Annotated in this window: 122 protein-coding genes and 1 other annotated feature (2 of these 123 only partly in view); of the genes, 10 read left to right on the top strand and 112 right to left on the bottom strand. The window is 40.1% G+C overall.

Features of this window, described 5'->3' with window-relative positions; all coding sequences use genetic code 11:
- Nucleotides 1-1,342, bottom strand: the 5' portion of a protein-coding gene (locus tag LI288_RS11985) for an ABC transporter ATP-binding protein (RefSeq protein ID WP_227090561.1). Its footprint begins 386 nt before the window's first position; 1,342 of the gene's 1,728 nt are visible here — the first part of the coding sequence; its start codon is at nt 1,340-1,342; the stop codon falls past the left edge of the window.
- Nucleotides 1,343-1,790: 448 nt separating this feature from the next.
- Between LI288_RS11985 and LI288_RS11980 the strand changes: the two genes are divergently transcribed.
- On the top strand, nt 1,791-2,684 hold the full coding sequence (locus LI288_RS11980; protein ID WP_227090559.1) for a LysR family transcriptional regulator: 894 nt from the start codon (nt 1,791-1,793) through the stop codon (nt 2,682-2,684).
- Between the two features lie 10 nt (nt 2,685-2,694).
- Here the strand turns inward: LI288_RS11980 and LI288_RS11975 are convergent, their stop codons facing one another.
- From LI288_RS11975 to thiW, 5 genes are all read right to left on the bottom strand, one after another.
- The gene (locus LI288_RS11975) at nt 2,695-3,468 is read right to left on the bottom strand and encodes a class I SAM-dependent methyltransferase (protein ID WP_022432708.1); all 774 of its coding nucleotides are present in this window, start codon (nt 3,466-3,468) and stop codon (nt 2,695-2,697) included.
- Between the two features lie 28 nt (nt 3,469-3,496).
- On the bottom strand, nt 3,497-4,747 hold the full coding sequence (locus tag LI288_RS11970; protein WP_227090557.1) for an HlyC/CorC family transporter: 1,251 nt from the start codon (nt 4,745-4,747) through the stop codon (nt 3,497-3,499).
- Nucleotides 4,748-4,990: 243 nt separating this feature from the next.
- On the bottom strand, nt 4,991-6,289 hold the full coding sequence (locus LI288_RS11965; RefSeq protein WP_022432706.1) for an O-acetylhomoserine aminocarboxypropyltransferase/cysteine synthase family protein: 1,299 nt from the start codon (nt 6,287-6,289) through the stop codon (nt 4,991-4,993).
- A gap of 193 nt (nt 6,290-6,482) precedes the next feature.
- Nucleotides 6,483-7,307 (bottom strand): hydroxyethylthiazole kinase, encoded by an 825-nt coding sequence (gene thiM / locus LI288_RS11960; RefSeq protein ID WP_227090554.1) that lies wholly within the window; start codon nt 7,305-7,307, stop codon nt 6,483-6,485.
- Between the two features lie 24 nt (nt 7,308-7,331).
- Nucleotides 7,332-7,886 carry an energy coupling factor transporter S component ThiW gene (thiW, locus tag LI288_RS11955; protein WP_022432704.1) on the bottom strand — a complete coding sequence of 185 codons (555 nt, stop codon included), beginning with the start codon at nt 7,884-7,886 and terminating at the stop codon, nt 7,332-7,334.
- A gap of 312 nt (nt 7,887-8,198) precedes the next feature.
- Between thiW and LI288_RS11950 the strand changes: the two genes are divergently transcribed.
- The gene (locus tag LI288_RS11950) at nt 8,199-9,524 is read left to right on the top strand and encodes an MATE family efflux transporter (RefSeq protein ID WP_227090553.1); all 1,326 of its coding nucleotides are present in this window, start codon (nt 8,199-8,201) and stop codon (nt 9,522-9,524) included.
- Between the two features lie 57 nt (nt 9,525-9,581).
- Here LI288_RS11950 and LI288_RS11945 read toward each other — a convergent pair whose 3' ends face one another.
- The 45 genes from LI288_RS11945 to LI288_RS11725 form a co-directional block, all read right to left on the bottom strand.
- The gene (locus LI288_RS11945) at nt 9,582-11,093 is read right to left on the bottom strand and encodes a methyl-accepting chemotaxis protein (RefSeq protein WP_227090551.1); all 1,512 of its coding nucleotides are present in this window, start codon (nt 11,091-11,093) and stop codon (nt 9,582-9,584) included.
- A 22-nt stretch (nt 11,094-11,115) separates the two neighbouring features.
- Nucleotides 11,116-11,487 (bottom strand): Hpt domain-containing protein, encoded by a 372-nt coding sequence (locus LI288_RS11940; protein ID WP_022432701.1) that lies wholly within the window; start codon nt 11,485-11,487, stop codon nt 11,116-11,118.
- Nucleotides 11,488-11,665: 178 nt separating this feature from the next.
- Nucleotides 11,666-12,589 carry an AEC family transporter gene (locus tag LI288_RS11935; RefSeq protein WP_227090549.1) on the bottom strand — a complete coding sequence of 308 codons (924 nt, stop codon included), beginning with the start codon at nt 12,587-12,589 and terminating at the stop codon, nt 11,666-11,668.
- Between the two features lie 185 nt (nt 12,590-12,774).
- Nucleotides 12,775-12,939 carry a hypothetical protein gene (locus LI288_RS11930; RefSeq protein WP_227090546.1) on the bottom strand — a complete coding sequence of 55 codons (165 nt, stop codon included), beginning with the start codon at nt 12,937-12,939 and terminating at the stop codon, nt 12,775-12,777.
- 270 nt (nt 12,940-13,209) lie between these two features.
- Nucleotides 13,210-13,620: a 30S ribosomal protein S9 gene (gene rpsI / locus LI288_RS11925; protein ID WP_227090544.1), complete on the bottom strand. Its 411-nt coding sequence runs from the start codon at nt 13,618-13,620 to the stop codon at nt 13,210-13,212.
- A 22-nt stretch (nt 13,621-13,642) separates the two neighbouring features.
- A complete protein-coding gene (gene rplM / locus LI288_RS11920) occupies nt 13,643-14,071 on the bottom strand; it encodes a 50S ribosomal protein L13 (RefSeq protein ID WP_022432696.1) in 429 nt (142 codons plus the stop codon).
- Nucleotides 14,072-14,289: 218 nt separating this feature from the next.
- Nucleotides 14,290-15,087 (bottom strand): tRNA pseudouridine(38-40) synthase TruA, encoded by a 798-nt coding sequence (gene truA, locus LI288_RS11915; RefSeq protein ID WP_227090543.1) that lies wholly within the window; start codon nt 15,085-15,087, stop codon nt 14,290-14,292.
- Nucleotides 15,088-15,099: 12 nt separating this feature from the next.
- Nucleotides 15,100-15,915: an energy-coupling factor transporter transmembrane component T family protein gene (locus tag LI288_RS11910; RefSeq protein WP_227090542.1), complete on the bottom strand. Its 816-nt coding sequence runs from the start codon at nt 15,913-15,915 to the stop codon at nt 15,100-15,102.
- A gap of 12 nt (nt 15,916-15,927) precedes the next feature.
- A complete protein-coding gene (locus tag LI288_RS11905) occupies nt 15,928-16,791 on the bottom strand; it encodes an energy-coupling factor transporter ATPase (protein ID WP_022432693.1) in 864 nt (287 codons plus the stop codon).
- Between the two features lie 48 nt (nt 16,792-16,839).
- A complete protein-coding gene (locus LI288_RS11900; protein WP_022432692.1) occupies nt 16,840-17,691 on the bottom strand; it encodes an energy-coupling factor transporter ATPase in 852 nt (283 codons plus the stop codon).
- Nucleotides 17,692-17,830: 139 nt separating this feature from the next.
- The gene (locus LI288_RS11895) at nt 17,831-18,367 is read right to left on the bottom strand and encodes a bL17 family ribosomal protein (RefSeq protein WP_227090541.1); all 537 of its coding nucleotides are present in this window, start codon (nt 18,365-18,367) and stop codon (nt 17,831-17,833) included.
- Between the two features lie 165 nt (nt 18,368-18,532).
- Complete coding sequence (locus tag LI288_RS11890) at nt 18,533-19,501, bottom strand: DNA-directed RNA polymerase subunit alpha (RefSeq protein WP_022432689.1); 969 nt, start codon at nt 19,499-19,501, stop codon at nt 18,533-18,535.
- Nucleotides 19,502-19,647: 146 nt separating this feature from the next.
- Entirely contained in the window at nt 19,648-20,241 is a 594-nt protein-coding gene (gene rpsD / locus LI288_RS11885; protein WP_022432688.1) for a 30S ribosomal protein S4, read from the bottom strand.
- 19 nt (nt 20,242-20,260) lie between these two features.
- Nucleotides 20,261-20,656, bottom strand: coding sequence for a 30S ribosomal protein S11 (gene rpsK / locus LI288_RS11880; protein WP_022432687.1), 396 nt, complete (start codon nt 20,654-20,656; stop codon nt 20,261-20,263).
- A 34-nt stretch (nt 20,657-20,690) separates the two neighbouring features.
- Nucleotides 20,691-21,065, bottom strand: a complete 375-nt coding sequence (gene rpsM, locus LI288_RS11875) for a 30S ribosomal protein S13 (RefSeq protein WP_022432686.1) — start codon at nt 21,063-21,065, stop codon at nt 20,691-20,693.
- A gap of 250 nt (nt 21,066-21,315) precedes the next feature.
- On the bottom strand, nt 21,316-21,429 hold the full coding sequence (gene rpmJ / locus LI288_RS11870) for a 50S ribosomal protein L36 (protein ID WP_003022746.1): 114 nt from the start codon (nt 21,427-21,429) through the stop codon (nt 21,316-21,318).
- Between the two features lie 139 nt (nt 21,430-21,568).
- Nucleotides 21,569-21,787 carry a translation initiation factor IF-1 gene (gene infA, locus LI288_RS11865; RefSeq protein WP_022432685.1) on the bottom strand — a complete coding sequence of 73 codons (219 nt, stop codon included), beginning with the start codon at nt 21,785-21,787 and terminating at the stop codon, nt 21,569-21,571.
- A gap of 3 nt (nt 21,788-21,790) precedes the next feature.
- Nucleotides 21,791-22,069: a KOW domain-containing RNA-binding protein gene (locus LI288_RS11860; protein WP_022432684.1), complete on the bottom strand. Its 279-nt coding sequence runs from the start codon at nt 22,067-22,069 to the stop codon at nt 21,791-21,793.
- Nucleotides 22,070-22,093: 24 nt separating this feature from the next.
- Nucleotides 22,094-22,852 carry a type I methionyl aminopeptidase gene (gene map / locus LI288_RS11855; protein WP_022432683.1) on the bottom strand — a complete coding sequence of 253 codons (759 nt, stop codon included), beginning with the start codon at nt 22,850-22,852 and terminating at the stop codon, nt 22,094-22,096.
- A 7-nt stretch (nt 22,853-22,859) separates the two neighbouring features.
- Nucleotides 22,860-23,504 (bottom strand): adenylate kinase, encoded by a 645-nt coding sequence (locus LI288_RS11850; RefSeq protein WP_227090602.1) that lies wholly within the window; start codon nt 23,502-23,504, stop codon nt 22,860-22,862.
- Nucleotides 23,505-23,577: 73 nt separating this feature from the next.
- Complete coding sequence (gene secY, locus LI288_RS11845; protein ID WP_022432681.1) at nt 23,578-24,900, bottom strand: preprotein translocase subunit SecY; 1,323 nt, start codon at nt 24,898-24,900, stop codon at nt 23,578-23,580.
- Nucleotides 24,900-25,340, bottom strand: a complete 441-nt coding sequence (rplO, locus tag LI288_RS11840; protein WP_227090601.1) for a 50S ribosomal protein L15 — start codon at nt 25,338-25,340, stop codon at nt 24,900-24,902. Before rplO ends, secY begins: the two co-directional genes overlap by 1 nt.
- 26 nt (nt 25,341-25,366) lie before the next feature.
- On the bottom strand, nt 25,367-25,552 hold the full coding sequence (gene rpmD / locus LI288_RS11835; protein ID WP_022432679.1) for a 50S ribosomal protein L30: 186 nt from the start codon (nt 25,550-25,552) through the stop codon (nt 25,367-25,369).
- Between the two features lie 46 nt (nt 25,553-25,598).
- Entirely contained in the window at nt 25,599-26,108 is a 510-nt protein-coding gene (gene rpsE, locus LI288_RS11830) for a 30S ribosomal protein S5 (protein ID WP_022432678.1), read from the bottom strand.
- Between the two features lie 18 nt (nt 26,109-26,126).
- Nucleotides 26,127-26,495, bottom strand: a complete 369-nt coding sequence (gene rplR / locus LI288_RS11825; RefSeq protein WP_022432677.1) for a 50S ribosomal protein L18 — start codon at nt 26,493-26,495, stop codon at nt 26,127-26,129.
- An 18-nt stretch (nt 26,496-26,513) separates the two neighbouring features.
- The gene (gene rplF, locus LI288_RS11820; RefSeq protein ID WP_022432676.1) at nt 26,514-27,056 is read right to left on the bottom strand and encodes a 50S ribosomal protein L6; all 543 of its coding nucleotides are present in this window, start codon (nt 27,054-27,056) and stop codon (nt 26,514-26,516) included.
- A 30-nt stretch (nt 27,057-27,086) separates the two neighbouring features.
- On the bottom strand, nt 27,087-27,482 hold the full coding sequence (gene rpsH / locus LI288_RS11815; RefSeq protein ID WP_022432675.1) for a 30S ribosomal protein S8: 396 nt from the start codon (nt 27,480-27,482) through the stop codon (nt 27,087-27,089).
- Between the two features lie 119 nt (nt 27,483-27,601).
- Nucleotides 27,602-27,787: a type Z 30S ribosomal protein S14 gene (locus tag LI288_RS11810; RefSeq protein WP_005613006.1), complete on the bottom strand. Its 186-nt coding sequence runs from the start codon at nt 27,785-27,787 to the stop codon at nt 27,602-27,604.
- 18 nt (nt 27,788-27,805) lie between these two features.
- Nucleotides 27,806-28,345, bottom strand: coding sequence for a 50S ribosomal protein L5 (gene rplE, locus LI288_RS11805; protein ID WP_022432674.1), 540 nt, complete (start codon nt 28,343-28,345; stop codon nt 27,806-27,808).
- A gap of 22 nt (nt 28,346-28,367) precedes the next feature.
- Complete coding sequence (gene rplX, locus LI288_RS11800; protein WP_227090540.1) at nt 28,368-28,679, bottom strand: 50S ribosomal protein L24; 312 nt, start codon at nt 28,677-28,679, stop codon at nt 28,368-28,370.
- Between the two features lie 11 nt (nt 28,680-28,690).
- The gene (gene rplN, locus LI288_RS11795; RefSeq protein ID WP_022432672.1) at nt 28,691-29,059 is read right to left on the bottom strand and encodes a 50S ribosomal protein L14; all 369 of its coding nucleotides are present in this window, start codon (nt 29,057-29,059) and stop codon (nt 28,691-28,693) included.
- Nucleotides 29,060-29,107: 48 nt separating this feature from the next.
- The gene (gene rpsQ / locus LI288_RS11790; RefSeq protein ID WP_022432671.1) at nt 29,108-29,365 is read right to left on the bottom strand and encodes a 30S ribosomal protein S17; all 258 of its coding nucleotides are present in this window, start codon (nt 29,363-29,365) and stop codon (nt 29,108-29,110) included.
- A 27-nt stretch (nt 29,366-29,392) separates the two neighbouring features.
- Nucleotides 29,393-29,593 (bottom strand): 50S ribosomal protein L29, encoded by a 201-nt coding sequence (gene rpmC / locus LI288_RS11785; RefSeq protein WP_022432670.1) that lies wholly within the window; start codon nt 29,591-29,593, stop codon nt 29,393-29,395.
- Nucleotides 29,583-30,020 (bottom strand): 50S ribosomal protein L16, encoded by a 438-nt coding sequence (gene rplP, locus LI288_RS11780; RefSeq protein ID WP_022432669.1) that lies wholly within the window; start codon nt 30,018-30,020, stop codon nt 29,583-29,585. The genes rpmC and rplP overlap by 11 nt, the downstream gene beginning before the upstream one ends.
- Nucleotides 30,020-30,679 (bottom strand): 30S ribosomal protein S3, encoded by a 660-nt coding sequence (gene rpsC, locus LI288_RS11775; protein WP_022432668.1) that lies wholly within the window; start codon nt 30,677-30,679, stop codon nt 30,020-30,022. The genes rplP and rpsC overlap by 1 nt, the downstream gene beginning before the upstream one ends.
- 74 nt (nt 30,680-30,753) lie before the next feature.
- Nucleotides 30,754-31,140: a 50S ribosomal protein L22 gene (gene rplV / locus LI288_RS11770; protein ID WP_022432667.1), complete on the bottom strand. Its 387-nt coding sequence runs from the start codon at nt 31,138-31,140 to the stop codon at nt 30,754-30,756.
- Nucleotides 31,141-31,168: 28 nt separating this feature from the next.
- A complete protein-coding gene (rpsS, locus tag LI288_RS11765) occupies nt 31,169-31,444 on the bottom strand; it encodes a 30S ribosomal protein S19 (protein WP_022432666.1) in 276 nt (91 codons plus the stop codon).
- A gap of 37 nt (nt 31,445-31,481) precedes the next feature.
- Nucleotides 31,482-32,324, bottom strand: coding sequence for a 50S ribosomal protein L2 (rplB, locus tag LI288_RS11760; RefSeq protein WP_022432665.1), 843 nt, complete (start codon nt 32,322-32,324; stop codon nt 31,482-31,484).
- Nucleotides 32,325-32,383: 59 nt separating this feature from the next.
- Nucleotides 32,384-32,683, bottom strand: coding sequence for a 50S ribosomal protein L23 (rplW, locus tag LI288_RS11755; protein ID WP_022432664.1), 300 nt, complete (start codon nt 32,681-32,683; stop codon nt 32,384-32,386).
- Nucleotides 32,683-33,303, bottom strand: coding sequence for a 50S ribosomal protein L4 (gene rplD, locus LI288_RS11750; protein WP_022432663.1), 621 nt, complete (start codon nt 33,301-33,303; stop codon nt 32,683-32,685). The genes rplW and rplD overlap by 1 nt, the downstream gene beginning before the upstream one ends.
- Before the next feature lie 28 nt (nt 33,304-33,331).
- Nucleotides 33,332-33,967 carry a 50S ribosomal protein L3 gene (gene rplC / locus LI288_RS11745; RefSeq protein WP_012738572.1) on the bottom strand — a complete coding sequence of 212 codons (636 nt, stop codon included), beginning with the start codon at nt 33,965-33,967 and terminating at the stop codon, nt 33,332-33,334.
- Nucleotides 33,968-34,239: 272 nt separating this feature from the next.
- Nucleotides 34,240-34,554: a 30S ribosomal protein S10 gene (gene rpsJ, locus LI288_RS11740; RefSeq protein ID WP_012738571.1), complete on the bottom strand. Its 315-nt coding sequence runs from the start codon at nt 34,552-34,554 to the stop codon at nt 34,240-34,242.
- Between the two features lie 372 nt (nt 34,555-34,926).
- The gene (locus LI288_RS11735; RefSeq protein WP_022432662.1) at nt 34,927-35,811 is read right to left on the bottom strand and encodes a YIP1 family protein; all 885 of its coding nucleotides are present in this window, start codon (nt 35,809-35,811) and stop codon (nt 34,927-34,929) included.
- A 119-nt stretch (nt 35,812-35,930) separates the two neighbouring features.
- Nucleotides 35,931-37,727, bottom strand: a complete 1,797-nt coding sequence (locus LI288_RS11730; RefSeq protein WP_227090539.1) for an ABC-F family ATP-binding cassette domain-containing protein — start codon at nt 37,725-37,727, stop codon at nt 35,931-35,933.
- The gene (locus LI288_RS11725) at nt 37,724-39,913 is read right to left on the bottom strand and encodes a SulP family inorganic anion transporter (RefSeq protein ID WP_227090538.1); all 2,190 of its coding nucleotides are present in this window, start codon (nt 39,911-39,913) and stop codon (nt 37,724-37,726) included. Before LI288_RS11725 ends, LI288_RS11730 begins: the two co-directional genes overlap by 4 nt.
- Nucleotides 39,914-40,292: 379 nt before the next feature.
- On the opposite strand from LI288_RS11725, the gene LI288_RS11720 reads away from it, so the two are divergent.
- Nucleotides 40,293-41,189: a class I SAM-dependent methyltransferase gene (locus LI288_RS11720; RefSeq protein WP_227090537.1), complete on the top strand. Its 897-nt coding sequence runs from the start codon at nt 40,293-40,295 to the stop codon at nt 41,187-41,189.
- An 89-nt stretch (nt 41,190-41,278) separates the two neighbouring features.
- On the opposite strand, the gene LI288_RS11715 is transcribed toward LI288_RS11720, so the two are convergent.
- The 3 genes from LI288_RS11715 to LI288_RS11705 are packed head-to-tail and all read right to left on the bottom strand — an operon-like array spanning nt 41,279 to nt 44,566.
- Nucleotides 41,279-42,466: an ABC transporter permease gene (locus tag LI288_RS11715; protein ID WP_022432658.1), complete on the bottom strand. Its 1,188-nt coding sequence runs from the start codon at nt 42,464-42,466 to the stop codon at nt 41,279-41,281.
- Nucleotides 42,459-43,229 carry an ABC transporter ATP-binding protein gene (locus LI288_RS11710; RefSeq protein WP_022432657.1) on the bottom strand — a complete coding sequence of 257 codons (771 nt, stop codon included), beginning with the start codon at nt 43,227-43,229 and terminating at the stop codon, nt 42,459-42,461. The genes LI288_RS11715 and LI288_RS11710 overlap by 8 nt, the downstream gene beginning before the upstream one ends.
- Nucleotides 43,230-43,246: 17 nt before the next feature.
- Nucleotides 43,247-44,566, bottom strand: coding sequence for a putative ABC transporter permease (locus LI288_RS11705; RefSeq protein ID WP_227090536.1), 1,320 nt, complete (start codon nt 44,564-44,566; stop codon nt 43,247-43,249).
- 301 nt (nt 44,567-44,867) lie between these two features.
- Between LI288_RS11705 and LI288_RS11700 the strand changes: the two genes are divergently transcribed.
- Complete coding sequence (locus tag LI288_RS11700; protein WP_227090535.1) at nt 44,868-45,482, top strand: thiamine phosphate synthase; 615 nt, start codon at nt 44,868-44,870, stop codon at nt 45,480-45,482.
- A 13-nt stretch (nt 45,483-45,495) separates the two neighbouring features.
- On the opposite strand, the gene LI288_RS11695 is transcribed toward LI288_RS11700, so the two are convergent.
- From LI288_RS11695 to LI288_RS11660, 8 genes are all read right to left on the bottom strand, one after another.
- Nucleotides 45,496-46,149 (bottom strand): ABC transporter ATP-binding protein, encoded by a 654-nt coding sequence (locus LI288_RS11695; protein WP_227090534.1) that lies wholly within the window; start codon nt 46,147-46,149, stop codon nt 45,496-45,498.
- Between the two features lie 39 nt (nt 46,150-46,188).
- Nucleotides 46,189-47,058: a hypothetical protein gene (locus LI288_RS11690; RefSeq protein ID WP_227090533.1), complete on the bottom strand. Its 870-nt coding sequence runs from the start codon at nt 47,056-47,058 to the stop codon at nt 46,189-46,191.
- Nucleotides 47,058-47,819 carry a hypothetical protein gene (locus LI288_RS11685; RefSeq protein ID WP_227090532.1) on the bottom strand — a complete coding sequence of 254 codons (762 nt, stop codon included), beginning with the start codon at nt 47,817-47,819 and terminating at the stop codon, nt 47,058-47,060. Before LI288_RS11685 ends, LI288_RS11690 begins: the two co-directional genes overlap by 1 nt.
- 78 nt (nt 47,820-47,897) lie before the next feature.
- On the bottom strand, nt 47,898-48,473 hold the full coding sequence (locus tag LI288_RS11680; protein ID WP_227090531.1) for a hypothetical protein: 576 nt from the start codon (nt 48,471-48,473) through the stop codon (nt 47,898-47,900).
- Nucleotides 48,463-49,287, bottom strand: coding sequence for a hypothetical protein (locus LI288_RS11675; RefSeq protein ID WP_227090530.1), 825 nt, complete (start codon nt 49,285-49,287; stop codon nt 48,463-48,465). The genes LI288_RS11680 and LI288_RS11675 overlap by 11 nt, the downstream gene beginning before the upstream one ends.
- 21 nt (nt 49,288-49,308) lie before the next feature.
- Nucleotides 49,309-50,139: a hypothetical protein gene (locus LI288_RS11670; protein ID WP_227090529.1), complete on the bottom strand. Its 831-nt coding sequence runs from the start codon at nt 50,137-50,139 to the stop codon at nt 49,309-49,311.
- 183 nt (nt 50,140-50,322) lie between these two features.
- Complete coding sequence (locus LI288_RS11665; protein ID WP_227090528.1) at nt 50,323-51,675, bottom strand: sensor histidine kinase; 1,353 nt, start codon at nt 51,673-51,675, stop codon at nt 50,323-50,325.
- A complete protein-coding gene (locus LI288_RS11660; protein WP_227090527.1) occupies nt 51,676-52,392 on the bottom strand; it encodes a LytR/AlgR family response regulator transcription factor in 717 nt (238 codons plus the stop codon).
- A 321-nt stretch (nt 52,393-52,713) separates the two neighbouring features.
- On the opposite strand from LI288_RS11660, the gene LI288_RS11655 reads away from it, so the two are divergent.
- Genes LI288_RS11655 through LI288_RS11645 form a run of 3 tightly spaced genes read left to right on the top strand, consistent with a single transcriptional unit; the run spans nt 52,714 to nt 55,515 of the window.
- Nucleotides 52,714-53,943 carry a M20 metallopeptidase family protein gene (locus tag LI288_RS11655; protein WP_227090526.1) on the top strand — a complete coding sequence of 410 codons (1,230 nt, stop codon included), beginning with the start codon at nt 52,714-52,716 and terminating at the stop codon, nt 53,941-53,943.
- Nucleotides 53,944-53,993: 50 nt separating this feature from the next.
- Entirely contained in the window at nt 53,994-54,716 is a 723-nt protein-coding gene (locus LI288_RS11650) for a DUF5058 family protein (protein ID WP_227090525.1), read from the top strand.
- 25 nt (nt 54,717-54,741) lie between these two features.
- Complete coding sequence (locus LI288_RS11645; protein WP_227090524.1) at nt 54,742-55,515, top strand: hypothetical protein; 774 nt, start codon at nt 54,742-54,744, stop codon at nt 55,513-55,515.
- A 117-nt stretch (nt 55,516-55,632) separates the two neighbouring features.
- Here LI288_RS11645 and LI288_RS11640 read toward each other — a convergent pair whose 3' ends face one another.
- From LI288_RS11640 to LI288_RS11540, 21 genes are all read right to left on the bottom strand, one after another.
- Complete coding sequence (locus tag LI288_RS11640; RefSeq protein ID WP_227090523.1) at nt 55,633-56,514, bottom strand: SPL family radical SAM protein; 882 nt, start codon at nt 56,512-56,514, stop codon at nt 55,633-55,635.
- A 151-nt stretch (nt 56,515-56,665) separates the two neighbouring features.
- On the bottom strand, nt 56,666-57,739 hold the full coding sequence (locus LI288_RS11635; protein WP_227090522.1) for an N-acetylmuramoyl-L-alanine amidase: 1,074 nt from the start codon (nt 57,737-57,739) through the stop codon (nt 56,666-56,668).
- Nucleotides 57,736-57,879 carry a hypothetical protein gene (locus LI288_RS11630; RefSeq protein ID WP_022432641.1) on the bottom strand — a complete coding sequence of 48 codons (144 nt, stop codon included), beginning with the start codon at nt 57,877-57,879 and terminating at the stop codon, nt 57,736-57,738. Before LI288_RS11630 ends, LI288_RS11635 begins: the two co-directional genes overlap by 4 nt.
- Nucleotides 57,876-58,550, bottom strand: a complete 675-nt coding sequence (locus LI288_RS11625; protein WP_227090521.1) for a DUF4230 domain-containing protein — start codon at nt 58,548-58,550, stop codon at nt 57,876-57,878. Before LI288_RS11625 ends, LI288_RS11630 begins: the two co-directional genes overlap by 4 nt.
- 82 nt (nt 58,551-58,632) lie before the next feature.
- Nucleotides 58,633-59,229 (bottom strand): HD domain-containing protein, encoded by a 597-nt coding sequence (locus tag LI288_RS11620; RefSeq protein ID WP_227090520.1) that lies wholly within the window; start codon nt 59,227-59,229, stop codon nt 58,633-58,635.
- Between the two features lie 39 nt (nt 59,230-59,268).
- Complete coding sequence (locus LI288_RS11615) at nt 59,269-59,535, bottom strand: ATP-binding protein (RefSeq protein ID WP_227090519.1); 267 nt, start codon at nt 59,533-59,535, stop codon at nt 59,269-59,271.
- A 199-nt stretch (nt 59,536-59,734) separates the two neighbouring features.
- A complete protein-coding gene (locus LI288_RS11610; protein WP_227090518.1) occupies nt 59,735-61,240 on the bottom strand; it encodes an RNA-binding domain-containing protein in 1,506 nt (501 codons plus the stop codon).
- The gene (locus tag LI288_RS11605) at nt 61,240-61,866 is read right to left on the bottom strand and encodes an HNH endonuclease (RefSeq protein ID WP_227090517.1); all 627 of its coding nucleotides are present in this window, start codon (nt 61,864-61,866) and stop codon (nt 61,240-61,242) included. Before LI288_RS11605 ends, LI288_RS11610 begins: the two co-directional genes overlap by 1 nt.
- A gap of 3 nt (nt 61,867-61,869) precedes the next feature.
- On the bottom strand, nt 61,870-62,463 hold the full coding sequence (locus LI288_RS11600) for a hypothetical protein (protein WP_227090516.1): 594 nt from the start codon (nt 62,461-62,463) through the stop codon (nt 61,870-61,872).
- Nucleotides 62,463-64,598, bottom strand: a complete 2,136-nt coding sequence (locus LI288_RS11595) for a sensor histidine kinase (protein WP_227090515.1) — start codon at nt 64,596-64,598, stop codon at nt 62,463-62,465. The genes LI288_RS11600 and LI288_RS11595 overlap by 1 nt, the downstream gene beginning before the upstream one ends.
- 12 nt (nt 64,599-64,610) lie before the next feature.
- Nucleotides 64,611-66,026 carry an Eco57I restriction-modification methylase domain-containing protein gene (locus LI288_RS11590; RefSeq protein ID WP_227090514.1) on the bottom strand — a complete coding sequence of 472 codons (1,416 nt, stop codon included), beginning with the start codon at nt 66,024-66,026 and terminating at the stop codon, nt 64,611-64,613.
- 195 nt (nt 66,027-66,221) lie between these two features.
- Entirely contained in the window at nt 66,222-66,668 is a 447-nt protein-coding gene (locus LI288_RS11585) for a very short patch repair endonuclease (protein WP_227090513.1), read from the bottom strand.
- A gap of 13 nt (nt 66,669-66,681) precedes the next feature.
- Nucleotides 66,682-69,135 (bottom strand): DUF2357 domain-containing protein, encoded by a 2,454-nt coding sequence (locus LI288_RS11580; protein ID WP_227090512.1) that lies wholly within the window; start codon nt 69,133-69,135, stop codon nt 66,682-66,684.
- A 9-nt stretch (nt 69,136-69,144) separates the two neighbouring features.
- Complete coding sequence (locus LI288_RS11575; RefSeq protein WP_227090511.1) at nt 69,145-71,256, bottom strand: McrB family protein; 2,112 nt, start codon at nt 71,254-71,256, stop codon at nt 69,145-69,147.
- 1 nt (nt 71,257) lies between these two features.
- Nucleotides 71,258-72,463: a DNA cytosine methyltransferase gene (locus tag LI288_RS11570; RefSeq protein ID WP_227090510.1), complete on the bottom strand. Its 1,206-nt coding sequence runs from the start codon at nt 72,461-72,463 to the stop codon at nt 71,258-71,260.
- A 29-nt stretch (nt 72,464-72,492) separates the two neighbouring features.
- Complete coding sequence (locus LI288_RS11565; RefSeq protein ID WP_055238338.1) at nt 72,493-72,699, bottom strand: helix-turn-helix domain-containing protein; 207 nt, start codon at nt 72,697-72,699, stop codon at nt 72,493-72,495.
- 159 nt (nt 72,700-72,858) lie between these two features.
- Nucleotides 72,859-73,698 carry a hypothetical protein gene (locus LI288_RS11560; RefSeq protein WP_227090509.1) on the bottom strand — a complete coding sequence of 280 codons (840 nt, stop codon included), beginning with the start codon at nt 73,696-73,698 and terminating at the stop codon, nt 72,859-72,861.
- 6 nt (nt 73,699-73,704) lie between these two features.
- Entirely contained in the window at nt 73,705-74,046 is a 342-nt protein-coding gene (locus LI288_RS11555) for a hypothetical protein (RefSeq protein ID WP_227090508.1), read from the bottom strand.
- On the bottom strand, nt 74,022-74,270 hold the full coding sequence (locus LI288_RS11550; RefSeq protein ID WP_227090507.1) for a hypothetical protein: 249 nt from the start codon (nt 74,268-74,270) through the stop codon (nt 74,022-74,024). The genes LI288_RS11555 and LI288_RS11550 overlap by 25 nt, the downstream gene beginning before the upstream one ends.
- On the bottom strand, nt 74,261-75,361 hold the full coding sequence (locus LI288_RS11545) for a hypothetical protein (RefSeq protein ID WP_227090506.1): 1,101 nt from the start codon (nt 75,359-75,361) through the stop codon (nt 74,261-74,263). The genes LI288_RS11550 and LI288_RS11545 overlap by 10 nt, the downstream gene beginning before the upstream one ends.
- Nucleotides 75,362-75,468: 107 nt before the next feature.
- Nucleotides 75,469-75,765 (bottom strand): hypothetical protein, encoded by a 297-nt coding sequence (locus tag LI288_RS11540; RefSeq protein ID WP_227090505.1) that lies wholly within the window; start codon nt 75,763-75,765, stop codon nt 75,469-75,471.
- Between the two features lie 341 nt (nt 75,766-76,106).
- On the opposite strand from LI288_RS11540, the gene LI288_RS11535 reads away from it, so the two are divergent.
- Nucleotides 76,107-78,125 (top strand): hypothetical protein, encoded by a 2,019-nt coding sequence (locus LI288_RS11535; protein ID WP_227090504.1) that lies wholly within the window; start codon nt 76,107-76,109, stop codon nt 78,123-78,125.
- Nucleotides 78,126-78,231: 106 nt separating this feature from the next.
- On the opposite strand, the gene tuf is transcribed toward LI288_RS11535, so the two are convergent.
- The 14 genes from tuf to rpmG form a co-directional block, all read right to left on the bottom strand.
- A complete protein-coding gene (gene tuf / locus LI288_RS11530) occupies nt 78,232-79,425 on the bottom strand; it encodes an elongation factor Tu (RefSeq protein WP_227090503.1) in 1,194 nt (397 codons plus the stop codon).
- A 104-nt stretch (nt 79,426-79,529) separates the two neighbouring features.
- The gene (fusA, locus tag LI288_RS11525) at nt 79,530-81,692 is read right to left on the bottom strand and encodes an elongation factor G (protein WP_227090502.1); all 2,163 of its coding nucleotides are present in this window, start codon (nt 81,690-81,692) and stop codon (nt 79,530-79,532) included.
- A 20-nt stretch (nt 81,693-81,712) separates the two neighbouring features.
- Nucleotides 81,713-82,183: a 30S ribosomal protein S7 gene (rpsG, locus tag LI288_RS11520; protein WP_022432529.1), complete on the bottom strand. Its 471-nt coding sequence runs from the start codon at nt 82,181-82,183 to the stop codon at nt 81,713-81,715.
- A gap of 270 nt (nt 82,184-82,453) precedes the next feature.
- A complete protein-coding gene (gene rpsL, locus LI288_RS11515) occupies nt 82,454-82,873 on the bottom strand; it encodes a 30S ribosomal protein S12 (protein ID WP_022432528.1) in 420 nt (139 codons plus the stop codon).
- A gap of 195 nt (nt 82,874-83,068) precedes the next feature.
- The gene (locus LI288_RS11510; RefSeq protein ID WP_227090501.1) at nt 83,069-83,992 is read right to left on the bottom strand and encodes a LicD family protein; all 924 of its coding nucleotides are present in this window, start codon (nt 83,990-83,992) and stop codon (nt 83,069-83,071) included.
- Between the two features lie 85 nt (nt 83,993-84,077).
- Nucleotides 84,078-87,758 (bottom strand): DNA-directed RNA polymerase subunit beta', encoded by a 3,681-nt coding sequence (gene rpoC / locus LI288_RS11505; RefSeq protein ID WP_227090500.1) that lies wholly within the window; start codon nt 87,756-87,758, stop codon nt 84,078-84,080.
- Between the two features lie 17 nt (nt 87,759-87,775).
- Nucleotides 87,776-91,747: a DNA-directed RNA polymerase subunit beta gene (gene rpoB / locus LI288_RS11500; protein ID WP_227090499.1), complete on the bottom strand. Its 3,972-nt coding sequence runs from the start codon at nt 91,745-91,747 to the stop codon at nt 87,776-87,778.
- A 331-nt stretch (nt 91,748-92,078) separates the two neighbouring features.
- Nucleotides 92,079-92,444, bottom strand: a complete 366-nt coding sequence (gene rplL, locus LI288_RS11495) for a 50S ribosomal protein L7/L12 (RefSeq protein ID WP_022432525.1) — start codon at nt 92,442-92,444, stop codon at nt 92,079-92,081.
- A gap of 111 nt (nt 92,445-92,555) precedes the next feature.
- The gene (rplJ, locus tag LI288_RS11490) at nt 92,556-93,050 is read right to left on the bottom strand and encodes a 50S ribosomal protein L10 (protein WP_227090498.1); all 495 of its coding nucleotides are present in this window, start codon (nt 93,048-93,050) and stop codon (nt 92,556-92,558) included.
- 53 nt (nt 93,051-93,103) lie between these two features.
- Nucleotides 93,104-93,268: a sequence feature (ribosomal protein L10 leader region), on the bottom strand.
- A 67-nt stretch (nt 93,269-93,335) separates the two neighbouring features.
- Nucleotides 93,336-94,031 (bottom strand): 50S ribosomal protein L1, encoded by a 696-nt coding sequence (rplA, locus tag LI288_RS11485; protein WP_022432523.1) that lies wholly within the window; start codon nt 94,029-94,031, stop codon nt 93,336-93,338.
- 76 nt (nt 94,032-94,107) lie between these two features.
- Nucleotides 94,108-94,533, bottom strand: a complete 426-nt coding sequence (gene rplK, locus LI288_RS11480; protein WP_022432522.1) for a 50S ribosomal protein L11 — start codon at nt 94,531-94,533, stop codon at nt 94,108-94,110.
- Between the two features lie 127 nt (nt 94,534-94,660).
- Nucleotides 94,661-95,197 (bottom strand): transcription termination/antitermination protein NusG, encoded by a 537-nt coding sequence (gene nusG / locus LI288_RS11475; protein WP_022432521.1) that lies wholly within the window; start codon nt 95,195-95,197, stop codon nt 94,661-94,663.
- Nucleotides 95,198-95,212: 15 nt separating this feature from the next.
- Entirely contained in the window at nt 95,213-95,416 is a 204-nt protein-coding gene (gene secE, locus LI288_RS11470; RefSeq protein ID WP_022432520.1) for a preprotein translocase subunit SecE, read from the bottom strand.
- Between the two features lie 23 nt (nt 95,417-95,439).
- A complete protein-coding gene (rpmG, locus tag LI288_RS11465; protein WP_227090497.1) occupies nt 95,440-95,589 on the bottom strand; it encodes a 50S ribosomal protein L33 in 150 nt (49 codons plus the stop codon).
- A 405-nt stretch (nt 95,590-95,994) separates the two neighbouring features.
- Between rpmG and LI288_RS11460 the strand changes: the two genes are divergently transcribed.
- Complete coding sequence (locus tag LI288_RS11460; RefSeq protein ID WP_227090496.1) at nt 95,995-97,290, top strand: hypothetical protein; 1,296 nt, start codon at nt 95,995-95,997, stop codon at nt 97,288-97,290.
- A gap of 152 nt (nt 97,291-97,442) precedes the next feature.
- On the opposite strand, the gene LI288_RS11455 is transcribed toward LI288_RS11460, so the two are convergent.
- The 15 genes from LI288_RS11455 to LI288_RS11385 all read right to left on the bottom strand — a co-directional run bounded on the left by LI288_RS11455 (nt 97,443) and on the right by LI288_RS11385 (nt 115,103).
- Nucleotides 97,443-98,834 carry a class I adenylate-forming enzyme family protein gene (locus LI288_RS11455; protein WP_227090495.1) on the bottom strand — a complete coding sequence of 464 codons (1,392 nt, stop codon included), beginning with the start codon at nt 98,832-98,834 and terminating at the stop codon, nt 97,443-97,445.
- 96 nt (nt 98,835-98,930) lie between these two features.
- Nucleotides 98,931-100,205 carry a glycosyltransferase gene (locus tag LI288_RS11450; protein ID WP_227090494.1) on the bottom strand — a complete coding sequence of 425 codons (1,275 nt, stop codon included), beginning with the start codon at nt 100,203-100,205 and terminating at the stop codon, nt 98,931-98,933.
- A complete protein-coding gene (locus LI288_RS11445) occupies nt 100,183-101,562 on the bottom strand; it encodes a hypothetical protein (protein WP_227090493.1) in 1,380 nt (459 codons plus the stop codon). The genes LI288_RS11450 and LI288_RS11445 overlap by 23 nt, the downstream gene beginning before the upstream one ends.
- 103 nt (nt 101,563-101,665) lie before the next feature.
- The gene (locus tag LI288_RS11440; protein ID WP_227090492.1) at nt 101,666-102,238 is read right to left on the bottom strand and encodes a type III toxin-antitoxin system ToxN/AbiQ family toxin; all 573 of its coding nucleotides are present in this window, start codon (nt 102,236-102,238) and stop codon (nt 101,666-101,668) included.
- Between the two features lie 259 nt (nt 102,239-102,497).
- Entirely contained in the window at nt 102,498-105,194 is a 2,697-nt protein-coding gene (locus tag LI288_RS14465) for an AAA family ATPase (RefSeq protein ID WP_227090491.1), read from the bottom strand.
- Nucleotides 105,151-105,363, bottom strand: coding sequence for a hypothetical protein (locus tag LI288_RS11430; RefSeq protein WP_227090490.1), 213 nt, complete (start codon nt 105,361-105,363; stop codon nt 105,151-105,153). Before LI288_RS11430 ends, LI288_RS14465 begins: the two co-directional genes overlap by 44 nt.
- Before the next feature lie 64 nt (nt 105,364-105,427).
- A complete protein-coding gene (locus LI288_RS11425) occupies nt 105,428-106,591 on the bottom strand; it encodes a glycosyltransferase (RefSeq protein ID WP_227090489.1) in 1,164 nt (387 codons plus the stop codon).
- Nucleotides 106,592-106,607: 16 nt separating this feature from the next.
- Nucleotides 106,608-107,366 (bottom strand): DUF6564 domain-containing protein, encoded by a 759-nt coding sequence (locus LI288_RS11420; protein WP_227090488.1) that lies wholly within the window; start codon nt 107,364-107,366, stop codon nt 106,608-106,610.
- Between the two features lie 10 nt (nt 107,367-107,376).
- Nucleotides 107,377-108,222: a LicD family protein gene (locus LI288_RS11415; protein ID WP_227090487.1), complete on the bottom strand. Its 846-nt coding sequence runs from the start codon at nt 108,220-108,222 to the stop codon at nt 107,377-107,379.
- A 9-nt stretch (nt 108,223-108,231) separates the two neighbouring features.
- Entirely contained in the window at nt 108,232-109,557 is a 1,326-nt protein-coding gene (locus LI288_RS14460) for a CDP-glycerol glycerophosphotransferase family protein (RefSeq protein ID WP_227090486.1), read from the bottom strand.
- Between the two features lie 154 nt (nt 109,558-109,711).
- Nucleotides 109,712-111,007, bottom strand: a complete 1,296-nt coding sequence (gene aepX, locus LI288_RS11405; RefSeq protein WP_227090485.1) for a phosphoenolpyruvate mutase — start codon at nt 111,005-111,007, stop codon at nt 109,712-109,714.
- Complete coding sequence (locus tag LI288_RS11400; protein ID WP_227090484.1) at nt 111,008-111,760, bottom strand: metallophosphoesterase family protein; 753 nt, start codon at nt 111,758-111,760, stop codon at nt 111,008-111,010.
- Nucleotides 111,738-112,763, bottom strand: a complete 1,026-nt coding sequence (locus LI288_RS11395) for an acyltransferase (protein WP_227090483.1) — start codon at nt 112,761-112,763, stop codon at nt 111,738-111,740. The genes LI288_RS11400 and LI288_RS11395 overlap by 23 nt, the downstream gene beginning before the upstream one ends.
- Nucleotides 112,764-112,797: 34 nt before the next feature.
- A complete protein-coding gene (locus LI288_RS11390; RefSeq protein WP_227090482.1) occupies nt 112,798-113,967 on the bottom strand; it encodes a saccharopine dehydrogenase NADP-binding domain-containing protein in 1,170 nt (389 codons plus the stop codon).
- A gap of 251 nt (nt 113,968-114,218) precedes the next feature.
- A complete protein-coding gene (locus LI288_RS11385; RefSeq protein WP_227090481.1) occupies nt 114,219-115,103 on the bottom strand; it encodes a CatB-related O-acetyltransferase in 885 nt (294 codons plus the stop codon).
- Between the two features lie 193 nt (nt 115,104-115,296).
- Between LI288_RS11385 and LI288_RS11380 the strand changes: the two genes are divergently transcribed.
- On the top strand, nt 115,297-115,343 hold the beginning of the coding sequence (locus LI288_RS11380) for a CgeB family protein (protein WP_227090480.1). 1,135 nt of this gene lie beyond the right edge of the window; 47 of the gene's 1,182 nt are visible here — the first part of the coding sequence; its start codon is at nt 115,297-115,299; its stop codon lies beyond the right edge, outside the window.

Below are 115,343 nucleotides of genomic sequence, written 5' to 3'. Positions count from 1 at the left end.
CATTTTGCGCGGCCTTCCGGACAGCTTTTTCATCGGCATGTTCATCTCCCCATTTTAAATTTTCAGTGATGCTGCCGGAAAAAAGCGTATTGTTTTGCAGCACCATACCGATGCCTTCCCGCAAAGGCTTTAAACCGTAATCCCGCACATTGATTCCATCAACGAGCACCGTCCCCTCATCGGTGTCATACAGGCGGGGTATCATGGACACGAGCGTACTTTTTCCACTTCCGGTCGACCCGATAATGCCAAGGGTCTTTCCGGCTTCCAGTTTAAAACTGATATTCTCAATGACCCATTCGGGACTGTTTTTGTAATATCGGAAGGATACATTTTGAAATTCAACACTGCCCTCACAGACTGCTCTGTCCTTATGTTTCGCATTTTCATCCGTCAGGTCAATCTTTTCATCTAGAACTTCACCGACACGGCGGAAAGATGCTATGGCACGCGCCCAGTTTAAAAATGCAATCGAAAGCATAGTAAGACTGGACATAATCTGCACGATGTAATTGGTAAATGCCGTCAAATCGCCAACCTGCATATTTCCGGCAACAATCATATTACCACCCGACCAGACAACAACCACGGTTGTAATATTCAGTGCCAGTGTCATCAACGGTGTATACAAAAGCATAGTTTTCATTGCCGTCAGATTGGCTTCTTTTAATTGCTGATTTCTTTTTTCAAAACGCATTTCTTCATAGTCGCCCCGCACAAAGGACTTTATCAGCCGGATACCCACCAGTCCTTCCTGAATACAGGAATTGAGTGCATCCAGTTTTTCCTGCAAGGTTCTAAACTGCGGAAACGCACGCCGCATGATGACTACAATAAGGACTGCCAGCACCGGCAGGACGATAATGAATATCGCCGCCAGCTTCGGGCTGATGACAAATGCCATCACCATCGCTCCGATTAAAATGCCTGGCGAGCGCAGACACATTCTGAGTGTCATCATAATCATATTCTGAATCTGTGTGATGTCGTTGGTTAATCTTGTTATTAATGAACCGGTACTGAAATTGTCGATATTCTGAAAGGAAAACTGCTGGATTTTTTCAAATAAATCCATGCGCAGATCCGCGCCGAAATTCATCGCCGCTTTAGAAGCAAACCATGCGCCTAAAACACCGCCAACTGCCATTATTACTGCGATAAACCCCATAATGGCGCCTATTTTTATAATATACACGACATTTCTTTCTGCAATACCCTGATTGATTATCTTTGCAAGCATGTACGGCAGTAACACATCACCGACAACTTCCATCATCATAAAGCAGGGACCTAAAATATAGTATTGTATATAGGGTCTGATATATTTCCAATATCTTTTCACTTGCTGCACCTCATTTCTTTTATATTTATTGTGATTTTGCAATGAAAAGTTTTATAATTTTACTGCACCGGCAGGTCTGCGGGCTATGCTAAGGCCGTCCGGTGCTTTCATTGACAAGTTTATTTTATATGAATTATCGTTGACATTCAATTCATAATTGGGGTATATTTATTCCACTGTGGAATAAAAAGTCAATCATCTAATTACAGGCAATTTAAAAGTCTGCCACTCACCGCAGGGGGAATAAATAAGCAAGCTGCTCAACATAGGGGAATAAATAAGCAATCAGCTCAACGTGTTACTTGACTTCGCCGATTGCTTATTTATTCCCTGCGCTAGGGAGTGGTGGACGAAAGGCTGATGAATTGTCTGAAAGAGCGGGGACACTTTTTATTCCTTGTGTGGGCTTGTTTTTCCTTATATATAATACAATTGGAGGTTTTGTCTAATGAATTTGAATGTTCGGTATCTGGAGGAGTTTGTGACTTTGACGGAGAAGAAGAATTTTTTGGAGGCGGCGGAGTGTCTTTTTATTTCGCAGTCGTGTCTGTCAAAGCACATTAAGAAACTTGAAACTGAAATTGGTGTGGAACTTTTTGAGCGTACAACGCGGACGGTTGTTCTTACGGAGTTTGGACAGATGCTGCTGCCGTATGCGCGAAAGATGGTCGGTCTGGAATATGAATTTGAAAAAAATGTGCGCCGCAAGATTCATCAGGACAGCGGCAATATTGTGCTTGGATCGATTCCTTCAATGAAACAGCACGCGATTACGGCACTGATTGCAGGATTTTTAAATGAGAATCCCGATATGACATTGCAGACGATTGAGGGTGATTCTACATTTGTAAAAGAACTGCTCACGGACGGCAAATGCGATATTGCATTTTTAAGAAGTGAATCGTCTTCTGTGAAGGAATTTAACAGTATCCCTTATATGATTGATTACCTGACCGCCGTGCTTCCTGCTACGCACCCGCTCGCTAAGGCGGATAATCTGCCGTTTGAACAGCTGCGCGGAGAAACGTTTCTGTTATTTCCGGAACATTCTTTTATAAATGATTTGTGTATCCGTGAATGCCGCAATGCCGGATTTGAACCGCACATCGCCTATACCGGAAACCGCGGTGCAACGCTGATTGACCTTGTACGCAACGGTGCCGGGATTACGCTGATGATGCACCACTCTGCCCGGCAGGAAAACGATTCTTCACTTGCATTTATTCCGGTAACGCCCGGTATTTACAGCTATATCAGCTTAAATTATGCAAAAGAAAAACCGCTCTCCCCGCAGGCTGAAAGCTTTGTACGCTATGTCAAGGCGCATAAGCGGGATTTTTAAAGGCAAGCCTTTACTTTCTTAAAATATCCACCGTATGCGCCGCCGCCCCAATTAAGTCCTGCCGCTCACACGTTGATAAATGGTATTGGATAAATAACTCAAATTCTTCCTCAGTCAGACTGTTTAGCACCTGACGCATATAGTTGGCAGGGCCGTCCGGTGTGATAATTTTGATGCGCTCCAGTCCGGCTTCTTGATTTAATGCGTCAATCTGCTCAATCCGCACGTAGTCGTATAAGTCGCTCGGCGCAGACATACACTGAAATTCCTCTGAAATGCGTCCGTCCCTCACACACTCAGCAATATGCTTCTGCTTAAAACCGTATGTTAAAATGCTGTATTCGTTCATGACATATGCCACAAAGATTATGCCGCCTGGCTTTGTCACGCGCTTTGCTTCGCACAGCGCCCGGACTTTGTCTTCCTTGGTAAATAAATGATACATTGGTCCGAATAACAATGTCACATCAAACGTATCATTTTCAAATCGTCTGAGTTTTAACGCATTGCCCTGATAAGCTTTTACACTGCTGTTTTTGGCTTTTAACAGTCCCAAATTGTGCTTTACCAGTTCAACAGCGCTGACATCGTAACCTTCTTCTGCCAGTGCCACCGAATATTTTCCGGTTCCTGCACCGATGTCTAAGATTTTCTTTGTCGTGTCCCCGCCCAGATATTCGTGAATATATTTCATGGACGTAATAAACTCGACTTTTCCATGACGGCTGTCTAACCGCTTTTCTTCGTTAAATTTATTGTAATACTGCTCTAATTCTGTCATCATAATTGCAGCTTCCTCTTTTCTTTTTTCACTATGCACTCTGGCTTTCGGGGCTGATTTCCAGCCTTACCGTATCCACGCGCTTTTCTTTCATGCTCTCTACAGTGAGGTGCATGTTCCGGTAATCTACGGTGTCACCCGCTTCCGGTATACGCTCTAAAAGCTCCATAATCCAGCCACTGACAGTCTGCACATCAAATTCCTGCTCATATCCGAGGGATTCAAACAGGCGCTCGACATTGGTTTTACCTGAAACACGGTACACATTTTCCGATAACGGCTCAACCTCCCGCACGACTTCATCGTGTTCGTCCCAGATTTCTCCGACCAGTTCTTCCAAAATATCTTCTAATGTAAGGATACCGACCGTACAGCCAAATTCATCCACTATCACCGCAATGTGCATATGTTTTACCTGTAATTCTTTTAACAGTTCACTGATGTTTTTATGCTTTGTCGTAAACAGCACCGGCTTTACGGCTTCACGGATTGTCATATCCGAATTATTGACGTAATTGTAAAAATCCTTGTGATATAAAATGCCGACAACATTATCCATGTCTTTTTCATATACCGGCAGGCGGGAATATCCTGTTTTTGCAAATACCTTTGCAATTTCCGGTTTGGATAATGCTACGGACACACCGATGACATCGACACGCGGGGTTAAAATATCTATCGCTTCCAGTTCATTAAACTCAATTGCACTGCGGATTAAGCTTCCTTCCTCTTTATCAATGCCGCCGTCCGCTTCAGCTTCCTGTACAATTGTAAGCAGTTCTTCTTCTGTAATCCCCTTATTATCCTGACTTTTAAAAATGCAGGACAACAGCTTTTTCCACTGGCGGAATAAGAAATTCGCCGGTGACAGTATGTAGATAAATGTTCTTAACAGCGGCGCTGACAACATTGCAACCGTTTCTGCTGATTCCTTTGCAATACTTTTCGGCGACACTTCACCAAATACCAGAATCACCACGGTTGTAATCACGGTTGACAGGGTTGCCCCCACATCTTCACCAAATCCCTTGACACAAAGAATTGTAACAAGTGATGTACAGGTAATATTGACAATATTATTCCCTATCAGAATCGTTGAAAGCAGGCTGTCATAATTTTCTGAAAGCTTTAACACCAGCTTTGCCCGCTTACTCCCCTTTTCCGCCATATTTTTCATACGAATCCTGTTAAGCGAAGAAAACGCTGTTTCTGTCGCTGAAAAGTATGCTGACATCATAATGCAGCAAATAATAATTACCCACGATACAATATCTGTACCCATCTTTAAATAAAACTCCTTTCGCTTATCACACCGGTATTTCCCTAAAACAGCACAAAAAGGCATAGCTGCAAGATTGTATCCGTGCAGCCATGCCTGTATTCATTCGTTCTGATTTAAATTTTTGATTGTTCTGTGGTTAGGTGCCGTATCACCGTCAGCATCGTCCGACATGATAATCCTCCTGAAAATATTATTAGTAACATTTACATTTTATCATAAACCAGCGCGCTGTGCAAGAGTTTTTTATCTTACTGCGGCAAATGCCTCTTCCAGATCATCAATGATATCATCGATATGCTCTGTACCGATTGAAAGACGGATTGTGTTTGGCTTAATGCCCTGATCAAGCAGTTCTTCTTCTGACAGCTGTGAATGTGTTGTAGAAGCCGGATGGATAACAAGGGATTTTACATCTGCTACATTAGCAAGCAGAGAGAATACCTGAAGGTTATCAATGAACTTCTTTGCTTCTTCAGCGCCGCCCTTAATTTCAAATGTGAAGATTGAACCGCCGCCGTTCGGGAAGTATTTTTCATATAAATCATGTGTCGGTGCATCCGGTAATGATGGGTGGTTGACCTTTTCTACCTGTGGGTGCTTTGATAAATAATCTACAACCTTTAACGCATTTTCCACATGACGTTCTACACGCAGTGAAAGTGTTTCAAGTCCCTGAAGAAAGATAAATGCGTGGATTGGAGAAAGGGTAGCACCTGTATCTCTGAGAAGAATTGCACGGATTTTTGTAACAAATGCTGCCGGACCTGCTGCCTTTGTGAAGCTGATGCCGTGGTAGCTTGGGTTTGGTTCAACCAGTGACGGGAATTTGCCGGATGCTTCCCAGTCAAACTTACCGCTGTCTACAATAACACCACCGATGGTTGTTCCGTGTCCGCCGATAAACTTTGTTGCTGAATGAACAACGATATCTGCGCCATATTCGATTGGACGGATAAGGTATGGTGTACCAAATGTATTATCAATTACAAGCGGAATCTTGTTTTCGTGTGCAATCTTTGCAATTTCTTCGATATCAACGACATTGGAATTTGGATTGCCGAGTGTTTCGATGAATACTGCCTTTGTGTTGTCCTGAATGGCATTTCTGATTTCATCTAAGTTGTTGGCATCTACGAATGTTGTTGTAATGCCGTATGCCGGTAATGTATGCTCTAACAGGTTGTATGTACCGCCGTAGATTGTCTTTGAAGCTACGATATGGTCGCCTGCCTGTGCAAGATTCTGGAATGTATAAGCGATTGCTGCCGCACCGGAAGCTACTGCAAGCGCTGCTACACCGCCTTCAAGTGCTGCAATTCTCTGTTCAAAAATGTCTTCTGTCGGATTGGTTAATCTTCCGTAAATGTTACCGGCATCTGTCAGTCCGAATCTTGCAGCTGCATGTTCGCTATTGTGGAACACATAAGAAGAGGTCTGGTAAATCGGCACAGCTCTTGAATCTGTAACCGGATCTGCGCTTTCCTGTCCTACGTGAAGCTGCTTTGTTTCAAATTTTAAATTTCTTTCTTTTAATGTACTCATATTGTCCTCCATTCTGCCGCCTGCTTACACGGCTTTCAAAATCATTTTTTATTTTTATGTTGTCTGTATGCCTTTCCTGTTTTGTTATTCATACTTAACAAGTAGGTCATGTATGTTTTCTATGTCTAAGATATTAGCACGGAAATCCGGCTTTGACAAATATACAAAAATAATAGTGCGTTATAGGTATTACCTATAACGCACGTTGTATCTGTAAATACTGTTCCAACTGCGCATCCGACAGTGTGGATAACTGATTGATTAATTCAATATGGTACGTTCCCATGCCGCGGCTTTTGTCTGCGAGCTCTCCGCAGATACCGAGCGTTCCTGCCGAAAGCAGACATGCTGTAAGCGGGTCTGTTACGGAAAGGTATGTTGCCGTAATGACATTGAGCATGCAGCCTGTTCCCGTGACTTTGGATAGCTCTGCCACGCCATTTTTTACAAACCACACCTGACTGCCGTCCGAGATGATATCGACCGCCCCGCTTGCCATGGCAACGGCATGTGCCTTTTTTGCATAGCTACAAACCAGTTGTCCGGTCTTTTGTAACTTCTGTGTATCCTTTCCGTTTACACTGTCTTTTTGACCGACATCAATTCCCTGTGCCGCGTTGTCCACTCCCGCAAGCGCTTTGATTTCAGACAAATTGCCTTTAATGACACACGGTGTGCACTCACGGATAAACCTTTGTGCCAGCTCCATGCGCAAGGCAGAGCATGCCGCACCGACCACATCTATCACGCAGGGTATCTGCGCATTTTTAGCCACTCCACCGGATATAAATATGGATTCTGCCCTTGCATCGGTAATGTTACCGAGGTTGACTGCCAATGCCTTTGCAAGTGCCGTGATTTCATGGACTTCCTTCGGGTGTTCTGCCATAATCGGCTTTGCCCCCAGCGCCAACACTACATTGGCACAGTCATTGATTGAAATAGGATTGGTAATGCAGTGTATGAGCGGTGCCTGACTGATGACCGCTTCTTTTGCTTTTTTCATCTTTTCAAGCATTTTTGTATTTCCTTCCTTTTTGTTTTACTGTTTAAGGCTGCTTTCTGCCTGTTTTACTTTGTCATAAACCTGTGTTCCCAATGCCTGCTGGAACTTTGTCAGCAGTTTCATGCGCTGTAACTGCTTTAAGAATAAAAAGGCGATACTGCCGCCGATTAATGTTCCCGCTATAAAGGACGGCACGTAAAACAGCCATGTAAGCCCGGTTCTGCCCCATAACAGCGCCATAACCGGATATGATACAATTGCACCGATAATGCCTGTACCGATGACTTCACCTAAAAATGCAAAAATAATCTTTCCCTTCGACGCCCGGTATAAAATGCCTGACAGCGCTGCGCCGAATACCGCCCCCGTCAGTGCAAGCGGCGGAATGCCCATAAATGCCATGCGGATAAGTCCAATTGCCAATGCGCATAGAAACGCATACCACGGACCTAATAAGACGGCACAGGTAACATTGATAAAATGTGCCATCGGACACATTCCCTCAATCCGCAGTAACGGTGAAATCACCACTCCGACTGCCACCATCATTGCCCAGAATATCATTTTTGTTAATTTCGTGTTTTGTACCATTTTCTGCTCCATTTCTGTAAACCTTCTTCAATTTCTTTTGCGGCTAAAACCTTTGCTTTCTATTATAGCATACTTTTAGGCCCTGCCTTGCTTTTTTTCGGGCTTTATGCTAAAATAACCACACTAAAACAACGTGTGGATTTTTATAGTTTATCTTTTTTCGCCACACAATTATCCTTGTACGGGGTAATTGTGTGGCGTTTTTTTTGCCGCACGGCTGCTTTGTGTTACAGACGGCGCAGCGCAGTTTATTACGGGTTTCAATAAAATGATTAAACCTTTTTAAGAATCGTCTGCAGAATGGAGTATTTTATGAATCAGTCTTTTATGAAAGAAAAACCGGTATTTCCACTGCTGACAAGCATGGCACTTCCTATGGTAATTTCCATGCTTGTAAATTCCTTATACAATATTATTGACAGCTTTTTCGTGGCGCAAATCAGTGAGCAGGCAATGACGGCACTGTCGCTGGTGTATCCGGTTCAGAATTTAATCAATGCTATTGCAATCGGTTTCGGAGTCGGCATGAATGCCCTGATTGCACTATGCCTTGGAGCAGGCGATGTCAAAAATGCCGACCGCGCCGCAACACACGGTATGCTGTTTTCGGTTGTGCATGGCATTGTAATTACCGTTGTAAGCATCGGTATCATGCCTTTTTTCTTATCCCTTTTTACAAAGGATACCGAAGTTTTACAGCTTGGCACACGGTATGCTTCAATTGCATTTTCATTTTCCCTGATTATCATGCTCGGACTTGCATTTGAAAAGATTTTTCAGGCAGTCGGCAACATGAAAATCACTATGGCGGCTCTGCTATGCGGCTGTATTACCAATATTATATTAGACCCTCTGCTGATTTTCGGCATCGGTTTTCTGCCGCGGCTTGGCATTGCCGGTGCAGCACTTGCAACCGGTATCGGTCAGATTGTAACATTAAGTATTTACCTTGTCGTATATTTTTCACGTCCGCTTCCGGTGCATATCCGCCGCTGTTATTTAAAACCGCACGGTGCAACCGACAAAAAGCTATATGCAATCGGCGTGCCTGCCATTTTAAATCTGGCTCTGCCGTCCCTGCTGGTTTCTTTCTTAAATGCACTGCTGGCGGGATTTTCACAGAGTTATGTTGTTGTTCTGGGAATTTACTATAAATTACAGACCTTTTTATATCTGCCTGCCAACGGCATTATCCAGGGTATGCGCCCGATTATCGGCTACAATTACGGTGCGCGTGAAATGAAGCGCGTAAAAAAGATTTACGATACTACGCTTGCCATGACCGCCGCCATGATGCTTGCAGGCACTTTGGGCTGTCTGTTTGCCGCAAAGCCGCTGATTGCGCTTTTTACCGCAAATCCCGAAACGATTGCGCTCGGCACACGCGCCCTGCACATTATCTGTCTGGGCTTTATCGTATCCGCGGTTTCTGTTACGGCTTCCGGCGCTTTGGAGGGGCTTGGTAAAGGATTTTCTTCTTTTATCATTTCGCTTCTGCGCTATGTAGCGGTGATTATTCCTGCCGCCTTTATTTTGTGCCACACCGCCGGACCTTCTTTTGTATGGCATGCCTTCTGGATTACGGAAGCACTGACTGCCGTTGTTGCCGCATTTGTCTATAGACAGGCTTCTAAATAAGTAAAAGCCGCATCTGTGTCCGGACTTTTAAAGTCCACTCATGGATGCGGCTTCTTTTTATTCTTGTGCCTGATAGGTATTTAATTTTTCTGAAACGGAAAGAACACCGGTTAAAAGCTTCTGCGCATTTTCCGCATTTTCAAGATTCTGATTGCTCAGATTTTCTGCCTGTGTGGATGCGGCAGTCACTTCTTCTGCCGTTGCCGAAATCTGCATAATATTTTCTACAATCCGATCATTCGCCTGCTTTAAGCTGTTTAACATGCTGTCCATATGCTCGATATTTTCAATCATCTTGGACATATTGCCGCTCATTCCGCTAAAGCTCTCCGATGCATTCTGAATCATATCATTCTGCACCTGTGCGGCTTCTACCGACTGCGTTACGGCATCGGATGCCGCATTGGTTCCGTCAGAAAGTTCTTCAAGAATCTTTGCAATATTCTCGGTTTCTTTTCTGCTTTCTTCTGCAAGATTACGAATCTGGTCCGCTACAACTGCAAACCCTTTTCCGGCTTCGCCCGCTCTTGCACTTTCAATGGAGGCATTTAACGCCAGCAGATTAGTCTGTGATGAAATCGAAAAGATTGTATCGACAATGCCTTTTACGGCTTCTGTACGCTCTTTTAACGTATTCATCAGCGTTGCTACATCTTCATTTGTCGCAGCAATGACTTCTGCCTGTGTCTTTAAATGATTCATCGCATTAATACTGCTTTCATTGAGTGTACCGGACTCTTTGGCTACCTGCACCATTTCTTCTGCATACTGCAGTGTTGTTCCAATCGATTCCTGAATATTCCGGCTCATCTCGGTCTGTGTCTGGATATTTTCTGCGGTATTCTGGTTACTGCCTGCAATATCCTGCATGGTCTGTCCAACCACCTTTGTCGAAGCATTTAAATCATTGACGATATTCATGGCATTCTGTGTGCCTTCCGAAACCTCATGTGCCACCTCTAAAATGTCACGGACCATCACCTTCTGCTTTTCATGCTGTTCCTTTAAACTACCCTCTGTATCCCTTTTAAACTGCTCGGCAACACTCGTGATTGCATAAATTAACACAATGAGCAGTCCGATTGCAAATGTCGCATAAATATGGTCAATTGCCACTTCTTTCGGATATGCGTGCTGTACACCGATTCTGATAATATTGACAAATACATTTAATGCAAAATAAATACCGCCCGTAACGGCAACATTTTTCTTGTCGTACAGCAGTACATAGCCGCAAAACGGAATTGCCGCAATAAATCTTACATAATAGCTGTCGTAAGCGTATGCCATTAAAAATGCAATGACTACAAAACATATAAACGCTATCTTTCTTGACCGGGACTGTGACTTGTCCTTTCTTGTTGAAAGGAAATTAATCGCCATCGCTATCAGTGTCAGAACGCTGAGCAGCCCTGTATAACCAAGTGTCCGTACGCCTCTGAAATACGATTCCCAGCTCACACTTAAAATTACAATATAAAATATGGTATAGCCTGTTGCTAAAAATGAATTGACCCTCTTTAGCTGTTCTTTTTCATCGGCGAACCGATACTTCTTTTTTTCTTCCATGTTCATCCTCCATTGTGCAGGTTTAAACGCTCCTGTTCTGTCCCTGCATGATTACGTGTATTATATCTACAACTTTCTGATATTCTTTGGTAACTTCCTGATATAACGGATCAATATCAACTGATGGTTCACCGTAACGCACTGCATCACACAAATTTTGTGCTGCTTTCTGCAATGCCGTCAAACCCAGATTCAGCGCCATACCTTTTAAATCATGGACACATTTAAAAATTTCCTGATCATTTTTGGCATTTACCGCTTCGGATAATTTCTCATAAGTGGTATCACTTAAGAACAGCTCAAGAAATTTTACAATTCTCTCATCTGTCTTTAAACGCTTCAACACATTCTCATAATTGCCCTGTATCTGCTGATAACACTCCTGTACCGTCATTGTGTTGCTCCCCTTTATCACATTTTTCACTTGTTTTAGTATACAAATTTTTCCAGTCGTTTGCAACTGCTATTTTGTGTTTTTCCTTTTATTTTACATGGATTTTACTGTTCATTTATTCTATTTTAATCTCTATTCTGCCGGCTGCTGCTTATATATCTCCAGCGCTTGTCTGCTTTTACGCCGCGCCAAGCAGGCGGATTGCAAGCACGGACAGCACAGGAATCGATACTGCCGATAATACGGTTGTCACCACAAAGATTTCAGAGGCGTATTTTGCGTCTTTTCCGTAACGCTCCGCAAACATAATCGCCGATGCGCCCGCCGGGCACGCCATGCCGATAAATACGGTAAATGCAATATGAAATTCCAAATGTAACAGCCACAATGCCGCAAGTCCCACGAGCGGATATAAAATGAGCTTGACGGCGCAGAGCAGATACAGCCGCTTATTCTGCAGGCTTTTTAAAAGATTTCCCTGTGCCAGATTGGCTCCTGCGATAATCATGGCAAGCGGTGTATTCATATTCCCAATCATCTGTATGGGATTTGCAAGCACCTCCGGCAGGCGCAGCTGTGTGACAAAGCAGACAACGCCTGCAAATATCGCAATAATGGTCGGTGTCAGCAGATTTTTACACATTTCCTTAAAACTGCCCGCACTGCCCATAACCAGTACACCGTGTGTCCACAGCAGTAAATTAAAGACGGTCAGATATGCTGTCATGTAAAAAATGCCTTCCGAACCGATAATACCGTTAATTAACGGCAGTCCGATAAAGCCGCTGTTGGAATAGATGACGGCTATTTTTTCTACGGGTGTACGCTCTCCTTTTTTGCGGAATAACAGCTCTGATAATACGATTGTGACCGCAAATGTGGCTGCGGACGCCGCCAGTGTCCAAAGCAGTCCGTAAAACAGCCGCATTTCAAATTCCATTTGGTAGGACTGGAATATGAGCAGCGGCGATATAAACATTAATAACAGGTTGGATAACTTCGGAACGGTTTTATCATCTATCAGTCCTGCTTTGTAGACGATTACCCCGCCAAGAAGTATCAGAAACATTTCTATGATTTTTTCAGTTACAACTGCTGCCATGATGATGTGCCTTTCTTTACAAATAGTCCGGATTATTATAACACGCTTTGGCATTGATTCGCAATTTTTATGTTCTAATTGTAATATTGAAATTTGCATGATACAAGGGGATTGCAACTAGATTATCGAACCTTTATTAATATAAATGAAGAAGATACTTCACAATCGAAGTATCTCTTTCATCACTATCTTAGTTTTTGATATTCTTCAAGCGCATATCCATCCGTCATTCCTGCAATATAATCCGCATTCGTATATTTACCAACTTTATCAAAAAAAGTTGTTATTGTACTTTCCCCTGAGCCATTTGGTCCTGCTAAAACAAGAATCATCGGTTTTCTATTCTGCATACTTTCTTTCTCCATTTGCATACTCAACATAAGCCCGCTTCTCTTCTTCTCTGGATACAACTTTTATAATTCTACCGCTTTTTGTGTTTACAGTTGTCATATAAACACTCCTTCCGTTTTGATTAATATTTAAATATTTTATCACTTATACTTGATAACCTATTATCATAATATTTATTTTATCACAGTTCACATAAAAAAACACCCCAGAACCGAAATTCTGAGGTGTAATAAATCGTATTGAATTGTATTCCAAAATACAATAAAATCCTATCTCTTTGAGAACTGTGGTGCACGACGAGCTGCCTTTAAACCATACTTCTTTCTTTCCTTCATACGAGGATCTCTTGTTAAGAAGCCAGCCTTCTTTAATAATGGACGGTATTCTTCTGAATCAACTTCAAGAAGAGCTCTTGAGATACCGTGTCTGATAGCACCAGCCTGACCTGTGTATCCGCCACCGTGTACATTTACAAGAACATCAAACTTTTCAGTTGTTTCTGTTAATGCTAAAGGCTGCTTTACAACAACCTTGAGTGTTTCAAGACCGAAATACTCATCAAGTGATCTCTTATTGATTGTAATGTTACCGTTACCCGGTACTAAATATACTCTAGCAATACTGCTTTTTCTTCTACCTGTTCCGTAGAACTTTCCGTTTGCCTTCTTAGCCACTGTCATTTCCTCCTTATTTGTCCTTTAATTAAAACTTTAAAACTTCCGGCTTCTGAGCTGCCTGATCATGATCAGGTCCTGCATATACATGAAGCTTTGTATACATCTGTCTGCCTAAAGGTCCCTTTGGAAGCATTCCCTTAACAGCGAGTTCGATAACTCTCTCAGGCTTCTTTTCCATCATTTCCTTTAATGTTGTTTCTTTCATACCACCAACATAGTCTGAATGATGATAGTAAATCTTCTGATCTAACTTCTTACCTGTAACCTTAACCTTATCAGCGTTGATTACGATAACGTTGTCACCACAGTCGATGAATGGTGTGTAAGTAGGCTTGTTCTTTCCTCTTAAAACACTAGCAACCTGTGATGCTAAACGACCTAATGTATAATCTGCAGCATCAACTACATACCATTTTCTTTCAACTGTTGATGCACTAGCCATATAACTTTTCATTGGTTTTCCTCCTGAAATGATTGCTTTTATTGCATTCTATTAATTCTAATATGATTGATATTAAATGCTTCTCCGGGGCTTTGGTTAAGCACTTAACTCATAGTTTAAGGACACGCACTTATGCCATGTCACATTTAACAATTATATAACACACGTCCGAGTGTGTCAATCTATTTTTCATCTGAAAATGAAATTTTTCCGGACTTATCCACAAAATCTTATGAAATTGAAGGATTATCCACAGCTCTATACTCCGCATCATCGCCGTCCACATACTCAATGTTCATCAGTGTCAGTCCCTGCGGCGGGGCAGTCTGCCCCGCCGCGGTACGGTCTTTGGCTTCAAGCATCTGCGCCACATCGTCTGCGCTTAACTGTCCCTTACCGACCTGAACCAATGTTCCTGCGATAATCCGCACCATGTTGTATAAAAATCCATTTCCGGTAATCCGTATCGTAAACATTTTTGCACCATAGGCATCCTGCTCTGAAATTTCAAGTCCATAGACATGCCGCACGGTCGTTTCCGTCTGTGTCCTCACACAGCAGAAGCTTTTAAAATCGTGTTCCCCGACAAGCAGTTCCGCCGCTTCCCGCATACGGACAGTGTCCAGTTTTCCAGGTACGTGCCATGCGTAATTGCGCTGCTGCGGAATCGGAAACGGGGTATTTAAAATTTTGTATTCATACGTCTTTTTGGTATTGCAGTGGCGCGGGTGAAAGTCACCTTTTACTTCACGGGATTCCAAAATGCTGATTTCTTCCGGCAGATACCGGTTTAACGCATAACAGAAGCGGGAACCGGGAATTGTCGATTCCGTATCAAAAACAGCCACATTGCCAAGTCCGTGCACGCCGGCATCGGTTCTGCTTGCCCCTGTGACATGCAGTTTTTCACCGGTCAGTGCATAAATTGCCGTATCCAGTTCTTTTTCGATTGTGGGCGCACTGGGCTGAATCTGCCAGCCGCTGTAATGCGTTCCGTCATATGCAACGGTCAGTTTAATTCTTTTCATACCTCTCTCCATTTAGATGACTCTGCCGCCCAGTGCCGTATTAATGCCAATCATCACTATCAGATACCCAGCCAGCACAAGATATGCGATTTTATCATTTTTGCCGTAGCGCAGTGGTTTCATTTTGGTTCGTCCCTCCGAACCGTGGTAACAGCGGGCTTCCATCGCCATTGCCAGTTCATTTGCACGGCGGAATGCCGAAATAAACAATGGAACCAGAATCGGAATCATTGCCTTTGCACGCTTCATCAGATTGCCGCTTTCAAAATCGGCGCCGCGCGCCATTTGTGCTTTCATGATTTTATCAGTTTCTTCAATCAGAATCGGAATAAAGCGCAGGGCAATCGACATCATCATGGCGATTTCGTGAACCGGTACATGAAATACTTTTAAAAATCCAAGTCCTTTTTCCAGTCCGTCCGTCAAATGAGTCGGTGTCGTAGTCAGGGTCATCAGCGATGAACCCATAATCAGGAATATCAGGCGCACCATCATAAATGCTGCCAGATAGATACCTTCTTTAGTAACCGTCAGTTTCCAGATGTGAAAGACCGGCGTTCCTTCCGTTAAAAACAGATTGAAAATGACACTGAACAGAATCAGTATTACAACCGCCTTTAAGCCTTTTACAATAAATTTAACAGGCACTTTTGACAATTTAATGACTGCCGCCAGAAATACGGTAACACCCAGATACAGCCACACGCTTTTTCCCAAAAAAAGCGTGATAATAAAAATCAGCGTTCCCATGAGTTTTACACGCGGGTCTAACCGGTGAATCACCGAATCTGTCTGATAATATTGTCCAATGGTAATATCTCTTAACATAAATTTGTGTTCCTATGCCTTTCCATGAATCCCTTGTAAATTCTTCAAAATGCTCTGTCTGGCTTCCTCTACGGTAATGGCATTGACATCAACGGCAAAGCCTGCATTTTTTAAATCATTCATAATATAAGTTACCTGTGGTGCCGCAAGACCGATCTGCTCTAATTCCCTGTATCCTGCAAAAATATGCTTCGGTGTGTCATCATACATCAAAACACCGTCATTCATTACCATAATGCGGTTCACATATTTTGCCACGTCTTCCATGCTGTGGGATACTAAAATCACCGTAATGCCGGTTTTTTCTTTTAAATCTTTAATGCTGTCTAAAATTTCATCTCTGCCCTTCGGGTCCAGACCTGCTGTCGGTTCGTCCAGTATCAGCACATCCGGGCGCATCGCAAGCACACCGGCAATCGCAACACGTCTTTTCTGTCCACCCGATAAATCAAACGGCGACTGGTAATACAGATTTTCATCCAGCCCGACAAGACGCAGCGCTTCAAATGCACGCAGTTCCACTTCCATTTTCGGCAGTCCCAGATTCTTTGGTCCGAAGCAGACGTCTTTAAAAATGTCTGTTTCAAACAGCTGATGTTCCGGGTACTGGAATACCAGTCCGACTTTACTGCGCAGCATTTTCATATCAAAATCTTTATCATAAATATCCATGCCATTAAAATAAATCGTACCGCTGGTTGCTTTCACCAGTCCGTTCAAATGTTGGATAAAGGTTGATTTTCCCGACCCGGTATGACCAATCAGTCCGATAAAGTCCCCGTCGTTAATGACACATTTTACATTTTTTAATGCCTGTTTTTCAAATCCTGTACCGATTTCATAGGTATAACTGATGTTATCAACAATAATGGACATTTCTTCCTCATTTCCACTGTATTTATACAGCAATGTTCTTTACACATTTTATTTCAACTTCATAAGTTCGTCAATCAATTCCTGATTGGTCAGGATTCCGCTGCGTATCGGAACGCCGCTTCTGCTTAATTCATAAGCCAGCTCTGTCACCTGCGGAACATCAAGCCGTAGCTGCTTTAATTCTTCTACCCTTGAAAAAATCTGGCGCGGTGTGCCTTCCATCACAACTTTTCCTTCATCCATCACAAAAACACGGTCGGCATCAATGACTTCTTCCATATAATGTGTAATCAGAATAACCGTTACGCCCTCTTTCCGGTTTAATTCATGCAGTACCCGCATGACATCTGCCCTGCCGTGTGGGTCTAACATTGCGGTCGGCTCGTCCAATATGATACATTTCGGCTTCATTGCCACAATTCCCGCAATTGCTACACGCTGTTTCTGTCCGCCGGATAATTTATTCGGCGACGCTTTCCGGTACTGATACATACCGACTGCCTTTAAGCTTGCCGCAACACGTTCCCAGATTTCTTCTGTCGGTACACCGATATTTTCCGGTCCGAAACCAACTTCTTCCTCCACCAGCGTACAGATAATCTGATTGTCCGGATTCTGAAAAACCATGCCGGCACGCTGACGGACATCCATGACGTTGTCTTCATCGGAAGTATCCAGTCCGTCTACTAAAATCGTCCCTTCTGTCGGAAAAAGAAGGGCATTGATATGTTTTGCAAATGTGGACTTTCCGGAGCCGTTGTGACCTAAAATGGCAATAAATTCTCCCGGCTGGATATCCATGTTAACGTGGTCCACGGCAGTTGTAATACCTTCCACATTACCTTCTTCATCACGTCTGATATATTCAAATGTAAGGTCTTTTGCTTTTACGATTCCCATAATTCTCCTTGTTTTTGCGGAGCAAAAATCCGAGCCCTCAAGCGAGGAGAGAATTTTTTCTCCTTATATTTCTGCAATATGTACAAAAAGGAAGCTATGCATCCGAAAACACATAGCTTCCCAATCATCTACAATAAAATTATACTAACTCAAGAAGTACTTCCATTGCAGCATCGCCTTTTCTTAAACCAATCTTAACGATTCTTGTATAACCACCCTGACGGTCAGCATACTTTGGAGCGATTTCATCAAATAATTTATTTGTAAGGTCAACTGTCTTTGTATTCTTCTTTCTTCCAGCAGCAGCTGTCGGAACTTCTGTTACCTTGTAGAGAACCTTATCCATCTGCTTTCTAGCATGAAGTCTTGAAGGTAAATCCTTCTTGATTTCCTTTTCTACAGTATCATAAACAGTAACTTTCTTACCGTCTACAACTTCCTTCACTCTCTTGCCTTCAGAATCCTTCTTCGGAACCTTTGCAGAAACTGTAACTGTTTCGTAGTTATCCTTTTCCTTTACAGCAAGTGTGATAAGCTTTTCAGCCATCTTGCGAACTTCCTTCGCTCTTGCTTCTGTTGTAATGATCTTACCGTTTTCGATTAATGCTGTAACCTGACTTCTTAATAAAGCCTTTCTCTGGCTTGAATTTCTACCAAGCTTTCTATACTTTGCCATTTTAAACCTCCATTTGTAACCCATATACATGCGCGTATGGACTTACTGCATATGCGTTTTCTCTACAAATATTCTACTATGAACGCGGATCTGCCGCATTACATACAACTACTTTACCGAACGTGTCTTTCACGCTCTGAATGGTCTGCCCTGTGGCAGTCTGCATTAGTCTTCGTTTGGACTAAGCTGTAAATTTAACTCTTTTAACTTTAAAAGTACTTCGTCTAATGACTTCTTACCAAGGTTTCTAACCTTCATCATGTCATCAGGTGTCTTATTGCAAAGCTGCTCAACCGTATTGATGCCGGCTCTCTTTAAGCAGTTGAAAGAACGAACTGATAATTCAAGGTCTTCGATACTCATAGACAGTACCTTGCTTGATTCATCTTCCTGCTGTTCTACCATAACTTCTGCCTTTGCAGCATTTTCTGAAAGATTAATAAACACCTTTAAATGCTCACTGAGAACCTTTGCGGCAAGGCTTAATGCCTCATCCGGTGCAATTGTTCCATTTGTGAAAATATCAAGTGTTAATTTATCAAAATCCGTATCCTGTCCAACACGTGTATTCTGTACAGACATATTTACACGTTCAACCGGTGTATAGATAGAGTCTACTGCGATAACACCGACAGGCTGGTCTTCTTTCTTATTCTTTTCTGAACTTACATAGCCTCTGCCGTTTGTAATTGTAAGTTCCATTGATAACTTGCAATCAGCACCGTTTAAGTGTGCAATTACAAGATCAGGATTAATAATTTCAATATCAGGATCAACCTGAATATCAGATGCCTTAACGACACCTTCGCCTACGAAATCAATATGTGCTTCCTTCGGTTCTACTGAACTGCTGTTATTCTTAATTGCTAACTGCTTGATGTTCATGATGATTTCTGTCACATCTTCCTTTACTCCTGGAATTGAACTGAACTCATGAAGGACGCCTTCAATCTTGACACTGCTTACAGCAGTACCAACTAATGAGGAAAGCATAATTCTTCTAAGGGAATTACCAAGTGTTAAACCGTAACCTCTCTCAAGTGGTTCTACTACAAATCTACCGTACTTGCCATCTTCAGACACATCTGTCATCTCAATCTTTGGCATTTTGAAATTAAAATCTGCGTCAACCATGTATAGCCCCTCCTTTTGGGTTTTAAAAGTTTTATTCTTGCAATTGTTATTTTAGGATATTATCAGTATACTCCTAAACTTGCTGTATCAGCCACCGGAAAGTGATACCGAATCCTCTTTCCGACGACTGATAGCAACAATCTAAATTACTTAGAATATAACTCGACGATAAGCATTTCGTCTACAGGAACATCAATAGCTTCTCTTGTAGGTAACTGTACAACAGTTCCCTTCAGAGCATCTCTGTCAGCTTCGAGCCATTCTGGAACGAGTCTGCCGTTTGTAGCTTCAAGAATTTCCTTATATCTTGTTAAAGACTTAGACTTTTCTCTGATTTCGATTACATCGCCAGCCTTTACTAAGTATGAAGGAATGTTAACGCTCTTACCGTTTACAAGTACATGCTTGTGATCTACAATCTGTCTTGCTTCTCTTCTTGTTCTTGCGAAACCTAATCTGAAGATAATGCTGTCAAGTCTTGATTCGAGCATAACCATAAGGTTTTCACCAGTCATACCCTTCATCTTTTCAGCCTTCTTATAGTAGTTTCTGAAAGGCTTTTCTAATACACCGTAGATGAACTTAGCTTTCTGCTTTTCGCGAAGCTGCATACCATACTCGCTAATCTTTCTTCCGGCATTCTTAGCCTTTCTTCTTGATTTCTTATCTATTCCTAAATATACAGGATCTAAGTCAAGAGAACGACATCTCTTGAGCACAGGTGTTCTATTCACTGCCATCTTAACATTTACCTCCTAATTAAACTCTTCTACGCTTTGGTGGACGACAACCATTATGTGGAACAGGAGTAACGTCCTTGATACTTGTAACTTCAAGACCGCAAGCAGAAAGTGCACGAATAGCAGCTTCTCTACCTGAACCAGGTCCCTTAACCATAACGTCTACAGACTTTAATCCGTGAACTAATGCAGCCTTTGTTGCTGTTTCAGCAGCCATCTGTGCAGCGTAAGGAGTAGATTTCTTAGAACCTCTGAATCCAAGTCCGCCGGCACTTGCCCATGATAAAGCATTACCTTCTGCATCTGTTAATGTAACAATTGTATTATTAAAAGAAGACTGAATATGAGCCTGTCCTCTTTCAACGTTCTTCTTAACACGCTTCTTTGTCACTTTTTTTGTAACCTTTTGAGCCATTTCTAACCTAACCTCCTATTAAAAGTCTTCCTTATTACTTCTTCTTGTTTGCAACTGTCTTCTTCGGACCCTTGCATGTTCTTGCATTAGTCTTAGTCTTCTGACCTCTGCATGGAAGTCCTTTTCTATGACGGATTCCTCTATAGCAACCGATTTCTTTTAATCTCTTAATATTCATGGCAACTTCACGTCTTAAGTCACCTTCTACTAAATGTTCAGGATCTGCATCAATCACCTTAGCGATTCTTGCAACTTCCTCATCTGTTAAATCCTTAACGCGAGTATCAGGATTTACCTGAGCTGCCTCAAGAATCTTTGTTGCTCTAACTCGGCCGATACCATATACATAAGTAAGACCGATTTCAATACGTTTTTCTCTTGGTAAGTCTACACCTGAAATACGAGCCATGTGTTCTTTAACCTCCGTTAATCAAAAAATGAATAGTTATTTTCTTAATTCTTTGTAATCCAGACCCCATACGCAGCTCGTCATTGCTGACGCCTGAAATGTGTGCGCAGTTTTCATGAAATTACTTATATAAAAGCTATAAACCTTACAACATAGCCGAGCGGTTCATAGCTGCAGCCGCATTATTACGAATAAATATACCGATACCTGTGTGTATACCTATTCTAAAATGCACAAACAAGCCGGGTAATTAACCCTGTCTCTGCTTATGCTTTGGGTTTTCACAGATAATTCTGATGCTACCCTTTCTTTTAATGACTTTGCACTTTTCACAAATTGGTTTTACTGATGATCTAACCTTCACTGCAAAAGCCTCCTTTCAGACAAGTTCGTTATATATTGTAACACAAGTATTTTAAAAATAGCAAGAAAATTTTAGCATAATTTTATATAAATTATGCCGATATTTCCATGCATTTTTTATATAGTTTTACCAACCGTTTCTATTTATCTCTCCAGATAATTCTGCCCTTACTTAAATCGTATGGTGAAAGTTCAATTGTTACCTTGTCACCCGGTAAGATTCGTATAAAGTTCATTCTTAACTTTCCGCTGATGTGTGCAAGCACCTGATGTCCGTTTTCTAATTCTACCTGAAACATCGCGTTTGGAAGTTTTTCAACAACGGTTCCTTCGATTTCAATTACATCTGCCTTTGACATTTGTCATTCCTCCTTATTGCTGGAAATATAAAGTTTAATTGCTTTTTTTATATCTTCATTTTGAATGCTGATATGATTGTTATGCTTTGACTCTAAATTGCTGTCCTTTTTTTTGATAACCTGAATATGCTTTATTTTCTTTTTCTTCGGGCTGTCTATAAGCTTATTCTTACCGTCCGTCAAATATGCATACTCAGAATCCATCTTTTTTATGATATATACAGTTTCTTTGTCATGTCCTGCAAGAGATTTTGCAAAACACCATTGTAATTCTTCATTCATAGAAAATCTCCTGTATTCAAGATTTTATTCTTCTACCAGAGATAATATCTCCGGTCCGTTCTTTGTAACAAGCACTGTATTTTCATAATGGGCCGCTAAAGAATGATCGGCAGTCACTACTGTCCAGTCATCGTCAAGCCATTTCACTGCATATCCGCCTGCCGCAACCATCGGCTCTATGGCAAGTGTCATACCTTCGTAAAGCTTAATACCTCTGCGCTCCTGTGTGAAATTCGGTATCTGCGGGTCTTCGTGGAGTTCTGTTCCGATTCCGTGTCCCACCAGATCACGGATCACGCCGTACCCGTAGCTTTCATTGTATGCAGCAATTGCATTTGAAATTTCATGTAAATGACAGCCTTCTTTTGCAAACTGAATGCCTGTAAAAAAACTCTGTTTTGTAACTTCAATCAGCTGCTGTGCCTCTTTGCTAATCTCTCCGACGCCGACTGTTCTTGCGGCATCTGAGTGATACCCTTTATAAATAACACCTGCATCCATGCTGACGATATCTCCCTCGTGAAGAATCCGCTTCTTGGATGGAATTCCATGAACCACTTCTTCATTCACGGATACGCAGATGGATGCCGGAAACCCGCCGTAGCCTAAAAATGACGGTATGCAGCCGTAGCTGCGGATCATTTCCTCGCCAAGCTGGTCAATCCGGTGTGTTGTCATTCCGGGTTTAATTTCTTTGGAAAGTTCATTTAAAACCGTTCCGAGAATCTTTCCTGCTTCCCGCATTAATTCGATTTCCCTGTTGGACTTTACTGAAACTGACATTGCTTCACTACTTTCCTAATATCGTTACGATATCATTAAATACATCTTCCATATCCTTTGTTCCGTCTACTTCTGCTAAAACGTTCTTCTTTGCATAGTAGTCGATCAACGGCTGTGTCTGTTCATGATATACAGAAAGTCTGTTCTTTACGGTTTCCGGCTTATCATCATCTCTTAAAATCAGCTTTTCGCCGCAGGCATCGCAGATACCTTCTACCTTTGTCGGATTGTACTTGATGTGGTAAGTTGCTCCGCAGCCTACACATGCACGTCTGCCTGACATTCTGTTGATGATGTTTTCGTCCGGAACTTCAACATTAATTGCGAAATCCACTTTTTCACCATTTGCGGCAAGGGCTTTGTCGAGTGCTTCTGCCTGTGGAATTGTACGTGGGAATCCATCTAATACATAACCGTTTGCACAGTCTGCTTCTTTGAATCTGTCCATAATTAAATCAACAACCAGTTCGTCCGGTACCAGCTCACCCTTATCCATATAAGTCTTTGCCTTCTGTCCGAGTTCTGTGTTGTTCTTAATATTTGCTCTGAAAATATCTCCTGTAGAAATATGCGGAATTGTATATTTCTCAGCAATCTTCTTAGCCTGTGTACCTTTACCGGCACCAGGAGCACCTAACATAATGATTTTCATTTTTTTCATACCCTTCCTTATATAGACAAACGACTCGCCCAGCGAATACACCAGGCAAGTCATATCGTTTTAATTATTCGCTTAAAAATCCTTTGTAATAACGATTACACATCTGTGCTTCAATCTGCTTTAAAGTTTCAAGAACAACACCAACAATAATGATGATAGATGTTCCGCCAAACGATACGCTGGCATTAAAGAAACCGGAACACAAAATTGGAATTAATGCAATAATCATCAGACCGATTGCACCAATAAATACAATGTAATTTAAAATGTTATTCAAATATTCGCTGGTTGATTTACCCGGTGTAATACCAGGAATCACACCACCGGCTTTTTTCATGTTGTCAGCAACTTCCACCGGATTGAATGTAATAGATGTATAAAAATATGCAAATACAACAATTAATACAACATATAACAGTAATCCTAATGAATATTTCGGTGCTGCAACTCTGCACCAGTAAGATGAGCTTAAGTACTTCGCCCACTCATGTGTTGTGCTTGAGAAAAGCTGCGCTATAATAACAGGGAACTGCATCAGGGATGATGCAAAAATAATCGGCATAACGCCTGCTGTATTCACTTTCAGCGGAATATGGGTAGACTGTCCGCCCATTGATCTTCTGCCTGTAATCTTCTGTGAATACTGTACAGGGATTCGTCTTTCGCCGTCCTGTAAAAAGCAAACTAAAACTACTACAGCAAGTAAAATTGCCAAGATAATTGCAGCGGCAAGAACACCTCTTGCAATTGTCTTAGATGCTACAAATGTATTGTAAAGTGTTGCAAAGTCACTTGGCATACCTGAAATGATATTAATCAAAAGTACGATTGAAATACCATTACCAACACCATTTTCAGTAATGCTTTCACCAATCCACATCAGTAAAGCAGAACCAGCCGTAAGTACTGCGATAACTACAATAATAGATGTCACATAATGCAATGTACTCATGTCTTTATAGTCTTTGATGAGTCCCTGTCTGCCGAATCCGATAGCCATGGCAATACTTTCAACTAAAGCAAGACCGAGTGTGACATATCTTGTAATGGAAGCAATTTTCTTCCTGCCGTCCTCTCCCTCTTTCTGCATTTCTTCCAGCTTTGGAATCGCAATTGTAAGAAGCTGCATAATAATGGAAGAAGTAATGTATGGTGTTATGCTCAATGCGAACAGGGACATTTTTTCAAATGAACCACCTGTAAACGCATTAAGATAACTCATGTCGCCGCTAGTAATATCGCTCAAAAGCGTACTAAAATATTCCGTATCAACACCAGGAATAGGAAGCAAGCTTCCTATTCTTACTACAACAAGCATCATTAATGTATAAAGCAATTTTTTTCGAATGTCTTTATTCTTGAATGCGTTGACCAGTGTTTTTAACATTAGATCACCTCGCAGGTTCCGCCGAGCGCCTCAATCTTTTCCTTTGCTGAAGCACTGAAAGCGTTAGCCTTTACGTTGAGCTTCTTTGTGAGTTCGCCGTTACCAAGAATCTTTACGCCATCCTTAGGATTCTTAACGATTCCTGATTCGATTAATGTATCAACTGTTACGTCAGCACCATTATCAAACTTTTCTAATGCACTGATGTTGATTGCTACGATTTCCAGACGGTTTCTGTTCTTGAAACCTCTCTTAGGAATTCTTCTGTATAATGGCATCTGGCCACCTTCGAAGCCTAATCTTGGAGCTCCTGAACGAGCCTTCTGACCCTTATGTCCCTTACCGGCTGTCTTACCGTTTCCTGAACCGTGTCCACGACCTCTTCTGAAATTATCGCTCTTTACTGAACCTTCTGCAGGTCTTAAATTAGATAAATCCATCATTGCACCTCCTTATTCAAATTTTATTAGATTTCTTCTACCTTTAACATATAACCAATCTGCTGAATCTGTCCTCTTGTTGAAGCGTTGTCTGGAAGTTCAACTGTCTTATGCATCTTGTTGAGTCCCATAGCTTCAACGGTTCTTCTATGCTTCGGAATCGCACTGATTGGTGACTTTACTAAAGTTATTCTTAACTTCTTATCAGCCATTTTCAACCTCCGTCTGCCGCGTCAAACCCGCAGCGCTATCAATCAATTAACCTAAAATTTCTTCTACAGATTTACCACGAAGTCTTGCTACTTCTTCCGGTGTCTTCATTGCCTGAAGGCCGGCGATTGTTGCAAGAACAACGTTCTGCTTATTGTTAGAGCCGAGTGACTTTGTACGGATATTCTTGATACCTACAAGTTCAAGAACTGAACGAGCAGGACCACCAGCGATAATACCAGTACCTTCTGGAGCTCTCTTTAATAATACAGTAGCGCCTCCGAATTTACCGATGAAATCATGTGGAACTGAACCGTTCTCATCGATTGGAACCTCTACTAAATGCTTAATGGCATCTTCTTTTCCCTTGCGGATAGCTTCAGGAATTTCAGCTGCCTTACCAACACCTGCGCCAACGTGTCCGTTGCCATCTCCGACAACTACGAGTGCTGCAAAACGGAAGTTACGACCACCCTTTACAACCTTTGTTACACGCTTGATTGATACTACATTATCATTTAATTCTAACTGACTAGCATCAATTATTGTACGTTTCATACTGTATCTCCCTTCTGCCTAGAATTCAAGGCCAGCTTCTCTAGCTGCCTCTGCCAATGCTTTTACTTTTCCTTCATATACAAAACCGCCTCTATCATAGACAACAGTTGTGATACCTTTTTCTAACGCTCTCTTAGCAACAACTGTACCAACTACTGCAGCTGCATCAACGTTATTTGTCTTTTCACATTCAGCCTTAACTTCCTTATCAAGTGTAGATGCTGAAACAAGTGTCTTTCCAACTGTATCGTCAATAATCTGAGCGTACATATGATTATTGCTTCTAAACACAGCTAAACGTGGTCTTGCTGCAGTACCACTGAAACGATTACGTAATCTTCTATGTTTATTTTCACGAACTACTGCTCTTGACTTCTTACTAACCATTTTTGTTCACTCCTTTAATTATTTCTTACCAGTCTTACCGACTTTACGTCTGATAACTTCATCAGCATACTTAATACCCTTGCCCTTGTAAGGTTCCGGAGCTCTCTTTGCTCTGATTTCAGCAGCATACTGGCCAACTTTTTCTTTATCAATACCCTTAACAACGATGATGTTCTGACCATCGAGAACTGTTTCAAGTCCTTCCGGATCTTCCATTTCAACCGGATGAGAGTAACCTAAAGATAATACTAACTTCTTACCCTGCTTCTGAGCTCTGTAACCTACACCGTTAACTTCGAGCTTCTTTTCGTAACCTTCTGTTACACCGATTACCATGTTGTTAATTAATGTTCTTGTTAATCCATGTAATGACTTCATTTTCTTTAAGTCATTCGGTCTTGAAACAACGATTTCAGAACCTTCCATTTTAATGTCCATTTCTGAAGGTAAAACTCTTTCAAGAGTTCCCTTAGGACCTTTTACAGTCACTTTATTATTTTCTGCAATCTCAACAGTAACGCCTGCCGGGATAGCGATAGGCATTTTTCCTATACGTGACATGCCGTGCACCTCCTAAATTTTATGAATAAACTACCAAACGAAAGCGAGTACTTCGCCACCAACATTAAGCTTTCTAGCTTCCTTGTCAGTAACTACACCCTGGTTTGTTGAAATAATAGCAATACCGAGTCCACCGAGAACCTTTGGCAGTTCGTCCTTGCTTGCGTAAACACGAAGACCTGGCTTAGAAATTCTCTTCAGTCCGGAAATAATCTTTTCGTTCTTATCCTTACCATACTTTAATGTGATATGGATATCCTTGAAGTTACCGTTATCAACGAGTTCGTAAGCCTTGATATAACCTTCGTCTAAGAGAATCTTAGCGATGGAAAGCTTCATCTTTGATGATGGTACATCAACTGTATCATGCTTTGCTGTGTTAGCATTACGGATTCTTGTAAGCATATCTGCGATTGGATCTGTCATTTTTTTATATCCTCCTTAAAATTCACCGGTTTCCTGCTTTGCAGGACTACGTTAAATGGTTTGCATTAAAGGAACACGGCATACGCCGTATCTCTCTTTAATGCTGTACGATTTTCATCTTACCAAGATGCTTTCTTCACACCTGGAATCTGACCTTTGTATGCTAATTCACGGAAGCAAATTCTGCAGATTCCGTATTTTCTTAAATAAGCATGTGGACGTCCACAGATTCTACAACGAGAATACTCTCTTGTAGAGAACTTAGGTGCTCTCTGCTGCTTAATCTTCATTGAAGTCTTAGCCATTGAATTTCCCTCCTATTATTATTTCTTGAATGGCATGTTGAACATTCTCAACAATTCACGAGCTTCTTCATCAGTCTTAGCGGTTGTTGTAATGATTACATCCATACCTCTGACCTTGTCAATCTTATCATATTCGATTTCCGGGAAGATAATCTGCTCTTTGATACCTAATGCATAGTTTCCTCTGCCGTCGAATGAATCAGCGCTTACGCCTCTGAAGTCACGTACACGAGGTAATGCAAGGTTTACAAGTCTGTCTAAGAATTCATACATCTTCTCACCACGAAGTGTAACCTTACAACCGATTGCCTGACCTTCTCTTAACTTGAAGTTAGCAATTGAATTCTTTGCTCTTGTAAGAACTGCTTTCTGACCTGAAATTGTTTCCATTTCCTTAACTGCAGCATCGAGAAGCTTTGAATTTTCCTTTGCTTCACCAACGCCCATGTTGATTACAATCTTGTCGATCTTCGGAACCATCATCGGATTCTTGTAACCGAACTTTTCTGTCATCTTCTTTGTAATTTCGTTATCGTATAACTCTCTAAGTCTACTCAAAATTTATTGCCTCCTTCCTGTATTAATCAATAACTTCGCCAGTTGCCTTTGCAACACGAACTTTCTTTCCGTCCTTAAATTCGTAGCCAATCTTTGTTGTCTTGCCTTTTACGACATACATGATATTAGAAATATCGATTGGCGCTTCCTGGTGGAGAATTCCACCCTGCTGATTAGCTGCGCTTGGCTTCGCATGCTTTGTTACCATGTTTACGCCCTCAACTAATGCTGTATGGTTCTTTGCATTGATAGACATTACTTTGCCTTCTTTGCCTTTGTCTTTTCCTGCGATAACCTTAACAGTATCGCCCTTCTTAATTCTTACAGCTGACATTGTGGCACCTCCTATAATACTTCCGGAGCCAGAGATACAATCTTCATGAAGTGTGCATCTCTTAACTCTCTTGCTACTGGTCCAAAGATACGAGTTCCTCTAGGAGTCTTGTCATCTTTAATAATTACTGCAGCATTTTCATCAAATCTAATATATGAACCGTCTTTACGGCGTGCGCCCTTTACAGTACGTACGACTACGGCCTTAACAACATCGCCCTTTTTAACAACGCCGCCTGGTGTTGCTTCTTTAACAGTAGCGACAATAACATCACCGATATTTGCATATCTTCTTGTTGAGCCACCCATAACTCTGATGCAAAGAATTTCTTTAGCACCTGTGTTATCAGCAACCTTAAGTCTGGTTTCCTGTTGTACCATAATACTACCCCTTTCAGTAATATCAATTTTAATTCTAACTTATTAAAATTATTTAGCTCTGCTGATAATTTCAACTAATCTCCATCTCTTATCCTTAGATAAAGGTCTGGTTTCCATTACCTTAACAACATCACCGATTAAACATTCATTGTTTTCATCGTGAGCTTTTAACTTGTATGTTCTCTTAACGATTTTATTGTAAAGTGGATGCTTTACGTTGTCTTCTACTGCAACAACGATTGTCTTATCCATCTTGTTGCTTACAACTCTGCCTGTTCGAGTCTTTCTTAAATTTCTCTCTTCCACAGCCAATTCTCCTTTCTTAGGAATAAATTATGCATTCTTCTGAGCAATTACAGTCTGGATTCTAGCAATATTCTTTCTTACTTCTTTGATTCTGCTTGTATTTTCCAACTGATTTGTTGCGTTCTGAAATCTTAAATTGAAAAGTTCCTTTTTAGCAGCTACTAATTCTTCGTTTAATTCTGCAGCTGATTTTGCCTTTAAATCTTCTACATATTTATTAATTTTCACTGTTATCACCGCCTTCTAAGTCTGCACGTGAAACTACCTTACACTTGCAAGGGAGTTTGTGTGTTGCAAGACGTAACGCTTCTCTTGCAGTTTCTTCAGGGACACCTGAAATTTCAAACATTACACGTCCAGGTTTAACTACTGCTACCCAGCACTCCAAGTTACCTTTACCTTTACCCATTCGAACACCGATAGGCTTACCTGTTACCGGCTTATCTGGGAAAATTTTAATAAATACTTTACCGCCACGCTTGATATAACGTGTCATAGCAATACGGGCTGCTTCTATCTGATTTGACTTAATCCAGCATGGTTCTGTTGCAACGATACCATATTCACCATTTGTAATCTTGTTGCCTCTTGTAGCCTTACCAGCCATTGAACCACGGAACTGTCTACGATGTTTCACTCTCTTAGGTAGTAACATTACTTATCGCTCCCTTCCTTGTTTGTCTTTGTTGGAAGTACCTCACCTTCATAGATCCATACCTTAACACCAACTTTACCATAAGTTGTGTTAGCTTCTGCAAAACCATAATCGATATCTGCACGGAGTGTCTGAAGAGGAATTGTACCTTCGCTATAGAACTCTGTACGAGCCATATCAGCACCGCCAAGACGACCTGAACAAGATGTCTTAATACCCTTAGCACCCTGCTTCATTGTTCTGCCCATGCAGGACTTCATAGCTCTTCTGAAAGAGATACGGTTTTCCAGCTGCTGTGCAATATTTTCTGCAACAAGCTGTGCGTCTTTATCCGGTCTTTTTACTTCCTTGATGTCGATGCTTAATCTCTTAGCAGATGTAAGCTTTTCAACCTGCTTCTTAAGTGCTTCGATTTCAGCACCACCCTTACCGATAACAACACCCGGTTTAGCTGTGTGGATGATAATCTTAACTCTGTCTGAAGCTCTCTCTATTTCAATTTTTGAAATTCCTGCTGCATATAACTTGTTCTTGAGGAATTTTCTGATGTTATAATCTTCTACAAGGTTATCTGCGAAGTTGTCTTCTGCATACCATTTTGAGTCCCAGTCTTTGATAACGCCGACTCTCAAACCATGAGGATTAACTTTCTGTCCCATGTAAATCTCCTTTCTGTTTTACCCGAGGGTGTATGTTATGCGGCAAAGCACATAACACACATTGATACCTCGAATTATCTCTCATTCAGAATTACTGTGATATGGCTCATTCTCTTTTCGATTCTGTAAGCTCTACCCTGTGCTCTTGGGTGGATTCTCTTCATTGTAGGTCCTTTGTTTGCATAGCACTCTTCAATGTATAACTTACTTGGGTCCATACCATTATTGTTTTCAGCATTTGCTGCTGCTGATTTGATTAACTTCTCTAATAATGATGAAGCATATCTTGGATTGTACATTACGATAGCGAGTGCTTCTTCAACGCTCTTTCCTCTGATCGCATCTAATACAAAACACGCTTTCTGAACTGATACTCTAGCGTAAGATAACTTTGCGCTTGGTCTTGTATCCTTAACAGCATTTCTCTCTCTCTTTATCTGGGATCTATGTCCTTTTGCCATGGATTAAAACCTCCTTTCAAATATTGAATTATCTACTCTTCTTCTCGTCTTTGCCATGTCCTCTGTATGTTCTTGTTGCAACGAACTCACCGAGCTTATGGCCTACCATGTCCTCTGTAACATATACAGGCACATGCTTTCTTCCGTCATGAACTGCGATTGTATGTCCAACAAATGATGGGAAAATTGTTGAACGGCGTGACCATGTCTTAATAACCTGCTTATCGTTAGAAGCGTTCATCGCATCTACCTTTTTAAGTAAGCTTTCATCAGCGAATGGTCCTTTTTTAAGTGAACGAGCCATAGGTTCAAACCTCCTTAATAATCTTGTTAAAATTCAATTACTTAATTGCCTTACCGTCTCTTCTTCTTATGATAAGCTTGTTAGACTGTTTCTTCTTCTTACGAGTCTTAAGTCCCATAGCAGGCTTACCCCAAGGAGTCATCGGGCTTGGACGACCAACCGGTGCACGACCTTCACCACCACCGTGTGGATGGTCATTCGGGTTCATGACAGAACCACGAACTGTAGGTCTGATACCCATATGTCTCTTACGTCCGGCTTTACCAAGATTGATGAGGTTGTGGTCACCGTTACCTACAACACCGATTGTTGCGCGGCATACGATAGGAACCATTCTCATTTCGCCAGAAGGAAGTCTTAATGTTGCATACTTTCCTTCCTTAGCCATTAACTGAGCTGAGTTTCCGGCAGAACGAACCATCTGTCCGCCCTTACCAGGGTATAATTCAATATTGTGAACCTGAGTACCAACAGGAATAGCTGAAAGCGGTAAGCAGTTACCAACTCTGATTTCAGCTTCAGCACCGTTCATAACTGTCATGCCGTCTGTTAATCCCTGTGGTGCAAGGATATATGCTTTTTCACCATCTGCGTAGCAGATTAATGCGATATTTGCTGTTCTGTTCGGATCGTATTCGATACCGATAACCTTTGCAGGAACGCCTTCCTTATTTCTCTTGAAGTCGATAAGTCTGTACTTCTGTCTATTTCCACCACCGTGGTGTCTTACTGTGATCTTACCCTGATTGTTACGACCAGCAGTCTTCTTCTTAGAAGCAAGTAATGACTTCTCAGGAGTTGACTTTGTAATTTCAGAGAAATCTGAGCCAGTCATATTTCTTCTGGAAGGTGTATATGGGTTATATGATTTAATTCCCATTATATTCTCTCCTTTCGAGTGTGTAATATTGTTTTCTACACGTTTAACGCTGCTTTATTTTAGAGACCTTCAAAAATCTCAATATCTTTGCTGTCTTCTGTTAACCATACAATGGCCTTCTTAGTCTTCGCAGTAGTACCTACTGTTCTGCCTCTTCTCTTTTTCTTGCCAATGCTGTTCATTGTGTTAACTCTAGCAACCTTTGTTCCTTCAAACATCTTTTCAACAGCCTCTTTAACCATAGACTTGTTAGCTTCCGGATGTACAAGGAATGTATATTTCTTTTCAGCCATATCTGCCATTGACTTTTCTGTAATAACCGGCTTGAGGATTACATCAAAATACTGTACGTTTGCCATTATGCATATACCTCCTCGAGTTTTTCTACAGCAGCCTTTGTTACAACTAATGTTTCATACTTCAATACATCGTATGTGTTGATTTCGTTTGTAGCTGTAACCTTTACTGTCGGAATGTTTCTTCCTGAAAGAACAACATTCTTATTTTCACCTTCAAGAACAACTAAAGCCTTAGATGCCTTTAAGTTATTCATAACTTCAACAAATTTCTTTGTCTTGATTTCATCAAGCTTGAACTCATCCAGAACGATAATCTGGCTTTCAGCAACCTTTGATGATAATGCTGAGCAGAGAGCTGCTCTCTTTTCCTTCTTATTCATCTTGAATGAATAATCTCTTGGCTTTGGTGCGAATACGACGCCGCCGCCTGTCCACTGTGGAGATCTTGTAGAACCCTGTCTTGCATGACCAGTTCCCTTCTGTCTCCAAGGTTTTCTTCCGCCACCAGAAACTTCTGAACGTGTCTTTGCGCTCTGTGTTCCCTGACGATTATTTGCAAGCTGGTTAACTACTGCCATGTGTACAAGATGTTCATTTACTTCAACACCAAATACTGCATCGTTTAATTCGATTGAGCCAACTTCCTTGCCTTCAATATTGTAAACAGATACGTTTGCCATCTGTGTGGTCCTCCTTCCTTAGCAAAAACTACTTTGCAGCCTTTACTGTTTCTTTCAGTGTTACTAATGATTTCTTAGGTCCAGGTACTGCACCCTTAACTAAGATTACGTTGTTTTCAACATCAACTCTTACTACTTCAAGATTCTGGATTGTGATTCTCTTAGAACCCATATGTCCAGGCATTCCTTTTCCCTTGAATACTCTACCAGGTGTTGTTGCTGATCCGTTTGAACCCTGATGTCTGTGGAACTTAGAACCATGAGCCATAGGTCCTCTTGACTGGCCTAATCTCTTGATTGCGCCCTGGAAACCTTTACCCTTTGAAATAGCAGTTGCATCTACCTTATCGCCTGCTGCGAAGATATCAGCTTTGATTTCATCCTTTACTGAGTATTCTGAAGCATTTTCAAACTTGAACTCTCTTAAGAATCTCTTGTAAGGAACCTCTGCCTTATCAAAATGTCCTTTAACAGGCTTGTTTACTAACTTTTCTCTAATGTCAGCAAAACCAACCTGAACTGCATCGTAACCGTCGTTTTCTACTGTCTTTACTTGTGTTACAACACAAGGACCAGCCTGAAGAACAGTTACAGGTGTTAAAACACCGTCTTCGTTGAAGATTTGAGTCATTCCGACTTTTGTAGCTAAAATTGCCTTCTTCATTGATTTTCCTCCTGTTTAATCTACAGCGGACAAGATGAATATGCTCGTTCCGAGCATATTCATCTGAAAGAAATTCTTTGAATTTCTTCCGGCTTCTATGCCCGATTTATAACGCACGCACAGCGCATCCTGTCATCCTAGAACAGCCAATATAAGTGGAACCCGCACCACTGTGCTGCATGTTGTATTCCTTAAATGAATACGTTGCATAAGTTGCTTCTATATTAAACCCTTAGGATTATTGCTCTAATAATGAAAAATGTCTGTAATGATTAGTTCATTACCTTTAAGTTGATAAACACACCAGCCGGCATCTCTAACTTAGATAAAGCATCTACAGTCTTCTGAGATGGAGATAATACATCAATCAGTCTCTTGTGTGTTCTCTGCTCGAACTGTTCTCTTGAATCCTTGTACTTGTGAACAGCTCTAAGAATTGTAACAACTTCCTTCTTTGTTGGAAGAGGTACCGGACCACTTACCTGTGCTCCTGTTTTCTTAGCAGTTTCAATGATTTTCTTTGCTGACTGATCGATTAACTGATGATCATAAGCCTTCAGTGTAATTCTAATTACCTGATTTGCCATAAAAAAAGTCGCCTCCTTCGCACTTTCTAGATTTAAGTACGACAAGCGGTGACTGTACACACTCCCACGCGTATCACAGTATCTCTTAGGACATTGTGAACCTACGGGTCATCTTATTCATTTACAGATGATATTGTACAGTGACTTGTCGCCAGAATTATTTGACATTCGCTCCACGGAAAACCTGCGATTGTATCGCAGCAACCTCACGCTTCACAGCTATCAATGTCACAGCAATTGCTAGTATACACGACTATACTAATAAAATCAACAGGATAATTGTTTTTTTTTAAGAACAATCACCCTGTTGTCATTTTTTCAAATTTCTACCTATTATATATAGAAGAAATCCGTTTTATATTTCTTTCCGGATTAGTAAAACATACTCATCAGGCTGCTCAGGCTTGATAAGCTTTTAATACCTGACGGTACATACAGTCCCACAGCTTTGCTCATGATAACGACTGCCACAACCGCAAATACGATTACGCTTACTGCAATCATATAAGAAAGCTTATTTTCTTCACAGATTCCTGTCATTGCAGCATATACAAAGCAGATTGCCAAAATATTGCCAAGATAGAATACTGCAAATGCTATGCCCGGATTAACAAATAACAGAACACAGCCTGCAAGCATAAACGGAATCACTGCAGCACTTCTTACACTTGTAATTGCAAGCGCCTTTTTGTAATCAATATCTGCCTTTACAATCTTGCCTGCTGCAAAGAAAATCAATGCAAACACTGCTGATAAAACAACTGAAAAAATCAATGTAACAAAAAATCCCTTTGCATTGGATACCTGATACTTATTCGATGAAAAATATGAAGTAATCCCTGAAAAAGCTGCATTGATTCTGGTGGTGCAGATTAATCCGAACAAGCCGGCAATGACTGCCTGTAACACAATCAGAATCAGTGACACTGTCATATCAGACTCTGCCACATAAGCACGGCCTTCCTGTGCCGGTGACTTAAAGATGCCAAGCAGGTTCTTCCATGCATTTCCTGCCGCTTCCATACCCTGCTGCATATACTCGTTTGCCTTCTGCTGCATCTGTGCCGTATTAAACTGCGTCCCCTGTGCACCCGCTGCATCTGCCTGACCGGCATTAACCTGACCACTCATCTGATCCGTTGCTGCCTGTGCTGCACCGGATGTCTGCTGTGCCTGTGCTGCGGCTGCCTGCTGGCTGCCTGCGCATCCACATACTTCTCCGTCCTGAAGCTCTTTCCCACAAAATTTACAAAACATTTCTTTCCCTCCGTAGTTTATTTTTTCGTTATAATTTTTTTATAAATTATACATATTTGAGTCTATCATATGGAGGTATTTTTGTCAAAATTTGTCTGATGGTATTTTACTGCATCATTTTATTTTTGTTTCTGCTGTTCAATCTGCTCCGCCAGTTCATTTAATTCCACCCAGCGGTTCATCTTAAACTCCAGCTGTTCTTCCAGTTCACTCTTTTCCTGTGTCAGCTCCGTTAAACGGCTGTACTGTGTTGCAGCCATTTCTATTTCGCTATCCAGCTTAGCAATTTTTTGTTCCAGCGCGGCGATTTCTTCATCGATCACTTCGTATTCTTTTTGTTCCTTATAAGAAAAGCGGAGTTTTTTTTCGCGGTCCTTATTGTATTCTTTTTTACCCTTCGGCTTTTCCGCAATCTTAGCCTGTTTTGCCTGCATACCTCCGGACTTTTCGTAATAGTCGCTAAATCCGCCTTCGTACTGGTGCAGGGTACCATTTTCCTCAAATGCGAAAATACGATCCACAATTCTGTCGAGAAAATAACGGTCATGCGATACGGTAATGACAATGCCTGCAAAGCCGTCTAAGTAGTCTTCGAGTATTTCCAGCGTTTCAATATCCAGATCGTTGGTCGGTTCATCTAATATCAGTACATTCGGCGCACTCATTAAGACACTGAGAAGATAGAGTCTTCTCTTTTCACCACCGGATAACTTTTCTATCGGTGTCCACTGCATTTTCGGCGTAAATAAAAAACGCTCGCACATCTGGGACGCTGTCGCCTTGCCGGTTGCCGTTGTCACATATTCGCCGATGCTTCTTACATATTCAAGCACCGTCATTTTTTCGTCCAGCGGTTCATTCTCCTGCATGAAATACCCGATTTTTACCGTTTCACCGATTGAAACCGTGCCGGAGTCCGGCTGAATCTGTCCTGTGATAATCTTCATCAGTGTCGATTTTCCACAGCCGTTTCTACCTATGATACCGATACGGTCATCTCTTAAAAATATGTATGAAAAATCACAGATATACGTAATGCCGTCATAGGCTTTTGTGATATTTTCCAGTTCAATCGTCTTTTTACCGAGGCGCGATGTGACCGAGTTCATCTCCATTGCCTGTTTTTCAAAGCTGGCACGTGCCTGTCTGGACGCTTCCTTCATATCCTCATAACGGTCAATTCTTGCCTGCTGTTTGGTGGAACGCGCCTGACAGCCCCTGCGGATCCATTCCAGCTCACGACGCAGAATATTCTGCCGCTTTTCTTCGGTCGCCATTTCCATCTGCTCACGCTGGGTCTTTAACTCCAGAAAACCCGAATAATTCGTATCGTAGCTGTATAAATGCGTGCGGTCAAGTTCCACAATCCGGTTGGTAACATTGTCAAGAAAATAACGGTCATGCGTTACCATAAGCAGCTCGCCCTTAAACTGACGGATATAATCTTCCAGCCAGATAACCATTTCATTATCCAAATGGTTGGTCGGCTCGTCTAATATCAGTACCTCCGCCGGTTCTACAAGTGTCTTTGCCAGCGCAACTCTTTTTTTCTGCCCGCCGGAAAGCGTATGAATATCTTTATCAAATTCCGTAATGCCAAGCTTTGTAAGAATTGTCTTCGCTTCCGCTTCACTGCTGTGCTGTTTGCCACGCAGGACGTAGCCAAGAATCGTATCCTTTTCCGGAAACTGCGCCTTCTGCTCCAGATAAGCGACCGTTACGCCCTTGCCCTTTACAACCTGTCCGGCATCGGCTTCCTCCAGGCCCGCAATAATTTTTAAAAATGTAGATTTTCCCGTGCCGTTGACACCGATAACACCGATTTTGTCGCCTTTGTTGACACCGAGTGTCACCTCGTCAAACAATTGTTTTTCTCCATAGGTTTTGCTTACTTTTTCTACATTTAATATATTCATGATTCTTCTCCATTCTCACCGTATAATTCCCGCAGCTTTGCCGCCAGTTCGGGATTGGTCTTGGTCAGCCTGTGGATATGCTCTTTTCTGCGTTCCAGCATATGCGCGTAGGCTTTCGGATTGCGTTCTTTAAACTGCATTGCCAGTTCGTGGCGGTGCTGCTTGAGCATACGGAGTGCTTCGGGATTGATATGCTGTAATTTTAATTCAACAATACTTCTTCGCTGTTCAATCTGCTCTTCAATCTCACTTTCATTTTCAGGGTTGTTCTGTGCCATTTCAGACAAATGCATTTCCAGACGGTCAAGCAGCTCTTCTTCGTCATACAAACCGATACGGCCCCATGATACGTGATTTTCTGCTTTTTTAAGTGCCTCTGCACTATGTTCATTTGCAGCTGTAATCTGCCGGGCAATCTCTATCGCAATCTGTTCCATTTTTTCTTCCGCATCATTCCCAAATGCCCATTCAAATTCCGCGAGCCGCTCCTGCGCCTCCACAAAGGCATATTTCATATTCAGTCCGTTTTCATTTTCCAGCGGATACGGCTTATCCACACCCGCATCACGCAGTGCAAGTGAAATGGTTCTTCTTGCAACGCCTTCCTCTACCAGACTCCCCGCTCCAAAAGCCCTTAACTGGTCGTTGACCGCACCTACATGCTCTGTCAGATAAAAGCGGATTCCCTTCGCACGCAGATTTCTGTTTAAAATAACAAGGCGGTCTGCGGCTGTGATATCAATGCTTCCGATTCCGCTCGCATCGACAATCACCTGTTTGGTATCTTCTTTTATCGCATTTTCAATATCATTCTGGAATGTGTCAATATTGGCAAAAAACAGATTGCCCGAAAAACGGTAAATTACCGTATGCTGTACCGGGTGGGCATTGCGGTTTCTTTTCAATGCATAAAAGCCCTCCTGTCCCGGAATCATGCCAAGAAATCCTTTCGGTGGCACTACTGCGCGGATAATTACTGCAATAAACGATAAAATCACGCCAATAATAACACCGTAAATCGTTCCAAAAATCAGAACACCAAAAAACGCTGCCATAAATATTAAGAATTCCTGCTTATTCGTCTTCCAAAGCTTCTTTGCAAGTCCGAATTCCAGAATGCCAATCAGCGCACAGATAACAATACCGGTCAGCACCGGAACCGGAAGATACTGTAACAGCCCTGTGCCAAACAGCAGTACCAGTACCATTGTAAATGCTGCCGATAAAGACATCACCTGCGAGCGTGCGCCAAACTGGTCGCCGATGCCGGTTCTTGACACACTGCCGTTAATCGGGCAGCATCCCACCAGCGCTCCGGCAAAATTGCCCGCCGCATAGGCAAGCACCTCGCGATTGTTGTTGATTTTATAATTGTATTTTAACGCATAATTACTGCTGGCAAGTAATGTCTGTGCCACAATAACAAGTGCCACGGTAAAAGACAGCAAAAGAATATCCCCTGTATTTTCACCCAGCACACTGACATCGGGAAATGCCAGTTTTGGAAGTCCCGCCGATACCTGCGGCAGAAGCTTCACCCCATACCGGTCAATATGGAAAACGGCAGTCAGTGCAGCTCCCACTGCCATTAATACCACCGACATTGGAAACTTCGGGACATATTTTTTTGCTGTTAAAATAATCACAATCGTACCAATGCCAAGCACCGCCGATAACAGGTTAAAATATTGCAGCTGGTTTAAGATATGGGCAATCAGGACAAAAAGTTCTCCCGTGCCTGCCGAACCGCCAAACAGCTTTGCCACCTGCATTAAAATAATCGTACAGCCGATACCGGAAATAAATCCGCCCATAACCGGCGTTGAGATGTAACTCACCAGCTTGCCTGCGCGCACGATGTAAAACAGCAGAAGCCACCCGGCAGTCACCAGCGTAATGACCGGCACCAGCCTGATTGCTTCTCCTGAGCCTGTTACAATGCCAAGTGAAGCCAGTGTCGCACCGACCAGTGCCGCCGGTGTTGCATCGACACCAAATACAAACTGCGGCGATGAAGTAATCAGACTGAATACAAGAATCGGGAGCAGTGAGCCGTATAAGCCATATACAACCGGCAGCCCGGCAACCTGCGCATATCCCATTGAAATCGGAATTGATACCAGGGCTACAATAATTCCTGATAAAATATCTTTTTTCAAGGTTTTCGTTTTGTAATTCTGAAACATTTTCCCTCCGTTCCGGGGTGTACTTTTATTCCCTTTTGTCATTTTTTCTGCAAATATGATGTTATTATACTGATTACCCCGTTATTTTGCAACTTTTCCGCATGGATTTGAGATGTTTCTACCTATTATATAGACTGATATCCGCACAACAACTCCAAATTCTGATTGCCCTAAATCAATTTGCACTACGCACTCCCAAAATTCTGCCCCATATTCACATATCGTGGGATTGTCACCATCAAACCTTTATGATATGATAAATAAACATTCATAAGCGATTATTTATGATGTCTATGGCAGACGGCAAAAATCCGTCCGGGTCTGCATAAATGCTTGCCGGACTTCAGCCCATATACATCAGGAAAGAAAGGTTTTATATATGTTTATTGCAAATAACTGGAAAGATTACGAAGTCATTGATACTTCCGAAGGCGAAAAGCTGGAACGCTGGGGAGCTTACCTGCTTGTAAGACCCGACCCGCAGGTTATCTGGAACACACCGAAAAAAGAAAAAGGCTGGTGTAAAATGAACGGACACTACCACCGCAGCAGCAAGGGCGGCGGTGAATGGGAGTTCTTTGACCTGCCGCAGCAGTGGCAGATTCAGTATGAAAGTCCGTCCTTTAAACAGCCGCTGACGTTTAATTTAAAGCCGTTCAGCTTTAAGCACACCGGTATTTTCCCGGAACAGGCAACCAACTGGGACTGGTTTGGACATCTGATTTCCGAAAAGGTAAAGAAAAATCCGGATAAGCCGGTAAAGGTATTAAATCTCTTTGCCTATACCGGCGGTGCAACCCTTGCCGCAGCTGCTGCCGGTGCACATGTCACCCATGTTGACGCTTCCAAAGGCATTGTTTCATGGGCAAAGGAAAATGCGACATCCTCCGGACTGATTGACAAGCCAATCCGCTGGATTGTCGATGACTGCGTTAAATTTGTCCAGCGTGAAATCCGCCGCGGCAACCACTACGACGGTATTATCATGGACCCGCCATCCTACGGCAGAGGTCCGAAGGGTGAAATCTGGAAAATTGAAGAATCCGTTTATCCGCTGATTCAACTGTGCGCACAGCTGTTATCCGATGACCCGCTGTTTTTCCTGATTAACTCTTACACCACCGGCTTACAGCCTGCTGTGCTTTCCTATATGCTTTCTACGGAATTAAAGGCATTTGACGGACAGGTTGATTCACAGGAGGTCGGACTTCCGGTATCCTCTAACGGACTGGTGCTTCCGTGTGGCGCTTCCGGCCGCTGGTCCCGCCCACTTTAAGCCGGAACAGCTAAACTTATAAAAAATTATAAAAAATGCAGGAAAACGCAAAGCTTTACAACCTCCTTGCGTTTTCCTGCATTTTATTTTTACTTAGAAAACATAATCTTTTCGCTGTTAAACATTCTTGTCAGTACCCATACGAAAATTCCCGCATAAACCAGATTGGATACAAAGGTAATCATTACATGCACGGCATTGACCGAGAATAAAAAGACACTGCTCATGCACTGCACGCTGTTGTAAATCGGAATCAGATACCAGTAATTTTCCTGCGGCGTTCCGTTTCCAAACATCGTACTGATTGACACAATCATTATAATTATCATTAACGGCGATACATATGTCCCCGCTTCTTTCACATTTTTTGCATATGCAGATACGACTGAAATCAATGAAATAATCAGCAGTACCGAACACAGCACAATCATTAACAGCAGTGCATAGTCCTGTACATGATAGACATTAACATTCACCCCTACGTCGTCACCGCTCATTGCCATAAGCTTCGGCAGGGACAATGCCGTTCCCGTAAAACTTGACAGACCACTCAGCAGTGCAAGGATACTAAGGGCAAGAATCTTTCCAATCGCAATTTCAGAGCGGCGTACCGGTGTTACAAGCAGTGTGGTAAGCGTGCCGCGCTCCTTTTCCCCTGAAATCGACTCTGGTGCGAGGGACGTACATGCACTGAAAATAAACGTCATCAGAAGCATTGGGAACAGCATGGAGAAGATTTTTCCCGTAATATCCTTATCCGATGCCAGGTCATACCCGCCGTCTGCATTTGCGTTAATATCAAACTTGTTAATCATGCTGCTTTCGTACTGGTTTAAAACCTCTGTAATCATGCTGTAACCGCTTGCCGATTCGGTCTTTGAGGAATTATAATAAATTTCAACCTGCGGTGCCGGGGTCTGTGCCGTCATGCTGTCGTAAGCTGCCACTGCCTGTTCAAAATCCTTCGGAAATACGACAATCAAATCACAATCCTGATTTTCCACCTGCATTTTCATCTCGTCCATAGATTTATCCGCATCCCGGTAATCCAGATTCAAGCTGTCAAATACCGGCTTTAAGCTCTGCGGCGTATCCAGCATAAATACCGATGTCTTATAATCATCTTTGACCTCAAACTGGCTCGACATCGCCTGCCCCATAATCGAATACACAATATAAATCATCAGTCCCGGCAGTAGAATCGTTGTCAGAAGCATACGCCTATCCGAAAGATACCGGAACAGTTCCTTTTTCATGATTGTAAAAATATTATTCATCTGCCTTACCCTCCATATTTTCATACAGTTCAAAGAACCGGTCTTCTAACGGCTGTCCCGCCATAACATTTTCCAGCGTATCACAGCACACGGATTTACCACGGATAATAATGACCACACGGTCACAAATTTTTTCAATCAGGCTGAAAATGTGGCTGGAAATAATAATGCATTTGCCCTGTTCGCGCAGCTCCTTTAAGAAGTTCACCACAATCCGTTCCGTAATAACATCGAGTCCGTTGGTCGGTTCATCAAAGATAATAATATCCGGGTTATGTACAATGGAAATGACCAGTGAAATCTTCTGTTTCATACCGGTTGACATATCGGCAACCTTAACCTCTGCAAATTTATCAATACCGAATTTTTCAAACAGCTCTTTTTTACGCTGTGCTGCCTGTTCTTCCCCGACACCGTACAGCTTTGAAAAGTAGTCAAACAGATAATTCGGTGTAAAGTAATCCTCAAGCTTTAATTCACTCGTTAAAAATCCGATATGTCTGCGGTAATCCATAAGATTGCCTGTAATGTCCGCACCGTCTAAACACACCTGACCTTCATCAGCCTTAATAACCGATGCTAAAATTCTGAGCGTTGTGGTTTTTCCGGCGCCGTTTGCGCCAAGGATTCCAAGGATTTCTCCCGGACGCGCATCAAATGAAACGTCTGCTACCGCCACTTTGATTTTTTCTTTTGTCTTTTCGATTTTCTGCTGCTTTTTCGACATTTTAAATGTCTTTTTCAGCCCCTTTACTTCTAACATACACTTCCTCCATTTCTTTAATCCGTTATTTTCATATTCGGATATACCCACTCAATAAAACTGTCCGGATAGGTGTGGTCCAAAAACTGCTCTACTGCCGTATCCGCGCCGGCCTGCTGCTTTCTGTCTACATAGCGCATTAATGCCACGGACGAAATCAGCATATCCAGCGCCATTGCAAATACTAAAATATACGTAAGTACTTTTCCCGCTACCGGCGGAATCTTTTCAATCACCCTGCTGACTGCCGGGTACAAAAGCTTTAACCACACAATGGCAAGCACACCCCAGAAAAAGCAGAACAGCAGATTAATCCGCCCGTTGATATTAAACGGCATATGGCTGTAATCCCAGAACGAGGTTCCAAACACCACTTCCGTAAACACGCTGCAGCTGTATTCATACACACCACCCATGAAAAATCCTGCGATAAAAATATAACGGTCATTTCTTTTCTGCAGGGAATATAAAAGACCTGTCGCAATCGCGCCGCCAAGTCCCCACACAATGCTGAATGTTCCGTATAAAAGACTGCTTCGGCTCATAAGCACCCCGGAAGTTGCCCACACAAACACCGTTTCAATCCAGTCCCCAACCAGCGCACTGATAAAGAATATCCAAAACAGCTTATCAAAGCACAAGCCCTTTGCAAACACTCTGTTTACCGGCTTTCCAAAACCGTCTGCTTCGGACTTTTCCTGATGTTCCATTTCCGGAAAAGCGCGGTACATTCTTTTCTGAATCATGAAAATGAGTTTTTCCCCGATACTCTGTTTGGTCTTTTCAAGTCCTGCCGCCACCGTATCATAAACATTGCCCTGTATTTTCCACTTGAGCATGGTCGCCGCCGTCACTAAAACGTCCACCGCAAACAAAACCAGCAGTACCACTTCAAGCACCTTCAGCACCCGCAACGGAAGCAGTTCATATAAAATGTATAAAAACGGATGCACCAGCCAGATACAAAGCATGGCAGTCACCGACCAGAACAGTGATGTCCGGACACTTACATAGCCGTTTAAATTCCACTTATGTCCCGAATAGTCCCAAAGGCGGTGTCCTGTGATTTTGCGTACAAGTGCCGCCGCCACATACTGAATGACCGTGATAATCACAAAACACATGACAAACTGTAAAAAAGGATTATCCATCAAATCACTGACATCGGTTAAAATCACAATCATGCAAAAGCCGTATTTCATGCAGAGCGGTCCGTTGACAAACCCGCGGTTGACAAATCTGCCGTACTTAAATGCCGCCAGCACTTCTTCAAATACCCATCCGATAAATGAATATAGGAAGAAAAAATAAATGTACTGAAATATTGTATATTCCATATCTGCTCCATTTCTGTGCGATTCTGCCGCTAAAGACATTTTCGCTGTTATTTATTTGATTCTCAAAATATCATCCCACGAAAATGCGGCTTTTTCCTGACAGATTCCCTCCCCTCTATGCCGGATTTTATACCACACTTTCATTCTATGCAGTTACAGGGCTTCTGTCATCCTGTACTTTCTAACCGATTTTTCACGTACAAACTTGAGAACTCATTATTGCTATGGTATCATATTCCATAGCTTTACGCAACGTAGTATTTTTAAAGAACCCAAAAACCGCTTTCGAAAGGAGCTGTCCATGACTGATTACAGTGCTTTTATCGCCATTACCAACCACCATCTGCTACCGCCGGATTCCGACACCCTGGATTTCATTCCGGGCAGTGTATCCTATCACCGCTTTTTAGCGCAGGTGGAAAAAATCGCAGCAACAAATGTATCCGCCATTGTACTGCGGGAAAAGGATTTAGAGGAAACAGTTTATGAAGCACTTGCCAAAGACTGTATCACACTTTGTACGCATTATAATAAGAAACTGATTTTACATTCCTTTCTTGAATCGGCACACCGGTTAAATCACCCGTATATCCAGCTGTCGCTGTCACAGCTTGAAACATACCGCAAAGCGGGACTTTTATCGGATTTTGCACAGATTGGCACTTCGGTACACTCTGTAGATGATGTCCGCCTTGCTGAAAAGCTTGGTGCAGACTATGTATTTGCAGGAAATATTTATGAAACGGAATGTAAGGCAGGACTTGCCGGACGCGGACTTTCCTTTTTAAAAGAAGTCTGTGACAACACCTGTCTGCCCGTGTATGCCATTGGCGGCATGACACCGGACAGACTTCCGGGTGTTTTAGAAGCAGGCGCAAAAGGCGCATGCATGATGTCGGGATTTATGAAGCTATAATCAGACTGCTACGCTAATGGCAGCTTTGTGACGCCTGCGGCACAATTCGTCCTTCGGCGATTTCGATGATTTCATCGGATAAAAAGTTTAATTCCTCGGAATCGTGACAGGCAATGATACAGACGGCGCCGCGCTCTTTCTGTTCCTTTAGAATCGTGCGCACCTGTTTGGCACCACTTTCATCTAAGGCATTAATCGGCTCATCCAAGATGACGATATCCGGATTTTCCATGACGGCGGCAGCAATGCCGAGCCGCTGTTTCATGCCGAGCGAATATTTTCTGTAGGTGCGCTTATCGTCCGGGTCTAAGCCAATCTTTTCAAGCGTTTCCCGGATTTCATCTTCCCCGACACGCTTCTGGATTGCGGCAAGCACCGAAAGATTTTTAAGTCCCGTATACCCCGGAATAAACGAAGGATTTTCAATCAGAATCCCGACACTTCTCGGGAATGAAATCTGCTTTCCAAGCTGTTCCCCGTTAATGTTAATGCTTCCGCCGGTCGGCAGAATCAGTCCACAGACGGCACGCATAAGCATTGTCTTTCCCGAACCGTTCTTTCCCTTTAATCCATAAACCTTTCCGCCCTCCAGATGTAAATTAATATCTTTTAAAACCTCTGCCCCTTTAATTTTTTTATTCAGATTTTTGATTTCGATTGTATTCATTTTTCTCCCACTCCTTTGCCCGGTTAAAATTCACCGTCATTACTTATTCATGCTGTTTTTGTTTAGTACGTCATATCTGCCAAAAAGAAATACCCCCGCCGTTATGCTTGCGGCTATGACTAAAAGATTTATCAAAATGCCGGTCTGCCAGTCCACACCGTTTGCATTGACCGGTTTCATACGGTAGAGCATCATATAATTCCCCAGCCAGCACCCTTTCATAAAAAATGCGGAAAATACACAGTTTGCCATAAGCACCATGAAACTGACCCACGGCTGTAGGATAAATTCGATTGTCATCTGAAAAAGCGATACCGCCATGGAAGTCAGCACCGGAAGCACAAATACCATACAGCAGAGCATTTTGTCATTTAGTTTGTCAGGATTTTCACAAAAAAGCAGTTTTACAACCACCTCTTTGTGCGGTGCTATCCCTGAAAAAAATGCCGCACCGCCCGGTTTTACCGAAGCAATAAACGCCGCCGTAACCGCTCCCGCAATCAATGCCGCATAATATCCAAGGACACTTATCACATTCCAGATACATTTGCAAATCCACCAATCGGACCTTCTTCGACAGCGCACCAGCTTATTCAGCCCCGTTCCGTGCAGCTCTCCGGCCGCATAACCGCCAATCAGCACCGCAAGCAGAATATTTATCAGTAAAAATAATACCGGCACTTCAAACGGCTGGTGCTGATTCGGAATATACTCCTGCATACCGCGGAAAATGTAAGCGAAGCAGTCCCCAAATGATGCTGCCCGCAGCTCTCCTGTCCATGCTTCCAACAGCGCATACCGGTTTAAAAATGCTGCCGTGCTGACCGCTCCCAGCGCAAACGGCAGAATGTACAGATACCACCGCCTGACAATTCCCTGCTTTAATTCCGCCCTAATCTGCTGTTTCATTAATCTGCCTCTTTCTTTAACATATTTTTTCTTCGCATCAAAAACAGTCCCAGTACAAATGCCGCCGCCACACAGCACAGCGGAAAAAGTATCTCATCGCCCGCACGAATCCCCTGATAATAGAGCCTTGTGCAAGGAAAACACATGCGCAGGAAAAAGATATTGACCGGTGCCGGTGTCATCCGCTTTTCCAGTGTAAACAGCACCATCATTACCGCATAACCGTAGACCGGCTGGGACAGCTTCCACCAAAGCAGGACAATCATCATTGCCATAACGGTAATTTCCGCAAACAGCACAATCAGAAAAATGCCTGCCGTCTGCCACGCCGCCACTTCAAATTCCACCGGACGCTGCATTTGTGCATACGCATTGCTGTTTAGCTCCCGCCAGTTGCATTTCCACCGGAAATGTGTTACGCCGTATGCCGTTACCAGTACAAACACATACAGTACAAACAGTCCCGCCTGTAAAAAAATCTTTTTACACAGCGAAAGCCAAAAACTTTTCATGCTTTTTTTACGCACCAGCACCGCCGCACGCATTTCATATTTAATATGGTTGATAATAAAAAGCTGGGACAACAATAAAAAAATAATTAATCCCTTTTCATGTGCATAGCTGTATATATCACTCATGCAGTACACCACGTCCGGCTCCGACATCGCCGTTTTAAAAATAACCATAAGCCAGACCGGAATAAGCACTGCCGAAAACCACAAAAGTCCGGTATCCAGCCAGCCGTTGACAAATTTTTTCAAAATTTCTTCTCCCCTTTCCCCATTTTTTTAGACACGCTCCGCTGACACAATTCCCCTGAATTCCCCTGTAAAGCTTTTTTATTCATTGGTAAACACCAGTTCTTTTTGTACCGGATACCACCAGTAAACCAGCGTGTACGTCTCCTCCTCTAATTTTCGAAACCACTTTTTCCCGATAAGAATCTCCGTTACAGTACACGACAATTCGATCTCCTGCACCTCTCCGGGCTGTATCGTCTGATTTTTCTTTCGGTTCTCCTGTGACACACCGTTGTGAAATCCGCTGTTTTGTGCAACGGCTAAAAATGAATCCGCCTCAAAACGCAGTTCCTTCTCTGTCGTATTGCGAAATGCCAGCTTATACACAATCACCTTCCAGTCCTTAGCATGTTCTCCCGCATCGAGCGAATCAGGATACCGCTCACGATATTCATCATAAGAATAAATGTGTGTCGAAAGCGGTGTAATCTCCAGACCGTCAAGCATTGCGGGTGAATCCTTTGTATACTGCTCACAGACCGAAGGGTTTGGAAAACGCCTGTTAATATCCCGGATAAAATATCCCATAACCGCCGCTGTTATAAGACACGCAAACACTGCCACGCTTCTGATCATCATTTTCTTTTTTGAAATTTGTTTCCTTTTATAATGCATCTGATTTCACCCCATTTACAAAATATATAATCGCCGTAATCACGCCGACAACCGCTCCGGTCACAAAAACGGTTTCCTTATGCAGTATCGCGCCGTGGCTCATATCCAGCAGCCAGATGAGATCCACCGTAATTCCCGACTTTCTTCCCACAAAATTTGATGCCGTTGTAAAACCATACCATATTAAAAAAGGAACCATTCCCAGCAGAAATATATTATCTACAATGCTTGCCGCCGCCAGAGCCGTTGTCGCAAAAATTCCGCCGTAAAAAAATGTAATCACCATATAAATGGCGATGTAGGCAAACGGTTTGGTATAAAATATCGATGAAAACAGCTCTGTTGCCGAAAGATACTGTCCGTTCCGGATTGGTGTCAATGCCGGAAGCATACAGGCGGTAACCGGCAGGCTGACAAGATACGGAAACAGCACCGTCAGACCGCCGCTTAAAAAAACAGCCAGATACTTTGCCGTCAGATAATTGATTTTTTTCGTTCTGGTATACACATTTTTAATATAACCGCCTTTCCGGTCCAGATGATACGACAGTGCATGCGGCATCATTGCCAGCACCGGAAAAATCGTTAAAAAAGTCACTTTATACGGACTGCCCGAATTTAATCCGAACCAGTACATAAAAAGGCTTGCCGGTTGTCCGTCACTGCCTCTGTAAAACATCAGCGGATTTCTGGCATACGGATAAACTTCAAATACCGTCTGTGCTATGGCAAGCAGACAGCCTATAAAAACCGCAATCCACATCATTTTATTTTTTACGGCTCTTTCCCATTCTGTATGAAACTGCTCTCTCACAATGTTTCTCCTTTTTGCTTTCTAATTCCCTTCCCCGATATCCAGCCGGAACATATAACTGCCGTCTGCAATCGAGTTGACACCGTCTGTACCGCCGATTCCGCCAATGCCCGAATACATATAGACATCTCTTAAAACACCCGGTGTATTTATCAACTGGTATACCATTACGGTTTCTATTTCCTCATCCTGTGCAAAGTTATAAAAGTATGCGTCCTTATGCAATTCTTCGGGACGTTTTAAATACGGACATTTATCAAATCCTATTATTTCCGCAAACGAAATCCGCTGGAATAAATTCTCACCATCTTTATTCACCAGTGTCCCGCTCATTTCCAGCTTTTTGTTATTCCCACCGGATACATTTTTCATACGGACCTTGACCGCAACATACTGGTGATTGTTCTTGGACGATGAGCCGTCTTCATTTAACTCGCGGCTTATAACCAGCCAGTTTTTAAAGGTGGCATCGCCGTTTTCAATTTCATCTAACCAGGTCAGGGTGTTACCGAGCTTCCACGCATTCAGCACGGTAATTTCAAAGCCGCCATACAGCTTTGTTTCACCCATTCCAACCTCTGTTACGTTTACCTTTTTGCCGTTAAACTGATACGCCGTCGGTTCTTCATGTGCTATCATTGCCGTGGTTGTCGCCTGACTTAAATCCTTGGTCTGTGCCTCGCCTGCATCTCCCACCAGCGTAAATTTTTCATCGCGGCTTACGGCATCTTCCACCGAATACTGATTCCCACAGCCGCCGCAGACTGCCGCCAGCAGTACCGTAAGTGTGACTGCAGCGACTCTCCTGCTCCCTGCCTTAACCCCCGGCATTTCCCACTTTTTTCTTTTCATAACCTTCTCCTTTATTTTTTTATGCCCGCCTGCAAAATTGAAATTACCGATACCGGATTCTCTGAAATTACTGACACGCGCTGGCATTTCCTTAAAACAAATATACCCCCTCCTGTTATCTTCTAACAAGAGGGGGCGGCACAAGCGGTCACTTTTATGGCACGAACGGTTTTATATTCTGTTTTATATTCGGATATGCACGCAGAAACAGCCACTGTCTTCATACAGATCCATAAATCCATCGTATTTTTTTACAATTTCCCGGACATTTTTCAAGCCAAAGCCGTGATTTTCTGCATCCTGCTTGGTTGTACCAATATTTTTTACTTTCTGTACATCCTGTAAAACCGGCTCTGCAATGCGGTTTCTTATCAAAATGTCCAATACTTCTTCTATCATGACAATCTTTATTTCAATCTTTCTCTGTGCCTTGGAAAGCTTTAACTCGGCTTCAATCGCATTGTCTAAAAGATTTCCGAGTACACAGCATAATTCCGTCTGGGTTAATCCACGGATATTCTTATCCACCGAAATCACCGCCGGAATATCCTGCTCTTTACAGTACATCAGCTTCGCATTTAACACCGCATCCGCCACGCTGTTTTTCGTCTTTACAAATTCCTGTAATGCCGCAGTCTGACGGACATATTCCAAAAGATACTGCTTTGCCCGCTCCTGACCGTGTTCCTCATCGGAAAGAAGCATATTCAGGGTATTGACGTGATTTTTTAAATCGTGGCGCATTTTGCGGACATGCTCGTCAAGCACTGCCACGCTGTCCATATACTGTTTCTGGTAAGCGCTCTCCTGCAATGCTTTTTCCGCCGCCTGCTCATTTTTCTGCATGGACTTAATACGGCACAACAAGACAATCAGAAAGCTTTCATTTAACAAAACACCTGCCACTACGATTGTTCCCATGCCACGGTCTGGCACCCTGTCCGACAGCATCCCTGCCGATACTGCCGCGCATATCAGAATCGTGAGAGCCAGCAGTCCCAATTCTTTTGGGTGAAGCTGATACAGCTCTCTTTTAACAAGTGCATCTGCCAGCACAAATTCCAAAAATGCAATAAATGCGGCGGATAACATCACACTGTCCTCCGCTCCATTGTAAAACCGTTCTCCTAAGACACAGGCAATTCCTGCCGCCACAGTCAAAACACCGGTCGTAACCATCGCTTTTTTGATATTCCCGCCGGTCAATACCCCTGTAAGCACGCCCAGTACAACGCCCTCTGAAAGCACCAGCATGTATATGGCAAGTCCCTTTGCAACAATCAACTGATTTGCCGCCGTCAGCACCAGAAATGCCGCCGCCACACATACCATATAGTTACCGCGGTTTCCCAAAAACGTGTCCTTTTTATAACCGTTTTCATTTCCCGTGCGCCGCCGCTGTATATCATTTCTGATTGTACGGATAAACAGCAGTGCCATTTCAAGCATAATCATCTGGAACAGCAGAATCCCCACGCTGTCCTTTGCCGACAGCAGCAGTTGATACATATTTTCATTAATCAGTGTTGTATTCATCTATACCGCTCCGTTCATGTTGCGCTGATACTGCGTGAAACGCTCCAGCACCGTATCCTTACACCGCCTGCTCATATCCAGAACCGTATCATTCATTAACAAAACAGTTTCGTCCCGCATATTGACCTTTTTCACATATTTTAAATTTACAAGATACTGCTTGTGAATTCTGACAAAATCATACGGTTCAAGCTGTTTTGAAGTTTCCGTCATGGTCTTTCGCACCTCGTAACTGTATTTGGTGGTATAAATAACAACGTTATGCTTATCACTTGCCACATAACAGATACTGCTGACGGCAATGGATTCCTTTTCATTTTTACCGTCCAGTAAAAAGGTTCCGTTCTGATTTAAAACCGTTTTCAGCCTCGCCATAACCTTTGGCAGAACTTCCGTATAGTTTTCTTTTCTTAAAAAATAAAACGGCTGGTACTCAAAGCTGTCAAATACGAGCGATTCATTCGATGTCAGAAAAATAATCCGGGCTTCGCTTTTTCTTTCGGCTAATGCCTTTGCCGTATCAAATCCCGACATGCCTTCCATATATAAATCCAGAAATACCGCATCATAATTGCACCGACAGGCACCCTTTAACAATTCTTCCCCTGAATGATACTCGTCCACAAGCAGTTTGTTTCCGCCGGTATCAAATGCCGCCAGCTTTCTTCTTAAATTGGCACACAACAGTATATCATCATCACATATTGCAAGATACATTTTACAGGTCCTCTACTTTATTATTCATCACTTTCAATTTACGCTTTTTGTGGTGAACCGTCAACGGGTTTTCGGGCTTTACATTTTTAAATTTTCAGATAAAAAACTTTCTTTTATTTTGTTGACAAACTATTACCCGATTGGTAATATTATTTTCTGTAGCGAAGATGCCACGAAACCCTTGGACATCTTCGCCTTTTTTTACTTACGGCACTATATTACAACACCGTATTGCAGTGTGGAACAATCCACAGGCATCATAGCCGGGGATTTTTGACCACAGCTTCATAATAAGTTTTTTATAGAAAAAGGAGGTCCCTTATGACAACTACAGCACTTTTACAGGAAGCTGCTTCTTATCAGGAACAGCTTGTCCGGACAAGACGATTTCTGCACACACACCCTGGTACGGGCTTTGATATTCAGGAAACCGTTGATTATGTAAAGCAGGAACTCATTTCCATGGGCTACGAGCCACAGATGTGCGGTAAATCCGGCATTGTCGCACTGGCAGGCGGTAAAAAGGACGGTAAGGTCTTTTTAATCCGCGGCGATATGGATGCCCTGCCAATGAAGGAAGAAGCCGATGTTTCTTTTCCCTCCACCAACGGCAAAATGCACGCCTGCGGTCATGATATGCACACTACAATGATGTTAGGCGCCGCACGCCTTTTAAAAGCACATGAAGATGAAATAGAAGGCACGGTCAAACTCATGTTCCAGCCTGCCGAGGAAATTTTTGAAGGCTCCCACGATATGATCGAAGCCGGTGTCTTAAAAAATCCTGATGTCGATGCCGCCATGATGATTCATGTAATGGCAGGACTTCCTCTGCCTGCCGGTACGGTTATTTCCTGCGACGGCGGTGTCAGTGCGCCTGCCGCCGATTACTTCTATATTGATATTCAGGGAAAAGGCTGTCACGGTTCTATGCCGAATAACGGTGTTGACCCGGTTACCGTTGCCGCCCACATTATCACAGGTCTTCAGGAAATCCACGCAAGAGAACTCGGACTTTCCGATGAGGCTATTTTAACAATCGGAACGGTTAATGCCGGAAATGCCGCCAATGTCATTCCCGATACCGCCCATATGAGTGGAACAATCCGCACCTATGATGAATCTACGCGCGCTTTTATCAAACAGCGTGTTTCTGAAATTGCTTCCGGCATTGCCACAGCTTTCCGCGCCACCGCGACGGTTACTTACGGAAGCGGCTGTCCATGTCTTTACAACAACCCGGACCTTGCCGTCTGCACCGCAGACTATTTAAAAGAACTCTTAGGCCCTTCCAAAGCATTTACGGCTTCTGCACTTAATGCGATGTCCGGTGAAGGCAAAGCACCGAAAAGCACCGGAAGCGAAGATTTTGCCTATGTAAGCCAGGAAGTTCCATCCATTATGTTTGCACTGGCGGCAGGCACACCGCAGGAGGGCTACTGCTATCCGCAGCACCACCCGAAAGTAAAATTTGACGAAGCGGTATTATCCGAAGGCTGCGCCGTTTATGCCTATACGGCAATGCGCTGGCTTACAGAACACAAGAACTAAATTTTATTCTGATTTACATGCGCCGCATCCGCGGCAGAAAAGAGGTTTTTATGGCTACCATGAAAGATATTATTACCAGTCCGCTGCTCCTTGCCATGGTTATAATCGGACTGCTCTACATTGTAGGATTTTCACTGGTCTATTTAAAAAAAGCATACACACACTGTCTGGAACTGGGCATTTCCAAAGAGGATTTAAAAAATGTCATCAAATCCAGTCTGGTCTTTTCCATTGTTCCAAGCCTGTCTATCGTTGTCGGGCTGTTTGCACTGATTTCGGTACTCGGAACAGTCTGGAGCTGGTGGCGCCTTTCCGTTATCGGCTCACTTTCCTATGAGTCGCTGATTTCAAGCTCCGTAGCTTCCGCTATCGGATTTTCAAGCAGTGCGGAAATGCTGGCGGGTGCAACCGGACAGCAGTTCGGTGTTGTTATGATTCTTATGAGTATCGGCATGTTAAGCGGTTTTTTCATTTTACTGCCGCTTGGCAAAAAGCTTTCCATGAGTGTCAGCAAATCCGAAGAAAATGGAAACGGCTGGAAGTACGTTTTAAGCGGCTGTTTCATGCTGTGTCTTTTTGCCGTCTACATTCCGGTTTTATTAATCGGCGACACCGTTCAGGCGGCTGTTATGCTGACCGGTCTTGTCATTGCCGTAGGGCTGGGGCTTCTTTCTAAGAACCCGAAGCTTGCATGGCTCAATGATTTTATCATGGCATTTTCCATGATTGGCGGCATGATTTCATCCGTATTGTGGTGTAAGTTGTTTTTATAGCATTTTTGCAGATTGGAGATATCTTATGAAGAAAAAAGGTTCAAATAAAATTGTAATTACAGACTCCTTTCAGGCATGGGCGCACAAATGGGGACGCATCGGCACACTGATTGCCCTGTTGTACATGATTGCCATTCCGTTTGTTGTGCTCACCTTTTATGACAGTCTGCCTTCCATTGGTGAAGTCATTAACCTTAGCACTATCAGTATTTTAATGGTTTATATTCCGGTCGGATTTTCGGAAGCAATCAGCTACACACCGATTCTCGGCGCTTCTTCTTATCTGACATTTATCACAGGAAATATTATGAACCTGAAGCTGCCATGTGCCGTCAATGCCATGAAGCTTGCCAAAAAAGAACCGAATACCCCTGAAGGCGAAGCCATTTCTTCGGTTGCCGTTGCGATATGTTCGATTATGACGATTATCATTCTTGCGCTTGCCGCACTGCTTAGCGCATGGATCAGCCCGGTCTTTGAACTGCCTGCCGTAAAAACAGCTTCCAACTATCTGATACCGGCGCTGTTTGGTTCGCTGACCCTCGGTCTTTTTGCCAGCACCAGCTCCGGTAAAAAGGTTGTAAAAAACGGTGTTATGGGCGTTGTTCCTGTTATTGTCATTATTACGGTGCTTGCCCTCGTCGTACGTATCACAACCGGTTCTTCCCTGTTTGGCATGGTCGGCTTCCTGATTTTATTCATGCTCCCGGTTGCCATTATTTCTTCACGGATTATGTGGAAAAAGAATATTATTAAGGTTGTTGATAAAGAAGATGCTGATACGGAAAAATCAGAATAAAAAAATATAAAATCAGGCGGGTATGCCGGGAAGTATAATTCTTCCGGATATGCCCGCCTGTTCTGTTTCTGTAAAAAATAATGTCAAAACTTTCCCTGCCATCGCAAAAAATAATTATCACATAAAATCTGCCAACGTCATCTGCTGCCCGCAGCTCTTTTCTTCAAAGGTGTTCAGATACTCAAATATCTGATTCGTCCGCCATTCAATGCCCGCCGCTTCACATTTTCCCCTGAATACCGGAAAAATCTCCCTGTCACGCGGAATCGGCAGTTCATAGGCATTTCCATACGCTTCAATATACTGTCTGCGAAGCCCCGGAAATTTTTTATCGAGCTGGCTGTAAAAATACTGCCGGTCGCCGTCCCTTAACGTTACTCCAAATGAATGAAATGTCATAATGCCGCGTACCGATGCCTTTTGACAGGCTTCTAAAATGCCGAAAATATTTTCTTCGGCATCATTAATAAACGGCAGTAACGGTGTCAGCCATACCACGGTCGGAATACCTTCCTCCTTTAAAATGTTTAAGACCTCTATCCGCCGCGCGGTTGTGCAGACACCCGGTTCTATTTTCCGGCTGAGTACATCGTCCATAGTCGTCAGTGTCATCTGTATGACACACTTTGTCTTTGCATTGATTCTGCAAAATAAATCCAAATCCCGCAGTACATTATCGGACTTTGTCAGTACGGTCAACCCGAATCCATACCGTTCAATCAGCTCTGCGCACTGCCTTGTCAGGTTTAATTCCATTTCCAGCGGCATATACGGGTCACTCATTGCCCCGGTACCAATCATACATTTTTTCCGTTTTCTTTTTAATGCTGCTTCTAATAACTGCGGCGCGTTTTCCTTGACCTCAATATCCTCAAATACATGATTCATCTGATAGCAGGTGCTTCTTGCATCGCAGTAAATACAGCCGTGCTGACAACCCCGGTAAATGTTCATTCCGTTTTTTGCCGAAAGAATGGCTTTCGCCTGAACCTTGTGCATGATACTCTCCATTTCTGAGCAACTTGTTGCAAAGCGGCGATGAGAAATTCGCGCAGGCGATTTCTCATCTGACATGAGGAATATTTGTTTTTTAAAACAAATATCTGTGTGAAAAATCAGACATCAGTGTGATTTTTTACATTAATCTCCATTATCTTCCAAAATACGCATCAATACCATCTGCAATGCCGCGCACCATTAACTGCTGATAGGTATCGTCCTGCATATTCGCATCATCTGTCGGATTGGTCATAAATCCGAGTTCCAGCAGGGCAACCGGATTGGTACTCCAGTTGATACCTGTCATATTGTCACTTCCGACTACCCCGCGGTTTTTCATGCCGGTTGCCGCACAATACGAATTGATAATACAGCTTCCTAACTGACTGGAACTGCCTGCCAGTTCCGGTATATACGGATTTGACGAACCTGGCACCAGTACCGAAGCTCCGGAAGCGGAAGCACTGTCCACACCGTCTGCGTGAATCCTGATTGTTGCCGCCGCTCCCGCCGCCGTTGCAATATCTGCACGTTCTTTATTGGAAATATCAACATCGTTGGACTCCCTTGTCATCACTACGGTGTATCCTCTGTTTTGTAGTTCGGTCTTTAACATCATGCCGATTGTCAGGGTCAGCTGATATTCCGGCACGCCCGATACCACACCGCCCGTTCCGCCTGCCACTTTAGTCTTCATCGTCTGTGAACCCGGCCCTTCCGGCTCTTTTCCGTTGTTGCCGCGGCTTTGATGTCCGGGGTCAATACAGATAATATCTCCGGTTGACCCTGCCGGGCGGCTCACTGTTTCATAGCCTGCAAGCCGTTCTGCCAGTCCTGCGCCCTGTGCCTGTCTTTCCTGTTCTTCACGGGCTTCCTGCTCGGCTTTTTCCTGTGTAATCGAAGCTTCCTCTGCTTCTTTTTGTGCCTGCTCCCTTGATTCTGCTTCGGATGCGGCTATGGATTCATCACGGCTCTGTGCCTCGGAAAGTGCCTTCTGCAATTCTGCCTCGGCAATGCTCCGGGCTTTCTGTTCCTGCTCTTTTTGTGCCGCAAGGGACTGTTCCTGTGATACGCGCTGTACACTTTCTTCCTGTACTTTTGCCGCCGCTTTCTGATTGTTTTTATGACTGCCGTAAGCAAAAATGCCTGCCGTACATACCACGATTATAATAAGAATCATTCCTGTAATCAGCAGCTTTTTCTTTCCGTTTTCTAATTCTTTCAAATGCGCACTGCCTCCATTTTCTCATAAAATAAATGCTGAAATACCGCAATCACTCTGCCGACTCCCAAATCCGCAATCAACATTCCGATACTGAGACCGATAATTTTATGCGCAAAAATCAGTCCGGTGATAATGGTCATTTTTCTGCCTCTTGTCTGATAAATTCAATCTTATATTTCTGCAAATCATAGACATTTGCAAAAAATCCCCTGAGAATCGTTTCCGCGTTGCTCTCCGCATTTTCAAGCAGACCGTTTGCAACCGCATCCTGCTTTGCATTTTCAATGAGCGTTTTCAGGGCATCGTTATTATCCGCCAGTTTGATTGGTGTGAAAATGCTTTCTTCCTCATGATACACCTTAAAGGTATCCGTGTTGATTTCACTGCTTAAAATCTGCACCTGCGGCAGACGAACCTGAATTATGCTATTATCTTCGTCAACGCTCCATTCAATTTGACTAAAATCCAGTCCCGCTCTCACTTCTACATCATAGCTGTAAATGTATTCGCTCTGTGTAAACGGAATCGTCATTCCAAACAGCTTACGCGAATCCTTTGTGACATTCATCTCCGTACAGTAAGCCGCCTGCGTGACCATCTGCCCGATATTTTCAAAGCCAATCCGCGTTGTCTTGCTCTCCGACTCTGCCGGCTGTCCACTGCCCTTTCTAAGTCCTGCAATGCCGGCAATCACCGCCAGCACCAGCAGTAATATAATTACCAACTTTATAAACAGATGTCCTCTGAATATACGGATGGTTTTCTTTTCAATAACTTCTTTTTTTGTGTTTTCTTCACTTTGTTCTTTCATGGTTGTCCTCGTTTTTGTGGTTGGTTTGTATTATTTTATCACAATCCATATAAAATGGCTATTGCTATTTTAGGAATATCCATTAAATGTCCTCCGGTACAAATGTATCTTTCTCGCACACAATATAAATATTCTGATTCATTTTCTTTTCAAAATGCTGCATCAGCCGAATATTCGTATCCCACTTCGCCTGTGGGTAAAATCCGTATCTTTTCTTTACATCCTTCATTCTTTCTTCCACATCAAGAACACCTCCTGCCCCTGCCAGACTATCGCATAACTGAATCAGGCGGTCGTATTCATCGTATACCGCCTTGTCCAACTCGGTCTTTATGAGCCGTAACTCCTCATCGGAAACGTCAAATTTTCCAATATAATCATCAATCCTATGATTGTTAAAGGAATGTGTCAGACAAATTTTTGCCACTTCATCATATCCTGACTGCTTCATATAAATATATCCGTCCAAAACGTGCCCTAGATGCCGCACGCCGAATTTTCTGCCTATGTCATGCAGTAATCCTAATATGTACGCTTTCTCTGAATCCATATCACCACAGGCATGTGCAATTTTTTCTGCGCAGTGTGCCGCAGTTAAACAATGCCGTCCCCAAGGTCCCGGATTACATGCCAAACCGTCACGGAGGAATTCCATAGCCTCTTCTCTTGTTGGTATCATTTCTTTTTCCCTCCTTTACCCTTACTATCTTCTTGGGTCCTATCTTGGGTTCTCATCCTCTGTTGATACCCTGGTAAACAGAATCGACACAACAATAGAATTTTCCCTGAACTCATATGTTCCTTTTCCATAAACCTCTGTTATCTTTGGGACTCCACGACCTGTACGCTCACTTATGTGCAGTTGCAATAACATATCTGATAATTTTTGATTTACCGGTACAGATTCACCCGCGAAAAATCCTTCCATTGTCTGTCCCAGAGGAATTGTTCCTCTGGATAAAATCTCTATTCTGTCAGGAAACATAATTTTCCTTTGACACAAAAAGGTTACACTCTGTAACCCTTTTTAAGTCATAGAAATTTTGTCGAATCTTAATATACTATCAACTACCCATCAACTAAATTTTTACATAAAATTTCCCGTATCCCCCTTATTTTCTTGGCTTTTGTGAAAATATATTCTTACTTAGCTTCTTTCCATCAACTACCCATCAACTAAAATTTTATGCCCAATAAGGTATATATCTTCTTAATTTCGGCGCAGCATTTTCATCTGACAACTTAATAAAACCCGCATCTATGGTATCTTTTATTATTCTTGAAATAATTGCTTTGTTCTTCTCCTCTACGCCAAATCGTTCTCTCAGCACCGCATTTGCCACCTCGATTTCATTGACATAACAATAACAAGTATACAGATAACAGGTTCGAATTTTATCGTCTTTCTTCCAATCATTCAAATTGTCATACCAATATAGTTTTGTTCTGGTAAAGTCATCCCCCGTTTCGACCTTGGGTGCCGGAATCGTCAAATCACGCATACCTTCTTCCATACGATCAAATCCACTACCTCGTTCCTCACAAATTCGCACTATTCGCAGAAAAGAAGCCATTGATTCATTTCTGGAATGTGGAACCGTGTCAATAATACGGTTCACCTCTACCAACAAACTTCCTGGATTTGATGCTTCAACCTTAGTATCGAAAATTTCCATAACTGGTCCGCTACCATGTGCAGTCAAATCCTGATGAATAATCATATTTCCGAGCATTTCTCTTATTGCCTTGCGCGGAAACATAATATGTTCCTGCCTTCTTCCACCATCAATTTCTTCCTCTTGCGGAATCAATGTCATAATATAATCTGTAATATCATCAAACTGAATTGCATATCCCTTCGTAAATACCTGTTCTCTGATAGCATTTGTTTTACCATTTCCCTTATACTTGATTACACGAATAGCCTTTCTCTTTAAATGTGCAAATACATTTAAATCTTTTGCCAGAAGCAATGCTCCCATGTTGGTAATTACAAAATTTCCATTATCCATCTCACGAATAAATTCCTCATCAACCATGTTGTGGATAATAGCATCTCTATTACTTGGTAATGGCAATTTCATCAATGTATAATAAGCGGCACAATCCAATAGTTCTGTTACCTTAGATGCAGAAACATTCTCCATAGCTATTCGCAGTTCAAACGGTTTCTGTTCAAAGGAAAGCCATAGTTTACGCTCTTTTTCCGGATAATCCTTCAGTTTTTTCTTATACGAACCAACACGAATAAATTCTATTCCTTTGAAACTGGTCGGTGTATTCACTGCCGCCGGTATTTCCATCACTACCACAGTTCCTTTATCCGTACTTACCTCAATAAACTTAAAGTCCACCCTAGGTTTTAATCCACCCGCCAACCAGTTTTCAAGTTCTTCATTGCCCTTTTTAGCTTTTTTCGGTGAAAATGATGTTCCTTGAATCTCATGTGTTTTATCATTTATTCCCCATAATAGATACGCTTTTTCCTTATTACAAATAGTAGCAGAATTGCTCAGTGCTGATATATATTCACCAATTAATTCCGGTTCACAATTATTTACCTTGTATTCCAACCATTCGGTTTCCTCCGGCATTTGACGCAATCGTTCAACCAAACTTACATAATATTCTTGTTCCGAATTCATATGTTCACCTTCTTTCTTTTTACACATAACCTTTAAAAATTCCACTATATAATATTTCTCTTTTCTCTTATAACATCCATGATTTTTCCTAACCCAGCATATAAGTCTTTATTCTCTTGACACTTTCTTTGCAAACCAATTATATTCATTAACAAATAATCAAGTCTATGTAATTCTGTACCCAATCGAACCTTATCATAAAATTCATTAATCGACTTATCATCTTTATATTCATCACTTATACAAATATAATATTGCTCATCCCGGAAAAAAGTCTTTTGCATTTCCTTTTCGTCCGGATATAATGCATTATAGCAATCCTCATTTATCCAAAAGTCACTTTTATTGTGATTACAATCGTGACACGCTAAAATTAAATTTTCAATATATCCCGCTTCTTTTTTTGTTTTAAATTTGGGGAATTTTTCATACAAGAAATGGTCTATTTCAAATTCATTCTTTTTTATCAAATCAATGGACACGCCACAATATGCACATTTACCATTATATGCTTGCACAAATTTCAACTTATATTTTTCTGAATTATCGCTTATATAAGTATGCATATCTTGTGCATGCGGATGTTCCTTTTTTATCAGAGCTTCAATCTTCTTTTTCTTCTCTTTAATATCCACTAATTCCGGACAATACTTAGTTCTTCTATAATCCATATTTTATCCTTCTACCTTATCTTGCAATTCGCGAAACAACTTAATTACTTCATCAATATCATTCTTAGTAAACTCATCAAATCTTCCTTGGCCATTTACAGAATTAACTATTTTTTCAACCATTACTTTTTCCCAGCTTGTATTTTTTTCCATCTCAAATGCAATTTTACGTACCTCAAATATATTTCTAACAGACTGTTCTATCAACATGGGAAGTTTATCATCATAATACTCTTCTGGTTTTTTCCCACATTTGGGATCATATTTAGAGATTGTTTCATAATCGTCATCCACCTCATTTTGCGTTATCACAACAACCTCTATGAAGGGAAAATATTTCTTTAATATGATTTTAAACTCTTCTCCCGTGAATTTTCCTGTTGTTGCAGTTCTATTTTCAAATAATCTGGAATCTATAAATATAATATTTGCTGACTTAACCTCTGGATTATTAATTAAACTCTCATAACCTTCATCTGGATTAAACCTTATATCCGAATATTCAAAAGCACACATTGGACTTTGATATCTATCCAAATATTTTGCCAATGCTGGTTCTGGATTATCATCAATATACAATATTTTCAAAAAAGACATTACAATTTTCCTCCTATTGTGAATTCGATGGAAAATCCACCTTCTCCTTCTATTTTTTGTATCTCACCGCCTGACATTATACAAGTATTATTTACAATCCACATACCAAGTCCATGTCCATTTGCCCTCGTTGTTTCATGTACTTCTAATATTTTTCTAGGATTTGTTTTGTATTTATCGTCAAGCCCCTTTCCATTATCACTATATTTTATCTTTAGAAAACCATTTATTTCTGCCACATTTATTGTCACATTCAATTTTAGGGTATTATCATTTTGCTGTACACTATTCAAAAGTAAATTATCAAAAACAACTTGCAGTATATCTTCTGAAATCTGATAAATAATATCCTCTTCCATCAAAATTTCAATACTTAGCCATGCATAATCTCTTTCCCATACCTGTTTACTAGCAACCAATATATCTGCAATACTCTGATAATGTGCTTCAAATTGCTTTTTTTCAACCTCCTCCAACATTGTATCCATAAATGTTATCAGCTTTTTTCCAACAACATCATTGTTTTTTAGCAAATATGGTACATTTTTATACGACTTTCGCGTTTTATCTACTGAATTAAGTTCATCCCACATTCCATATTCCTTCAACGCATCTACAATGTTATTGTAATTTTCAAATATTGCATTCCTGTCATTTTTCATTTCATGGGCAATTGAAGATGCTTTTAATCCTGTTGTAGCTAATACATTCAATATTCTAATATCATATTTATATCTTGCCTCCACAGCTTCTTTATCTTTTTGATATTGCTTACCTTCTTTTTTATAACCTTTAATCTCAGCAGCTAATTGTTTCGCTTCATCCCGTGTAAATTCATTTATAGATGACGGCTTACTAATGACTCTATCTGATACTGGTGTTGCCTTCTGCTCATCCGGTTGATTTTTTATATTAATTTTTCTTATAATGTTCTGTCTATATCTCTCAAACTCTTTAATACCAATCAGTATAATTTCAACAAATAATTGATAATAAATATTCTCATCTAATCCTTGTCTATTCGCCATATCTTGCAGGACTGCATTTTCCTTTTTATCAATCAAAACATAACCAGCCATTTGATTTTCTCTCACACGCCATGCCCCTGATGGATGTGAAGCCGCAGCAGGTGATTTTCTCGATCTTTTACCTAATCCAAGCCAGTCCTTTTTTCCTTCATATGAAGATATGCTAAATGCATTCCTGTATAATATTATCCCGCTCTCCACATTCTGTGGAGTATCTAAATATTTATACATAAATTTGTCTTTATCCTCATTTGAAGAAGTCAGATTAAAAAAGAAATTAGCCGAAAAGTCCCCCAATTCTTTTATAACAGAGTCAATATCATCATCTACAAGTTCAACAATCTCTGTTCCTTTTAATTCTTTGATCACATCTGTCTTTATTTCAAATTTCTTTATATCAACATCAGGACAATACCTTGATGCACTACTTTCAAATTCATCAGATTTTACAGTTGTTGTCAGAGCGCCATCGCTATACTGTAAAGCAATATTGCTTCGACAGTTGATCCCCGCTTCAGCTTTCGGAAAATGTACCGGAACAATCTTGTCATATTTATCAGCAATAATTCTTATCTCCATTGAAGTATCATAATAAGTTTTTTCAAGATATTTACACAAATTCTCTATTCGCTTTTTATTCCATTTTTCCCTTAAACCTACAATGGTTATATCTGTTCCCTTATCACAAGCAGCAGAGTTTTCTTCTAAAACAGAAGTATTCCAATCCGTTTTCCATATGACTCCTACAGATTTTTGTTTTTTTGATTTCATACACACACTACGGCCTAATCTAGACAAAGCAAATCTTCCAACTCCTTTAGAGCCCGCCTGTATTCTCGTTTTGTTATTTTCATCTACTATTTCATATTTTTTATCACTCTTTCCAATATGCATCCAATGTTCTTTTATATCTTCCTCATTCATTCCAATGCCATTGTCAACAAACTGTAGCTCATTGTTTCTGAATATAATTTTTAGATTTAGTGCATTTGCGTCATATGCATTTTTAACTAATTCAAGAATTGCCGCCTCATCCGTAGAAAAATTTTGTACCCCCAACAATTCTGCAATTGTGCTATCTTCAATAACATATTTCAACTCTTCCATCACTTGCACCTCCTAAAACATATAATTTTCAACATCCTTTGACGTAATTCTTACTGACTTACCACTTATAGGTATACCTACTTTAAAAACATACTCTTTAAATTCTTCACTTCTAAGTATTTCAGCTGCATTCTGCAATGTATATCCATTATTATCTTCCTTTTCCACGATATACATTCCTGCATATGGTATACATTCTTGTTCTAATTCATATACATCCACATCATTTGTTACAACCGTTGAAATTAATAGTTTCTGGCTATTTAAACCACTCAACGCCTGCGAGCGTCCATATTCATACCATTTGGCATTTTTATCGCTTTTTCTTTTATCTAAATCCCTACGTAACTCATTAAGATATGCTGCCGCTTCCGGATATAATTGTTCAAACTCACCATCTTCAAAACGTACTAACCCATTTTCATCATATGTGTATGGAAAAATAATTTTCTCATGCTTGTTATATCTCAATGTTCGAGGTGTTTCAGTACTTCTGACTACTGCTCTTTCAATCGTGTGATTACCGCAAACATAACCATCATCCACTTCGGTATATGCTCCATCTGGCAATACATATGCTTTATTCAGCAATGTTGCTACAACATGTGATACCTTAAAATAATCTCCAAAACGATGTTGTCCTTCTTCGTTCTCTTCTGCGAAAAACCACTTTTCTTCTAATCGTTCAATAGGTATCTCCATTTCCGTTTCCATACTCATATCATGATAACGCAAAACATCATTTTGACGTTGTTTATCTAACACCATTATGGATGATTTAACTAATGCTTTATCAAATATTTTAACTTGCTTATAATCCTTTATTTTTGTAATATAGGGACACATAAAAGTTCTTAAGTTATTTCCAAACACAGTCTTATAAATACTACTTGGAATAAGATAAGACATTTTTCCGTCATTTGCTAACGATTTGATACTTTTCTCTATGAATGCATAACAATAATCAAATTTCCCTTTAACACATGTTTCAAAATTACCCTTAACAAATAACTGTTCTTCCTCTTTCAATTCACTATATGTTATATATGGCGGATTCCCCACAATATATTGAAACTTTGTAATTGAATTCCATTTTAAATAGTCCTCATTTACTATTTTCCAATCAACATTGCCAATATTATTACGCTTCAATACATCATTCAAATTGTTAATACATTTTTCATACTGTTCTTTATCAATTTCAATTCCATATATATCTTTCGCTAAGCCATTTTTAATTTTTGTTCTGGACATGCCATTCTCACGACAATCATCAATATACCTTTGAACTACTGCGACCAGGATATTACCATCGCCGCAAGAATTCTCTAGTATTCTTTTTCCGTATAAATTGTGCGTATAACCTACACTATCTAGTAATTCTCTTACATAATTTTCAGGCGTAAATACCTGGCACTTCTTGTTCATAAATGTCTCTTCACTTTCTCCATTTCTCCTCACTCAGGAGCCATATCTGCCTAAGTGGTATTTCAAACTTAGTATTCTATACTACAATGAAGATAGCTGAATTTTAATTTTGAAAATATTTTTCTATCTTCCTGCAGATATTCTCTTTTTGATTACTTCTTCTCCCAGAACTATTGCTCTTTTTTATATATTCAGTTAGTTTATATCATCGTTCATGATTGTTTCATCAAAAATCGCCTCTTCTATTACCTTCACACACTCATCCGTATGCTTCTTTATATCATCACCCCAAAATCGGATTACGGTCCATCCTTCAAATAATAATCTCTTGTTTACTTCGTCATCCCTCTCTCTGTTGCGTGATATCTTACTTATCCAAAACTCACTGTTATTACTCTTCTCCAACCTGGGTTTTAATACTTCCCAGTCCTTTCCGTGAAAAAATTCTCCATCGCAGAAAATGGCTATCTTATATTTTGTCAGAACAATATCTGGCTTACCCGGTAACTTACTATAATTTTTCCGATACCTATATCCTTTTGCCCACAAAGCTTTTCTAAGTATAATTTCGATTTTAGTATCCGTTCCACGGATATTTTTCATGTTTTTATGTCGTTGTTCTTTTGTTAAAACATCTGCCATTATACTTCTCCGTCTAGCTTAGATCTTCCATGTAAAAAATTTTAGGTGAATGCGGGCTATAAGCATCATTACCATTTTGCAAACTAATCTCATCCACCCCAATTTCTTTTAAATCGCACATATTACCGATAACTTTAACCTTTAGTACATAATAGAAATCTGCGTGATGATTCCTTTCATTTGTCTTATACCCTTGCACATTTAATCTTTCCACAAGTTCTTTCTTCGAAATTAACTCATTTGATTCAATTTCACATATAGTTTGCTCAAGAATATACTTTTTTGTATCCATAATAGAATTTTTATAGAAACAAAATCTTTTAGTCTTAAAAATATCCGGATGATGTGAATAAACATATGAATCTTTTATAGCATAAAAATAAAAAAGGAATTCCGCCCCAGTAAATAACAAATTATTTTCTACAAGTGAATAGTAATAATCATCTTCCTTCAAAGCACGTATATATCCTAATACACATCGTATTCCCTTTTGTGCATTCTCATCCTTTTTTCCAATTTGATAACCTGCAGTGTTTAACAAAGATACCGAAGGCTCTCTTAATACCATCTCCGTATACTGTTTCATTCGGTTTAATCTTGAATACAATGCACCTTTGGATTCCAGCAACTCTGTAATGAAATTTCTTAACTCATTTTCCCCAGCTTCATCTATGCTTGGTCTGATTGCGAAAGCACCTACACCTGGCAAAATTTCGTCATATAATTTATACGATACCCCTCTTGTATCTTCACTATCGCCTTTTCCCGGATACAAAATATAACTACCAATTGTTCGTCTTATCGCATCATTATATGTATGCATCTTTAACAAATCACCACGTTTATAGGTATTCATTACCGCATCTGTCTTATCTTCTGCAAATTCTATTTCTTCATATTCATCTGTTCGTTTCCCAACCAACGAAGTCAGATCTGTTACACGATATTTTGCATCAAAATGTATATAACTTACTGCTCCATTTTTGACCGCCTCATTTTCTCCATTATTGCATCCTTTAACATAAGAATCCGGAAAAATTGCAATAGTATAATCCGGTCTGAACGGTCTAGAATATGATCCTTCATATAAAGTGGTTTTAAATTCCTTTCTGGAAAATGTTCGATTATAATATAAATTAATCTTTGTATGCAATCGTTCTATGACAAATGATTGCCTTGACTTCTTTCCTTCCTGTAACGAAATTGTTATCCCTCCATCACTTACCGTTAAAAAATCATCGTCTTTTAAATACACTTTTTTACAGCCATCAATGGAATCAATAATTTTATATAGTTCAAAAAACAGCCAATATTCATAAAGAAGTGCCACATTTTTTGACTCTCCTTCATATACATCATCATGTCCACTCCAATTCAATCGTAGAGCCAAATCAATCATCGAGTACGCAGAAAAAATCTGGGAGTACCCTTCTCTTTTCTGTAATACCTGATTATTTTGTGGCATAATATCTAATTTTCCAATTTCGTCAAAAAATCCATCATTGAATATTTCATCCAGCATATTGTGGATAGCTTTTGCTTCTGATAGACATTCCGCCTGTTTTACCCCACCCGCTGCGTCCAAAGAGTTCATCAATTCCAAACAAACCGAATCAAACTTTTCTAACGCATATTTTACAAAACGATTAGCCGGCGTATCTATGCTGTCTTGTTTTTGTGTCACGGATATCATTTGTGGCACAATACTAAATGTCCCATCTGCCCTCTTAGTTTTTTGCCATCCCTTACCATATGAGAACGGATGTGTATAGAATTTCTGTGACGGAATTCCGCACCCAATCGGTTTATAAATTTCATCCGAACTAAGTACACGATCTGGATTTCTCTTAATTGCTTCAAACACACTAAATAAGTTATTGCCGTAACAAAACTGCCTGAGAAAAATAAATTGTTCTAATATAGTCCTATGCTCTTCTTCTGATTGTTCAAACAAGTTTGATGTTAATCCAGAATACTCCAATAATAATTCCGAACAAACCTGTGCTATTGCTTCTGTCAACACAATATAGTCTTCTTCATAATTCATTTTTTCTGGAGCTATTTCAAAAAAAATCTGCTGCCCACAGTTATCATGAGTAAAATTTATCCTTGAATATCCCAGATAATTAACAAACTGGAATGTAATATAATCTTTATCTTTTTCCAATTTCAGAAATTTATTATTTTCATTCTGAAATCTTGGCACCTCTATATCTAAATTCTCCTCATACACAAGACGCAATATATATCGTTTTGTTTCAAATAAACGCAGCATATACTGACCATTCAGACCAGCAACTATCTGAATTGCGTTACCGGCCTCTTCATTTTTCAAAGCATAGCAAGTATAGTTTTCTCCCAGAACGCATGGTGACGGATTTGTCCAGTCAATTTGTTCATATGTTCCAACCATATAAATTCTTACTTCATATTCATTTGTAACCTTAAAACAAACCGCACCTATCATAATTCTACCTTAGATAAAACTTGCATACTGCACCTTTGCAAGTTTTCCTTTCATCTGCTCAATTTTCTTTTTGCTCAACACCAGACTATATTTATCACACAATCCTGTTAACTCATCCAACATCTGCCCAATTTCTTTCTTATTACCATGAATTTTAGGCAATATTTTTTGGAGTAATTGCTCGTCAATTATTTGATTCAGATTAAATTCTGTTTTTTCAAGCAATTCATATGCTGCTGCAATATAATTTCGGATTTCTTTAACAGTTCTAAATGCAAATTCAAAATCATATTTTTGTACAATTTCATATATGTCAGAGAATACACCTTCTACATAATCTAAATTACTTCCTGTAAAATCTCCATCAACATCTGTGTAATAATGTGTTAAATCTTCATCAACAGCAAATTTTCCAGTACGTATTTCCTTAGCCAATTTCAAAAAAGCTTGTGCACTTCCATCATTCACAGGTACCATTTTACCTACAGTTCCTGCAGCACTGAATACCTTAAATACGTCCTCTTTTTGAGGCTTAAACTCTATAACATTTGCTCTGTCCAATACCTTCGGACTAAACATATAGGTTGTCTCATCAATATTAACGGTTCCAACAACAAACATATTTTCTGGGTAATCTAATCTTCCTGTATAACCTTCTAATTCGAATGGTGTATCCGGAGTCTCCATATGACTCAAGAAATCAGAAAAGTATCGTTCTACATGACTCAAATTCATTTCATCCAATATTACAAAATATGGAATCTCTTTATGCCTATTGGCTTCTTCTATTAATTCTACAATCTTGGTCTTTTCATATTTTCCTTTTCCATCTTCAGCCAGCGGATTATAGTACCCTAAGATTTTTGTATTATCAGTCCAATCAGCCCCAACAGGAATTATTACCCAATTTTTCTTGCCATCATCGGATTTCCATTCCAGATATTCTGCAAATTGCTTTGAAATACGTGTTTTACCAGTTCCGCTATTACCCGTCAATATCACAAAAGGTTTCGCCAGTAAAGAGGTAATGTATCTTCTGGCAAAATCTGTTTTTAACACTTCCGGCAAATCCTGTAATTCAAATTTTTCTTTAATCATATACAAATACCTCTCACCTAATATTGTTTTTATTTCAATATTTTCCTTGTAGTATTCATTAACAATAGCAATCAATGCTTTTAAATAATTTCCATTTCCACCTTCTGCTATTTCCGAATCAACCCACTCCGTGGTAAGCCTGCATTCAACATTTTCTGTTTCAAAAGAAATAATGTACTCCTTGTCAACAAAAACTCTGGCTTTATCTCCTGCATACAAGTCAGAATTGGGCCTTGCAAACAAGTACCTTAAAAAATTCCCCGCAGGTAGTAATTTTCCTGTTTTGGAAATATTAACTTTTATATTTTTTTCATTAACCTCCAGAAGAGATTTTATTTTTTCAAACTTATCAATATTGTAAATTACATCAATAATCTGTCTTGCACAATCCTTCGTTATCCTCGATAGTTTTTTCGCGTTTCCAACATTTCCTATCTGAAGTGTAACTTCTTTCTCAAGTCTATCATATAAGTCCGGTCTCTTCGCTAAATAATATATCAAATTACCTAAATATGCTGAAGATGCATCCGGAACTGCTATTTTTTTCAATATACATGAGCCAAAAATATCCTTTATCGATCTAGCTTTATCTCCATTCAACAATGCTTTTCCTGGTCTGTATGTACTATCTGCTTCAATAAATTTTATCATTCTCTCCCTGTCTACTTGTTCTGGGATCAATTCAATCCAATCAGCATCTGTAAAATCCTTCTTTACGAGTGCACTCATTACATGTTGATTTCCTCGTAGCTTGTTATCAAAAAAATCACCATATGGTTTTAATGACTCCGCATATTTTTTGCACAAAACAGCCAAATATAGCCATTGATTGGAAAAGAAAACATAATTTTTATCCGTTTGCACAACCGATGTTTTATTGGATACTTTAGAAAAACTTCCCTCTTCCTCTTCCAACATTTTTTGCAAATCATATTCTAAGGATTCTGTTAATTCTATATCCGGAATATTTTTTACATCTATTTCTCCAGGCTGTATTTCTTCTAATAATAAATCTGCAAACATTTTACACCTCCAGAATCTGCTCTACTACTTGCTCAGAAACTTTTTTTACAACCGGCACCGCAACGCTATTTCCAAATTGCTGATATGCCTTGACATTTGAGGAAGGCAATTTAAACTCTTCCGGAAATCCCTGAAGATTAGCCGCTTCTCTCGGTGTCAGCTTTCGTGGATTTTTTCCCTTCTGTTCTATCAGAATTTCACTTCCATCTTTGTAATACCTACGGGAAATTGTGCTTGTAAATTCTGATTCTTCATTAAACATGCTATATCCAAATCCATTTCCTTTTTGCTCATGTTCACTTTTTCTTCTCTGATGACCTTCCCATAATTTATCTGAAATCGTAAATGATTCTGGAACATTTGCTTCCAAAATATCTCCCACTCTAGTTTTTGTTTTCATAGGTGAAGGATAAACAAAATTTGTTATGTTAACATCTTCTCGCCATAATACAATAAAAATTCTTGGACGATTTTGAGGAACTCCATAATCTTTTGCACTCAGAACCATTTTTGAACATTCTGCTTTTAACTTTGTAATGGGTCCATTCTCAATTAACTCTTGAGGAATATTACATTTATATCCCATTCCTGTGATTGTCCTAAGTACTGTTTGAATCGTTTTTCCTTTATCATTGCTTATTAATCCCCTGACATTTTCTAACACAACCGCTTTAGGCTGATGATCCCTTAATATTTCTGCTATATGATAAAACAAAGTACCGCGTGTATCCTCAATCCCTTTTTTTAAACCTGCATTACTAAATGGCTGACACGGAAATCCGGCGCAAAGCACATCAAATTTTTCTGGAATAAGAGCCTTGATTTCAGGCTTCGTTATATCTCCAAAAGGTACTTCACCATAATTATCAAAATATGTTTCTTTGGCAGCTTCATCCCACTCACTCGAAAACACGCATTGTCCGCCAACTGATTGCATTGCGATTCTGAATCCGCCAATTCCTGCAAACAAATCTATAAATGTAAATTTTGTTTCATTTGTTTCAAAAACAATATTATTTTGTTCATTAAATATCTTTTTCGTTGGATATAAGTTAATATTAATCCCGTTTTTCTTTAAAATATCTATGTAATTTTTAGCCTCTGGTTTGTTTTCTAATTGTATAGCATGACTAATTAACGCATACTTTTCATCAAGTTCTTTATCATCCAGTTCTGGAAAACATTTACAATAACTAGTCTTTTTCATTTATTTAGTAATATCCTTTCAACATTATTCTAATCTTCTTTTTCAAAACTAATAACATCACCTATATTGCAATCAAAATATGCACATATTCTTTCCAATACATCAAGTGAAACCTTATCACCCTTTCCCATTTTTGCAATTGTAGTGGAGCTTATTCCTAATTTATCAATCAGGTCTTTTTTTTGCATATTTCTGTCAATTAGCATTTTCCATAAATTGTTGTACGATGTTTTCATTCCTTTACCCTTTCTTCGATTCATAAGCAAAGTATCATATTTATTGTAACACATGGCGCATAATTTTTCCATCAAAACCTTTATATTTATAAAGTCAACATTTCCCGGGAGAAAGTTTTATTTTAAGATTTATTACTCAATAAACTAAACAGGGGCACGCTATCGTGCCCTCTCTCTGTCTCCATCATTTCTTCCAATGACCTGTTCTTGCTTCATCTCCAATGTCTTTTCATAAATAGCCTGATAATCTTCAAATATCTTATCCTCATCAGAAGTATCCACTCCACATGCCTTGCAAACAGCACTGTACAGCTGAATATTGTATGAATTATTGTCCGGCTGAAACTGTAGCATCCTTGCCTTTTCGATAACAGACAAATCATCAAAAGCAATTCCCCGCTGTTTAATCTCATCCAACACCTCTTCTGTCTTGTTTTTGACAACCAATTCACACATGCCCTTATTAATCAAATCCGTCTCTTCCAGAAGTTCATCCACATCTGCAATATGCCCCATGTCCAGAAACTTCATCTGTACAACTGACCTAACTGTGTCGTAACTCTTTAGTTCCCCGAATCCATACATCTGAGCCTTTTCCAAAGGTGTCATCTTTTTATACGCCTCATATCCGCCTTTATCATCTGACCGATCATCAGCATATTCCTCCATAATATTCGCTTCGCCACCAACTCCTACTGTGGCATCCATGGTATCTTCTGCTGAAATCTGTTCACATACCTCTGCGCCTAACGAAATATCATAATCCTCTGATTCATTCATTACTGAAATATCTTCCATATCAGACACTGCATCATTAACAGATAACGCAATATTTTTCTCCTCCGCATACGGATACTCCGGCACTTCTATTGAATTACGAATCTCATCCTCAATAGTTGAAAAATCCAACATTGAAAACTTCTTATACTCTTCTACACACCCTTCAGCAATCTTCAGTTTCTTATTAATTGCCTTCTTCTCCGCCTTAAGTTCATCCAATTTCTCCTATGCTCCCATATGCCAGATCTGATAATCACGAATATCCTCCTCTGTTTTGCAAGCGCGTTTTCTTGCTCTGTTCTGCTGATACAAGTCCTGCTGACGTTCAGAGATTTTCTCTACATCCCGCTCTCCCAGAACCTGATAAGTCACAAGTCCCTCTACAGTTTTGATATTGTTATCCACAAGAAACAGGTACTGTTCCTGCAACTGGTTCATACGCTCCAATTCTTTCGCAAGATATGCAGAATGCTTATCAAATCGGCGCTGTTCCACCATTCTCGCCTGATAGATTCTGCGGTAATACTTCATCTGAAAATCAGTTATTCCACGTTTATGAATTGCCACAGTATTACCCACAACAAATCCCGGACGGATAAAGGGCATATCCAGGTAAAATTGGAATTTTCATCACATTTTTTTAATTCCTTTTCTAATGAAACAAGCACTTTCTTTCCCTGCTTATAATCATTAGAAATAAACTCCGGTTGATATGCCAAATTAGAATTTATTGTCCCATCTATAAATGCTGTTTCCAGTGATTGTTTTACTTCCTGTACCTTCATTTCCAATCTTGTTCCCTCTCTTCCACCCTGAATTCTGACAGTACCATCCGCTTCACCGGTTCGCCTTTGATATGGCTGGCTTCCATGCGCCATGCGCCGCTTCTGATACTTGAATCCATAAGTTTTAACACATAAATATTGTCAAAGCGGTTATAGATGGAATCGCCGCCAAGTCCTGACAGGCAGATGAGCTGCGTATTCATTTTCTTTGCCATCTCCATCAGTGGTTTCAGCAGATGTTCCGCATTGGTCTGTGCAAACGGATTATCCATAATCAGCACCTTGCCTTCCTCTCCCGTGGTAAACAAATCACTCTCATCCCGCCGCATATAACTAAGCAGACAGGTCAGAATCACAAACGCTGATAAAAAACCCTCGCCGCCGGAATTGGCTGATACCTCTGCCCATGTAATCGGGACTTCACGTTCCGCTTCAATCTTATACAGCTTAATTTTTACACTGCCGATACCCACAGTATCATCATACAGTCTTTTTGTTGTAATGACATTTCCCAAAAATTCATTCAGATTTTCATTCTTATCAATCGTATCAAGACCATTTTGTATCACCTGCTCAAAATAATCGTGCAGTTTCATACGGAAATGTTCCTGTTCGCTTTCCCAGTCTGCTACCTGGATTTTTAACATTTTAATGTTTCTGCCGCGCACGCTGATTGTTGAATTTTTATCAATCATTGCAATATTCGCATTAACACTGCGCACGTATTCTAAAAACATTTCTTCAATGTTTTTTTGTTCATTGTCAATGCTTGCAAGATCAATTTTAAGTTTTTCCAGCTGGCTCTCATACGAAGCCTTATTCACGGCATACTGCTCTGCCAGATTCTTTGGACTGGCAGTCTGTGTCAACAGACTGTCAAATGTTTTCTTAAAATAATCTTCTGCATAAATATCTTTTGCTGCAATTGAACGGATTTCTTCTGCCAGACGGTTCTGCTCATCCTTTAACCGGGACAGTGCCGTTAGCAGATTTCTTTTTACCGTCTTCTGATACCGGGTAAGTTCCTGTGCCTCTACGGTTTCAATATCCGGAATCTGCTGTCTGATTTGTTCCTGTTCCTCCGGTGAAGCTGACACCGGTTCATCTGCATATTCGGATACACTTCCTGCCTGAACCTCCAGCTGATTTTTTTTGTTTTCCAGATTTTTTAATGCTTTTTCAATCGACTGTACCTCATATTTTTTCAGCTGTATACGTTCTTTAAAATCTGTATCCGTAATTGTTTCCGGTAATACGTTGTATGAAGAAGCGGATGCAGCTTAAAATCCAGCTTTTCACTGACATCACCGTAATCCGGCTCTTTCACATACTCCCAGAATGCCACGGGAAGCGCCGGCTTTTTACCATTCGTTCCTGCACTGCGGACCGGTGCCAGCGTTCCCTGTGAGAGTTCAAGCATAATATCTGCATACAGCTGTCCATACTCTTTTTCAGGAGATTGTGCGATAATATCTTTTAAAAACACTTTTCTTTTTTTCATATATTATTTCCGCTTTCTAAATGTTATTTATATCTTAAATCTGCTTCCCCACTGCACGATTTAAATTGTATTTAGTATTATTTTAACATTATTCATGAAGTGGGACAATAGAATCTTATATCTTGCTTCTTAAAACGCTTTCATTATATTCACATTGTATTTATAGCTGCAAAAAACTGCACGAAATCTTCCAAAATCTCAAAAATATGTAAAAAATCAGTAACATTTTCTCTATAAACGACCTATAATCAGTATATGATTTGCTTCGTTAGATATTATTTATATACCAAGAATGCGGCAATGTACCATTTTATTATTTCTTTTTAAGAATGGAGGTTATTATGGCAGATTTTATTTTACTTGATGAAGATTTCTCTGATTTTCCCATTGGTGAATTCCCTTATGATAAGAATCATTCGGCAATGGGTGAGTATCATTTTATCCATTATCCCGGATATTATGGTAAATGGCATGACCCGGTATGCAACCACACTTATAACGGTCAGGGAGCTTCCTGGATTATTTCTGAATATAATGGAAAACATTTTATGGAGCAGATGCGTATCCGCAATGACAAGCCCCACCGGACTTTTCCTATGCTTACAAGCGGCGACAGATTCTGGCGCGATTATACTATAACTGCAAGTGTCCGTATGTTTACTACCAAATGGGGTAATGCCGGCATTGGTTTTTGTTGTCAGAACTCTGCTAATCTTCTTGTCCTTGTTTTTGAAGAACATGAACTGAGAGTTGAATACCGTCACAAGGAAGAGGTTACTATTCTTGATTCTGTAGCTTTCAACTACAACTGTGACGATACTTATATCCTTAAAGCAGAAATTAAAGGCAGCCATGTTATATGCAGCGTTGATGATAAGGTCTATTTTGACATTGACACTGAATATGCCGTACAGGGTGGCAAAATTGCCATTACAGCAACGATTCCTGCACAGTTTGGTTTTGTAAATGTTACTACTTCTGAAAGTACTGCTGCTTCTATTGATGCTGCAAGAAATGCTTATAAAGCTGAATGTGAAAATGCGCAGGCGCATTATCCTAAGATGAAGCTTCTTAAGAAGATTGACCTCAATGGCTGCGGCACCGGAAGGCAGCTTCGTTTTGGTCATCTGCTTGGCAACGGCGAATACCAGATGGTTATGGCACAGTGCCAGAAAAGAGTAAACCGTGATGCTTATGGAACCATCAGCTGTCTCACCGCATTTGACCTTGACGGCAATATTTTATGGCAGCACGGTGAACCAACCAATAATCACGACATTGGCACTATATCAGCTGACATGCCTATGCAGATATATGATATTGATGGTGATGGTTTTGACGAGGTTATAACCGCCAAGAATTTTGAAGTCCTTATTCTTGATGGCAGAACAGGTGAAGTCAAGAAACGCACCAGAACACCTTTCTCCACAACAGAAGAGGATGGAACGATTATCGGTGTTCCTGATAAAATCTATGCTTTTGACAGAATTAACCCTGACGGTATGCGTATATGCAATTTCCGTGGTCTTGATAAGCCACGTGATATTCTTATTAAGGATCGTTATTGCAGGGTGTATGCACTTAACGATGACCTGGAGGTTATGTGGCATTTCCAGAGTGATAAGAATACCGGGCATTTTCCTTTTGCGATTGATATTAACGGGGATGGGCATGATGAACTTCTGGTAGGTTATAACATGCTTGACTGCCACGGTAACAAGATGTGGACTATGCCTGTTAATGAAGACCACATTGATGAAATTGTTCCAGGAAGATTCGAATCCGGTCCACATAAAGGCACTAAATTCTTTGCCTGCGTTGCGGGAAAGGAAGGCTTCCTGATATCTGATTTTAACGGAAAACTTCTCAAAAAGGATGGCATAGGTCATGCACAGCGTGTCAGTCTCGCTAATTACCTTCCTGACCGCCCAGGTTATGAAATGGTTGTTGTTAATTTCTGGGGACATCAGGGAATTATATATTTCTATGACAGCGAAGGTAACCAGTTATGGGAAATGGAAAATGAGCTTAATGGTAATCTTTTAACACCTGTAAACTGGACTGGTGACGGTCAGGACTTCATTCTTCTTAATGCTGATGTAGAGCGCGGTGGAATGATTGATGGCAGAGGTATTCAGGTTGTTAAGTTCCCTGATGACGGTCATCCTACCATGTGTGCAGAAGCTGTAAATCTCTACGGCGATGCCCGTGATGAAATTGTGACATGGGATTATGATTCAATGTACATATATACACAGGATGATGCACCTAAAGATGATGTATATGCACCTTTCAAATATCCTGATTATAACGCTTCTAATTACCGTGGAGAGTACTCTTACCGTGAGAAGTGGTGGTAAAAATTTAAGAATATAAATGGCTGAGCAAGCCAAAAAAAGGCTTCCGGGAAAATCCCGGAAGCCTTTAAATTTACTGTATAAATACTGAGTACATCAACCAATAAAATTACTCAATGATTGTAGCAACAGCACCTGAACCTACTGTACGTCCACCTTCACGGATAGCGAAACGAAGACCCTGCTCCATAGCTACGTTGTGGATAAGTTCAACTGTCATTTCTACGTTATCACCAGGCATGCACATTTCTGTACCAGCTGGAAGTTCACAAACACCAGTAACATCAGTTGTTCTGAAGTAGAACTGTGGTCTGTAGTTGTTGAAGAATGGAGTATGACGTCCACCTTCGTCCTTTGTTAATACGTAAACCTGAGCTGTAAACTTGTGATGAGGTGTAATTGAACCTGGCTTGCAGAGAACCTGTCCTCTCTGGATTTCGTCTCTCTGAACACCTCTAAGAAGTGCACCAATATTATCACCTGGCTGTGCTTCATCAAGAAGCTTTCTGAACATTTCGATACCAGTTACAACAACCTTACGAATGTCATCATGGATACCAACGATTTCAACTTCTTCATTTATATGAAGAACACCACGTTCTACTCTACCTGTAGCAACAGTACCACGACCTGTGATAGAGAATACGTCTTCTACTGGCATAAGGAATGGCTTATCTGTATCTCTTTCTGGATCTGGAACATATTCATCGATTGTGTGCATAAGTTCAAGAATCTTATCGCCCCATTCGCTGTTCGGATCTTCAAGAGCCTTAAGAGCTGAACCCTGGATGATTGGTGTGTCATCGCCTGGGAAGCCATACTCGTTAAGGAGTTCTCTGATTTCCATATCTACTAATTCAAGAAGTTCCGGATCATCAACCATATCACACTTGTTCATGAATACAACGATGTAAGGAACACCTACCTGACGAGCAAGAAGGATATGTTCTCTTGTCTGAGCCATAACACCATCTGTAGCAGCTACTACGAGGATACCAGCATCCATCTGAGCAGCACCAGTGATCATGTTCTTAACGTAATCGGCATGACCTGGGCAGTCAACGTGAGCGTAATGTCTCTTTTCTGTTTCATATTCAACGTGAGCTGTAGAGATTGTGATACCTCTTTCTCTTTCTTCTGGAGCCTTATCGATATTTTCGAATGCAACAGCTTCACCTGTACCAAGTCTCTCATGAAGAGTCTTTGTGATAGCAGCTGTAAGTGTAGTCTTACCATGATCTACGTGTCCAATTGTACCAATGTTACAATGTGGTTTAGTTCTTTCAAATTTAGCCTTTGCCATTGTTTAAAATCCTCCTTAAAATGATTCATACCCTTTATGGGGTTTCATAGCTAAAATCTATTATATTGCATTTTTAAATATTTTGCAACTATATTTTTATTAGATTATTTTGCTCTTGAAGCAATAACCTTATCCTGAACGGACTTTGGAGCCTGTTCATACTTATCAAAGAACATAGAGTAGTTACCACGACCCTGTGTCTTAGAACGAAGGTCGGTAGCATATCCGAACATCTCTGAAAGCGGAACGAATGCTTTAATCATCTTACCACCTGAGATATCTTCCATACCTTCGATACGTCCTCTACGAGAGTTGATATCACCGATAACATCACCCATGTATTCTTCCGGCATTGTAACTTCAACCTTCATGATTGGCTCAAGAAGTGCCGGAGCTGCCTTAGCCATAGCATCCTTGAATGCCATAGAACCGGCAATGTGGAATGCCATTTCTGATGAATCGACTTCATGGTAAGATCCATCATAGATATCTGCTCTAAGTCCGAGAACCGGGAATCCAGCTAAAATACCTGAGTTAGCGGCTTCACGGATACCATCTGCAACTGAAGGGATGTATTCCTTAGGAATAGCACCACCAACTACTGATGATTCACAGAAAAGTACCGGAGGCTCATTGATTAATACTGTATTCTTTGTTTCAACATCGAACTTATCAACGTTTGCTTCAAGTGGTGAGAAACGTACTTTACAGTGACCATACTGACCACGACCACCTGACTGCTTAGCATACTTACTATCAACATCAACTGCCTTTGTAAAGCATTCTCTGTAAGCAACCTGTGGAGCACCTACGTTTGCTTCTACCTTGAATTCACGAAGAAGTCTGTCTACGATGATATCAAGATGAAGTTCACCCATACCTGCGATAATTGTCTGACCGGTTTCCTGATCTGTGTGGGCACGGAATGTCGGATCTTCTTCAGCAAGCTTTGCTAAAGCTTCACCCATCTTACCCTGGTCATTCTTAGTCTTTGGTTCGATAGCAAGTTCGATAACCGGCTCTGGGAATTCCATTGACTCTAAGATAACCGGATGCTGTTCGTCACAGATTGTATCACCTGTTACAGTGAACTTCAGACCTACAGCAGCTGCGATATCTCCAGAATAAACCTTATCAATTTCTTTTCTGTTGTTAGCATGCATCTGAAGGATACGGCCAACTCTTTCCTTCTTGTTCTTGTTTGCATTTAATACATATGAACCACCGTTCAATGTACCAGAGTAAACTCTGAAGAATGCCAGCTTACCAACGAATGGGTCTGTCATAATCTTGAATGCAAGAGCTGAGAATGGTTCTTCATCAGATGACTTTCTTGTAACTTCGTTACCGTCTTCATCAACACCTGTGATATCCGGGATATCTGTTGGTGCAGGCATGTATTCGATAACTGCATCAAGAAGCTTCTGAACACCCTTGTTCTTATAAGCTGTACCGCAAAGACAAGGAATTGCTGTACCTTCGATAGTACCCTTTCTTAAAGCTGCCTTTAATTCAGGAATTGTAAGTTCTTCATCATTAAAGAACTTTTCCATAAGGTCTTCATCAAGTTCAGCACACTGTTCAATGAGCTTGTCATGATATTCCTGAGCCTGATCCTTTAAATCATCAGGAATTTCACCTACGGAAATATCATCACCCTTATCTCCGTTGAAGACATAAGCCTTCATTTCAAATAAGTCGATGATACCCTTAAATTCATCTTCCTTACCAATCGGAATCTGTACAAGTACAGGATTCTTACCAAGCTTTGTTATAAGCTGGTTGCATGATCCAAAGAAATCTGCACCCATCTTATCCATCTTGTTCATGAAAGCCATACGTGGTACATTGTATTTATCAGCCTGACGCCATACGTTCTCTGACTGCGGTTCTACACCGTTCTGAGCATCGAACACACCTACAGCACCATCAAGAACTCTAAGTGAACGTTCAACTTCTACTGTGAAGTCAACGTGACCCGGAGTATCAATGATGTTGATACGGTATTCTGGCTGTGTCTTATCTGGCTTACCTTCTTTTTCCGGTGTCCAGTGACATGTTGTAGCAGCTGAAGTAATTGTGATACCTCTTTCCTGCTCCTGGGCCATCCAGTCCATGGTAGCAGTACCTTCATGAGTATCACCAATTTTGTGGTTTACACCAGTATAATAAAGGATACGCTCTGTTAATGTAGTCTTACCTGCATCGATATGAGCCATGATACCAATATTTCTGGTTCTCTCCAATGGATATTCTCTTCCAGCCATCGGTAAATCCTCCTATATTATTAGAATCTGTAATGAGCAAAAGCCTTGTTTGCTTCTGCCATCTTGTGCATATCTTCTTTCTTCTTTACAGAAGATCCTGTATTGTTTGCAGCATCGAGGATTTCATTTGCAAGTCTTTCTTCCATTGTCTTCTCGCCTCTTGCACGAGAATAAGCTGTCATCCAACGAAGAGCTAAAGCCTGTCTTCTGTCCGGCTTAACTTCGATCGGTACCTGATAAGTAGCACCACCGATACGTCTAGCCTTAACTTCAAGAACTGGCATGATATTGTTCATAGCTTCTTCGAAAACTTCGATAGCAGGTCTTTCAGTCTTTGCTGCGACTCTGTCAAATGCTCCGTATACAATCTTCTGGGCAACTCCTCTCTTACCATCAAGCATAATGTTGTTGATAAGCTTTGTCACGACCTTATTATTGTAAATAGGATCTGCTAATACATCTCTTTTCTGAGTATGTCCTTTACGTGGCACGGTTCTTCCCTCCTTAACAATATTCATTAATTCATCGGTACTCACAAATATATATGACCTTTTTCCACCTGCGACATCCAATAAAGGCTGCCGCCATCGGGATAATCGGCTGTGTACGTGCGCGGTATATCTTAAACCTGCAACCTTCGGATTAATCTAACTCCGGCACTTGTTATAAATCATATTGTGAATAAATGCGGACCATTTCCGCGTTTTACTGCATGGTTTTTAGAAAATCCGCCAACCTGCAATTTGCCTTTACGATACTAATTATTTAGCATCCTTAGGTCTCTTGGCACCGTATTTAGAACGTGCCTGTCTTCTCTTAGCGACACCTGCTGTATCAAGTACACCACGAACGATGTGATATCTTGTACCTGGTAAATCCTTAACACGTCCACCTCTGATCAGAACAACGCTGTGTTCCTGAAGATTGTGTCCTTCACCTGGGATATAAGATGTTACTTCAATACCGTTTGAAAGACGAACTCTGGCAATCTTTCTAAGGGCTGAGTTAGGCTTCTTAGGTGTTGCAGTCTTAACAGCTGTACAAACGCCTCTCTTCTGTGGAGCAGCTACGTCTGTTGCTTTCTTCTGAAGTGAGTTGTATCCCTTCTGAAGAGCTGGTGCTGTAGACTTCTTTACTGTTGTTTTTCTTCCCTGTCTTACTAACTGGTTAAATGTAGGCATTCCTTTTTCACCTCCCGGAATTAGAATAATTCATGGTTGCATATTCAGTTCATTTCTGAATAATGTGGCATAGCAGGGCTTTCCTGTTATCACACACTTGTTTAGTATATATTTTATATTTTTATATGTCAAGCACTTTTTTATTTTTTATAAGACGTTTTATTTTTTATAAGACATTTTTGCTGCATTGATACTTTAATGATCGGATTCATTTGTTTTTAAATACGCCTCCAGCAGTTCCTGCTGTTTCTTATAAAACGGATAATCATGCTCCTGTGTTCCCCAGACCGGTGTCATATAATCGCCGAATAATATTGTTAAAACTTCATCGTAATTTTTCATAACTGGCATTTTCATGATTTCAAAATCCATTTCTGTTATTTGCACAAAATATTCTTCTGGAAACTGTATTTGGGGATTTTCATAAAAATAATAATATTCCGTCAGTGTGTGGCTGTCGTTTTCATTATATAAAGAATATAATGTATCACATACTTTTAAAAGCTCATTTGCCACACAGCCTTCCCAGTTTAAGTGTATATTGCACAATTCCTCGATCTGCTTTATCACCTTTTGATTTTCTTCCGGCTCATCACAGACTCTGCCTTTGCCGCTTACTTTGATTATCTGATATATAATTTTTATCAGTTCCTTTTGAATCTCCATTTCTTCTTCATCATCACTGATATAATCAAGCGGAAAAACATCTACTCCTGCAACAAAAGGAAATCCATGAAATCTTTTCAAATGCTCTTCATTTGTATTGATTTCCCTGCCATTCGTTATTCTTAAAAAATACTGGTCCCATTGCTCAAGCGTACTGTAATGGCAGATACAGAAAGTACTGTCCAGTTCCTTTTTTATAATTTCAATAAATCTGTTATAATCCTTTCTTTTCATCCATATATCAATATCATCATCCCATGGAATAAATCCTTTATGTCTTATTGTTCCGAGTAATGTTCCCCATGCCGCATAGTATTGCAGGTCATTTTCCTTACATATTCTGTCGATTTCCTGCATAATTTCCATTTCCGCCGCCCATGCTCTTTTCATCATACTGTCAACAACAAAGCCGTCTATTTCTTCCGTTTTAAAATATTTATCATCAAAATACATTTTTGGTCTCCTCCGAATGCATACCTCTCCTGTAAAACAAAACAAGGTGGTGAGGACTTATGCCCCACCACCTGCAAAAATTTTTCTATTCAGTTACTGTAACTTCTTCTTCCGTCAGTTCCAGTGTTTCGTCATCAGAAATGTCAGATGCAGCTTCCTCTTTTGCTCTTTCGGCTGCTTCTTCTTCAATTTCTTTGCGGACCCTTTCATTAGAATCCAGTTCAACGTTCTGATAACGCTTCATACCTGTACCGGCAGGAATCAGTTTACCAATGATAACGTTTTCCTTCAGACCAATCAGCGGATCGACCTTGCCGTTAATAGCGGCATCTGTCAGAACCTTTGTTGTTTCCTGGAAGGAAGCAGCTGACAGGAATGAATTTGTTGCAAGAGAAGCCTTTGTAATACCCAGAATAATTGAAGTACCTGTTGCAGGAGTCTTGCCTTCCTCTTCCAGCTTTTCGTTTACTTCCGTAAATTCAATTGTATCTACCTGAGAACCTGTCAGGAATTCTGAATCTCCAGGAGATTCAATAACAATCTTCTTTAACATCTGGCGTACAATCAATTCGATATGCTTATCGTTGATTTCTACACCCTGGATACGGTAAACCTTCTGAACTTCACGCAGTACGTAATCCTGTACGGCACGTACGCCGAGGATTCTTACGATATCATGAGGATTTTCAGAACCTTCTGTGATTTCTTCACCCTTTACAACAATCTGACCTTCCTGAACCTTGACTCTTGTATCTCTAGATACAGGATAAGCCTTTGAGTTACCATCATCGTCTGTAATAACAATATCTGTCTTCTTTTCTGTCTTTGCAAAGCTTACGACACCGCCAAACTCTGCCAGTACAGCAAGTGCCTTTGGCTTTCTTGCTTCAAAAAGTTCTTCGACACGAGGAAGACCCTGTGTAATATTATCACCGGCAACACCACCTGTATGGAAAGTACGCATAGTAAGCTGTGTACCCGGTTCACCGATAGACTGGGCAGCGATAATACCAACAGCTTCACCAACCTGTACGGTCTGACCTGTCGCCATGTTAGAACCGTAGCACTTTGCACATACACCGATGTGTGAACGGCAGGTAAGAATTGTTCTGATTTTAACCTTTTCAACACCTGTTGCAACAATCTGTGCTGCTCTCTTTGGTGTTACAAGGTGGTTTGCAGCTAAAATCACTTCACCGGTAGACGGATCAATGATGTCTTCTGCAAGATATCTGCCTGTAATACGTTCTTCTAATGATTCAAGGATATCTGCCTTTGCATCACTGCTTGCAGTTGCCTTATCATTTACGAATTCAGATACATACATACCCGGAATTGCCTTACCGGCGCTGCAGTCTGTTTCTCTGATAATCAAATCCTGTGATACGTCTACAAGACGTCTTGTAAGGTATCCTGAATCGGCTGTACGAAGCGCTGTATCGGACAGACCCTTACGCGCACCATGCGCTGAAATGAAGTATTCCAGTACATCAAGACCTTCACGGAAGTTGGACTTGATTGGGAGTTCGATTGTATTACCGGATGTATCTGCCATCAAACCACGCATACCTGCAAGCTGCTTAATCTGCTGGTTAGAACCACGGGCACCTGAATCGGCCATCATGAAGATGTTGTTGTATTTATCAAGACCTTCAATCAGGGCATCCTTTAATGCCTCATCCGTTTCCTGCCATACGCGGATAACATTCTTATGTCTTTCTTCATCTGTTGAACGACCTCTGTTGTAGTTTACAGTAATCTGTTCAACCTTCTTTTCTGCATCGGAAATCAGTTTCTTCTTAATCGGCGGCACAGTCATTTCTGAAATAGAAACGGTCATGGCTGCTCTTGTAGAATACTTATAACCCATTGCCTTAATATCATCAAGTACTTCGGCTGTTGTCGTTGTACCGTGGGTATTAATAACGTGCTGTAAAATATCCTTTAACTGCTTCTTTCCTACATGGAAATCAACCTCCAGAAGCATCTGGTTTTCTTCCTTGCTTCTGTCTACATATCCTAAATCCTGTGGGAGAATTTCATTGAAAATAAATCTTCCCAGTGTAGATTCTACATTACCTGAAACGGTATTGCCTTCTGCATCGGTCTTTGTCATATGAACTAAAATCTTAGAGTGTAATGTAATAACTCCGTTTTCATATGCAAGAAGTGCTTCGTTTACATTCTTAAAGAACTTACCTTCACCCTTTGCCCCCGGTCTTTCCTGTGTCAGATAGTAAATACCAAGAACCATATCCTGTGAAGGAACAGCTACAGGGCCACCATCAGACGGCTTTAACAGGTTGTTTGGTGAAAGCAGCATGAAGCGGCATTCTGCCTGTGCTTCTACTGAAAGTGGCAGATGGACGGCCATCTGGTCACCATCGAAATCGGCGTTGAACGCTGTACAAACAAGCGGATGCAGCTTAATTGCCTTACCTTCTACAAGGATTGGCTCGAATGCCTGAATACCAAGTCTGTGCAGTGTAGGAGCACGGTTTAACATAACCGGATGCTCTTTGATAACATCTTCCAGCACATCCCATACGCTGTTTTCAAGATGTTCTACGCTCTTTTTCGCTTTCTTAATATTGTCAGCCAGTCCACGTCTTACCAGTTCTCTCATAACAAACGGCTTAAACAGCTCAATTGCCATTTCCTTTGGAAGACCACACTGATAAATCTTTAATTCAGGACCTACAACGATAACAGAACGGCCTGAATAGTCAACTCGCTTACCAAGGAGGTTCTGACGGAAACGTCCCTGCTTACCCTTTAACAGGTCTGAAAGTGACTTTAACGCTCTGTTACCAGGACCTGTTACCGGACGTCCGTTTCTACGTCCGTTATCAATCAGAGCATCAACAGCTTCCTGAAGCATTCTCTTTTCATTACGGATAATGATTTCCGGAGCGCCCAGCTCAATCAGACGTGCAAGTCTGTTGTTTCTGTTGATGATTCTTCTATATAAGTCATTTAAATCGGATGTTGCAAAACGTCCACCGTCTAACTGTACCATTGGTCTTAAATCCGGTGGGATTACCGGAATTTCAGTTAAGATCATCCATTCCGGTCTTGTTCCGGCTGTTAAAAACGCTTCCATGACTTCAATTCTCTTAATGAGTCTTGCTGCCTTCTGGGAAGTTGTATTTTCAAGTTCTTCCTTTAACTTTGCAACTTCTGATTCCAAATCTACATTTTTAAGCAGTTCATAAATGGCTTCCGCACCCATGCCGACACGGAATGTATTGCCGTACTGATCGTAGAGTTCACGGTATTCCTGTTCTGTTAAAATCTTCTTGAACGGAATTTCTGTCGTACCCGGATCAATTACAATATAAGCTGCAAAATATAATACTTTTTCAAGGTTCTTCGGTCCGATGTCCAGAATCAGATCCATACGGCTAGGAATTCCCTTAAAATACCAGATATGGGAAACAGGAGCCGCTAAATGGATATGTCCCATACGATCTCTACGGACACTGGCCTTTGTTACTTCGACACCACACTTATCGCAGATAATACCCTTATCTTTGATTTTTTTATATTTACCGCAGTGACACTCCCAGTCCTTACTCGGTCCAAAGATTCTTTCACAATACAAACCATCTTTTTCCGGTTTTAAAGTTCTGTAGTTGATTGTCTCCGGCTTTGTAACCTCACCGTGAGACCACTCTAAAATATCCTCCGGAGAAGCCAGTTTAATCTGAATCTTATCAAACTTCATAGACTGACTGGTCAAATCTCTTTTTGATTCTTCTGCCATGATCGTGCTCCCTTCTATTAATCCATCATATCTGAATTGCCATCGCCATAATCATCTGCATCATCAAATGCATCATCGCCGGCATACTCTACATCCTCTGCATCTTCAAAGCCGTCTTCACCGACTGTCTGAATGGTTGAACCATTCTTAGCATATTCTGCTTCCTCTTCTCTGCTGTCACGTCTGTATCTGCCATCATCAAGAACTTTCTTGAAGTCAGTTACTTCGTATTCAGAGCTTTCAAGCAGTTTCACTTCATTGTTATCCTTATCAAGCACTCTTACGTCTAATGCCAGGGACTGGAGTTCCTTTAAAAGTACCTTGAAGGATTCCGGAATACCCGGTTCAGGGATATTTTCACCCTTGATGATTGCTTCGTAAGTACGAACTCGTCCTACAACATCATCGGACTTCACAGTCAGGATTTCCTGTAATGTATATGATGCACCGTAAGCTTCCAGTGCCCAAACTTCCATTTCACCGAAACGCTGTCCACCGAACTGCGCTTTACCACCGAGCGGCTGCTGTGTTACAAGTGAGTAAGGACCTGTTGAACGTGCATGAATCTTATCATCAACCAGATGATGGAGCTTTAAGTAGTGCATGAAACCGATTGTTACAGGACTGTCAAAATATTCACCTGTACGTCCGTCACGCAGTCTTACCTTACCGTCACGTCCGATCGGAACACCCTTCCATTCTTCTCTGTGTGCTCTGTTGTCACTCAGATACTGGAATACGTCAGGATTCAGCAGTTCTTTATATTTATCTGTAAATGTTACCATATCTTCCGGATAATCTTCGCCATTTTCCTGTGCAGCTGCCTTTTCACGCTGTAATTCTTCATCGTCAAAAGGTGTATTTGCATAGTCATTTGCCATATCCAGTGTATCCATAATATCATTTTCGTCTGCACCGTCGAATACCGGTGTAGAAATGTTAAAGCCAAGCACCTTTGCTGCAAGACTTAAATGGATTTCAAGCACCTGTCCGATATTCATTCGTGAAGGCACACCCAGAGGGTTTAAGACGATATCAAGCGGACGTCCGTTTGGAAGGAATGGCATATCTTCCACAGGGAGAACTCTGGAAACGACACCCTTGTTACCATGACGGCCGGCCATCTTATCACCTACAGAAATCTTTCTCTTCTGTGCAATATAGATGCGGACAGACTTGCTGACACCCGGTGCCAGTTCATCGCTGTTTTCTCTTGTAAATGTCTTCACTGCCACAACGATACCATATTCACCATGAGGTACCTTTAATGAAGTATCTCTTACTTCTCTTGCCTTTTCACCAAAGATTGCGCGAAGCAGTCTTTCTTCGGCTGTCAGTTCTGTTTCACCCTTTGGTGTTACTTTACCAACCAGAATATCTCCGGCACGTACTTCTGCACCGATGCGGATCACACCGTTTTCATCCAGATCCTTGATAGAATCACTGCTTGCGGAAGGAATATCTCTTGTGATTTCTTCCGGTCCTAACTTTGTATCACGGGCTTCAATTTCATATTCTTCAATATGGATAGAAGTGTATACATCATCACGCACCAGACGTTCACTTAATAATACAGCATCTTCGTAGTTGTAACCTTCCCATGTCATGAAACCGATTAACGGGTTCTTACCTAATGCAATTTCACCATTCTGTGTAGAAGGACCATCTGCGATAACATCGCCTTCCTTCACCTTGTCACCTTTAAATACGATTGGACGCTGGTTATAGCAGTTGCTCTGGTTACTTCTTGAGAACTTTGTCAGCTTATACTCATGTACCTTGCCGTCATCTTCTCTTACAATAATTTTATCAGATTCAGACAAAAGGACTTCACCGTCTGCTTCTGCTACAACGCAGACACCTGAGTCTCTTGCTGTCTTATTTTCAATACCTGTACCAATAACCGGTGCTTCTGTCATCAGAAGCGGTACGGCCTGACGCTGCATGTTGGAACCCATCAGCGCTCGTGTACAGTCATCGTTCTGAAGGAACGGAATCATGGATGTCGCAACAGAGAATACCATCTTTGGCGATACGTCCATTAATTCAATCTGTGTCTTGTCAAATTCAGAAGTTTCTTCTCTGTAACGGCCGGATACAGTATTCTTAACGAAATGTCCTTCTTCGTCAATTTCCGCATTCGCCTGTGCTACATGATAATCATCTTCTTCATCAGCCGTAAAGTACTGTACTTCATCGGTAACACGCGGATTCTTTGGATCGGTTCTGTCTACCAGACGGTACGGTGCCTCTACAAAACCATATTCGTTAATTCTTGCATAAGATGCAAGTGAGTTAATCAGACCGATGTTCGGACCTTCAGGTGTTTCAATAGGACACATTCTTCCGTAATGTGTATAGTGAACATCTCGAACCTCGAAACCGGCACGATCTCTTGACAGACCACCCGGTCCTAATGCAGAAAGACGTCTTTTATGCGTAATTTCTGACAACGGGTTATTCTGATCCATGAACTGTGACAGCTGGGAACTTCCGAAGAATTCCTTAATCGCTGCCGTAACCGGTTTAATGTTAATCAGGGACTGCGGAGAAATACCGCTTAAGTCCTGTGTGGACATTCTTTCCCTGACAACTCTTTCCATTCTGGAAATACCGATTCTGAACTGGTTCTGTAACAGTTCGCCGACCGCTCTGATACGTCTGTTACCAAGGTGATCAATATCATCCTTTGTACCAACGCCGTATTCAAGGTGCATATTATAATTAATAGAAGCAATAATATCTTCTACAGTAATGTGCTTTGGAATCAAATCGGCAATGTTCTTGCAGATTGCTTCTTTGATTTCTTCAAGTGATTCATTTTCAGCTAAAATCTGGCTGAGTACAGGGAAGAATACAGCTTCTGTAACACCGAGTTTTCTTGCTTCTTCCTTTGAAATATCAACCCATTTTGTAATATCAACTGCCATGTTAGACAGCACTTTTACTCTCTTTGTTGTAATTGTACCGTCACTGTTTCTTAAATCTACATTTAAGAAGACTGCCGGAACCGCTGCATCCTGAATTGCCTGTGCTGTTTCTCTGTCAAGCTTATCGCCTGCCTGTGCAATGACATTGCCCTGTGTATCCACAACATCATCTGCAAGGATATGCCCTGAAAGTCTGCTCTTGAAAGAAAGCTTCTTATTAAACTTATATCTTCCCACCTTTGCAAGGTCATATCTTCTCGGATCAAAGAACATACCTGAAATCAGCGCTTCCGCACTATCTACAGATAACGGTTCACCTGGTCTTAACTTCTTATAAAGCTCTAAAATACCTTCCTGATAGTTTGTAGAAGTATCCTTCTCCATTGTAGCAAGAAGCTTTGGTTCTTCGCCGAAAATATCAATAATTTCAGCATTTGTTCCGAAACCGAGTGCACGAATCAGCACGGTTACAGGAACCTTTTTATTTCTATCTACTTTAACATAGAACACATCGTTGGCATCTGTTTCATACTCTAACCATGCACCACGGTTTGGGATAACCTGTGAGCTGTAAAGGAAAATCTTACCGTACTTATCCTTCTGGATATCGTAATAGATACCTGGTGAACGTACCAGCTGGCTGACGATAACTCGTTCTGCTCCGTTGATAACGAATGTTCCCGTCTTTGTCATAAGTGGAAGGTCGCCCATGAAAATTTCATGTTCGCTGATATCTTCACTTTCCTTATTGTGGAGTCTTACTCTTACCTTCAGAGGTGCTGCATATGTAGCATCTCTTTCCTTACATTCTTCAATAGAATACTTGACATCATCTTCGCATAAAGCAAAGTCAACAAATTCCAGACTCAATCTGCCATTGTAGTCTGCTATTGGAGAGATATCATCAAAAACTTCTTTTAACCCTTCATCCAGGAACCACTGATAAGAGTCCTTCTGAACTTCAATAAGGTTCGGCATTTCAAGAACTTCTTTCTGTCTTGAATAGCTCATTCTCATGCTCTTGCCTGCCTTGACCGGACGCATTCTGTTTTTCTCCATTGACGTTTCACCCCTTGTGTTTATTTTTATATAAAATCTGATATTTTTAATATGCAATGCAATAAAAAAGCATAAGCATACACAATAGTGCATTGTCCATAATAGCATACAGTCACTTGTCTGTCAAGCACTATACATGATAATTTTTACCAATTTTTCCTTTTTATTACATTTGCGCGCATAATTATGAATATTATAACATTTTCAGAATTGAAAGTAAATTCATTTTCACGAATTACACCGCTGCCGTACAGTATTTCTATAACGTAAAAAACCGGACTCCCGCAGGAATCCGGTTCTTAATTTTATATTGATACTGTTGTGGGTAAAATTACTTAAGAGTAACCTTAGCGCCTTCAGCTTCAAGCTTCTTCTGAATTTCTTCAGCTTCTTCCTTAGAAGCGCCTTCCTTAACAACCTTAGGTGCGCCATCAACAACTTCCTTAGCTTCCTTTAAGCCAAGACCTGTGATTTCACGAACAACCTTGATAACCTTAACCTTGTTAGCGCCAGCTTCTGTAAGTTCTACGTCGAATTCTGTCTTTTCTTCACCTGCTGCTGCGCCAGCACCTGCTGCTGCAACAACAACGCCTGCTGCTGCAGATACGCCGAATTCTTCTTCGCAAGCCTTAACTAAATCGTTTAATTCTAATACTGATAATCCCTTAATAACTTCAATGATTTCCTGTGTAGTCATTTATTTACTCTCCTTTTATATTATTGGGCTGCTGCCCGGACCGTCCATACGGTATCCGTACAGACTCTGTTCAACATTTCCATGGATACGTTTTGTATCCGGACACGGAAATTAAGCAACTTCTTCGTTCTTTTCAGCGATCTGCTTAATAACACGTGCAAAGTTTGTAATAGGTGACTGGATGCTTCCAAGGAACTTGCTGAGAAGTTCGTCTCTTGACGGAATAGAAGCAATTGTCTGAATGCCAGCTGCATCGTAGTATGTTCCTTCAACAACACCGCACTTTAATTCAAGAGCTTCGGCTGTCTTAGCGAAGTTGCTAAGGATTCTAGCCGGAGCTGTTGCATCTGTAGTGCAGATAGCAATTGCTGTAGGTCCTTCAAGCATATCTGTCATTGGCTCGAATTCTGTACCTGCGATAGCTCTCTTTACTAAAGTATTCTTATATACCTTGTAAACGACACCGGCTTCTCTTAACTGCTTACGAAGCTGTGTATCCTGCTCTACAGTTAAGCCACGGTAGTCAACTAAAACAACGCCCTGTGCGCCATTTAAGTGTCCTGAAATTTCGTCTACGATAGGTGCTTTAAGTTCTACCTTTGCCATGAATTTGTTACCTCCTGTTAGATTTGTATCCCACCAGAGGGATAAATTCTGCCCAATTCATAAAAAAGTCCTCCAAAGCACAAGACTTCAGAGGACGTAGATTCATGTCTTAATATACCGCAGACTGTCTGTCTGCCGCATTTCATAATCCTCGGTAGGCGAATAACCTTTAACCCCGGATGGGGACCTGCTGTCTTAGGCAAAATATTGCATTGTGTGATGTATCACACAAACAAATGATAGTATACTATCTTCATATATAGGTTGTCAACCGTTTTTTACAAATTAGCCAACATATTTTGCTGTGCTGACCTTAACACCAGGACCCATTGTAGAAGTAAGTACAACACTTCTTAAATACTGACCCTTTAATGTTGAAGGCTTTGCCTTAACGATTGCATCCATAATAGCCTGGAAGTTGTCCGCTAACTGGTCTTCAGTAAATGAAGCCTTACCAATTGGCACGTGAATGATATTTGTCTTATCAAGTCTGTATTCAATCTTACCAGCCTTGATATCATTAACAGCTTTTGTTACATCCATTGTAACTGTACCAGCCTTCGGGTTTGGCATTAAGCCCTTAGGACCGAGTACACGTCCCAGACGACCAACAACGCCCATCATGTCAGGTGTTGCAACAACAACATCAAAATCGAACCAGTTATCATTCTGAATCTTAGGAATCAGTTCCTCACCGCCTACGAAATCAGCGCCTGCTGCTTCAGCTTCTTCAGCCTTAGCACCCTTAGCGAAAACTAAAACCTTAACAGTCTTACCTGTTCCGTGTGGAAGAACAACTGCACCTCTGATCTGCTGATCAGCATGACGTCCATCACAACCTGTTCTGATATGAGCTTCAATTGTTTCGTCAAATTTTGCTACTGCAGACTTCTTTACAAGAGCGACTGCATCTGTAGCTTCATATAATGTTGCGCGGTCGATTAACTTAGCCGCTTCAACGTATTTCTTTCCTCTTTTCATTATCAAAAAACCTCCTAGTGGTAATATCGGAAGGGACTTGCTTTCCTCCCACATATATCAAATTAATATGAATCAATTAATCTTCTACAACGATTCCCATACTCTTTGCTGTTCCTTCTATCATAGACATAGCAGTCTCGATAGATGCAGCATTTAAGTCTGGCATCTTTAATTCAGCAATTTTCTTGATTTCTTCCTTAGAAATCTTTGCAACCTTTGTCTTGTTTGGTGTACCAGAACCTGACTTAATGTTGCAAGCCTTCTTTAAAAGAACTGCTGCCGGCGGAGTCTTTGTAATAAAGCTGAAACTTCTATCAGCATATACTGTGATAACAACCGGGATAATTAAATCTCCCTGATCTGCTGTCTTTGCATTGAACTGCTTTGTAAACTCTACAATGTTTACACCATGCTGACCAAGAGCTGGACCAACTGGTGGAGCCGGTGTAGCTTTGCCGGCAGGAATCTGTAATTTGATATAACCTGTTACTTTCTTTGCCATTTTAGGCACCTCCTAAATATTATGTGGTAATTGGCGAAAGATACGGCTGATTTAAATCTGCCGCTTCAATCTCCCACGCTTATGCCTCACTGCCTATATGCCCATAAGCAGCTGCTTAAGCTTTCTGTTACATAAGTTTTACGTCTGTAAAACCAATCTCAACCGGTGTTTCACGGCCGAACATTTCTACATTAATGGTCAGGCACTGCTTGCCGTCATTAATTGCTGTAATTTCCCCAACTGTATTCTCCCATGCTCCTGAAAGAATCATTACCTGGTCACCAACTTTACCAGCAAACTGGACAACCGGCTTTGGAGCCTCAGTTCCCGGAAGGGTAATTCCAAGTGATTTAATTTCAGCCGGAGTGAGCGGTACCGGTTTAGATCCCGGACCTACAAATCCTGTAACGCCTCGGGTGTTGCGGACAACATACCAGCTGTCATCGTTCATCACCATGTTAATGAGTACGTATCCAGGGAACATCTTCTTCTGGGCAGACTTTGTTGCACCGTTCTTTACTTCAACAACCGTTTCAAGCGGAACGATGACTTCGAGAACCTGGTCCTGAAGATTTCTGTTTTCAACTGTTTTTTCGATGTTTGCCTTTACCTTATTCTCATAACCGGAATAAGTGTGGACAACATACCATTTTGCTTCGTCCATCTAATCACCTTTTCCTTACTTCACCAAGAATTCGATACCAAAGCGGGCAATCAAGTCCACTACTGAAATGATTACACCGACTACAACGGATACAATCACAACCGCAGCAGTTTCCTTTGTAAGTGACTTCTGGTCAGGCCAGACAATTTTCTTGAACTCAGCCTTTAAACCTTTGAACCAGCTTTTTTTCTGTTTTTTTGTTTTAACAGTTTCACCCATAGCTTTTACCTCACTGCTCCAAATTACTTGGTTTCCTTGTGTAATGTGTGTGATTTACAGAACTTACAGTACTTCTTTGTTTCCATTCTGTCCGGATGAGTTTTCTTATCCTTCGTAGTGTTGTAATTACGCTGTTTACACTCTGTACATGCCAATGTTATCTTAACGCGCACAACTTCCACCTCCAATTTTCGTTAAATTTTTGTAGGTGTATGAGATTCTACACCAATTGGTTCTTTTTTAGGCATAAAAAAAAGACCGCTTCCATAGCCGTTCTAGTTTATCATAGTAAACAGGCACTCGTCAATATCTTTTTTGACAAATTTTTTAATCCAAATCTTTAAATTTTCCTTAAAGAAACTGCGTGACATTCCGAATATATTAGTATATAATATTATCCAATCATTTTAGATAATTGCTTTTTTTACAAATGCCCCACATGGAAAACGGATTTTCTAACGGGACATTCAGCTTTTTTACGTAAAGCTGTCTATTATAGTTTTTGTAACTTCACAGCTTACCACTAATAACCACAATACACGAGATATAGATTATTGCAGACAAGGAGGTTCGTGACGATGATCAATTCGGTTTATAACTACTATGCCGCCCAGTACGGTCACAGAGAATATTCTAAATATGATACCCATTCAAAGGCCCAGCTCAAAAGCACCTTTGGCAGATTACAAAAAATCAACAGTCAGACTCCTTCTTATAAGATTGATTTTTCTGACGCGGCATTAAAATATGCTATTGATTTAAAAGAAAATGCACGGGAATTAAGCCAGATTGCAGATGAGCTTTCCGATGAATCCACAGATTCCATTACATACAAGCGTTCCGCAACATCCAGTTCGCCGCAGGTCATCGATGCCGAATATATCGGAGATTCTTGTGCGCAGGATTATGAACCGCTTGAAGTTACCGTTTCACAGCTTGCCTGTCCACAGACAAACACCGGCAACTTCTTACAGCCAAATTCCAAACCGTTTGCAGCGGGTGAATACTCATTTGACTTGCAGGTGCAGGATTTGACATATCAGTTTGAGTTCGGTGTAAACGATACTGACACCGTAACCGATACCCAGCAAAAGATTGCACGTCTGATTAACCAGGCTGATATCGGGTTAAACGCACAGCTTTTAACGGATGGTCTTGGCAATTCTGCTATTTCCATCACATCTGATGCAACCGGCATCAGAGGAATTTCTCCGACGATTTTCCATATCCAGTCCCTGAATTCCTCAGATGCTTCCGATTCCAATACCGAACTGGTATCTACACTGGGTCTGGACCGCGTGACACAGTATCCGGCAAATGCTGTATATTCTGTAAACGGAACAACTGCCACCTCTGTTTCAAATGAGGTGACAATTGATAATAATTATGTACTGACCTTTTTTGATACAACCGGCAAAGCGCCTGTCACCATCAGCATGAATACCGACACCGATGCAATTGCCGACAGTATCGGCGAATTAATCGGCGGCTATAACAACTTGATTTCGATAACAGCCAATGATGCCAACGAACATTTTGAAGGAAATGAAAAGTTAAAAAAGGACTTTGCAGGCATTGCAAAATCTTACAACCACCTTTTAAATGAAAACGGGTTAAGCGTTACCGATAATGGTACGATTGCCGTTGACCGTGATGCCATTATTTCTGCCGCAGATAACGGCACATTAGGCGACATTTTTTCAGGTCTGAATGCCTTTAAACAGGCTGTTCAGAAAAAAGCGGAAGACATTTCACTCAATCCTATGGATTATGTCAACAATAAGATTATCGCCTATAAAAACCCGCTCCGCCCGACAAATGACCCCTATAATTTATCTGCCTATACCGGCATGATTTTTGATGGGTATATGTAAAATCTATTACGAGCCGCGTATGCACCGGCAGATGACTTTTGATAATATAAACATGCTGTATTGATTCGGCATAACCTGTATAAAAAAAGGCAGAAAAGCAGGCAGTTTCCATATGACTGCCAGACTTTTCTGTCTTTTTTATATATTTATATCTAGTATTGTCCTGTTTCTAACATTTCCTGAATTGCTTCACCATCTACCTCACCGTTTTCAAGCTTTGGCAGGCTCTGTTTTAATACAATGACTTTCTGGATTTCCCAGCGGTATCCTTTCTTTTCATTGTATTTATCAATCTTTTTCTTCATACGGTTCGCTGTCATCTCTTTATCAATCGGTACGATTACAGTGGTGAGCCTGTCCCCGTCCATTGTGAGATAGCTTTCCGCAACACCGTGAATTGCCGTGATTTCCTCATTAATTACCCGGCGGCAGATTTTTTCACCGGTCGGAAGCTGTAACACACCCGGATTTCTTTTTGTAATCACCAGTCTGCCATAACGGTTCATCCGTCCATAGTCCCCGGTATGGAACATACCATCTTTTAAAACTTCCTTCGTTGTCTGTTCGTCCTTGTCATACTCTTTCATGACACAGTGACCGCCGACTAAAATTTCTCCGTCTGCGCCCAGCTGCACCGCTTCATCATCATACAATTCATACGAGCCGTCCATTTCACGGTTGACGGCTATGCCACCGCTGCACTCTGCCATGCCGTATATTGTATACACGTTGTAATTGCGGTCTTTTAAATTTTCAAACAACTTATAACTGCTCGGTGCGCCGCCAATGACAATCGTACGCAGTTCCGGATTAAATGCTTTGATTCTCTTTAAGTATTCAATCATGGACGGTGTACCCGGAAGAATCGTTGTCTTGTAATAATAGGTTTCAGCATCAATATGACGCAGTCCACGTCCGACACATACACACGCGCCGTTTGCCAACGGCCACAACAGACTGTAAACCAGTCCGAAAATATGAAACAGCATAGTCTGTGCCAGCACTCTGTCATGCTCGCTGCAATAGCAGTGATGATTCATTGCATTCACCGTATACATCAGATTCTGTGTGGTCAGCACAACCGCTTTATCAGATTCTTTATCTGTTGCCGTAAATACCAATACGTTTCCTTCCGGTGTCTGCGGATTATATTCTCCCTCAACATCATCTTTTTCTGCCCCCGGTATCATGATGGCATGACTGTCTGCAAGGATGTACTGATTGGTAGAAGATAAAATGTAATCCACCCCTACTTTTTCCAGCAGGCTTTCCCGTTCCTTATGCGGCAGAAAGGAGTCCACCAGCACAACATCTTTTCCCGCCAGAATAATACCAAATAAATTGACAATCCACCGGTATGATGACGGTCCGCAAAGTGCAACCCGCTTCCCCTCAAAATGCTGCAAATGAATTGCCTTATTGGTCACATCCCGAAACAGCTTTTCATAGCTTCCTGCAAATGTATCATATAAAACGGCTGTTTTCCCGGCATATTTTTCTGCGCTTTCTTTTAACAGCCCGTAAATCGAATTCGTATCCTGCATAATCCGTCCTCCGACAATCTATTTTATCACGATGTAAGTGACAAAAGTTTCTTACATTTATGTTTTATTATAACACTTATTAAACGTTCTTGTAAATTATTCTGCCAAAAGCTTTACAAACCGTTCTGCCACTTTATCCCATGTAAACTCTTTCTGATACATTTCGTATGCCTTATCCACAAGGTCTTTACGTCTGCCGCGGTTTGTCAACAATTCCTCTGCCACATCACACACCCGTTGTGGATTTTCCGGGGGATAAAAAATGACCTGGCAGTCTGCATTATTTTCCGTCTGTCCGAAAACTTTTTTTCTGTAAGGACTTTCATCGGTCAGAACTGCTGTGTGATTTGCCATGCCCGCAAACACACGGTCATGGATTCCCATTTTAAAAAACGGGGACGAATCCGCTATCACGGCACTTCCCGCAATTTTATCAAATGAACGGTCAAATGCAACCGGCTGCTCCAATTGCAGATTCGGCGCAGCGGCATATGCGTACCGCTCCCACCAGTCACCTACAATTCTTACCGGAATTTTTGCACGGACGAGTGCCGTCACCAGCTGTTCCCTGTCATAATTGCGCAGATACATTTCCACCGGATAGTATGTATTCATCAGCAATGCAAAATCTTCTTCTGAAATTTTTCTATCCTGTTCTTCCAAAACAGCTCTTAATGCGCGCTCCACGGATAAATCCGGCTCTGCCTGAATCCGCTCAATCATTTGCAGCATTTCTTTCTGCGCCTGTGTATCCTGACTACGAATCTGCTCCAAATATATTTCCGGGCTGCGGTATGTCCCCATAAATAATACATTTTCCTGCTTCTGCTCAAATGCCTTTCCGATAACCGCTTCATTGGCACCAAGCGACAGCATATGCGCACCCTGAATATGCGGATAATGCTTCCGTACATAGGCGGCGTGTTCTTCATCGACCAAAAGCACATGATACCGCTGTAACGGACATTGCAGTGTTGCATGGTGATACAGTGGATTGTCTAAAATGTAGTTAAAAAACGGTGCCTGAATGGTGTCCAGATAATAGGTGTCATCATCGCACATCAGCCGCGGCAGCTTGGAATTAAAGTCAATGACCGCCGCGTATTCCTTTCCGATATAACGCTCCAGCACGGCTGCTGCCTGCGGCGAAATCTCCCCCGCCGTATCTTTTGCCGGTACTGCCTGCTCACGCATTTCTCCCGCGATGCCATCTTCCGGGATTTCGCACAATTCACATTGATACCCTGCATTTTCCAGTGCATCTGCCAGCTGCGCCGCAAAAAATCCGGCGCTGTGGTAGCATAACTGTCTGGTGGTAAAAAGTAAGATTTTGTTAGAATTCAATCCATTATAATAATTTTTCAACATCATTCATAAAATCCTCAAGCAGATATTTTTCTCCCTTTGAAAGTTTGTCTGTAGTAAATTCTATCATTTCTTCATCACTGATATAATTAGAAATGTTGCTAATTGGTATATTCATTAGTACTAACACATCCTGTAACGGATTTTCTTTAAGTAAAAATCTAAAAAGCCATTTTCGTATATTCCCCGGCGAAAATTTTTTATAGAACTCATCTTGTGTATTAATATTTTTGATAAATTCCAAAACCCCATTAATTCCACTTTCCGGTAACGGTTTTTGCCAATTTGTTCTGGAATTGCCAAAGACATATGTTGCATCATCATTTTTTTCCTGTTTTAATTCTTTAAAACTTTGCTGTAATATATGCGGCATTACCATTTCATGCTTTCCCATTTTGATCTTTTCACATTTTTTATCTATGTCATTCCACGTTAATGCACATATCTTTCTTCTTTCCATTCCAAAGCATAGCAAAATTAGAAATATCGTTTTGTTTCTTTTGCCATTTCTTTGATTTTCTATACATTTTATAATTCCTGCTATTTTTTTTATATCTGTTTCATCTACATTTTCCGCTGGCTTATCCAAAATATCTTTACATCTGCTTATTATTTCATTACTGCTTATATCAAATTCCTTATTATAGGTCTGACTTAATATAAAAGATTTTATATAAAAGAATTGATTTTTGGCTGTATTAGGTGTTTTTATGGTTCCATTGTCTTTTATGTAGACTTCATAATCAGATAATTTTATATTTCTATAACATTTATCAATATCCTCAATATAATGCCCCTTTTCTGAAATATAATAATCCATAAATCTTTTAATGCAGCCGAAATAGGCATTCCAGCTGTCTGATTTAACAGATGGAAATTTTATATTTTTATATGTAATGATATCCCTAAAAAAATATATATCTTTGTCATACCCCAGCAAATATTCGTGATTAAAATATTTAAAATATTTAGAATCTGTTTTATTTGTAAATAAGATTTTAAATACCGTCCTTTTGGAACTAAATTGTGTATTCGAAACTTTTATATCTCTATTAAGCAGCCAAATCCCTTTATTATGAAATAATATTCCCCATTCATATGTCTTATTTTCCGAATCCATATCTTCTGCCAATAATGATAACGCTTTTGAATAACTTTTATTTTTATAACATCTCATCAAAATCTTTTCTGGTATATAATAATCATATTTTGTTTTTTCAAAATTGTTATATAATTGTTGTATGTCATAGTCAAAAGTATTCTCACAAAATATATTCATAACAGCAATATACTCATCTTCTGTTATCGCAGTATTATCTTTTAAGATTTTCCCTATACGCGCTATCACTTCTTTACTTTCCATTTAATAATCATCCTTCTTATGAATGAAACTGATATTTTTCTAGTTTCATTTGTAAAATCTTCTTTAAATATAATGCCTATCCGTTGACAGACAGGCTTCCACTTCATTTATAATGATCTGCTACTTTTTCTAATTTTTTAAAATCACAACAGAATTTAGCAATCTTTCCATGCTCCATCTGTTTATCATAAAGTTTATTCGCTTTATCAATTATTTCATCGATTATTTTTAATATAAAAACATATTCTTTGTTTAATAAATCCTTATATTTTCTTATCTCGTCTGTATCACTATTATCATCATTAATATTCACTCTGCTATATAAGCCGTCCACTATAGGAATTATCTTCTTAATATCTATAACAGATAATATGTGTTTCACATTATCCGGTTCTGTTTCCACCCAGATTTCATTTTCCCCCATACAGGATTTTTTTACATATTCATAAATCAAATAACATTCTTTATTAACATTTTTCCATGTTTTATGTTTTTCTTTAGCGGACGATAACGGAATAACATATTTTCTGCCTTCTTTATTTATAAGAATTCCTATATACGGTTTATTTTCATACCCTCTAGGCTTATAATATACTTCAGTACATACGTCATGCAGTCTTTTTAAATAATCCTGGTCAATATTAATAAATGTCAGATTCCCCTCTAGCACAAACATTATAATACTCCTTTGTATTTTAGTAAAAAAATATGGGAAGACTGTGCTTCCCATTCTTTAATGTTCATCTCTTTACGGACTGATTACCGAAGGTTAATGGAGACCCTCTTTAACGTTCATCTCTTTTATAATTTAAAACTATAAGGTTAATGGAGACCTTTCTATAATTATAATATAATAATTATTCTATCCTGTCAATCAAATATCATTCGTAAAATAATTTAATGACATTTCAATTTTTTTACAAAATTTTCCAGAATCAGCTGTTGGCTGGCGGTACTGCATATCCGTTTTCATCTGCAACTATCTTGCCGCTGCCATCCTGTGCATTTTTTAATGTACGTCCTCCACGATTTCCTGCGCGGACTGCATCTAAATCCTCCTGCAAAATCCGGTTAATATCCGCATCCTGCGTATGGGCAACCCGCTCTGACATCACCATAATCAGTTCCTCATTTAAGTTTCTTACCCATCGTCCGTTACTGTGGTCAGAGGTCAGACTGTAGTTATTCTTTACCAGATCGGCATATGCGGCCTCATCCACTTTATATGACGCATTATGTAAGCCGAGAAGACCAATCTTAACGATTTCATCAGGTGTGTAGTCCTCAAAATCAAACGTATGCGGAATACGGCTGGCAAGACCGGAATTCATCTGCAGGAACTCTGACATTTCTTTGGTATATCCCGCGAAAATGATGACCATGTCTTTTCTATGGTCTTCCATAAATTTCAAAATCTCGTCAATAGCTTCCTTACCGAAATCATTGTCACTGCCCTGGCTCAGTGAATAGGCTTCGTCAATGAAAAGTACCCCGCCCAGTGCTGACTCTAAGACTTCTCTTGTCTTCTTGGCTGTCTGACCGATATAACCTGCCACAAGGTCACTTCTAGATACCTCGATAAATTTCTTCTGACTGATAATACCCTTCTGATAAAGCACCTCGCCTACAATACGTGCCACAGTTGTCTTACCGGTTCCCGGATTACCAAGGAATAGTGAATGCAGTGTAAAATCGCTGTTTTCCATACCCTGTTCTTCTCTCTGGTGATTTAATTCTACCAGTGAAATAAAGCGGTTTACCTGTTCTTTTACACCATTGATTCCAATGAGCTTTTGCAGACGTTCCAGTGCATCCTCATCTTTCTTGCCGGATGCCTGATATCTTCCCTGTGCAAGAACCTCATCAATGTCTGCTTTGGTAATGGTTTCCAAGTCCTCTGTTCCGGCATTCATCACACGATTGGCAAAAGCTTTCAGCAGTTTTTCATTAAAGTTACGAATCCAACGGGCATTGCTGTGGTCTAAAGAATTACGATATGCACGTTTTACCTGCTGCGCATAATATTCTTCATTTTCAAATTTATACTGCTTCTTTACCAGATCTTTTTCGCCAATCTCAACAATCTCATCCGGTGTGTAATCCTCAAAGACAAATTTATTTGGCACACGGGAAGTCAGTCCCGGATTAGTCTTTAAGAACTCCTCCATCTCTTTGGTATAGCCGGCAAAGATAATCATGATTTCTCCACGATGGTCTTCCATATACTTTAAGATTGTATTGATTGCTTCAATACCAAAGTCTACATTGGCATCTTTTTTATTCAAGGCATATGCCTCATCGATAAAGAGCACACCACCTTTGGCTTTTTCCAATAATGCCAGTGTCTGCTGTGCTGTTCCACCTACATTCTGGGAAATAAAGTCCGGCTCTGATGCTTCTATTAATTTAAATTCATCACTCTTAAATGCTCCGGATTCAAATAAAACTTCTCCAATCAGACGGGCAACGGTCGTCTTTCCTGTTCCCGGATTGCCAAGAAATACTGAATGATAGGACTGCTCCTGCGGCTCTAATCCCTTTGCAATACGCTGCTGGTTAAATTCCACCATGCGAAGCATTTTGTCAATCTCTTTCTTAACACTGCCAAGTCCGATTAACTGATTGAGCTGCTCCCTTGCACTGAGCTGCGGCTTATCTGAATCCAAATTGCCATTATTGCCATTGCTGCTGCCTGACGGTGCGGCTGATATAGTGCCATTCTTTGGATAATAGCGCTTACAGCCATTCTCCGCTTCAATATTCAGTGCACTCATTTCTCCGCCGCTGTAATTGAGCTGCTTTAAGCTTAAAACGGAATTCCCGGTCATTCTGATATTCGGTGTATTCACATGATTTAAGGTAAGCGCATCTCCATATACGACAGAATTGCTCATGACACCAAGGTCGATTTTATCGTCATTCTCACCTAGGATATTTAATTTTCCAAGAATGCAGGCTGCTGCCTGATTCTGTACTACGGCGGTTTCACGAACGGTTACATTCTGCAATGCAGCTTTTGCGTCGTCTATTTCTATAGAAGTAAATTCATCGTCTTGTGAATGCAGACTAGATCCGTTGTTTACAGATACCGATACCTCATATCCCGGCTGTGTTACACAGTTTAATACTGTATTTACCCTGCTTCTTTCCAGCCATAATGCCGGATATCCCTTTGTCGGATCACTGCCTTTAATGACACTATTTTCAATCTGCATCTCACATTTGATTGCATGTATCGTATTGCTGTCCCCTGTCTGAATGGTGCAGTTTTTCATTTTTAAATCTACATTCTCCAGTATTATCCTACAGTCCTGAAAAACACAGTTGTCCATTTCGAGCTTACTGTTTCCCACATAGCTTTTCAAATATAATTTAGGGTTTTCTATAATGGTAACGCTTCTTAAAACAACATTTGAATGATCCCCTATATAAAATATCGGATATACCTCACCATCCACCTGTGTATTTTCCAACACACAGTTTATCAGACTAATCCCTGACTGTTCTGTACCATTAATGATATTGTCTTTTTCCACGCCATAACAAATCCAGAGATTTTCAAAGGTTACATTCGCCTGCTGTTGGATATTAAATTTTCCGGTGATCACATTGGGTAAAGTTCTGGTTTCCACTTTCCCCCGTTGTAACCTTTCCCTTAAAATGAAGGCTTTTATTAAGAATAATCGTATCCACCACCGGCGAATACCCCGCCTGAAACTCAATGGTATCTCCATCAGCCGCTGCCCCAATCGCATCCGGCAGTCTCCATGTATTATTAGCTGCACCAACCAAATATTTCATCTGTTTTCTTTCACTCCTTTATCTGTGCCGCCCGCAGTTTCCTCCTACTAATTTGTTCTTCACACTAATAGACTGATAACCGTACTTTTGCCGGTTCATATTCACCACACATCTTATAATATTTCTTAGCATTCTGAATATCTCCCAAACATTCATAAATAACCCCTATATTATAGTCTGCAAAATATGAATTAACCCCTTTCATTCTTCCGTCAGGCATTTGCGTTGCCTTTTTAAATTCCTCTATCGCCTTATCAAACAAACCGTTCTTCATGTAAATAAGTCCCATAAGGAATTTAAAATCCGCTGTTTTTCCGAATTCATCATAAATATTCTCAAAAAACATTGCCTTATCGGCCTGTCCGGAATTGATTAAAGCATATCCATATGTTTCAACCATATCTACTACATATTCCAGTTTAGGATTTAAGTCAAATGATAATGACAATGAAAAATAATTGCATGCCTTTTCGTATTCCTTCGCCATATAATATCCCTTTCCCAGCTGATATAAAATATATGGCATCCTGTCATCTTGTTGAAGGCTATGTGCAAATTCATCTTCCCGTTGCAGCGTTTCCGATAATATTTCTAAATACTTTTGCGTATCCTCTTGTCCTGAATTGCACACATTTCTTATTTTTTCATTGATTAAGCTTTTCAATTCTAAATCGAGCAGTTTAATATTCCGCCGTGCCTTTTGCTTTCGTTCCTCCTCCGGCATATCATATCCACTATGGCCTATTGTTACCGGTAATATATATGTTTCATAATCCTTCCCTTTTAAATGACTTACCTGTTCATGTATTTTTCCTTCATAATGGAATAATTTTTTAGAAAAAATACGATTTATTATTTCTGTATTTTCATAAGCGATTCCATCTCTTACAAATGTATTGATACGTTTTATACGACCAACCTTGTACGGATTCTCTTTAATTAATTTTTCTACTGCCTTTATATCTATATCATTCAAATATTCATCACTGTCAATTACCATTACATATTCTTCTGATGCCTTTGATACTGCATAGTTTTTGGCTGCTGCAAAATCATCACACCATTCAAAATCATATATATGTGATGTATACCTTCCTGCTATATTTTTCGTCTGATCTGTGGACCCCGTATCTACTACTACAAGTTCAAAATCATACTTTTGAAAAGACTGCAAGCATCTTTCTATATTCTTTTCTTCATTTTTTGTAATTATACAGATTGATATCATTACTTATTTTTACGCTTTAACCCTTCCTTATTTTCAACTGTAAAATTTTCTTATAATCTTCTATCGTGTTACAATTAATCCAATCACGTAACTGAATTATTTCATATTTTTCCTTATTCATGTCCCCAAAATAATGCTGAATAAATCTCAAATTTGTGTCTTTCCATTCATCTGATTTCATTTGTTTATATATTTTTCTTACTCGTTCCGGCTCTATAAACTTCCATATCTGACCCGAATTAAATATTCCTCTGAATTCCTCTTTAACACATAATGTTTCATGCGCTGTATCATATATGTAATGTAATTTATAATCCTTATCATAGTAATATGCAACTGCTTTATTTGCCAATATAGGCTCGGTATTACACGTAACTACATTTTTTTTGCTGTCACACACATCGACAAAACTGATATCATCAACATATAAATCACCTTCTGCAAACACAATTTCATCAAATTGATCCTGTTGTATAAATTCCAAACCTTTATACAAACTATATCCTGAACCCCAATCACAAAAATGTGTATTCTCAATTAAATGAATTTTATCTGCATATTGTTGCAATTCGGTATAAACAGCATCTTTCAATTCTTGAAAACGATACCCCCCAACAATAACATATTTATCAAAATACACATCTTTGCTAATTATATTATACAGTATAGATTCTTTAAAATTATTCTCATAATAAATACATTTAAGGCAGCTTTTACCTAACGAACTGCTAAACCTTGTAGACATTCCCGCCACTGTCAATAAAAGAATTTTCATTTATATAATCCTACCTATCTAAAAAATCAGGTTTTATCGCTTTATAACTGGATACCGCCGCATGACCATATCTCTCATTTTGCGGTGGCGGTGTCATAAAATAATAACCATACGTTACTTTTAAATACATAATATAATCCTTTGGGCAATAAAATTTGTATCCCTCAAATTCCAATTCCACACGGTCTGCAAACATATCTTTATAATATACCGTCGTTCCTTTTGCATATAGACATCGAACATTAACAACATCTATATCATTATATCCGCTTGCATATTTTATAAATTTTTCTTTCACCCAATTCTTCGGAATAAATGACAGCACCTTATAACCACATCTTTTGAATACATTTTTTTCACACATTGAACCAGCTTTTGAATACATAAGTTTTCTATAAATACCACACATCTTTAAAAAATGGGATTCTTCAATGCTCCCATCCGGTACATTATCCAATGGCATAATATCTATTGGAATTCCCCCATGATATTTCATTTTTTCCTGTCCGACACGTACATACTCCGTACCCAGTCTTCTCATTTTTCCATATCCAATACGATAATTTAAATCCGTATCCCATGTCTGCCAGAAAAATCTACTTGTATCTAACTGTGTCTTGCACACTTCATTAAATTTGTCATATTCCGGTCTAAGCATCAAAATATCTATATCGTCATCCCATGGAATAAATCCCTTATGTCTGACAGCTCCCAATACACTTCCATATCCCAATACATACTTAATATCATTTTCTCTACAAATTCTATCAACCTCTATTAAAATCTCCAGTTCTACCATTTGTATTTCTCTTAACTGTTCGCGGGATAGAACCATTGCTTTTCTATTAATACTCATTTTTCCTTCCTAGCTTCTGCATGTAAAATATTTTAAAACATACTTATGAATTCTTTCTCCTGCCATACCGTCCATTAACATAGGATACTCTTTTATTCGTTCTAAACGTATATTTTTTTTATAATCATTGTTTTCCAATATCATGTCAATATATTGTTCTACTGTTATTCCCTCTGATTTAAGATATACGTCATAATAATTGAAAATCAAAATACTATCCTGTACACATTTTCTTATTCCATCCAGACTATAGATAGGTTTACCTGTTAAATAATACTGTACTACTAAAGAGCTATAGTCAGATATTAACGCATCCGATATTAATATTGCTTTTAACGGATTTGGCGAATAATCGACATATATTTTATTCTTATCTGCAGCATATGCCAATGCCTTTTTGTACTCTTTATAGCCTTCCCGATTCATAGCCTTCATCGTAGCTTCTAATAACGGATGAGGTCTCCATAACAAAGTAATATCTTTTTCATCTATAATACGCAATATTTCAAATAGAATCTCTCCCCATTTTTCTTTATTCAAAAAATAGGTAATACTTGTATTAAGCATTACGACCTTTTCTCCATCAATCCCCCATTCTTTTTTTACTGTTTCTTTATTATTGGATTCAATATACTTGATAACAGCATCTGTTTTAGGACTTCCTGCTACAAAATATTTTTCGCAATCTATCCCATATTTTTTATATATGTCTTTTTGTACTTGTGATTGCAAAATCACAATATCCGAATTAATGCTTCCCGGTAAACACGCCTTCTCAATCAGTCTTTGCTCATTTCTATACATTGATGATAAATAATATGGAACATATACCAGTTTTTCCGTACACTTTTTTAATTCAGCAGAAAAATAATTTTCAACAACACTTGTAACTTTATTTGCCTGATCATATGGATTATGTATATATATAATATCCGGATGAACTTCTTCTAATTTAACCAGACGATAATCTATTAACGGAATATCCGAATCAAATTGATCCAGTTCACATATCACCCTGCCACTGGCTTTTTCAATATACGGAATCGGCATTATTTTAACTTCGCATCGCTCATCATCTTTTGCACATTCCCATATACTTTCAAAACAATCCCACATCGCAGCTTTATAAGGCAGAAAATATATTAATATTTTATCTGTTTTCTCATCTAAGATATTATTTCTGATAAAACTAATATTTTCTTCTATATCGTTTAATAAATTGATATCCAAATCCGTCTGGCTTATTCTATATAAACATTCACATGACCATTCCAATTTTTGTACTAAAAATTTCTTTTCAGTACAATTTTTTTCAATATATTCGCCTAATTCCACAAACATATTCTGATAATCACATAAATTCTGGTATATTGCCTCTGTTATCGTCTGTCCACTATGCGCTTGAAATAATTTCACATTCTGCATCAATATATTACAGGAATCTAAAATTTTCTGTTTAATATAGCATCTCATTTTATCACCACACAAATCATTTTATTGGTATCAATGAAAGAATGTCTTTAATTGACATACACTGTTCATTTGCTTCGTAGCATCGTCCATTTTCTAATATTGTCTGCATAACTTTCTGCACTGCCGGAAATGCGGCACGCAGTGTCTGATTTGCATAAATGACAATATTGATACCATGTGCCTTTAATTCTTCTTCCGTTACTGTCGCATATGTTGTTGGTACTACAACCAGTGGCGTTTCACTATCCATTTTTCTGAACTTATCTGCAAATTCAAAAATCTCATCCGGAGTCTTTGCACGAGAGTGCATCATAATTCCGTCTGCACCGGCTTTAACATATTCCTGCGCACGTTTCAACGCATCTTCCATTCCCTGTTCTAAAATCAAGCTTTCAATTCTTGCGATAATCATAAAATTCTTTGATATCTTAGCCGCCTTCCCGGCTTTTATCTTTTCACAAAAATTTTCAATACTGTCCTGATGCTGCTCAACTTCATTGCCCAGTAAAGAATTCCTTTTTAATCCACATTTATCTTCAATGATTACAGCCGATACGCCTACTCTTTCCAATGTTCTGATAGTATATCCAAAATGTTCAAGCTGTCCGCCTGTATCCGCATCGAAAATAATCGGTTTCGTTGTTATTTCCATAATGTCATTTACAACACTCACTCTGGACGAAATATCAACTAATTCTATGTCCGGTTTGCCCTTTACCGTTGAATCACACAGACTGGACATCCAAAACGCATCAAATTGTTTTTTCCCTTTTTCTGTTTCAACTTCTGTCTTTTCTGCTAAAAGTGCGCTGATTCCATCATATGTAACAATTACTTTAACAATTTCTCCTCTTTCTATCTTATCCTTTAGCTTCTGTCTTCTAAGTTCAGGCAAACCTCTAAGTTCATTCATTGCTCCTTTAAAATAATCAAATGAAGCATTTTTATAATACGGAGGCTCAACAATCTGACCTCCCCACTCACTAATAACCTGAACAACTCTTTCTCTGACTTTCTTTAAATATCCCCGTTTCCAGTTATCTCCATGCACTACATAATCCGGTCTGAGTTTATACAAAATATCGTCATAATATATATCTTCCTGGACTACGACATGCGATACACCTTTTAATCCTGCTATAATCTTCATTCTTTCTTCCAACGGAATCAACGGATATCTTTCATATTTTGCAGCACATTCATCGCATAATACACCAACTGTAACTTCTCCTAATTTTGCCGCTTCATTAATAATATTAATATGTCCTGTTTGAATGACATCTGTTGAAATACATAAGTATACTTTTTTCATTTATATTCCACACTCCAATCTTTTTTTGTAGAACTGATCTACCTCATCTGAAAATTTGTCCTGCTCTGCCTGTATATCATAATTTACTTTTTTAAATTCTATCTCATCATTTTCCAAATTTAAAACCGCATAACAAGCCGCCGGATTATGATTTCTTGGCTGTCCCACCGAACCCGGATTAACAAATATCGTCCGCTTTTCATTTCTATATTCCGCATTATCCGCTTCATAGTATACAGAAAAAAAATGTTCTCTGTGAGAATGTCCCGAAAATACATAGTCATACTCTGAATACTCATTTCCTATTTTATCCGGATAAATGCTTTTCCATAAAGGATTTTCTAACGAACCATGTACTGCCAAACATTTTCTGTTTCCGAGCATAAATTGTGCTTTGCCCTCCCTATTCATCTTTTCCAAATATTGAATTGATGAATCTGTGATCCTTGACTTTGTATATTTTGCACTCAATATTCCTCTTTGTGACGAAAATTTGTCATAAGTATCCGTCATAATTGCATATTCATGATTTCCCCAAATATTACAATATGTCTGCTTATTTTCAATTTTTTTTAATAATTCAATTGTTTCATTGGATGAAGGTCCATAATCAATTAAATCACCTAAGAGTATCATCCCTTTAATACAATCCCAGTCAACATTTTTTAATACACTATTCAATGCAGAATAATTACCATGTATATCAGACAATATTAAAATTTTTTTTGCCTTATAATCTGTTGTCTTCAACATAATTTCCTATCTTCTCTCTGCTCCAGCTAACATTATTTTTTATCACTTTTGCAGGCACACCTGCAAGCATGCTGTTACTCTCAAATGTTCCTTTTACAACACTTCCCAGTCCGACAATACAATTTGTATCTATGTATGTATTATATAAAATTGCACACCGCCGTCCTATCCAAACATGATCTTTTATAATAATTTTTCTGTTTTTACTAATCTCAACTTTACTGTTCACATTATCTTTTAAAATATTATCAAATATAGTATGTCCGTCATTTGTCCTGACACTCAACTCATTTGATGCCATACAATCCTTTCCAAACTCGCAGGTCGTATATGGCTGAATTGAAAAGTGATAATCACTTTCAAAGGTAGAATCATCTCCTATTATCAGCTTTGCTTCGTCAAGAACATTAATCAAACCAGTCTTTTTAAATTTACACCCACTACCAATCGTACAGTATCCGTTATTACTCACAAGCCAGGGAGAAGCATCTTCAACTACTACATTGTCCCCTATTATCAGACAACTGTTATTTCTCACTTCAATTTTTCCATGAAACTTAAAATTACGTCCTATGATAACTCTTGCATTATATCCCGAAAACATAATTTCTCCACCTTGTGGCAATCTGCCTTCGATACGGTTATTATACTTATCTATATAATCATATGTTGATTTTATTATAACCGGCTGATGCTTCACATAAATAAAGTCTTTGTGTTCCGTATAGCCGTATTCCTCAAGCAATTTATATATTTCCTCATAATACCTGCATAATACAATAACATAGTATTTCTCTTTTTGGTTCTTTAACTCATAGTGAAATTTTACATTTTCACCACATTTTCCATAATCACTGTCCACGCAGAATGCGACTTCCAGCTTTTCCTTTTTTATTACCTCTTTCCAAAAGTGGGAAATCTGATTTTTATCATCCTGATATATACTGCATCCCCAGAATACAATTTTGCGATTTCCGATATTTTTAATTAAAACATCTTTCATGATTTTTCTCCCTGATAAATTCGCATTGTCAGCCTTATTTACCGGCTTTCTTAATTATATTTTGTATTATGTATTCTGCTGTTTCATCTATTTGTTCAAATGTAACACACTTTGGAAGTTTTGTTCCAAAAGTTTTCTGAACTTTTTCTATTAATTCATCTGTATAAATCAAATTTCCATTTTCAATTTTTTCTATTCCATCTTTATACATTGATTTTTGGTTATGCAAAACCATATCTTCATATGCAAAATTCTCCTCATCAATATATGCTTTTACATCTCCATTTGAACCATCAATCCATACCGGATATCCACCTATATTTCCACCAAATCCCGGAATATGAATGCGTATTTTTTTATTTTCAAAAACTGCATCTAAAATTGCAGATATTATTTCATAATTACTTGAAGCATTCATCATATTTCTTTTTGCATCGACCGGCATTGGTATTACACACCGGCTTAATATCTCTTTTTGATCAAATACAATTTTTTCTCCTTTGTATGAAACAGAAATCAACTGAGTAATACCTTCATTTTGCCCCTCTTTACTAATCACCACATCATGAAAATGACCCGTTGCAAGTGATACATCAATATTCCAGTCATCATTGATTCCATATTTTTGTGCAACTGCAAATCTTATTCTTGGAATTAAATGATTCAGATTACCACTTCCAAAATCAGGGTATGCTTTTCCGGCACTTTTCAGCCATGGAATAACTGCATCAGAATACGAGGTGTTAATTACAATTGCAGATGGTGTTTCTGCTTCAACAGCCTCCATAATATTTTTTATATATTTAATAGCCAACGGTGTCCAAATTCCGTATGCTCTGAAATTTTTCCATGATATACTTCCATATTTTAATCCAGCATACACTCTGCTTGTATTTACAATAATATCCGGTTGATTTTCCCGCAAACATTTCTTTATACTTTCAATATTATCCAAATCACAGTTTTCAACAATTTTTATTTTTGTTCTTAATTTACCTCTGATTGCTGCCGCAACACGGACAATATTTACATCCTGCTGCATTTTATCTTTATTTCTGCCTGCTACAATAATTTCTATTCTTTCGTCACCCGCTGAGCATAAATAATCCAATAAATACTGACCGACACTGCCCAGTCCCATAATCATAATTTTTACGTCTATTTTATTTTCTTTTAATTTTATTAATTTTGTTGTGGTATTCATCAAATACTTCCTCCCTGATTAAGTTAAAAAGCCATCTGAATTAAAATATTCAGATGGCAAATTATAAACATATTTATTCTTGTTCTGCCTCCATGCACTATAAGAATCCATTTTAAGTTTTCTTATTTATATATCGACTTTATTTTACAATTCTTTAGTTTCTTACAAATCATTTCTACCTATACTTCTTATACTTTTTACTTTTATCCATTTTAGTTACGACCAGTATTTTTAATACTTTACAACTACTGCTAAATTTCTTTATTTTTACTTTTATAATACAATATTAATTCATCAATTTTCTCACTCTGAAGCAATGGAATTACATTATAAATATCCTCATAATTCCAATCCCACCATTTCATCTGCTCCAGCATTTGAATTTTTTCGTCTGAGAAACGCTTTTTAATCACTTTTGCAGGAACACCGCCTACGACCGTATACGGCTCAACATCCTTTGTCACAACCGCATTTGCCGCAATAATACAGCCATCACCGATATGCACACCTGACATAATCTTTGCATCGCTTCCTATCCAAACATCGTTTCCAACTATAATATCGCCTTTTATGTGTGTAAATCCTTCAAGATGTGAAAATTGTGGAATAAACGCACTAAAAGGATAAGTTGTACACCACTCTCCCCTATGTTCACCACCTAACATAAATGCAACACCATATGCAATAGAACAGAATTTACCAATATGCAGGTGGATTCCTTCACCATAATCATTCGCTAAGAATTTTCCATATGTAAATGCTCCTATATCCGCAACTGCTTCCTGCTTTTCATATTCGTATGTTTTGTATATTTGAGCAGCATGATATTTCATAATGTCTGTTTTCGATAAATATCTCCCAATATCATCTTCTGACAAAATACACTCTTTTTCAACGCCTAACTGTATCAAAATATTTTTCAGCTTTTGATAAAAAATACTGCATATAAATATTACATCATATGTATCTGTCAGCTTTTCCAGATAATCTAACGGCTGAATCGGGCATGAAAATTTTTCTGACACCATTTCATCTTCCGATATAATTAACGATACTTCAAATACCTCATCCGCTGCGTTTAGCCATTCCCAAAACCCATCTACTCTTTTCATATCTCCAATTAGTAATGTATTCATCTTTTCTCCTATCCGTTAAAATGTCATATTTTTAAATGCAATCTATATTAAAATTATACTATAAATTTCAGTCATTGAATACACTTTATTCTCTAATTTTCTCCATATAAAATGTTTTATGAACAAATTGAATTTTTCTTTTCTTTGTACTATAATTAATCCATATTCACTATAATGATATAAGGAGTCTTTTATGAACATATTACTTTTCCGATATGGCAGCATCTGTGAACCGGACGT

Origin of the sequence: Lachnospira pectinoschiza (assembly GCF_020564355.1) — a bacterium.
GTDB lineage: Bacteria > Bacillota > Clostridia > Lachnospirales > Lachnospiraceae > Lachnospira > Lachnospira intestinalis.
The sequence above is the reverse complement of the archived record's forward strand: the minus strand, read 5'-3'. Positions and strand labels throughout refer to the sequence as shown.

Bases quoted from the DNA above. Each gene is read 5' to 3' on its own strand.
- LI288_RS11670 (WP_227090529.1), bottom strand. From the start codon at position 50,139: ATGAAAAGAAAAAAGTGGGAAATGCCGGGGGTTAAGGCAGGGAGCAGG.
- LI288_RS11690 (WP_227090533.1), bottom strand. From the start codon at position 47,058: ATGAAACAGCAGATTAGGGCGGAATTAAAGCAGGGAATTGTCAGGCGG.
- LI288_RS11415 (WP_227090487.1), bottom strand. From the start codon at position 108,222: ATGAGTATTAATAGAAAAGCAATGGTTCTATCCCGCGAACAGTTAAGA.
- LI288_RS11910 (WP_227090542.1), bottom strand. From the start codon at position 15,915: ATGTTAAGAGATATTACCATTGGACAATATTATCAGACAGATTCGGTG.
- LI288_RS11455 (WP_227090495.1), bottom strand. From the start codon at position 98,834: ATGCAGGATACGAATTCGATTTACGGGCTGTTAAAAGAAAGCGCAGAA.
- LI288_RS11680 (WP_227090531.1), bottom strand. From the start codon at position 48,473: ATGCATTATAAAAGGAAACAAATTTCAAAAAAGAAAATGATGATCAGA.
- rpoB (WP_227090499.1), bottom strand. From the start codon at position 91,747: ATGGAGAAAAACAGAATGCGTCCGGTCAAGGCAGGCAAGAGCATGAGA.
- LI288_RS11615 (WP_227090519.1), bottom strand. From the start codon at position 59,535: ATGTTTCCTGACAGAATAGAGATTTTATCCAGAGGAACAATTCCTCTG.
- nusG (WP_022432521.1), bottom strand. From the start codon at position 95,197: ATGGACGAAGCAAAATGGTATGTTGTCCACACTTATTCCGGTTATGAG.
- LI288_RS11725 (WP_227090538.1), bottom strand. From the start codon at position 39,913: ATGTTTCAGAATTACAAAACGAAAACCTTGAAAAAAGATATTTTATCA.
- LI288_RS11565 (WP_055238338.1), bottom strand. From the start codon at position 72,699: ATGAAAACATCGTACAACAATTTATGGAAAATGCTAATTGACAGAAAT.
- fusA (WP_227090502.1), bottom strand. From the start codon at position 81,692: ATGGCTGGAAGAGAATATCCATTGGAGAGAACCAGAAATATTGGTATC.
- LI288_RS11930 (WP_227090546.1), bottom strand. From the start codon at position 12,939: ATGCAGAATAGAAAACCGATGATTCTTGTTTTAGCAGGACCAAATGGC.
- LI288_RS11650 (WP_227090525.1), top strand. From the start codon at position 53,994: ATGGCTACCATGAAAGATATTATTACCAGTCCGCTGCTCCTTGCCATG.
- rplD (WP_022432663.1), bottom strand. From the start codon at position 33,303: ATGGCAAACGTATCTGTTTACAATATTGAAGGCAAGGAAGTTGGCTCA.
- rplK (WP_022432522.1), bottom strand. From the start codon at position 94,533: ATGGCAAAGAAAGTAACAGGTTATATCAAATTACAGATTCCTGCCGGC.
- secY (WP_022432681.1), bottom strand. From the start codon at position 24,900: ATGTTAAAAACACTGGTCAACGCATTCAAGAATAAAGACATTCGAAAA.
- rpsE (WP_022432678.1), bottom strand. From the start codon at position 26,108: ATGAAACGTACAATAATTGATGCTAGTCAGTTAGAATTAAATGATAAT.
- rplP (WP_022432669.1), bottom strand. From the start codon at position 30,020: ATGTTACTACCTAAGAGAGTGAAACATCGTAGACAGTTCCGTGGTTCA.
- LI288_RS11440 (WP_227090492.1), bottom strand. From the start codon at position 102,238: ATGTTTGTGCTAGAGGGGAATCTGACATTTATTAATATTGACCAGGAT.
- rplM (WP_022432696.1), bottom strand. From the start codon at position 14,071: ATGAAAAGTTATATGGCTAGTGCATCAACAGTTGAAAGAAAATGGTAT.
- LI288_RS11705 (WP_227090536.1), bottom strand. From the start codon at position 44,566: ATGGAATATACAATATTTCAGTACATTTATTTTTTCTTCCTATATTCA.
- rplX (WP_227090540.1), bottom strand. From the start codon at position 28,679: ATGTCAGCTGTAAGAATTAAGAAGGGCGATACTGTTAAGGTTATCGCA.
- LI288_RS11860 (WP_022432684.1), bottom strand. From the start codon at position 22,069: ATGAATGAAGAATTACAATGGTGTTTTGCAAAATCTCTTGCAGGACAT.
- secE (WP_022432520.1), bottom strand. From the start codon at position 95,416: ATGGGTGAAACTGTTAAAACAAAAAAACAGAAAAAAAGCTGGTTCAAA.
- LI288_RS11625 (WP_227090521.1), bottom strand. From the start codon at position 58,550: ATGAAAGAACAAAGTGAAGAAAACACAAAAAAAGAAGTTATTGAAAAG.
- truA (WP_227090543.1), bottom strand. From the start codon at position 15,087: ATGAAAAGAATTAAACTGACCGTTGCATATGACGGAACGCATTACAGC.
- rplA (WP_022432523.1), bottom strand. From the start codon at position 94,031: ATGAAAAGAGGAAAGAAATACGTTGAAGCGGCTAAGTTAATCGACCGC.
- rpsS (WP_022432666.1), bottom strand. From the start codon at position 31,444: ATGGCTCGTTCACTTAAAAAAGGACCATTCGCTGATGAAAGCTTACTT.
- rplL (WP_022432525.1), bottom strand. From the start codon at position 92,444: ATGACTACACAGGAAATCATTGAAGTTATTAAGGGATTATCAGTATTA.
- LI288_RS11895 (WP_227090541.1), bottom strand. From the start codon at position 18,367: ATGGCAAAGTATAGAAAGCTTGGTAGAAATTCAAGCCAGAGAAAGGCT.
- LI288_RS11420 (WP_227090488.1), bottom strand. From the start codon at position 107,366: ATGAAAATTCTTTTATTGACAGTGGCGGGAATGTCTACAAGGTTTAGC.
- LI288_RS11700 (WP_227090535.1), top strand. From the start codon at position 44,868: ATGACTGATTACAGTGCTTTTATCGCCATTACCAACCACCATCTGCTA.
- rplO (WP_227090601.1), bottom strand. From the start codon at position 25,340: ATGGATTTATCTAATTTAAGACCTGCAGAAGGTTCAGTAAAGAGCGAT.
- LI288_RS11735 (WP_022432662.1), bottom strand. From the start codon at position 35,811: ATGTTTTGTAAATTTTGTGGGAAAGAGCTTCAGGACGGAGAAGTATGT.
- map (WP_022432683.1), bottom strand. From the start codon at position 22,852: ATGTCAGTTTCAGTAAAGTCCAACAGGGAAATCGAATTAATGCGGGAA.
- rpsJ (WP_012738571.1), bottom strand. From the start codon at position 34,554: ATGGCAAATCAGGTAATTAGAATTACACTGAAGGCTTATGATCATCAG.
- LI288_RS11695 (WP_227090534.1), bottom strand. From the start codon at position 46,149: ATGAATACAATCGAAATCAAAAATCTGAATAAAAAAATTAAAGGGGCA.
- rpsL (WP_022432528.1), bottom strand. From the start codon at position 82,873: ATGCCTACATTTAACCAGTTAGTAAGACAGGGAAGAAAAACAACAGTA.
- rplV (WP_022432667.1), bottom strand. From the start codon at position 31,140: ATGGCAAAAGGACATAGATCCCAGATAAAGAGAGAGAGAAATGCTGTT.
- rplN (WP_022432672.1), bottom strand. From the start codon at position 29,059: ATGGTACAACAGGAAACCAGACTTAAGGTTGCTGATAACACAGGTGCT.
- LI288_RS11430 (WP_227090490.1), bottom strand. From the start codon at position 105,363: ATGAAATATTTGGTTGGTGCAGCTAATAATACATGGAGACTGCCGGAT.
- thiW (WP_022432704.1), bottom strand. From the start codon at position 7,886: ATGGTACAAAACACGAAATTAACAAAAATGATATTCTGGGCAATGATG.
- LI288_RS11710 (WP_022432657.1), bottom strand. From the start codon at position 43,229: ATGTTAGAAGTAAAGGGGCTGAAAAAGACATTTAAAATGTCGAAAAAG.
- LI288_RS11460 (WP_227090496.1), top strand. From the start codon at position 95,995: ATGATCAATTCGGTTTATAACTACTATGCCGCCCAGTACGGTCACAGA.
- LI288_RS11810 (WP_005613006.1), bottom strand. From the start codon at position 27,787: ATGGCTAAGACTTCAATGAAGATTAAGCAGCAGAGAGCACCTAAGTTC.
- LI288_RS11540 (WP_227090505.1), bottom strand. From the start codon at position 75,765: ATGAAAAAAAGAAAAGTGTTTTTAAAAGATATTATCGCACAATCTCCT.
- rpsK (WP_022432687.1), bottom strand. From the start codon at position 20,656: ATGGCTCAAAAGGTTACAAAAAAAGTGACAAAGAAGCGTGTTAAGAAG.
- LI288_RS11730 (WP_227090539.1), bottom strand. From the start codon at position 37,727: ATGAATATATTAAATGTAGAAAAAGTAAGCAAAACCTATGGAGAAAAA.
- LI288_RS11595 (WP_227090515.1), bottom strand. From the start codon at position 64,598: ATGGAAGAGTTGAAATATGTTATTGAAGATAGCACAATTGCAGAATTG.
- LI288_RS11980 (WP_227090559.1), top strand. From the start codon at position 1,791: ATGAATTTGAATGTTCGGTATCTGGAGGAGTTTGTGACTTTGACGGAG.
- LI288_RS11400 (WP_227090484.1), bottom strand. From the start codon at position 111,760: ATGTTGAAGACAACAGATTATAAGGCAAAAAAAATTTTAATATTGTCT.
- LI288_RS11630 (WP_022432641.1), bottom strand. From the start codon at position 57,879: ATGACCATTATCACCGGACTGATTTTTGCGCATAAAATTATCGGTCTC.
- LI288_RS11600 (WP_227090516.1), bottom strand. From the start codon at position 62,463: ATGTCTTTTTTGAAAATATTGTATATTGATGATAATCCAGAACCAGCA.
- LI288_RS11640 (WP_227090523.1), bottom strand. From the start codon at position 56,514: ATGCACAAGGTTCAGGCGAAAGCCATTCTTTCGGCAAAAAACGGAATG.
- thiM (WP_227090554.1), bottom strand. From the start codon at position 7,307: ATGCTTGAAAAGATGAAAAAAGCAAAAGAAGCGGTCATCAGTCAGGCA.
- rplW (WP_022432664.1), bottom strand. From the start codon at position 32,683: ATGGCAAACGTACAGTATTTTGATGTAATCCTCAAGCCGGTTATTACA.
- LI288_RS11655 (WP_227090526.1), top strand. From the start codon at position 52,714: ATGACAACTACAGCACTTTTACAGGAAGCTGCTTCTTATCAGGAACAG.
- LI288_RS11510 (WP_227090501.1), bottom strand. From the start codon at position 83,992: ATGTATTTTGATGATAAATATTTTAAAACGGAAGAAATAGACGGCTTT.
- LI288_RS11450 (WP_227090494.1), bottom strand. From the start codon at position 100,205: ATGATGTTGAAAAATTATTATAATGGATTGAATTCTAACAAAATCTTA.
- LI288_RS11390 (WP_227090482.1), bottom strand. From the start codon at position 113,967: ATGAATACCACAACAAAATTAATAAAATTAAAAGAAAATAAAATAGAC.
- LI288_RS11720 (WP_227090537.1), top strand. From the start codon at position 40,293: ATGTTTATTGCAAATAACTGGAAAGATTACGAAGTCATTGATACTTCC.
- LI288_RS11715 (WP_022432658.1), bottom strand. From the start codon at position 42,466: ATGAATAATATTTTTACAATCATGAAAAAGGAACTGTTCCGGTATCTT.
- rplF (WP_022432676.1), bottom strand. From the start codon at position 27,056: ATGTCACGTATAGGAAAAATGCCTATCGCTATCCCGGCAGGCGTTACT.
- LI288_RS11535 (WP_227090504.1), top strand. From the start codon at position 76,107: ATGGCAGATTTTATTTTACTTGATGAAGATTTCTCTGATTTTCCCATT.
- LI288_RS11570 (WP_227090510.1), bottom strand. From the start codon at position 72,463: ATGAAAAAGACTAGTTATTGTAAATGTTTTCCAGAACTGGATGATAAA.
- LI288_RS11385 (WP_227090481.1), bottom strand. From the start codon at position 115,103: ATGAATACATTACTAATTGGAGATATGAAAAGAGTAGATGGGTTTTGG.
- LI288_RS11645 (WP_227090524.1), top strand. From the start codon at position 54,742: ATGAAGAAAAAAGGTTCAAATAAAATTGTAATTACAGACTCCTTTCAG.
- rplB (WP_022432665.1), bottom strand. From the start codon at position 32,324: ATGGGAATTAAATCATATAACCCATATACACCTTCCAGAAGAAATATG.
- LI288_RS11395 (WP_227090483.1), bottom strand. From the start codon at position 112,763: ATGAAAGATGTTTTAATTAAAAATATCGGAAATCGCAAAATTGTATTC.
- LI288_RS11900 (WP_022432692.1), bottom strand. From the start codon at position 17,691: ATGGGAATCGTAAAAGCAAAAGACCTTACATTTGAATATATCAGACGT.
- rplC (WP_012738572.1), bottom strand. From the start codon at position 33,967: ATGAAGAAGGCAATTTTAGCTACAAAAGTCGGAATGACTCAAATCTTC.
- LI288_RS11620 (WP_227090520.1), bottom strand. From the start codon at position 59,229: ATGATACCAACAAGAGAAGAGGCTATGGAATTCCTCCGTGACGGTTTG.
- LI288_RS11425 (WP_227090489.1), bottom strand. From the start codon at position 106,591: ATGATATCAATCTGTATAATTACAAAAAATGAAGAAAAGAATATAGAA.
- LI288_RS11970 (WP_227090557.1), bottom strand. From the start codon at position 4,747: ATGGGTACAGATATTGTATCGTGGGTAATTATTATTTGCTGCATTATG.
- LI288_RS11580 (WP_227090512.1), bottom strand. From the start codon at position 69,135: ATGATAGGTGCGGTTTGTTTTAAGGTTACAAATGAATATGAAGTAAGA.
- LI288_RS11585 (WP_227090513.1), bottom strand. From the start codon at position 66,668: ATGGCAGATGTTTTAACAAAAGAACAACGACATAAAAACATGAAAAAT.
- tuf (WP_227090503.1), bottom strand. From the start codon at position 79,425: ATGGCAAAGGCTAAATTTGAAAGAACTAAACCACATTGTAACATTGGT.
- rpsD (WP_022432688.1), bottom strand. From the start codon at position 20,241: ATGGCAGTGAATAGAACACCTGTGCTCAAGAGATGTCGTTCTCTTGAC.
- LI288_RS11850 (WP_227090602.1), bottom strand. From the start codon at position 23,504: ATGAAAATCATTATGTTAGGTGCTCCTGGTGCCGGTAAAGGTACACAG.
- LI288_RS11605 (WP_227090517.1), bottom strand. From the start codon at position 61,866: ATGGATTATAGAAGAACTAAGTATTGTCCGGAATTAGTGGATATTAAA.
- LI288_RS11660 (WP_227090527.1), bottom strand. From the start codon at position 52,392: ATGTATCTTGCAATATGTGATGATGATATACTGTTGTGTGCCAATTTA.
- LI288_RS11935 (WP_227090549.1), bottom strand. From the start codon at position 12,589: ATGGCAGCAGTTGTAACTGAAAAAATCATAGAAATGTTTCTGATACTT.
- aepX (WP_227090485.1), bottom strand. From the start codon at position 111,007: ATGAAAAAAGTATACTTATGTATTTCAACAGATGTCATTCAAACAGGA.
- LI288_RS11665 (WP_227090528.1), bottom strand. From the start codon at position 51,675: ATGAATACAACACTGATTAATGAAAATATGTATCAACTGCTGCTGTCG.
- LI288_RS11445 (WP_227090493.1), bottom strand. From the start codon at position 101,562: ATGGAAAGTAAAGAAGTGATAGCGCGTATAGGGAAAATCTTAAAAGAT.
- LI288_RS11965 (WP_022432706.1), bottom strand. From the start codon at position 6,289: ATGAGTACATTAAAAGAAAGAAATTTAAAATTTGAAACAAAGCAGCTT.
- rpmD (WP_022432679.1), bottom strand. From the start codon at position 25,552: ATGGCTGATAAGAAGTTAAGAATAACTTTAGTAAAGTCACCAATCAGT.
- rpsC (WP_022432668.1), bottom strand. From the start codon at position 30,679: ATGGGACAGAAAGTTAATCCTCATGGTTTGAGAGTCGGCGTTATCAAA.
- LI288_RS11975 (WP_022432708.1), bottom strand. From the start codon at position 3,468: ATGATGACAGAATTAGAGCAGTATTACAATAAATTTAACGAAGAAAAG.
- LI288_RS11950 (WP_227090553.1), top strand. From the start codon at position 8,199: ATGAATCAGTCTTTTATGAAAGAAAAACCGGTATTTCCACTGCTGACA.
- rpsH (WP_022432675.1), bottom strand. From the start codon at position 27,482: ATGACAGATCCAATCGCAGATATGCTTACAAGAATCCGTAATGCTAAC.
- rpoC (WP_227090500.1), bottom strand. From the start codon at position 87,758: ATGGCAGAAGAATCAAAAAGAGATTTGACCAGTCAGTCTATGAAGTTT.
- infA (WP_022432685.1), bottom strand. From the start codon at position 21,787: ATGTCAAAGGCAGATGTAATTGAAATCGAAGGAACCGTTGTTGAAAAA.
- rpsM (WP_022432686.1), bottom strand. From the start codon at position 21,065: ATGGCTCGTATTTCAGGTGTAGACTTACCAAGAGAAAAACGTATTGAA.
- LI288_RS11890 (WP_022432689.1), bottom strand. From the start codon at position 19,501: ATGGTTGACGCAGATTTTAATTTCAAAATGCCAAAGATTGAGATGACA.
- LI288_RS11940 (WP_022432701.1), bottom strand. From the start codon at position 11,487: ATGACGGTACAGGAGTGTTATCAGCAGATACAGGGCAATTATGAGAAT.
- rpsI (WP_227090544.1), bottom strand. From the start codon at position 13,620: ATGACAGTGGCTAAGAAGGCAAACGGAAAGTTCTACGGAACAGGTAGA.
- rplJ (WP_227090498.1), bottom strand. From the start codon at position 93,050: ATGGCAAAGGTAGAACTTAAAGCACCTATCGTAGACGAAATTTCAGGA.
- LI288_RS11575 (WP_227090511.1), bottom strand. From the start codon at position 71,256: ATGTTTGCAGATTTATTATTAGAAGAAATACAGCCTGGAGAAATAGAT.
- LI288_RS11945 (WP_227090551.1), bottom strand. From the start codon at position 11,093: ATGGAAGAAAAAAAGAAGTATCGGTTCGCCGATGAAAAAGAACAGCTA.
- LI288_RS11905 (WP_022432693.1), bottom strand. From the start codon at position 16,791: ATGTCCATTATTGTTGATAACATCAGTTATACCTATGAAATCGGTACA.
- rplR (WP_022432677.1), bottom strand. From the start codon at position 26,495: ATGGTTAGTAAGAAGTCAAGAGCAGTAGTTCGTGAAAATAAACATAGA.
- LI288_RS11590 (WP_227090514.1), bottom strand. From the start codon at position 66,026: ATGAACAAGAAGTGCCAGGTATTTACGCCTGAAAATTATGTAAGAGAA.